Source organism: Microbulbifer mixtoriginis (SeqCode) (assembly GCF_052467705.1).
The window spans coordinates 2,993,360-3,108,702 of record NZ_CP174322.1 but is presented as its reverse complement, the minus strand read 5'-3'; the positions used below and the strand labels follow the sequence as shown (position 1 = coordinate 3,108,702).

At 48.7% G+C, this 115,343-nt stretch carries 96 protein-coding genes, 2 tRNA genes and 1 pseudogene (2 of these 99 running past the window's edge); 66 read left to right on the top strand and 33 right to left on the bottom strand.

The features are described from left to right. On the top strand, positions 1–732 hold the 3' portion of the coding sequence (locus tag ACJJIB_RS13535) for a glycerophosphodiester phosphodiesterase family protein (protein ID WP_444886445.1). It extends 99 nt beyond the left edge of the window; only the last 732 of its 831 coding nucleotides appear in the window; the start codon falls outside the window, past its left edge; its stop codon occupies positions 730–732. A gap of 346 nt (positions 733–1,078) precedes the next feature. Then, positions 1,079–1,474, top strand: a complete 396-nt coding sequence (locus ACJJIB_RS13530; RefSeq protein WP_444884573.1) for a universal stress protein — start codon at positions 1,079–1,081, stop codon at positions 1,472–1,474. A 182-nt stretch (positions 1,475–1,656) separates the two neighbouring features. Here the strand turns inward: ACJJIB_RS13530 and nhaA are convergent, their stop codons facing one another. After that, a complete protein-coding gene (gene nhaA, locus ACJJIB_RS13525; RefSeq protein WP_444886444.1) occupies positions 1,657–3,108 on the bottom strand; it encodes a Na+/H+ antiporter NhaA in 1,452 nt (483 codons plus the stop codon). 989 nt (positions 3,109–4,097) lie between these two features. On the opposite strand from nhaA, the gene cysC reads away from it, so the two are divergent. The 10 genes and pseudogenes from cysC to ACJJIB_RS13475 form a co-directional block, all read left to right on the top strand. Further along, positions 4,098–4,727, top strand: a complete 630-nt coding sequence (gene cysC, locus ACJJIB_RS13520; RefSeq protein WP_444886443.1) for an adenylyl-sulfate kinase — start codon at positions 4,098–4,100, stop codon at positions 4,725–4,727. A gap of 203 nt (positions 4,728–4,930) precedes the next feature. Next, entirely contained in the window at positions 4,931–7,297 is a 2,367-nt protein-coding gene (locus ACJJIB_RS13515; protein WP_444886442.1) for a DUF6351 family protein, read from the top strand. Positions 7,298–7,392: 95 nt separating this feature from the next. Further along, positions 7,393–7,468: transfer RNA gene (locus ACJJIB_RS13510), tRNA-Val, on the top strand. Positions 7,469–7,495: 27 nt separating this feature from the next. After that, a tRNA-Asp gene (locus ACJJIB_RS13505) sits at positions 7,496–7,572 on the top strand. Positions 7,573–8,018: 446 nt separating this feature from the next. Continuing rightward, positions 8,019–8,987: a 1-aminocyclopropane-1-carboxylate deaminase/D-cysteine desulfhydrase gene (locus tag ACJJIB_RS13500; RefSeq protein ID WP_444886441.1), complete on the top strand. Its 969-nt coding sequence runs from the start codon at positions 8,019–8,021 to the stop codon at positions 8,985–8,987. Positions 8,988–9,180: 193 nt separating this feature from the next. Continuing rightward, on the top strand, positions 9,181–10,050 hold the full coding sequence (locus tag ACJJIB_RS13495) for an NAD(+) kinase (protein WP_252081993.1): 870 nt from the start codon (positions 9,181–9,183) through the stop codon (positions 10,048–10,050). 39 nt (positions 10,051–10,089) lie between these two features. Then, a complete protein-coding gene (locus ACJJIB_RS13490) occupies positions 10,090–10,482 on the top strand; it encodes an FAD synthase family protein (RefSeq protein WP_444886440.1) in 393 nt (130 codons plus the stop codon). A gap of 32 nt (positions 10,483–10,514) precedes the next feature. Next, a complete protein-coding gene (locus ACJJIB_RS13485) occupies positions 10,515–11,621 on the top strand; it encodes a CDP-glycerol glycerophosphotransferase family protein (RefSeq protein WP_444886439.1) in 1,107 nt (368 codons plus the stop codon). A 69-nt stretch (positions 11,622–11,690) separates the two neighbouring features. Then, complete coding sequence (locus ACJJIB_RS13480; RefSeq protein WP_444886438.1) at positions 11,691–14,273, top strand: CDP-glycerol glycerophosphotransferase family protein; 2,583 nt, start codon at positions 11,691–11,693, stop codon at positions 14,271–14,273. A 278-nt stretch (positions 14,274–14,551) separates the two neighbouring features. Then, a pseudogene (locus ACJJIB_RS13475) lies at positions 14,552–14,999 on the top strand (transposase family protein); the annotation flags it as partial. A 121-nt stretch (positions 15,000–15,120) separates the two neighbouring features. Here ACJJIB_RS13475 and ACJJIB_RS13470 read toward each other — a convergent pair. The 5 genes from ACJJIB_RS13470 to ACJJIB_RS13450 form a co-directional block, all read right to left on the bottom strand. Then, positions 15,121–17,301, bottom strand: a complete 2,181-nt coding sequence (locus tag ACJJIB_RS13470; protein WP_444886437.1) for a glycosyltransferase — start codon at positions 17,299–17,301, stop codon at positions 15,121–15,123. A 115-nt stretch (positions 17,302–17,416) separates the two neighbouring features. Continuing rightward, positions 17,417–18,595 (bottom strand): capsular polysaccharide export protein, LipB/KpsS family, encoded by a 1,179-nt coding sequence (locus ACJJIB_RS13465; protein WP_444886436.1) that lies wholly within the window; start codon positions 18,593–18,595, stop codon positions 17,417–17,419. Next, positions 18,595–19,299 carry an ABC transporter ATP-binding protein gene (locus tag ACJJIB_RS13460; RefSeq protein WP_252081985.1) on the bottom strand — a complete coding sequence of 235 codons (705 nt, stop codon included), beginning with the start codon at positions 19,297–19,299 and terminating at the stop codon, positions 18,595–18,597. The genes ACJJIB_RS13465 and ACJJIB_RS13460 overlap by 1 nt, the downstream gene beginning before the upstream one ends. Further along, a complete protein-coding gene (locus ACJJIB_RS13455; RefSeq protein ID WP_444886435.1) occupies positions 19,296–19,949 on the bottom strand; it encodes an ABC transporter permease in 654 nt (217 codons plus the stop codon). The genes ACJJIB_RS13460 and ACJJIB_RS13455 overlap by 4 nt, the downstream gene beginning before the upstream one ends. A gap of 127 nt (positions 19,950–20,076) precedes the next feature. After that, positions 20,077–21,321, bottom strand: a complete 1,245-nt coding sequence (locus ACJJIB_RS13450) for a glycosyltransferase (RefSeq protein ID WP_444886434.1) — start codon at positions 21,319–21,321, stop codon at positions 20,077–20,079. 99 nt (positions 21,322–21,420) lie between these two features. On the opposite strand from ACJJIB_RS13450, the gene ACJJIB_RS13445 reads away from it, so the two are divergent. Both ACJJIB_RS13445 and ACJJIB_RS13440 read left to right on the top strand, forming a co-directional pair. Next, positions 21,421–22,539: a glycosyltransferase gene (locus ACJJIB_RS13445; RefSeq protein ID WP_444886433.1), complete on the top strand. Its 1,119-nt coding sequence runs from the start codon at positions 21,421–21,423 to the stop codon at positions 22,537–22,539. Next, on the top strand, positions 22,539–23,633 hold the full coding sequence (locus tag ACJJIB_RS13440; RefSeq protein ID WP_444886432.1) for a glycosyltransferase family 4 protein: 1,095 nt from the start codon (positions 22,539–22,541) through the stop codon (positions 23,631–23,633). Before ACJJIB_RS13445 ends, ACJJIB_RS13440 begins: the two co-directional genes overlap by 1 nt. A gap of 93 nt (positions 23,634–23,726) precedes the next feature. Here the strand turns inward: ACJJIB_RS13440 and ACJJIB_RS13435 are convergent, their stop codons facing one another. From ACJJIB_RS13435 to ACJJIB_RS13410, 6 genes are all read right to left on the bottom strand, one after another. Continuing rightward, positions 23,727–25,430 (bottom strand): BatD family protein, encoded by a 1,704-nt coding sequence (locus ACJJIB_RS13435; RefSeq protein ID WP_444886431.1) that lies wholly within the window; start codon positions 25,428–25,430, stop codon positions 23,727–23,729. A gap of 64 nt (positions 25,431–25,494) precedes the next feature. Next, complete coding sequence (locus ACJJIB_RS13430; RefSeq protein ID WP_444886430.1) at positions 25,495–27,372, bottom strand: VWA domain-containing protein; 1,878 nt, start codon at positions 27,370–27,372, stop codon at positions 25,495–25,497. Further along, positions 27,372–28,409 (bottom strand): vWA domain-containing protein, encoded by a 1,038-nt coding sequence (locus ACJJIB_RS13425; RefSeq protein WP_444886429.1) that lies wholly within the window; start codon positions 28,407–28,409, stop codon positions 27,372–27,374. Before ACJJIB_RS13425 ends, ACJJIB_RS13430 begins: the two co-directional genes overlap by 1 nt. Next, positions 28,402–28,953: a DUF4381 domain-containing protein gene (locus tag ACJJIB_RS13420; protein WP_444886428.1), complete on the bottom strand. Its 552-nt coding sequence runs from the start codon at positions 28,951–28,953 to the stop codon at positions 28,402–28,404. Before ACJJIB_RS13420 ends, ACJJIB_RS13425 begins: the two co-directional genes overlap by 8 nt. A 100-nt stretch (positions 28,954–29,053) precedes the next feature. Beyond that, positions 29,054–30,025 carry a DUF58 domain-containing protein gene (locus ACJJIB_RS13415; protein WP_252081977.1) on the bottom strand — a complete coding sequence of 324 codons (972 nt, stop codon included), beginning with the start codon at positions 30,023–30,025 and terminating at the stop codon, positions 29,054–29,056. Continuing rightward, positions 30,025–30,996 carry an AAA family ATPase gene (locus tag ACJJIB_RS13410; protein WP_444884591.1) on the bottom strand — a complete coding sequence of 324 codons (972 nt, stop codon included), beginning with the start codon at positions 30,994–30,996 and terminating at the stop codon, positions 30,025–30,027. Before ACJJIB_RS13410 ends, ACJJIB_RS13415 begins: the two co-directional genes overlap by 1 nt. Before the next feature lie 315 nt (positions 30,997–31,311). On the opposite strand from ACJJIB_RS13410, the gene ACJJIB_RS13405 reads away from it, so the two are divergent. Both ACJJIB_RS13405 and ACJJIB_RS13400 read left to right on the top strand, forming a co-directional pair. Further along, complete coding sequence (locus tag ACJJIB_RS13405; protein WP_444888931.1) at positions 31,312–36,228, top strand: NAD-glutamate dehydrogenase; 4,917 nt, start codon at positions 31,312–31,314, stop codon at positions 36,226–36,228. A gap of 130 nt (positions 36,229–36,358) precedes the next feature. Next, positions 36,359–37,396, top strand: coding sequence for a quinone-dependent dihydroorotate dehydrogenase (locus ACJJIB_RS13400; RefSeq protein WP_444886427.1), 1,038 nt, complete (start codon positions 36,359–36,361; stop codon positions 37,394–37,396). Between the two features lie 139 nt (positions 37,397–37,535). Here the strand turns inward: ACJJIB_RS13400 and rmf are convergent, their stop codons facing one another. Then, positions 37,536–37,787 (bottom strand): ribosome modulation factor, encoded by a 252-nt coding sequence (gene rmf / locus ACJJIB_RS13395; protein WP_444884593.1) that lies wholly within the window; start codon positions 37,785–37,787, stop codon positions 37,536–37,538. Positions 37,788–38,210: 423 nt separating this feature from the next. Between rmf and rlmKL the strand changes: the two genes are divergently transcribed. Further along, the gene (gene rlmKL, locus ACJJIB_RS13390) at positions 38,211–40,409 is read left to right on the top strand and encodes a bifunctional 23S rRNA (guanine(2069)-N(7))-methyltransferase RlmK/23S rRNA (guanine(2445)-N(2))-methyltransferase RlmL (RefSeq protein WP_444886426.1); all 2,199 of its coding nucleotides are present in this window, start codon (positions 38,211–38,213) and stop codon (positions 40,407–40,409) included. Between the two features lie 201 nt (positions 40,410–40,610). On the opposite strand, the gene ACJJIB_RS13385 is transcribed toward rlmKL, so the two are convergent. Then, positions 40,611–42,983, bottom strand: a complete 2,373-nt coding sequence (locus tag ACJJIB_RS13385; RefSeq protein WP_444886425.1) for a bifunctional serine/threonine-protein kinase/formylglycine-generating enzyme family protein — start codon at positions 42,981–42,983, stop codon at positions 40,611–40,613. Between the two features lie 17 nt (positions 42,984–43,000). Beyond that, a complete protein-coding gene (locus ACJJIB_RS13380; protein WP_444886424.1) occupies positions 43,001–43,933 on the bottom strand; it encodes a PP2C family protein-serine/threonine phosphatase in 933 nt (310 codons plus the stop codon). Between the two features lie 329 nt (positions 43,934–44,262). Here ACJJIB_RS13380 and ACJJIB_RS13375 point away from each other — a divergent pair, with 329 nt between their 5' ends. Further along, positions 44,263–45,144 carry an FHA domain-containing protein gene (locus ACJJIB_RS13375; RefSeq protein WP_444886423.1) on the top strand — a complete coding sequence of 294 codons (882 nt, stop codon included), beginning with the start codon at positions 44,263–44,265 and terminating at the stop codon, positions 45,142–45,144. Further along, entirely contained in the window at positions 45,141–45,398 is a 258-nt protein-coding gene (locus ACJJIB_RS13370) for a glutaredoxin family protein (RefSeq protein WP_444886422.1), read from the top strand. Before ACJJIB_RS13375 ends, ACJJIB_RS13370 begins: the two co-directional genes overlap by 4 nt. A gap of 130 nt (positions 45,399–45,528) precedes the next feature. Here ACJJIB_RS13370 and ACJJIB_RS13365 read toward each other — a convergent pair whose 3' ends face one another. Beyond that, positions 45,529–47,532 (bottom strand): transglycosylase SLT domain-containing protein, encoded by a 2,004-nt coding sequence (locus ACJJIB_RS13365; protein ID WP_444886421.1) that lies wholly within the window; start codon positions 47,530–47,532, stop codon positions 45,529–45,531. Between the two features lie 163 nt (positions 47,533–47,695). On the opposite strand from ACJJIB_RS13365, the gene ACJJIB_RS13360 reads away from it, so the two are divergent. After that, the gene (locus tag ACJJIB_RS13360; protein WP_444886420.1) at positions 47,696–49,561 is read left to right on the top strand and encodes an ATP-binding cassette domain-containing protein; all 1,866 of its coding nucleotides are present in this window, start codon (positions 47,696–47,698) and stop codon (positions 49,559–49,561) included. 59 nt (positions 49,562–49,620) lie between these two features. Here the strand turns inward: ACJJIB_RS13360 and ACJJIB_RS13355 are convergent, their stop codons facing one another. Continuing rightward, on the bottom strand, positions 49,621–50,064 hold the full coding sequence (locus tag ACJJIB_RS13355; protein WP_444884600.1) for a universal stress protein: 444 nt from the start codon (positions 50,062–50,064) through the stop codon (positions 49,621–49,623). A gap of 146 nt (positions 50,065–50,210) precedes the next feature. Between ACJJIB_RS13355 and ACJJIB_RS13350 the strand changes: the two genes are divergently transcribed. From ACJJIB_RS13350 to ACJJIB_RS13335, 4 genes are all read left to right on the top strand, one after another. Continuing rightward, positions 50,211–50,735 (top strand): hypothetical protein, encoded by a 525-nt coding sequence (locus ACJJIB_RS13350; RefSeq protein WP_444886419.1) that lies wholly within the window; start codon positions 50,211–50,213, stop codon positions 50,733–50,735. Between the two features lie 214 nt (positions 50,736–50,949). Then, positions 50,950–53,619 carry a type I DNA topoisomerase gene (topA, locus tag ACJJIB_RS13345; RefSeq protein WP_444886418.1) on the top strand — a complete coding sequence of 890 codons (2,670 nt, stop codon included), beginning with the start codon at positions 50,950–50,952 and terminating at the stop codon, positions 53,617–53,619. Next, complete coding sequence (locus ACJJIB_RS13340) at positions 53,620–54,108, top strand: DUF6586 family protein (RefSeq protein ID WP_444886417.1); 489 nt, start codon at positions 53,620–53,622, stop codon at positions 54,106–54,108. It begins immediately after the preceding gene. Between the two features lie 103 nt (positions 54,109–54,211). Further along, positions 54,212–54,466 carry a hypothetical protein gene (locus ACJJIB_RS13335; protein WP_152453256.1) on the top strand — a complete coding sequence of 85 codons (255 nt, stop codon included), beginning with the start codon at positions 54,212–54,214 and terminating at the stop codon, positions 54,464–54,466. 86 nt (positions 54,467–54,552) lie between these two features. On the opposite strand, the gene lexA is transcribed toward ACJJIB_RS13335, so the two are convergent. Continuing rightward, a complete protein-coding gene (gene lexA, locus ACJJIB_RS13330) occupies positions 54,553–55,158 on the bottom strand; it encodes a transcriptional repressor LexA (RefSeq protein ID WP_252081962.1) in 606 nt (201 codons plus the stop codon). Positions 55,159–55,322: 164 nt separating this feature from the next. Here lexA and ACJJIB_RS13325 point away from each other — a divergent pair, with 164 nt between their 5' ends. The 5 genes from ACJJIB_RS13325 to ACJJIB_RS13305 all read left to right on the top strand — a co-directional run bounded on the left by ACJJIB_RS13325 (position 55,323) and on the right by ACJJIB_RS13305 (position 59,741). Continuing rightward, the gene (locus ACJJIB_RS13325) at positions 55,323–55,961 is read left to right on the top strand and encodes an LOG family protein (RefSeq protein ID WP_252081961.1); all 639 of its coding nucleotides are present in this window, start codon (positions 55,323–55,325) and stop codon (positions 55,959–55,961) included. A gap of 394 nt (positions 55,962–56,355) precedes the next feature. Then, positions 56,356–56,988 (top strand): TetR/AcrR family transcriptional regulator, encoded by a 633-nt coding sequence (locus ACJJIB_RS13320; RefSeq protein ID WP_444884603.1) that lies wholly within the window; start codon positions 56,356–56,358, stop codon positions 56,986–56,988. 34 nt (positions 56,989–57,022) lie between these two features. Next, entirely contained in the window at positions 57,023–58,039 is a 1,017-nt protein-coding gene (nagZ, locus tag ACJJIB_RS13315) for a beta-N-acetylhexosaminidase (RefSeq protein WP_444886416.1), read from the top strand. Between the two features lie 80 nt (positions 58,040–58,119). Then, complete coding sequence (locus tag ACJJIB_RS13310; protein ID WP_444886415.1) at positions 58,120–59,226, top strand: mechanosensitive ion channel family protein; 1,107 nt, start codon at positions 58,120–58,122, stop codon at positions 59,224–59,226. Between the two features lie 299 nt (positions 59,227–59,525). Continuing rightward, positions 59,526–59,741, top strand: coding sequence for a cold-shock protein (locus ACJJIB_RS13305; protein ID WP_020413094.1), 216 nt, complete (start codon positions 59,526–59,528; stop codon positions 59,739–59,741). Positions 59,742–60,403: 662 nt separating this feature from the next. Here ACJJIB_RS13305 and ACJJIB_RS13300 read toward each other — a convergent pair. Further along, entirely contained in the window at positions 60,404–61,363 is a 960-nt protein-coding gene (locus tag ACJJIB_RS13300; RefSeq protein WP_444886414.1) for a CsiV family protein, read from the bottom strand. A gap of 137 nt (positions 61,364–61,500) precedes the next feature. Next, a complete protein-coding gene (gene mfd / locus ACJJIB_RS13295; RefSeq protein ID WP_444886413.1) occupies positions 61,501–64,980 on the bottom strand; it encodes a transcription-repair coupling factor in 3,480 nt (1,159 codons plus the stop codon). 306 nt (positions 64,981–65,286) lie between these two features. Between mfd and ACJJIB_RS13290 the strand changes: the two genes are divergently transcribed. The 12 genes from ACJJIB_RS13290 (at position 65,287) to ACJJIB_RS13235 (ending at position 76,820) form a co-directional block, all read left to right on the top strand. Beyond that, positions 65,287–66,747, top strand: coding sequence for a glyceraldehyde-3-phosphate dehydrogenase (locus tag ACJJIB_RS13290; protein WP_444885908.1), 1,461 nt, complete (start codon positions 65,287–65,289; stop codon positions 66,745–66,747). Between the two features lie 393 nt (positions 66,748–67,140). After that, positions 67,141–68,481, top strand: coding sequence for a Na(+)-translocating NADH-quinone reductase subunit A (locus ACJJIB_RS13285; protein ID WP_444886412.1), 1,341 nt, complete (start codon positions 67,141–67,143; stop codon positions 68,479–68,481). 2 nt (positions 68,482–68,483) lie between these two features. After that, positions 68,484–69,695, top strand: coding sequence for an NADH:ubiquinone reductase (Na(+)-transporting) subunit B (locus tag ACJJIB_RS13280; RefSeq protein ID WP_252081954.1), 1,212 nt, complete (start codon positions 68,484–68,486; stop codon positions 69,693–69,695). Next, positions 69,688–70,470, top strand: a complete 783-nt coding sequence (locus tag ACJJIB_RS13275; protein WP_252081953.1) for a Na(+)-translocating NADH-quinone reductase subunit C — start codon at positions 69,688–69,690, stop codon at positions 70,468–70,470. Before ACJJIB_RS13280 ends, ACJJIB_RS13275 begins: the two co-directional genes overlap by 8 nt. A gap of 2 nt (positions 70,471–70,472) precedes the next feature. Beyond that, positions 70,473–71,129 carry an NADH:ubiquinone reductase (Na(+)-transporting) subunit D gene (locus ACJJIB_RS13270; protein WP_252081952.1) on the top strand — a complete coding sequence of 219 codons (657 nt, stop codon included), beginning with the start codon at positions 70,473–70,475 and terminating at the stop codon, positions 71,127–71,129. A 3-nt stretch (positions 71,130–71,132) separates the two neighbouring features. Beyond that, a complete protein-coding gene (gene nqrE, locus ACJJIB_RS13265; RefSeq protein WP_020413086.1) occupies positions 71,133–71,741 on the top strand; it encodes an NADH:ubiquinone reductase (Na(+)-transporting) subunit E in 609 nt (202 codons plus the stop codon). A gap of 16 nt (positions 71,742–71,757) precedes the next feature. Next, a complete protein-coding gene (nqrF, locus tag ACJJIB_RS13260; protein ID WP_252081951.1) occupies positions 71,758–72,981 on the top strand; it encodes an NADH:ubiquinone reductase (Na(+)-transporting) subunit F in 1,224 nt (407 codons plus the stop codon). A 14-nt stretch (positions 72,982–72,995) separates the two neighbouring features. Continuing rightward, complete coding sequence (locus tag ACJJIB_RS13255; protein ID WP_444886411.1) at positions 72,996–74,054, top strand: FAD:protein FMN transferase; 1,059 nt, start codon at positions 72,996–72,998, stop codon at positions 74,052–74,054. Next, the gene (nqrM, locus tag ACJJIB_RS13250) at positions 74,054–74,296 is read left to right on the top strand and encodes a (Na+)-NQR maturation NqrM (RefSeq protein ID WP_252081949.1); all 243 of its coding nucleotides are present in this window, start codon (positions 74,054–74,056) and stop codon (positions 74,294–74,296) included. The genes ACJJIB_RS13255 and nqrM overlap by 1 nt, the downstream gene beginning before the upstream one ends. Before the next feature lie 136 nt (positions 74,297–74,432). Further along, positions 74,433–75,830 (top strand): Si-specific NAD(P)(+) transhydrogenase, encoded by a 1,398-nt coding sequence (gene sthA / locus ACJJIB_RS13245; RefSeq protein WP_444886410.1) that lies wholly within the window; start codon positions 74,433–74,435, stop codon positions 75,828–75,830. Further along, positions 75,827–76,291 (top strand): thioesterase family protein, encoded by a 465-nt coding sequence (locus tag ACJJIB_RS13240; protein ID WP_252081947.1) that lies wholly within the window; start codon positions 75,827–75,829, stop codon positions 76,289–76,291. Before sthA ends, ACJJIB_RS13240 begins: the two co-directional genes overlap by 4 nt. 82 nt (positions 76,292–76,373) lie before the next feature. Continuing rightward, the gene (locus ACJJIB_RS13235) at positions 76,374–76,820 is read left to right on the top strand and encodes a GNAT family N-acetyltransferase (protein WP_444886409.1); all 447 of its coding nucleotides are present in this window, start codon (positions 76,374–76,376) and stop codon (positions 76,818–76,820) included. An 80-nt stretch (positions 76,821–76,900) separates the two neighbouring features. On the opposite strand, the gene ACJJIB_RS13230 is transcribed toward ACJJIB_RS13235, so the two are convergent. Further along, the gene (locus ACJJIB_RS13230) at positions 76,901–77,737 is read right to left on the bottom strand and encodes an integron integrase (protein ID WP_444886408.1); all 837 of its coding nucleotides are present in this window, start codon (positions 77,735–77,737) and stop codon (positions 76,901–76,903) included. Between the two features lie 488 nt (positions 77,738–78,225). Between ACJJIB_RS13230 and ACJJIB_RS13225 the strand changes: the two genes are divergently transcribed. The 13 genes from ACJJIB_RS13225 (at position 78,226) to ACJJIB_RS13165 (ending at position 86,889) form a co-directional block, all read left to right on the top strand. After that, positions 78,226–78,750: a 2-thiouracil desulfurase family protein gene (locus ACJJIB_RS13225; RefSeq protein WP_444886407.1), complete on the top strand. Its 525-nt coding sequence runs from the start codon at positions 78,226–78,228 to the stop codon at positions 78,748–78,750. A gap of 26 nt (positions 78,751–78,776) precedes the next feature. Further along, positions 78,777–79,193: a hypothetical protein gene (locus tag ACJJIB_RS13220; protein ID WP_444886406.1), complete on the top strand. Its 417-nt coding sequence runs from the start codon at positions 78,777–78,779 to the stop codon at positions 79,191–79,193. Between the two features lie 170 nt (positions 79,194–79,363). Then, positions 79,364–79,585 (top strand): hypothetical protein, encoded by a 222-nt coding sequence (locus tag ACJJIB_RS13215; RefSeq protein ID WP_444886405.1) that lies wholly within the window; start codon positions 79,364–79,366, stop codon positions 79,583–79,585. A gap of 107 nt (positions 79,586–79,692) precedes the next feature. Then, complete coding sequence (locus ACJJIB_RS13210) at positions 79,693–79,965, top strand: CPCC family cysteine-rich protein (protein ID WP_444886404.1); 273 nt, start codon at positions 79,693–79,695, stop codon at positions 79,963–79,965. A 69-nt stretch (positions 79,966–80,034) separates the two neighbouring features. Next, complete coding sequence (locus tag ACJJIB_RS13205) at positions 80,035–80,538, top strand: hypothetical protein (RefSeq protein WP_444886403.1); 504 nt, start codon at positions 80,035–80,037, stop codon at positions 80,536–80,538. 87 nt (positions 80,539–80,625) lie between these two features. Beyond that, positions 80,626–81,111: a hypothetical protein gene (locus ACJJIB_RS13200; RefSeq protein WP_444886402.1), complete on the top strand. Its 486-nt coding sequence runs from the start codon at positions 80,626–80,628 to the stop codon at positions 81,109–81,111. 1,095 nt (positions 81,112–82,206) lie between these two features. Beyond that, a complete protein-coding gene (locus ACJJIB_RS13195) occupies positions 82,207–82,770 on the top strand; it encodes a hypothetical protein (protein WP_444886401.1) in 564 nt (187 codons plus the stop codon). Positions 82,771–82,873: 103 nt separating this feature from the next. Further along, positions 82,874–83,209: a hypothetical protein gene (locus tag ACJJIB_RS13190; RefSeq protein ID WP_444886400.1), complete on the top strand. Its 336-nt coding sequence runs from the start codon at positions 82,874–82,876 to the stop codon at positions 83,207–83,209. A gap of 18 nt (positions 83,210–83,227) precedes the next feature. Next, positions 83,228–83,494 carry a hypothetical protein gene (locus ACJJIB_RS13185; RefSeq protein ID WP_444886399.1) on the top strand — a complete coding sequence of 89 codons (267 nt, stop codon included), beginning with the start codon at positions 83,228–83,230 and terminating at the stop codon, positions 83,492–83,494. 119 nt (positions 83,495–83,613) lie between these two features. Further along, complete coding sequence (locus ACJJIB_RS13180; protein ID WP_444886398.1) at positions 83,614–83,991, top strand: hypothetical protein; 378 nt, start codon at positions 83,614–83,616, stop codon at positions 83,989–83,991. 1,272 nt (positions 83,992–85,263) lie between these two features. Then, positions 85,264–85,821 (top strand): hypothetical protein, encoded by a 558-nt coding sequence (locus tag ACJJIB_RS13175; protein WP_444886397.1) that lies wholly within the window; start codon positions 85,264–85,266, stop codon positions 85,819–85,821. A 108-nt stretch (positions 85,822–85,929) separates the two neighbouring features. Beyond that, on the top strand, positions 85,930–86,148 hold the full coding sequence (locus ACJJIB_RS13170) for a hypothetical protein (RefSeq protein ID WP_444886396.1): 219 nt from the start codon (positions 85,930–85,932) through the stop codon (positions 86,146–86,148). Positions 86,149–86,589: 441 nt separating this feature from the next. Further along, positions 86,590–86,889: a hypothetical protein gene (locus ACJJIB_RS13165; RefSeq protein WP_444886395.1), complete on the top strand. Its 300-nt coding sequence runs from the start codon at positions 86,590–86,592 to the stop codon at positions 86,887–86,889. Between the two features lie 35 nt (positions 86,890–86,924). Here ACJJIB_RS13165 and ACJJIB_RS13160 read toward each other — a convergent pair whose 3' ends face one another. After that, on the bottom strand, positions 86,925–87,866 hold the full coding sequence (locus ACJJIB_RS13160) for an IS110 family RNA-guided transposase (RefSeq protein WP_444886394.1): 942 nt from the start codon (positions 87,864–87,866) through the stop codon (positions 86,925–86,927). Between the two features lie 296 nt (positions 87,867–88,162). On the opposite strand from ACJJIB_RS13160, the gene ACJJIB_RS13155 reads away from it, so the two are divergent. From ACJJIB_RS13155 to ACJJIB_RS13140, 4 genes are all read left to right on the top strand, one after another. Next, positions 88,163–88,780: a LysE family translocator gene (locus ACJJIB_RS13155; protein WP_444886393.1), complete on the top strand. Its 618-nt coding sequence runs from the start codon at positions 88,163–88,165 to the stop codon at positions 88,778–88,780. Positions 88,781–89,675: 895 nt separating this feature from the next. After that, positions 89,676–91,175: a vanadium-dependent haloperoxidase gene (locus ACJJIB_RS13150; protein WP_444886392.1), complete on the top strand. Its 1,500-nt coding sequence runs from the start codon at positions 89,676–89,678 to the stop codon at positions 91,173–91,175. A gap of 211 nt (positions 91,176–91,386) precedes the next feature. After that, the gene (locus ACJJIB_RS13145; protein ID WP_444886391.1) at positions 91,387–92,103 is read left to right on the top strand and encodes a helix-turn-helix transcriptional regulator; all 717 of its coding nucleotides are present in this window, start codon (positions 91,387–91,389) and stop codon (positions 92,101–92,103) included. A gap of 34 nt (positions 92,104–92,137) precedes the next feature. Further along, entirely contained in the window at positions 92,138–92,458 is a 321-nt protein-coding gene (locus ACJJIB_RS13140; protein ID WP_444886390.1) for a hypothetical protein, read from the top strand. Between the two features lie 334 nt (positions 92,459–92,792). Here the strand turns inward: ACJJIB_RS13140 and trmA are convergent, their stop codons facing one another. Continuing rightward, positions 92,793–93,881, bottom strand: a complete 1,089-nt coding sequence (trmA, locus tag ACJJIB_RS13135; protein WP_444886389.1) for a tRNA (uridine(54)-C5)-methyltransferase TrmA — start codon at positions 93,879–93,881, stop codon at positions 92,793–92,795. 55 nt (positions 93,882–93,936) lie between these two features. On the opposite strand from trmA, the gene ACJJIB_RS13130 reads away from it, so the two are divergent. After that, positions 93,937–94,341: a secondary thiamine-phosphate synthase enzyme YjbQ gene (locus ACJJIB_RS13130; protein WP_444886388.1), complete on the top strand. Its 405-nt coding sequence runs from the start codon at positions 93,937–93,939 to the stop codon at positions 94,339–94,341. 9 nt (positions 94,342–94,350) lie between these two features. Here ACJJIB_RS13130 and ACJJIB_RS13125 read toward each other — a convergent pair whose 3' ends face one another. The 9 genes from ACJJIB_RS13125 to ACJJIB_RS13085 all read right to left on the bottom strand — a co-directional run bounded on the left by ACJJIB_RS13125 (position 94,351) and on the right by ACJJIB_RS13085 (position 103,350). After that, positions 94,351–94,686 (bottom strand): TusE/DsrC/DsvC family sulfur relay protein, encoded by a 336-nt coding sequence (locus ACJJIB_RS13125; RefSeq protein WP_444886387.1) that lies wholly within the window; start codon positions 94,684–94,686, stop codon positions 94,351–94,353. A gap of 8 nt (positions 94,687–94,694) precedes the next feature. Beyond that, positions 94,695–94,985 (bottom strand): sulfurtransferase complex subunit TusB, encoded by a 291-nt coding sequence (gene tusB, locus ACJJIB_RS13120; RefSeq protein ID WP_444886386.1) that lies wholly within the window; start codon positions 94,983–94,985, stop codon positions 94,695–94,697. A 1-nt stretch (position 94,986) separates the two neighbouring features. Beyond that, complete coding sequence (gene tusC, locus ACJJIB_RS13115; protein ID WP_444886385.1) at positions 94,987–95,349, bottom strand: sulfurtransferase complex subunit TusC; 363 nt, start codon at positions 95,347–95,349, stop codon at positions 94,987–94,989. A 2-nt stretch (positions 95,350–95,351) separates the two neighbouring features. Continuing rightward, positions 95,352–95,744 (bottom strand): sulfurtransferase complex subunit TusD, encoded by a 393-nt coding sequence (tusD, locus tag ACJJIB_RS13110; RefSeq protein ID WP_444886384.1) that lies wholly within the window; start codon positions 95,742–95,744, stop codon positions 95,352–95,354. Between the two features lie 65 nt (positions 95,745–95,809). Continuing rightward, positions 95,810–96,493 carry a Bax inhibitor-1/YccA family protein gene (locus ACJJIB_RS13105; protein WP_152453311.1) on the bottom strand — a complete coding sequence of 228 codons (684 nt, stop codon included), beginning with the start codon at positions 96,491–96,493 and terminating at the stop codon, positions 95,810–95,812. Positions 96,494–96,671: 178 nt separating this feature from the next. Next, positions 96,672–99,119 carry an endonuclease/exonuclease/phosphatase family protein gene (locus ACJJIB_RS13100; protein ID WP_444886383.1) on the bottom strand — a complete coding sequence of 816 codons (2,448 nt, stop codon included), beginning with the start codon at positions 99,117–99,119 and terminating at the stop codon, positions 96,672–96,674. A gap of 9 nt (positions 99,120–99,128) precedes the next feature. Further along, positions 99,129–100,403: a glycosyltransferase gene (locus tag ACJJIB_RS13095; RefSeq protein WP_444886382.1), complete on the bottom strand. Its 1,275-nt coding sequence runs from the start codon at positions 100,401–100,403 to the stop codon at positions 99,129–99,131. Then, on the bottom strand, positions 100,400–102,643 hold the full coding sequence (locus ACJJIB_RS13090) for a hypothetical protein (protein ID WP_444886381.1): 2,244 nt from the start codon (positions 102,641–102,643) through the stop codon (positions 100,400–100,402). The genes ACJJIB_RS13095 and ACJJIB_RS13090 overlap by 4 nt, the downstream gene beginning before the upstream one ends. Next, the gene (locus ACJJIB_RS13085; RefSeq protein ID WP_444886380.1) at positions 102,643–103,350 is read right to left on the bottom strand and encodes a TVP38/TMEM64 family protein; all 708 of its coding nucleotides are present in this window, start codon (positions 103,348–103,350) and stop codon (positions 102,643–102,645) included. The genes ACJJIB_RS13090 and ACJJIB_RS13085 overlap by 1 nt, the downstream gene beginning before the upstream one ends. Positions 103,351–103,654: 304 nt before the next feature. Here ACJJIB_RS13085 and ACJJIB_RS13080 point away from each other — a divergent pair, with 304 nt between their 5' ends. The 5 genes from ACJJIB_RS13080 (at position 103,655) to ACJJIB_RS13060 (ending at position 112,166) form a co-directional block, all read left to right on the top strand. Further along, entirely contained in the window at positions 103,655–104,977 is a 1,323-nt protein-coding gene (locus ACJJIB_RS13080) for a TolC family protein (protein WP_444886379.1), read from the top strand. A gap of 2 nt (positions 104,978–104,979) precedes the next feature. Next, positions 104,980–106,086, top strand: a complete 1,107-nt coding sequence (locus ACJJIB_RS13075; RefSeq protein WP_444886378.1) for an efflux RND transporter periplasmic adaptor subunit — start codon at positions 104,980–104,982, stop codon at positions 106,084–106,086. An 18-nt stretch (positions 106,087–106,104) separates the two neighbouring features. Then, positions 106,105–109,794 carry an efflux RND transporter permease subunit gene (locus ACJJIB_RS13070; RefSeq protein ID WP_444886377.1) on the top strand — a complete coding sequence of 1,230 codons (3,690 nt, stop codon included), beginning with the start codon at positions 106,105–106,107 and terminating at the stop codon, positions 109,792–109,794. Positions 109,795–109,923: 129 nt separating this feature from the next. Further along, positions 109,924–110,190 carry a hypothetical protein gene (locus ACJJIB_RS13065; RefSeq protein ID WP_444886376.1) on the top strand — a complete coding sequence of 89 codons (267 nt, stop codon included), beginning with the start codon at positions 109,924–109,926 and terminating at the stop codon, positions 110,188–110,190. Between the two features lie 1,037 nt (positions 110,191–111,227). After that, positions 111,228–112,166: a UDP-glucose 4-epimerase family protein gene (locus tag ACJJIB_RS13060; protein WP_444886375.1), complete on the top strand. Its 939-nt coding sequence runs from the start codon at positions 111,228–111,230 to the stop codon at positions 112,164–112,166. Positions 112,167–112,381: 215 nt separating this feature from the next. Here ACJJIB_RS13060 and ACJJIB_RS13055 read toward each other — a convergent pair whose 3' ends face one another. Then, positions 112,382–112,933, bottom strand: a complete 552-nt coding sequence (locus ACJJIB_RS13055) for a hypothetical protein (protein ID WP_444886374.1) — start codon at positions 112,931–112,933, stop codon at positions 112,382–112,384. A 542-nt stretch (positions 112,934–113,475) separates the two neighbouring features. Here ACJJIB_RS13055 and ACJJIB_RS13050 point away from each other — a divergent pair. Continuing rightward, positions 113,476–114,642 (top strand): patatin-like phospholipase family protein, encoded by a 1,167-nt coding sequence (locus tag ACJJIB_RS13050; RefSeq protein ID WP_444886373.1) that lies wholly within the window; start codon positions 113,476–113,478, stop codon positions 114,640–114,642. A 78-nt stretch (positions 114,643–114,720) separates the two neighbouring features. Then, positions 114,721–115,343 carry the 5' portion of an SOS response-associated peptidase family protein gene (locus ACJJIB_RS13045; protein ID WP_444886372.1) on the top strand. 112 nt of this gene lie beyond the right edge of the window, so 623 of the gene's 735 nt are visible here — the first part of the coding sequence; the start codon lies at positions 114,721–114,723; its stop codon lies beyond the right edge, outside the window.

Sequence of the window (115,343 nt, the reverse complement as noted above, 5' to 3'; positions counted from 1 at the left end):
GGTGAATATCCTCAAAGTACAAGGCTAGCGTTTGATAGAGCATTGGAGCAAGGTGCCGATATACTAGAGTTAGATGTTCATCTGTCGAAAGACTACTTTGTCATCATTAATCATGATTCAGACCTTAAGGATAATGTTGGGATATCTGAAAAAATTGCGGATTTGACGTTGGGTGAAATTAAAACCCTTGATGCTGGTCACGAATTCACATTAGATAATGGCAATAGCTACCCTTTTAGGGGGCAAGGACTCACCCTGTTAACTCTCAATGAATTGTTTGAGCGTTACCCGGATGGCTATTTTAATATAGAGATTAAGCCGAATGATAAGACTCTTTCTGAGACTCTTTGGCAAGTCATTGCAGATTACCGTATGGAGCAGCAAGTTACTGTTGCTAGCCAGCATAGTAAAGCCATGAAGCACTTCCGTGAACTTAGCGGGGGTCAGGTTAGAACCAGTGCAACTATAGGTGAGCTTATCGAAGCAAGTCTTGCTTGGAGTACAGGTTTTGGCTGGGCTTTTCAGCCCAAGTTTGATGTTGCACAATTGCCATATAGTATTACGACCAAGCCCTATGTGCGCTTTTTTCAGAAAAAAGGAGTGGCTGTGGACCTTTGGACAGTGAACAATGAAGACCATATTGAGCGCAGTATATCATTGGGTGTAGATGGGATTATTGGTGATTATCCAGGCCGAATTTATCGAGCGCTTGTTGATGCTGGTGAGCGTTAACTGATCACTCTATTTTTAAAGGCTATGGAAGGTTGAAATGTAATAAATTTTAAAGTGAATTGGGACCTTATTGTGTTTTGGGTGCTCTAGTGATACAAAGTTGTTCTCAAGGTGACTTCTTTGAGCCCCGATTCCAAGTGAATTAAGTTCCTTCCTGTTTGAATAGTTTGGATCCATTTGCAAATACAGAGATGCCGCATGGGTAGGCTGGAAACTGATGTATTTTGATTTTTGATGGGTGCTTAGGAGGCGATTTCTGTGTGACAATGAATCTAGCAGTGGGCGTTTTGTGTTGATCGGCTGTTTTTAGTAGTGTTTAGTTATCATAATAAGGGGAGGGGGTTAGATGTATAAAACAATTCTTTGCGCTATAGAGGCTTCCAAAGAAGGGCGCTTTGTGCTTTCTAGGGCCGTAGAACTTTCAAGGCAGCATGAAAGTAAGTTAATCGTATTAAATGTGCTTCCCTACAGTTTTTTGCCTAAGGATTATCAGCGAGAGCTTAAAGAGGATGCTATTCCGAAGTTTGAGGAGATAGTTTCAGATTTCGGTATCTCTAAGAAAAATAGACTCCTGAAAGTAGGCAAGCCCTATGAGGTGATTTGCAAGGAAGCTGAAAAAAGAAGTGTAGATTTAATCGTGCTCGGGACTCACTCTAAGAAAGGTATAAGCTCTCTAATAGGCTCTACGGCAAATAGTATCGTAAATTATGCTCATTGTGATGTGACTTTGGTGCGGATTTAATTGATGCTGAACTTATTTTTTATTGTTAGTTGAGTTATTCGATACCAAGCCTAGCCGGTGCTGTTATCTAAGTAATCGTTATGTGAGTAAATCTTAGCCGAGTAACTATTTTGATTATAGTTACTCGGCTCCGGCTGTACAATTTAAAGCGGAAATTTTAGGCCTACCACAAATCTACTCTGCTACGAGACGGAATGAGGCGGCAGTCCAGAATTTGAGCTCTCAGCTTCCTCTGCTTCCTTGAATTCATCCTCTTGCTCTGCAGAGATAGGTGCATTGCGTAGAACTAGGAAGCCGGCAACTCCGGCGATTACAGAAGCTAGTAGGATACCGGCTTTCGCCTGCACCAGAAGTTCGTACTGGGAGCTAAATGCCAGCTCGGCTATAAAGATAGACATAGTAAAGCCAATGCCGGCGAGTAATGCCACACCTACGATATGCTGAAAGTTCGCAGCCTTGGGTAGCTTGCCCCAGCCAAGTTTCCAGCCAATCCAAGTTGCGCCTACAATGCCAATTAGCTTGCCAACAACCAAGCCGCTAATGACACCAAGTGTTACTGGGTTGAGTACCGCTGCTGAACTACTAAAGCTATCGAAAGGGATGCCCGCATTAGCCAGTGCGAAAATTGGAATTACTATAAAGCCCACCGGGATATGTAAGCGGGTTTCCATACGCTGTAGGGGGGACTGAGCTAGATTTACACCGTTACCCAAGGCCATTACACGTGCATGGAGGGCATCGTTTGCAATGATCTTATCACCGGGGCGAAAGTATCGATCGAAGCTGCGGATAATATCTTTAACAAAGGTGCTGAACGCTACGGGATCATACTTTGGCTTGGCAGGTAGTGCCATTGCCGTAATTACGCCTGCTAGAGTGGCATGAACGCCTGCCTTGTAAAGTCCGTACCAGAGCAAAATACCGGTAAAGACGTAGGCAGAGGAGCGGCGAACCCCGGCGGCATTGAGTAAGCCCATGATTGCAACTAGAAATCCGGAGGCCATTAAAGCGGTAGTGTTCACTTGCTCTGTATACCAAATAGCAATTACAAGAATTGCTCCTAGGTCATCTACAATGGCTAGGGCTACCAGAAAAGTTACTACAGCCCTTGGTACTCTGTTTCCTAGTAATGCTATACAGCCCACGGCAAAAGCGATATCAGTAGCCATAGGGATACCCCAACCGCGTTCTGCGATGTCGCCACTGTTTAGGGAGCTATAAATCAAGGCTGGAACTACCATGCCGCCAACCGCTGCCATTACGGGCAGGACTGCTTGGCGTAGATCTGAAAGTTCTCCAACTAAAAATTCACGTTTAAGTTCTAACCCTACCAGGAAAAAGAAGATGGCCATTAGGCCATCATTAATCCAATGATGTAGTGATAAAGAAAGCACCCAGTCACCAGTGCCAATGCTGACTGGCATGTGCAGCAGGTGCTTGTAAGCATCCTGTAGGGGGGAGTTGGCAACAATCAGTGCAACCATTGCAGAGAGCATCAGTAAGATACCACTGCTGCTTTGGCGATGGATAAATTCTTCGAAAGGTGTAACCAGGCGGCCAAAGGCCTCCTCTAGCGGTGCCTCAAAGACTTTTCCTTTACGAATTTTGAACCTATCCAGAACACTTTTTGCCATCGGCTAATTGCCTCCTTTTATTAAGCTAAGCCACACCAAATGCAGGGCTATTTTATGCCTGTTCAGACCAGAGGTTATCATGGTCGTAGTGTCATTTTCTATATTTGACGTTTTTTATTGAGTTGGGTGTTTCTGGGTTTAGTTTTGGAAATAGGTAGAGAGATAGGCATATCTTGCTTACGAATAGGCACTAAGTAAGCACAATTTTATATGTATGATATTGCTTGCATATGCAATTGGAGAGTGAAGTATGGCATTCACTAAAAGATAATTTCCCTTTTGAATATTAGCTAATTATTAAAGGGTTTATCTCACCTTATAACTTTTTAGGGTTATTTTTTGCTAACCCTCTTTTAGGTTGTGTCATAGTCCTTGCGTGGCACTTCTATGTGCGGGATGCGGAATGTTTAAAGGTATAATTGTATATGCTTGAATAATGTCATTAGAAGAAATAAGGCTAGATTCATAACGTAATATTTAATTGTTCATATGTGTTGTAACTGCAATATAGAATGCAATGAGATAATGCTGCGTGATATGCTTTAATTGCTATTTGGTTAATACTGATTGTTGTTTAATGAAACTTATTTGAAAGTGCACAGTATTGAGGCATTGAATTTATGATGCTCTCAATAGAATTATAATCATTATCAAATTTAGGTTAAATCTATTTGCTGGCCCACAACAGTCAATGGAAAAATAGTCTCTACTTCTCGGCCAGGGAAAAGGCGCTTTTCCTAAGGGCTTAATACCTCAAATTTTCTCTTTTTGATGCCACTGTTCTTTCTTGAGGTCGAAATTTAGAATTAAGTGGCCAGAGGTACTTATGCACATCCACCACTATATGTGGTTGAATATGCTATAAGCAAAGTCTTTACGCTAATGCTTCAAATGCCTGATAATTGGCCGTCTAGCCTCTGGGGGGTGGTTTCCTGCGAACCTCTCACTGAAGAGGGAATAGGAATTGAATCAAAATCTTGGAGTGATCGGTGACGACAACAGTTGAACGCAAGGCGACCAATGTACATTGGCATGATGGCGATGTAACTCGTGACAACAGGGCCAGTATTCTTGGTCACAAAGGCGTGACCCTTTGGTTCACCGGCCTGTCGGGTTCCGGCAAGAGCACGGTAGCAGTAGCAGTTGAGAAGGCTTTGGCTGCGCGTGGTGTCCTGAGCTATCGCCTGGATGGTGACAATATACGTCTGGGTATCAACTCCAATCTAGGCTTTTCTGCTGAAGATCGCCAAGAAAATATCCGTCGTGTAGGTGAGATTTCTAAACTGTTTGCGGACACTGGGATTGTGGTTCTCAGTAGCTTTATTAGTCCATATCGAGAAGATCGCGATATGGTTAGAAAGATGCATGAGGATGGCAATCTGCCTTATTTGGAGGTGTTTGTAGACTGTCCACTGGAGGAGGCAGAATCTCGTGACCCTAAAGGCCTTTATAAAAAGGCTCGTGCGGGTGAAATTAAGGGTTTTACTGGAATTGATGACCCATATGAAGCGCCTATTTCCCCTGAGTTGCGTCTCAATACGGCAGAAATGACCTTGGAACAAGAGGTGGAAGTGATTATTTCTACCCTGCAAGAGAAAGGTCTTATTGCCAAGGATTAAGCTGAATTTTTTGAGGCATATTAGAAGGGAAGCCTGACGGGCTTCCTTTTTGTCTTTGCCTGATTTGTTGGGCTACTTGGTTCGATATTTCTGATACATCCTTCCTATAAGTCCTCCCCGGCGCCAACTGTCGGTTGACCTCTTTATCCCTTCATATACTCAAGCTGTATCACTTGGTGAAGTTGACAGCTGTGGAGGCGTTTATGTCGACAAGGGGAGCTTGGTTTCTCTCTGTATTTTTCTTGGCGCTGCTCGGAGTGCTGGGGGTAGTCGCTTGGATCGCGTATGCGAAATTGCCAAAAGTACATGGTAAAGCAGATGCTCCAGTAATAGGGGTGCCGGCTGGAGCTCTTGATTATGCTTCTACACCGGCTTATGCGGGGCCTCACCCTAGAATGATGTCACGCCCGCCTGAGTATTTCCCATTCCCTATCTCAATTGGTGAGGTTGGACCAGTAGAAACGTTATTTACTGGCCCCTCAAAGTACCCCTTCTTTTGTGGTCGTAATGCGATCACCGATAAGCAGCCATTGGTTGATAACCAAGCTAAGGAGGGAGTCCCAGTTTTTGCTTTAGGTTCAGACGGGAAGAAAACCAAAGAGGTGATTGGTTATAGCCGAGACTGTAGCCATGCAACGGAGGTAACGTACTTCTATAGGAGCACAACGGATGGAAGCTTTTATTACCTACATGAAGCACGTAACGATATTGATAAGGTAACAGTAAATGGCCGCCAAGTAGATTTTATTGTCCGTGTCGAAACAGGCACGATTAACCGGCATCATTATGCTATTGCAGCTCTGCGAGGAGACGGCGAAACTGCCGAAAAACCAAATGCCAGCAATTGGAACCGGCGTTTGATCTATCAGTTTCGTGGGGGAGTAGGTATAGGTTGGCGCCAAGGTAATTTGAGCAAAGGAGATGTGACAACTCGGCGAATGGACCAGTTGGCTCGAGGATATGCCATCGTTTACTCGACGGCGAATCAAACCAGAAATCACTATAACTTATGGTTGGCAGAGGATACGGCACGGCGCCTAAAAAAACAGTTCCAAGCACTCTATGGTGAGCCCATGTATACGGTTGGTATCGGTGGCTCGGGAGGTGCTATTCAGCAGTACATCTTGGCGCAAAATGCACCGGGGCTACTGGATGCGGCGATACCACTTTACTCCTATCCAGATATGGTAACCCAGACTATCTATGCCTTTGACTGTGAGCCTTTAGAGTATTTCTTCGATGTCCTGGATGCTAACAACCCCCGCTGGCAGGATGTTGAGGAACGTCAACGGATACAGGGGTTGGCTGCGAACCCTGAAGCGGATAGCCGCTTTAAGCTGATTACTTTAGCCGCTGGTTTGTTTGATGGCCGTTATAGGGGACGACCTAGCGGTGCAACTGAATGTGTAGAAGGTTGGCGTGGTTTGGTGCCACTGGTAAATAACCCAAACTTTGTACACTTTTTTAAAAGTTTTTCCGGTGATTTGCCGGATAGAGTGCATTGGACACATTGGGAAAATCTTCGCCAGTTCTATGGTGCTGCTGAAAATGGCTATGCGAATACAACCTGGGATAATGAAGGGGTTCAGTATGGGTTGAAAGCGTTGGTTGATGGAGAGATAAGCATCGATAATTTCTTAAAAATCAATGCTGCAATAGGTGGGTGGAAAGCCCCGCAGAATCAGTCGCAAGAAAAGCTCTGGTTTCTCAATGGTGGGCTTTTTCCTGTGCGCCTTTCAGTATGGAGTGAGCAAAATTTAAACATGGGGACTCTGGCGAGCCCAGCTAAGCGTAGCCGCGCGGATATGGAGGCAATCAAGGGGATTTATAGGTCTGGTCATGTTTTCCTTGGGGATGTAGAAATTCCGATAATTGATATGCGCCACTATCTGGACGAAGAACCAGATATGCATCACAGCTCGGCTTCTTTTTCGACTCGAGAGCGTATCCGGAGGGCCCGTGGCCACGCTGACAATCAACTGATCTGGATGAGTCACAAAGACTACAACCCATTGGATGATGCACTTGATCTGGTCGACCGGTGGATGCAAAACATCATTAATGACCCTGCTAAAGGTGTAGTTGGTAATCGACCTGAGGATGCCAGTGACCAATGCTTTGATAGCGAAGGTAATGTACTAGCATCAGGATCTGATGTTTGGAATGGAGACTGGAACCGCCAGTCGAAAGGGAAATGTATGCGGGAATACCCTGCCCACAGCACCTCAAGGCAGGTAGCCGGAGCACCAGTGACTGATGACATCTTTAAGTGCGCGCTTCAGCCGGTGGAGAGGGCTCTTGCAAAAGGCGTCTATGGCTCTCATACGGAAGAGATATCAGGTCGTCTCGATGACTTACGCCGTATCTTTCCAACAGGGGTATGCAACTACAATGAACAGGATTTGGCCCGCCCAAGAGAGCAGTTGATTCCTAAAGAGGTCCCAGTGCGAATCGCGGGTCATTTAATTGACCCAGACTATCGACAGGGCAAGCTATTGCAGGAGGCAAGTGTTGGGGAGGAGGAGATGCAACCGGTGTCTGTACCACCGGAAAGCATGCCCGATGAATAATAGTGGGACTTGGCGCGAAAATTATTGACAGGAAATTTTATTCCAGTAATATGCGCCTCGCTCAGGGGGCAAGGCCCTGAAAGAAGATGAGCAGCGGGTGGTTAGCTCAGTTGGGAGAGCGACGGCCTTACAAGCCGTAGGTCACAGGTTCGACCCCTGTACCACCCACCAACTTCCTAAATGGAAGTTTACTACCGAGGACCGGTAGTTCAGTTGGTTAGAATGCCGGCCTGTCACGCCGGAGGTCGCGGGTTCGAGTCCCGTCCGGTCCGCCAGATACGATAAAAGGCCCGTACATATGTACGGGCCTTTTTTATTTGTGTGTGTGGCGAAGTGGCAATTAGTTCTGAGAATCTTTGGAGCTGCGCCTTGCTTGGCCCCTTAAGGTTATTTGAGGTGAGTGGCACAACTCTTTTTCCTTGTGCTCAAGCTTGCGGTAGTTGGCGGGAAGGAAGGAGTTTGCAGCAGGTATGTTACCCTCAGCATTCTGCGCTAGGGGGGGCTCTTCATCTCGTCCATATGATCTCTGGCTAAGTGCCGAGCACTAACCTAATACGGAGGGCGTTAGACTCTATCGTATTGCTGGCTCTGGATGGGTTGGGATGCACACTTTGCTCGTGAACTTTTTTTGTGGGGGGGGGATTGTGTCTTTATCGGTAAAGGGCTGCTTTTATGGAGTAAACCCTGTCAAACTGCCTCTTTTTAAAGGGGTTGGAGATACGTGACAGTTTCCTACCTGACAACTCTTGATCTGGATGCTTTCACTGAGGCTGCGCGCGCGATTCCTTACCAAAAGGTCCGAAGTAATCTTTTTCCGGGAGTTGAGGTTTGGATTCGTCGTGATGACCTGCTGGACCCACTTATTTCAGGTAATAAAGCGTATAAGCTCATTTTTAACTTGATTAAAGCGAGGGAGCTGGGTGTCGAGACGCTAATCACTTGTGGTGGAGCATGGTCAAATCACTTGCATGCCACTGCTGCTGCTGGAGCGCGGTTTGGCTTTCGCACAATTGGTATTGTTCGAGGTGAGCGCCCACCGGTGCTTAGTGCCATGCTTCAAGATGCCGAGCGCCTCGGTATGAAATTTATATTCGTGTCCCGTGAATTATACAGGCAGCGCAGCCAGTCAGACTTTCTCAATCGCGTTGGTGTTGGCTCTGCTATTGGGGCCTATTTCCCGGAAGGTGGGGCAAATCTTGCCGGGGTAAGAGGAGTCCATTTACTGGGGGAAGTTATTGAGGGAACTGTCCCCATCAACTTTGACCAGCTTTGGGTGGCCTGTGGAACTGGACTAACACTGGGCGGCTTAAACTCTTCCATAAGTAGCTTTCCTGTACATGGTGTTGAGGTGCTAAAAGCGGGAGGCTCTGTTCGTCGAGCTGCCTGGCATTGGTTCGCGGCGTTATCACAATACAATACATCAGGCCTCAAAAAGAAAAACGCAGGTGAGGTTGATCTGACTGATGAGTTCCATTGTGGAGGATATGGTAAGTACCCCATTCGACTACAGGAGTTTCACCGGGCATTTGAGATGCAAGCTGGGATCCCTCTAGACCCTATTTATACTGCCAAGCTGCTGTATGCGATTTCGCAGAAAGCTAACGAGGGTCATTTCAGCTGTGGCACCAGGATCTTGGCGCTCCACTCCGGCGGACTACAGGGTCGACGTGGATTTCAACTAGGCCGCTAGACTAAAAATTCCCTTCTTCGTATGGTAATTTCCCCTACCCCGGGTGTGTTTGTTCGACTCTAAACGCAAGCTAAGGCATAATCTCCTGTCACTTTTTGAGAAGCTTTTCCCGCCGTCGTGTAGTACCAGCTTCGATGTCTGAAAGGTAAAGTATCAATCGCAAGGCCCAGGCTCGGGCACCTGAGAGGGAGCGGTGTCGGAATTTCAAAATATCGGTCTGATCGGCCGCACAGGAAGTGATAGTGCTGTGCTTTCACTCAAACGCCTTATGGCTTTTCTTGAGCAGGAGGGCTACGCCGTCGTGTTGGAGAAGGATACTGCAACAGCAGTATCTGCCAACAAGGCACGTGTCTCTTCAAAAGAGAAGTTAGGCGAACTTTGCGACTTGGTCATTGTAGTAGGTGGCGATGGCAGCCTACTCGCAGCTGCTCGTGCTTTGGCAAAATTCAGTGTGCCCTTACTCGGTATTAACCGCGGCCGTTTAGGCTTTCTCACTGATATCACCCCGGATGAGGTTGAACGAAAAGTCGGGGAGGTTTTGGCTGGCAAATATATGGCCGAAAGCCGCTTCTTGCTGGATATGTCTGTGGCGAGAGGCGGTAAGCCGGTTGACAGGGGCACTGCATTAAATGATGTCGTCCTACACCCAGGTGAATTTATCCGTATGATTGAATTTGACCTTTACATTGATGGTCAATTTGTCTATACGCAGCGCTCTGATGGGCTCATCATTTCTACGCCGACAGGTTCGACAGCGTATGCACTGTCGGGTGGAGGCCCGATCATGCATCCAAAACTCGATGCAATTGTCTTGGTCCCGCTAAACCCACATACCCTGAGTAGCCGCCCGATCGTTGTAGAGGGCAGCAGTGAATTTAAAATCATTGTGGGAGGGCAGAATATCACTAAGCCTTATGTAACTTGTGATGGACATGATCAGATAATTACTGAGCCAGGGGATGTGATCCGTATTCATAAAAAACCGCACCGATTAACGCTGGTGCACCCCTTGGAGCATAATTTTTACGAAACTTGCAGGTCGAAACTTGGTTGGGCCGAGTAAATTAAAAAATTACAAGTTATAAACAAATGAGAGGTATCAGTGAGAGTTATTACATTTGGGACTTTTGATGTATTTCACATCGGCCATGTAAATATCCTTGAAAGAGCGAAGGAATTAGGGGCTTACTTAATCGTAGGCGTCTCCTCTGATGCTTTGAATATCAGCAAGAAGGGGCGCCCACCAATATATAGCCAGGATGACAGGATGAAAATTGTTGAGTCACTTCATTGTGTAGATGAAGTTTTCTTAGAGGAGTCGCTTGAGCTTAAAGGCGATTATATTAGGCAATTTAATGCCGATATACTAGTTATGGGAAATGATTGGGAAGGTAGGTTTGATCACTATTCAAGCTTATGCAAAGTTCGCTATTTTCCCCGGACAGAAGGAATATCAACAACTCAGGTGATAGATTTAGTTAAGGAGCGAGCATAGGCAAAGAGTGCCGTTTATAAGAGAAGTTTAGAGTGAGAGCTTTTAAAGATAGTAAATTGCGAGTATGGGTCCGGCGAAAAGTTACTCTTAAGTCTTGGCTCTTAAAAGTTGTGGGGAGGATTGCGCGAACTGATGAAGTAGTCTTTATAGATGTGCCGGGCCTAAATGATCTATATAAATCATTTTATCCAGTTTTCAAATCAAAGTACTTTCTTTACAATAGGAAATTAAATTTTCGAGAAGAATTCAGAATTGCTCGTGCGAAAGTTATAGTTTCTTCATGTGGAGCAGTAAAAAGAGAGGTTAACTGGGGGGGGAGAAGAATAGAATTATGGCATGCAAGTGGTGCAATTAAAAAAATTAGGAACTATTCATATGCGAAAATAAGAGAGGACTATTTGGTAGCAGCTCCCTCTCAATATCTTTGCCAACTATATAGCTCTTCATTTGGGGCAGTTGCCGATAATGTTTTGGCAATCGGGCACCCAAAAACTGATAAGTACTATTTAAGTTCAGTAGTGGAGCAGAGGTCTGGTTTTATTTTTAAAAAGTACCCTCAGCTCCGCGATAAAAAATTATATCTTTTTGCGCCTACGTTCAGGAAGAGCTTAAACGGAATCGCTTACTATTCCACTTCGATTGACTTCCATCAGCTGGCAGATCGATTAAAAAGTAATGAAGTCGTAATTGTTAAGCTTCATCCGCTTGTCCTTAAAAGCATGGGGCAGCATAACATTCCTGAAGTAAATAATAAAATTGTACATTTGCCAGAGGAGCATATTGATGACCTGCTAATGGTAGCAAATGTGATTGTGTCAGATTACTCATCAATAATTTTTGATAGTGTTCTTTTAAAAAAGCCGATTGTATCCTTGGCGGAAGATATTGATGATTATCAGATGTCATCTGGCCTTGCCCTAGATTACAGGGTTGAAATACCATTTACTATTCTTGAAAAAGCCTCTGACGAGTTTCTTATTCAATGTCTAAGGGCGGCAAAAGTGAATGAAAGGCGCTATGAAGATTTTTCTCTTAAATATCTAGATGCTTGCGATGGAAAATCTGTAAAAAGAGTGCTGAAGTGCGTCTCGCAGCTTCTTGGTAAGGATGTGATGTTATCAAAAAGTGTAAAGTGCTAACTTCAAAGGCATTTGAGTGTTGAAAAAGTAAAATGAATTGTGAGTTTAAAGAGGTTTTAAAATTTTTGTATGAGGCATAAGTTACTACCACTGATCGCTTTAGGTTTGCAGAATTACAAGCCGATTGATAGTCGCTTAAGAAAGTTTAAAATATATAAATTATTCTCAGAAAAGGCTCATGCTATATACTGGGATTTTATGAAAAACATGCATAGTATCTCGCAATACTATACAGATATCTATCATGAAACAAATGTTGATCCAAAATTAGTTGTATTTGAAAGCTCTTGGGGACATAAGGTTTCTTGTAATCCATACGCTGTATTTAAGGAAATGCTTAATCGAGAAGAGTATCGAGCGTTTGAGTTCGTATGGTCAGTAATCGATGGGGCTGTTGTGCCTGCGGAGATTAAAGAATCTCGCAGGGTAAGAATTGTAAAGAAAGAAAGCAGAGAATATGCCAAGGTATTACTTGAAGCAGGTATTCTGTTTAGCAATGGTACCCTTCCAGATTATTTTATCCGCAAGCCTGATCAAATTTATATTAATCTATGGCATGGTACGCCTATAAAGCATATGGGACTAAAGGCTGACCCAAATTTAAAATCGGCGTCTAATGTCCAGAGAAATTTCCTTCAAGCAAGTTCAATACCCCTGGCATCGCCGTATGCTGTAGAAAAAACACTTTCTCCCTCTGGTGCAGAAAGGTTGATACTTCCTCGAGCTGAGGTATTGGGCTCACCAAGGATTGATTTAACTTTGTCTGCCGACTCTGTTACCGTAAAGAAAGAGCTTGGCTTTTCGGGGGAGGATACGGTTATTCTATATGCTCCGACTTGGAGGGGGAAAATTGGAGGGATCTCCGATTCTGTAAATGAGATTGAACGAGTGGTAGCTGCTTTAGAAAGAGGCCTTCCAAGTGGTTATAAAATAATTGTATCAATTCATAATTTCCTCAAGAGTAAGTTGAAATCACTCCCCGTGGGTGTAAAGCTCGTGCCAGATAATCTCGATATGAATTATATGCTGGCAGGTATTGACTGCTTAATTTCCGATTATTCAAGTATTTTTGTTGATTATTTTGTTCTTGATAGGCCTGTCATACTCTATACACCTGATCGTGGGAAGTATGAAGAAGAGCGAGGCCTTTATTTGTCACTTGAGGCGCTACCTGTAAATTTGACTGGCTGCACATCAGACCTACCAAAGCTCGTGATTGAGGGTCGTAAACCGTCAGAGTTTGATTCGTATGAAGAAATGGTTAGCAAGTTAATACCAATAGAGGATGGTTATGCTTCATCGCGTGTATTGGACTTAGTTTCAAGTTTAAGGAGTGAAAGTAAAGAAGTTAGAGGTGTTACAGCTCCAGATAGAAAAACACGTTTGTTATTTTATACTGGTGGGCTCCATGCAAATGGGATAACAACTTCATTGATTAATCTGCTGTCAGGCCTGGACTATGATCGCTTTGAAGTCGTTGTGCTAGTAGATTCTGCTACTGCCCAAAACGATAAAGTAAAAAGGCAGATGTTTGATTTTATTGATCAAAGGTGTCAGATTATTCTTAGGACACCTGGGATGAAGGTAACTAGAGAAGAAGCTAAAGTACTATACAGGTTTGAGCATTTTGATGGCCCCCTTAAAGAGTCTGATGAGAATCTATTAAGGCGGAGTTTTGAGAGAGAATTTCGACGAATTTTTAGTGAAACCAAATTTGACATTGCTGTAGAGTTTGGAGGGTACTCTCATTTTTGGGGGTTAATAATTGCTAGTTCCCAAGCCAAAAGAACTGTTATATATCAGCATAGCGATCTTTACGCTGAGTTTAAAAGTCCAAATAAGTCTCACTCTCAGTTAAAAAATTTATTTAAGACTTATAAATACTTCGATACATTTGTTGCGGTCTCTGAGAGCCTTCAGTATGTCAATGAAAAAACTTTAGCTAATTTTTACCCTGATAACGCAAGCATTACTTATGCAAGAAATGCTATAGATTTTAATAAAATTAGAAGCAAAGCAATAGCACCGTTAGCTGTAATATCACAAACGGCAGCACTGCTAGCGCAAGATAATACCCTTAAAAAATTTATCTGTGTTGGACGTCTGTCACCAGAAAAGAATCATAGTCGATTGCTAAGGGCTTTTAAGCATGTCCTGTCAGATGAGCCAAACTCGGTTTTATTTGTTGTGGGTGAAGGCTCGCTAAAGAGCCAGTTGATTTCTGAGGCTATACATCTTGGCATTGATGATCACGTTGTATTTACTGGTAGATTGCCTAACCCGTACCCCTTGCTTGCCATTAGCGATTGTTTAGTTTTGCCATCCGATTATGAAGGGCAAGGAATGGTACTGCTTGAAGCATTGACTCTTGGCGTGCCATGTGTTGGTACCGATATAACAGGTATACGCTGTGTTCTAAAAAATGGAATTGGGAGCTTAACTGACCTGACGGCCTCCTCTTTAGCAGAAGGGATGCTAAAAACGATCAGGCAAGAACCTAATAGCCCTCAGGGCTTTTCTATTGAGGAGTATTCTGAAGAAGCGCTTAATGAGTTTTATGAGAATGTTTGTGGCTTGAGTGCTTTTAATCTTGGTAGTTCTTTAAGGGGTAATGTTCAAGTTCCTACAAAAATTAATGATCTTTGCTGTTAAGTCTACAGCCCAATCTTTATGCTCTAAAAGAGTTAAATATAAACTAGCAGAAGTAGATAGGGTCTTATTGTATTGAGTACATGTGTAAAAAATGGGTTTGTTTGTTACTGTAGGTTAATAGGGTAATTTACTCCGTTTTCAATCTCCGAAGGGGGGGGATCCCCCCCTAGAATAATCTATAATAGTTCAGGCTTAATCTGACAGTTACCGGTTTTTTCCGAAGGTGCTCTGTCAGGTCAAATTCAGTTTACGAATTTCTCCTTCCAGATCTTTTTACCCACTGCAAGCAGTATACTATCAAAAATACCAGCCACCGCAGCAGACTTTCTTAATGACTACGTATTACCCTTTTACGCCATGCATGATCTACCGGTGCTGCGTATTCTAACTGACCGTGGTACTGAATATTGTGGCAAGCTGGAGCAGTATGATTATCAGTGATACTTGGGCGTCAACGAGTTAGGACATACCAAGGCAAAAGCCAGACGCCTACAAACGGACGGTATCTGTGAAGGCTTTAATAAAGTCATTTTGCTAGAGTTCTACCAGTTCTCATTACGCCGAGAGATCTATGGGTCAATAGAAGAACCACAAATGAATCTGAACGAATGGCTCGCATATTACAGTGGTGATCGCACTCATCGGGGTAAAAAATGTTGTGGCCGCACACCGATGATAACCCTTAAGGAGGGTAAAAGTATCAGGAAGGAGAAATTCGTAAACTGAATTTGACCTGACAGAGCACCTTCGGAAAAAACCGGTAACTGTCAGATCAAGTCTGAACCACTGCATCTAAATCGGTAACCCTTTTTAAAAGAGTGGCATACTGGGTTGGTTCGGGTAATAATTAAATATCCTTAGAAGCTATTTTTTTTATACCTAGCAGGCGATAAATTCCAGAAATAAGTTCCACACCATTATTTGAGCCTATGCTCTTCCAAATTAGAAGCTTCATTGCCCTCTTGACTTGAAGCATAAAGTGTGACGGTGCGTGGAGTGTTGTTTTATTTGTATTATGGGGGATGTTAACTTGTGAGAATTTTACTCCAAGCAGGTAGGATTTTTTGGAAAATAGAGGGAGCGCCCTAGAATTAAACTTTCCTTGAATCCCTTGCTCGGGTATGCGAATTTTTTCGAATTTAACCTTGGTGGTGATAGTAATTTCATCCCCATTTCTGTTCACTGATTTTGTTGAAAACTGGCCAAATGAATAAAATTCATTGATAAGATAATTGAGGAACTTATAAACACGATTTCTATCTGGTTCCCACTCCCTCGAAATAAGTGCCGCAGCTTCTTCTGGGGTTTCAGCCTTACTGCATATTCCTTTATGATAATAGAACGCATCACCAACAGAAACAACGTTCTTAAATCTTAGAATAGATAACAATCCAACTCCTGAGTTTAGAAGGAATACTGAGTCAGCAGCATCGATTAAATCATATATATTTTCTAGGTCGCAGTTAATAACATTGTGATTGACTTCAAATGGGTATGTAGGGTTTTTTTCAAGCGGGTGTGTTTTAATAAGAAATACCCACTCCTTAAGTGACTTGGATACAGTGTCCACCCATGTATAGAAGTCAGAATATCTTCTTAGCGGCCCCTTGAAAAATTCGCAAACAGTATCACCCGGTCTTTGAAGGGGTACAAGGCATATCTTTTTCCCATTTATTCGGTACTTATTTTTAATATACTCCGGCCCCATTTTTTTTGGCTGCTTTTCAAGGTAGCCTCCCTGTTGTATTTCGTTTTTACAATACTCAGTAACTGATAAAATTTCGACATCAGATAGTTCTCTGTCCCAGTTTTTTTCGTGATATGAAGTGCTGTCAGCATTGAATCCATTCATATCAAAGAAAACGGCTCCAGGGAGTGCTCCTCTCTCGTATACAATGTATGGTATTTCTTCATTCCTACAATATCTATAGATGTTTAATCTTTGTTTGTTTGCGTATGGATTGTGAAAAAATACTTGATCTATTTTTTTCTTTGATATGTGCTCTTTAAGCTCTGTTTCTGTTTCAAAAAATGATTCACGTTGGTAATCAACATGCCCAAGAGAGGGTATGACTTCTCTTATACTCTCAGTAAACTCACTGCCTTCAACTCCAAGAAATAGGGTTCTTTTTTCATTGTAGGGTATCGGTGGCAGCCAGCAACTACATTGATTGTCATGTTCTAACATACACTGCTTTAACAGGTTCTTGTTTTCCTTTGACTTCCTTATATAGTCACTAGACTCTTTTTCCCGCTCATGCCATAGATGAGCAATAAATATGCCATCTAATGCAGTTTCATCTCCATACTTTCTATACCAGGATCTGAATCCAGAGTAGCTTTGCGTATTCCAGTGTCCGTCGTTACTGTATATATTTGATGGTCTTGGAAATCTTGGGTTATTACTATACGCTCGGTAGAATAGTTCGAAATCTTCACAGCCATGCCCTTGGAATCTTGGATCATGTCCCCCGAGGGCACAGTAATAGTACCGATTAAAAACAGCAACTGATGAACTGGCAGCGTAAAACTCTATTCTTTCATCTCCAGTTTTCATGCTGTCTTGGAGATAGATTTTTCTGTTTTCAGGCGTGTTGCTTATATACTCTTTAGATGCGCTGTCGGATAAATATATACATGGGATATTGATAACTTCATCTATCCCATCGCTGAATCTCTCATTAATAAGTATTTCGAGGTCTTTATAAAAATTTGCATACGGGAGTAGATCTATATCCTGGAAAAGGATATATTTTGCTGTTGATATCTTTGCACCGTGATTGCGTGCTTTTCCGATTGAAAAGGTTTCATTTGCGGTATTTATGTAAGAGTATAAGGCGCCATACTTAATGCAAATATCTTTTGCTTTACTTGAGGCTTCCGCATCACTACCAGAATCGACAAGGATAAAACGAGCATCTTGGTAGGTGAATTCACTTAGAACTGTTTCCAAATTAATTAGACAATTGTCTCGCAGTGGGCTATATCTGAACGGAATTATTACATCGAGGAAAATCGTTTGATTCATGGTAGCTCCGAGTGTTGATTACTGGGACATTACCATTGAATTGTTTCTGTTGGGTTTCGATTTTATTTAAAAAATTATAATGTTTTGTTTCAGAAAAATCAGGTTTGTGTTATTTTTAATTTAACTTGTTTTTTATCCATATCTTAAAAGCAGAAAAAATAATACCGGATAGAGGGTAACATGAGTATCTCTGATCTTTGATGGCCGATATTAGCTTGTTAAAAAATGAGCTTCTTGATACTGTAAGATTTTTTTGCTTTTGTAAAAGCAAGTGAAGGAGCTCTTCCTGGCCTTCAATTGAGAAAGTATGATGGGTAAGTATAGTTTTATCCAGCTCTGTTTTAATGATGGCGTTAGCTCCAGAAAAAACCCCATCCCCTACTGCGTAAACAGGTTTGTCGTATATCAATGATTCAAGTAAAACAGTACTGTTTATCCCCAAAACACAACTAGATTTTGATATCAATTGATGTAGTGGGGTTTCGTTATCGAGCTTTATTCGGCTATTTGGGGGGAGGAGGTTAAATGGTGGGGTGCGGTCAAGAGGGTGCTGGCGTGCAATAATATCTATATTGGGGGCTACATGTGATTCGGCCCACTCAAGAAAGTTTTTCATAGTGGAAAATGGAGAAAACTTTGTAATGTTTGTGTCTGTTTCTAACTGGAGGGGAATAAACAGATATCCATTATCAGAGATATCATTATCCCCAAATTTTTCCCTATATGACACTTTCCACTGTCTTACGTTTTGCCGCTCTTCCGAACTGATAGTTTTTGGTTTTGTAATAGAGATTGAGCTTTGCGCATTTACTCCAAGGGGGTCTTCATAGTAAGTGCCCGACTGTGGAAACCAGCCGGCTTCTAAGAAGGAAAATTTCTGATTTGGGTTTATATCGCGAGCAAGATTTATAAAGTCCTGTTGGTAATGGGGTAGCCCATTCCAAATTATTATCTTTTCCGGTTTATAGCTTTCTATTACTTTATGGAAGCAGTTCGCTCGATAGCTTTTTATTTCTCTTAGGGTTTTATTTGGGTTCGCTTCGAATTGCTTCGCTAGAGTTTTGCTTCTAGGTAGGGAGATAAAGTTTAATCCGCTTGTTGCAATCTTTGCTTTTACTATGTTTGTGCAGTTTACACTGTGTGGTTGATTGATGTGGTTTCTACTAAAAAGTTGTACTTCCTCTTCAACCAATAGCAAAATATTATTTCCAAGTTCGGTTTCTTTACGCGCAATTGCTAAGATTACATCTGCACGTTGAATATCTGGCATTGGCTCGTATATAAGAACACGCATTACTTTTGTGACTCTTCATAGCATGCTACTACATCTTTGCTATCACCGTATTGGGCGACAACACCACCTTCAATCCATATGGCTTTGTTACAAAGCCGCTTAACAGTTTCTGCAGAATGAGAAACCAAAACCACAGTGTCTCCTGAGGTAATTTTTTCCCTCATTACTGCCTCTGACTTTCTTCTAAACCTAGAATCACCGACTGCTAAAATCTCATCAATCAGTAAGATATCAGATTTCAAATGAATAGCGACAGCCATTCCAAGTCGTTGTTTCATACCTGTAGAGTAGTTTTTAACAGGTTGGTCAAAAAACTCTTTAAGCTCGGCGAATTCATTAATTTCATCTAGTTTACTGACGATGAAATGCTTTTTCAGGCCCATCATCATGCCGCTGATAACTGCGTTTTGGCGGCCGGAAAGGTTTTGGTCGTAGCCAACAGTCAGTGAGAGCAGCGCAGTTCTGTGACCATGGTTGATCACTTTACCACCATCTGGTTTTATAATGCCGTTTAACAGGCGAAGTAAGGTGCTTTTCCCTGCGCCATTACGGCCGAGAACCCCAAGTGAGTCGCCCTCATATAGTTCGAAGCTAATATCTTTCAATGGGCTGTAAACATTGGTTGTACGGGTAAATGGAATTCCTGAGCGATAGGTCACCCGTACATTGTTTAAGCTAATGGCTGGCTTCTTGCTTCCACTCATCGTTGCATCAGTGCTCTTGCGAATACGGGATTTAGCTTTCTCATTATCAACCTAGCTAGGGCATAAAGTGATATAGCTGCGCAGGTGTAGATTGCCAAACTAGATACGTTAGGTATTTGGTTGTACATCAATATGTCGCGGTAGCTCTCAATTACCCAGATCATTGGGTTGTAAGCAAGAATATCTTGAATGTTTTCTGGTAATGAGCTGATGGTATAGAGGATTCCTGAGCCATACATACCGAGTCGCAGCAAATGGGGAATCAGATTAGAGAGATCTGGTACAAATGGAATGAGCGCGCTGGCGATCAGGCCACAGGCATAGTTGAGCAGGAACTGTATCGTAAGGATTAATGGAAGGTAGATGTAACTCCATGTGGGTGGATACCCCATTACCCATAACCCAATGAGCAGTAGCATAAACACAATACTGAACTTGAAGGTGTCCATAACGATATTAATCGATGGGAGTACTACTTTGGGGAAGTTGACTTGGCTGATCAGTGCATGATTTTGAGTGATTGCGGCTGAGCAGTGGCTGACACATTGGGCAAACCATTGCCAAACTACCAATCCCACAAGAAGGAAGGGGACAAAATCATCTGTTCCCCTTTGAAATACAACAGCAAATATAAAGTAATAGATCGCCATCGAAAAAATTGGCTCTATTATCCACCAGAGGAAACTCAGGTAGGTTTTTGAGGCTTCAGATCGTAAATTACAGAGCGCCTTGTAAAAGACGATGTCTCTATGATGTTTTTGTAGAAAGATCACGGGGTTAAAACACTGTTTGGTATTCGGATAAAACTTTCTCAGAAACTGCTTTCGAGGACAATCCCAAAGTAGGGGAACCTATTTTCGATATGTCTTTTCTAGCCATATCTAGCAGTTCTTTCAATTGGTTCGCATCATTAACAGAGAAAATGGCGGCCGGAGAAAGTAGTTCTGCACAACCAGGGATATTAGAAGCAAGTACGGGCTTCTTTCTGGCGGCTGCCTCAAGTAACACTTGAGGTTGATTTTCCGGTGAGTTGCTAGGTATTACTAACAAGTCCAGAGAGTCTAGGAAATCTTTGCTCTGTGATTCGCAAAGCTCACCGACATACTCGGTAATTTTATAGGAGTTTAGGCACTGTTCGGCATAGCGTTGGTCGGAAATTCTTCCTGCGACCTTGAGTTTTATTTTTGAATCGCTAAGAGTATTTAGCGCATGGGTAAGAGTATGCAGGCCTTTGTGAGGGGCAACAGCTCCAAGAAACCCAACTACGAAGGGGGGAGGGGTCGTTTGCCGGTCAGGAACTGTTTCGAACCAAGTATCCGAAAGGCCTGCTGGAATATAGTGGCAATTACTGAGTGAGTAGTACTCTTTTATCAGTTTCAGGCTTGTTTTAGATAGGCAAATTACCTTTTTCGCTTTATTTAGGATTGAGGCCAATATTTGTTTGCGATTTTTGTTTTCTAATGTTGTTGGAAATGAAGTATTCTTTAAATGCAGAATTTTAGCGACAGTATTTCTTACAAGTGTGAACTGAGAAGCAGTTTTTAGCAGCTTGTTAGGGTGTGTTTCTGCAATACATTGAAAACAAGTTTTTTGATCGATAAAGCCTGAGCAGAAATCACCGGATTTGAGAGTCAATGTATGTTTGGGGCATAGCCACCAGAAGTCAGTAATCGAAATAAAGTATGGAATACCTAATTTCTGAGCTGCATTGAGTAAATTAATACCAATATGTGCCGGATTCACCATATGCACGAGATCGGGCTTCAATTCAGAAAGTAAAGAAAGATAATTGTCTACTGAGTCACCTTCAGTTGTCCCCCATCCAAAAGTTGGAAGTTTGATTTGGCGAAATCCTCCTTCATCAATGAATGTGCGATTACCTAATATCCCTTCAGGGTCGCCGCCCGCGACTATTACGTCACAACCGCGCTTACTTAAATCTAGCGCAAGATTGCGTATGTATTTTTCGGTTCCTTGATTATATCCGGGCCCGAATTGCATGGTAGAGAATAGAATTTTCACGTTGACACCGGGCTATTGGGGGGCGTTAATATACCTTAATGTGTTATAAAACAACAGGTTACCAGTAGATTACTAACCCATCAATTAAGCGAGTCTCAATTGTTCCCCGAACTTCAAATTCTCCACTGTTACCGTACGTTTTACCCAGAATCTCAAGGGGGGCTCGAGCAGGTAATCTTAGAGGTTGCACAAAAAACAGACAAGTGTGGTGTGCTAACTCTTGCCGATACTCCCGCAAATTTAAATTTGAATGGTCGGCTTCCTGTTGTTGCAAAAAAGCGTTGGTTCTCAATTGCTTCTTGCTGTATTGGGCCGGGTTTTTTTGGGGCTCTATATCGCTCAAAAGCCAAGTTGTTACATTTTCATTTCCCCTGGCCGTTCGGTGATCTAGCTTATTTTGTGGCTGGAAAGTCACGTCCGCTGGTGGTGACTTATCATTCCGATATTGTCAGGCAACGACTACTTGGTGCTATATATCGGCCTTTGATGCGTTGGTTTTTGGCTCGAGCAGATCGTATCGTAGCGACATCATACAATTATTTAGAAAGCAGCCCTGTTCTTGCCGCTTATAAGGATAAAGTGAAGGTGATTCCCCTTGCGGTATCCGAGGATGGGTACCCTGAATCTTCGGATAAGACAATGAAAGGCCTTGAGCTGCAATTTGGCCGGGATTTTATGCTATTTGTTGGTGTTCTCCGGTATTACAAAGGGTTGGAATTTTTAATTAGAGCCGCCGCGAATCAGCCCTATCGTGTAGTTATCGCTGGTAAAGGACCTGAGGCCAGTCGCTTGAAATCTCTGGTGGATAAGCTTGGAGCAAGTAACATATGTTTTGCCGGTTTTGTCAGTGATGAGGAGAAAGTCGCGCTAATGAAATTATGCCGAGCCGTCGTGTTCCCCTCGCATTTGCGCTCAGAGGCTTTCGGGGTAACCTTGATTGAAGGGTTGATGAACAGCAAGCCACTTATCTCTTGTGAAATCGGTACTGGAACCAGTTTTGTTAATCAAGATGGAGTAACGGGCCATGTTGTGAGGCCGGCTGATCATCTTGCATTACGCGAAGCGATGGATGATTTGTGGTCTGACGCTGTTAAAGCTGAGGAGATGGGGCGCGCTGGTCGTAGTCGTTATGAGAGGTTGTTTACTGCTGACAAAATGGCAGAAGCCTATCACCAACTCTATCGGGAAGTTCTCTTGGAAAGGGGAGTGGTGGATTAATGGCCAAAATAGCAGTGGATGCTCGGCCACTTTCAATTCCCACTACAGGCATTGGGCGTTATACCCGTGCACTTTTGGAGCGAATGTTAAGAAGTGAGCATCATTGGTACTTATATAGCCATCAACCTCTTCTGGTTGATTTTCAATCCCTACCAAATGTAACTATCCGGTCAGGAAATGTTCAAAGGGGGAGCCTCAGTACTTTCTTTGCTCAGACAGTTTTTCCATTTTGGGCTTGGAGGGATGAAGTAGATCTGTTTTGGTCCCCCCGTCACCACCTACCGCTTTGCCTAGGGGGGTCGGTATCTAAGGTGCTCACAATCCACGATTTGGTGTGGCAGCGCTTTCCTAAGACTATGTCGCGCTTGGGTCTGCAGCTTGAGAGATTACTGATGCCTCCCGCTGTCAAGTCGGCTGGCTCAGTTATTGCCGTTTCTGAATCTACAGCAAGTGAGTTGAAGCAGTCATTTTCCACTTGTGCTGAGAAGGTTGTGACTATTTATGAGGCTCCTTTTCTCGAGGTTTCTGAAGCCCCGGGTCCTCTTGGTGGGTATTTTCTATTTGTGGGTACGATTGAACCCCGCAAAAACCTTAGGAGGTTACTAGAAGCTTATGCCTCATATCGTACGATAGTGGCAGAGCCGCTGCCGTTGAAAATTTGTGGTGGTAGGGGATGGGGAATGCCTGAGCTGCAAGAGAGAGTGCGGGCGTTGGACCTAGAGGGAAGCGTTGAGATTCTCGGTTATATGGCCGACGATCAACTGCCAAAGCTCTACCGGGAGGCTAGAGCACTACTAATTCCATCGTTATATGAAGGATTTGGCTTGCCAATAGTCGAGGCTTATAGTCAGGGAACCCCTGTTTTGACGGCTAACCGAGGTGCTATGGCTGAAGTTGCTGGGAATGCAGCATTAACAGTCAATCCAGATTCCTCCGCAGAAATTACACAGGCACTCGCAGTAATGACTGAAGATCATCTGAAAGTAATTGAGTTGCAATCCTGTGCACTGAAAAGGGCGAGTGAGTTTTCTTGGGATAAGGCAGCCGCTGAGACTCTCTCAGTGATGGAATCTACTTTGAATCGGGCCCAGTAATAGCGCTGATCAAAGATATGCCTGGGTTGGGGCTTGGCCGGCTAAATCGATAACAGGATTAGGTAGCTGTCAGGTCAAGCCCACTACTAAAGTTCAGGTGAAGAGTTTCGGTAACTCTTCAACCTCCGATGCCTTGTCCATACCACCCTCTCGACTCATCAACCTATCAACCAGAACTTTTATCTTCACTATATTTAGTGGTTTAACAGGTTCTTGATAGATGGCTGCGCTGAGCAGCGATTGGATCTCATGAAGCTCCTCAAAGCCTAACTGGTGCGAAACCTCACTTAAATTATTACCCTCAACTTGTGGCCAGCGTTGCTGAAGCCAGTCGAGTAGGGCCTGTTGAATGTGTCTAGGGTCTTCACTTTCAAGAGCCTTCTTTAGCTTGGCTTCGTGGTGCATTTTTCTTGCTGGCTTGGCGCTCGTTGTGGACTGTTCCAGGCGTTGGGGGCGATATCGATAGAGATAAAAAATCCACAGTAGGTGGGAGGCAAGTGCGGCTATGGCCAGGTTGCGCCAGAAATGATCTTGCTCCTCCAAAGTGGTGGTTCCAGGTACCAATGTGGGGAGATTTCCCGGCTCTTGAGTTTGGGGTGTGGCTGCAGCAGTACCGCTGACTTCAAAGCGGAAGGCGGGGAGCTGGGTGGCGCGCTGTTTTTGGCTCTTGGTATCCCACCAAGTGAGTGTGACGGCGGGTAGCTGATAATTACCGGGCTGGGTGGCGACGATTGCGGTAGTTTCTATGCGGCTACCTGTTACCCCATTTGGGCCTATCTGATCTTCTTGTTGTGGTTGATCTGGGTAGGTTTTAAGGCCTTCAATTTCCAACTTGGGGAGAGGTGGTAGTTGGGCTGCACGCAGACCCTCTGCCCGTATGGTGAGAATACGGGTTATGGGCTCGCCGACAGTGAAGGTATCTGGGTTTTGGCTCCAACTTTGTACGATTCCGAGACTTGCAGCGGGCAGCCAGTGGGCACCGCTGTAGCTGTCAGGCTTGGGAAGGACCTCAATAGTTTTTGCCTGGGAGCGCAATCGTAATCTCTGGCTGTTGCGATTGAACAGTGAGAAAGGATCTCGGCGACCGGCAACCGCAACATAAGTCATTGCCGGGATAGAGAGCTGGCCAGAGCTATCGGGAAAAACGGCATAAGTGAGTTCATATACCGCATGGCTGACACCTCCGAGCTTGCGCTCATAGCGCTGTTCGTCGACTTTTTCTACATGGGCGCCGGCTACTTGTAAAGGTTCGGTGGCGATATCGTGCAGACCGATTGTTGTGTATAGGCGCACCTTAACAAGTAGCTGTTCTTGTACGTAGACTTTATCTTTATCTAATTCGATCTCCAGAAAGGCTTTGCGATCGGCACCGTCGGGTGCACTACCGGCTTCGCTGACTTTTATGGGGATTGCATCAGAAACTTGTCCTTTATAGTGCAGAGAGGGAATAAACAGCTCTCCTTCCCGCTTTGGTGCCAGTGTGAGCGTCCATTCGACGAAGCTTTCCGCACGACCATTAATTACCCGATATTGGTTGGATTGCTGACGGGATAGAATATCGAAATCCGGCTCAAGTAATTCGAAATCGGGTTGGCCGCCATTTTCATCACCTGAGTAGCGCACGCGCAGATTCAGGGTCTCATCAATACCAATTTTATTGCGGTCCACGCTGGCATTGAGGTCGCTGCCCCAACTGCTTGTGGGCAGGCAAAAGAGAGCAAGAAAAAATAGCAGGCAATGAAGTCCTGTAAGGTTTAGTGGCCGAGTAAGTTTATGTTTTCTAAAAAAGCTATCCATAAGCCTTCCTGGGGTTTGGTCACATCTAAAGCCGAAAATAATGTTGTGCATTGTGGGCATCTTTCTACCACCTCTGGGTAGCGCCGTTTTCAGGAGGCTCCCACTCGCCACTGCGATAGGCACGGCGTCTTTGCAGACTTTCGTATTTAAATTTTTCTCGCATTAAGCCGGCGGGGTCATCGGGAATTTGGCGCAGCCATTGGTCAAGAGCCTGCTGGGTTTCTGGGTCTAATTGGCGCTCTTCGGCGCCGGCGGGTTGGGGCTTTCCTTGCTGTTCTTTTTGCTCTTCTTCGCCCTGTTGGCCTTGCTGAGACTGCTGCTCCTGTTCATTTTTCTGTTGCTCAGCATTTTCAGGTTGCTGTTGGTCTGATTGCTCCTGCTCTTGACCGGATTGCTGCTCGGAGGGCTGAGGTTCGCCAGAGGAGGGCTGCTGTTGGCTCTCCTGTTGTTGATTCTGTTGATTTTGCTGTTGGTTGCCGGCCTGCTGCTCCTGTTGTTGGTCCTGCTTATCTTGTTGTTCTTGTTGATCACCGGATTGCTGTTGGTTTTGTTGTTGTTGACGCTCTTGAAGCTCCTTGAGTTTCTCGGCAATTTCCCGATTGTGTTGCGCATCGGAGAATTGCGGGGCTTGGGCCAGAGCCTGGTCATAGGCTTCAATGGCGCGCTCATAGTCGCCCTGTTGCACTAGGCTATTGCCCAGGTTGTATAGGCCTTGCGCATCATTTAATTGGGCAAAGTCTTGCTGAGCAGCGGCATAATCACCGGCGCGATAATTTGCCGTGCCCCGCCATTCCGGGTTGCGGAAAGTTTCGGCGGCTTCGGCAGACTCCCCTTTGTTGAGTAATTCCTGTCCCTGCTGATCTTTGCGTTGCCAGAGGTCTTTCCATTCAAAAGCCTGACCTTCACTCGGTAGGCCCAAGTAAAGGGCGAGGGGCAGGGTGCAGGCGAGAGTGCCACGGCGAAACAGTAGGGCAGCAAAGGGCAGGAGGAGTAAAATCAACAAGGGGCCTTCATCGCGCCATTGGTCGAATTCTCGCTCGGTCAATTCGGCCTGCTCGGGGGTTTCGCTTTGCGGCAACAGGTGTTCTATGTCGGCGTCGTTGACGGTGATCTTGGCGTAACGGCCGCCGCTGCCTCTAGCGAGTTTGCGCAGCTCCCGTGGGTCAAAATTGGCAATCACAATTGCGCCATTACCATCTGTGACGAAGCCGCCGCTATTGCCGCGGGGGATTGGGCTGCCCTCGCCACTGCCGACAGCGAGGATATTGAGTTCAACTCCAGCTTCGGCCAGGGATTTTGCGACGATATCCGCTGCCGCAGGCTCAATGCCGTCTGTAACTGCGAGCAGTTGCCCGCGTCCCGCAGAGCCATCCCTGAGTAGGCGAATGCCGGTCGATACGGCCATCTCAATATTGCTTCCCGGTACTGGCATAATGGCCGGCGATAATGCGGGGACCAGGTTGGCGATGGTGGCGGTATCTTCTGTCAGTGGTGTGACCACATGGGCTTCGCCGGCATAGGCTACCAGGGCGGTCAGGCCATCTTTGCGCTCACGAAGAATGTCCAGAATTTTCAATCTTGCACGGGTGAGGCGGTTGGGGGCGAGATCTGTCGCCATCATAGAGGGAGACAGATCCAATAAAATCACCAGGGCATCTTGATTACTGTAAACCGGTGTCGGCAATTTTCTCCAGGTGGGCCCCGACATAGCGATAATCATGGCGGCGAGTAATGCAAAGATTAGCCCGAATAACCAGGGGCGCTTGGCACCGCCGCGCATTAAAAGGTGCGGTAAAAGATCTGCATCAATCACCTTTTGTAGCTGGGCATTGTTTAGAACGATTTTGCCCAAGCCCCAGCAAATGAGTGCTGCGGGGATTAATAGCCATAGCCAGTACGGGCGGAGAAAATGAAACGATTGGAGTAGCTCAGGGGTGCTCACTATGCCTGGCCTCCGTTGTTAGTGGTTTGTTTATTGTCGTTGCCGGAATATCTGAAATTAGTGGTGAGAGGAGCCACTGCCCAAATAGAAGACAGGAGTAGGGCTACTCCAAGCGGCCATACAAATAGGGACTTCAGTGGGCGGTAGCTTTCTGCTTCCTGCTCCACAGGTTCCAGTTCATCCAATTCCGAATAGATTTCTGCCAGTTCCTGGGGGTTATGAGCGCGGAAATAGCGCCCCCCCGTTGTATCGGCAATCGCCTGCAGGGTTTTGCTGTCGAGATCCCTGGAGGGGTTAATTCTGCGGCTGCCATAGCGGCTGCCCAATAAGCCCGGTTGAACCATTTCTTCGGCACCCACACCGATGGTGTAAACCGTAATGCCCGCTTGCTGTGCAAGTTCGGCGGCTTTCAGTGGGGAGACTTCACCGGCAGTGTTGGCGCCGTCGGTGAGTAGGATTAGCACGCGCTGTTCGGCTGGGCGCTGGGTTAGGCGCTTAACAGAGAGGCCTATAGCATCCCCTATAGCGGTACCCTGGCCGGCGAATCCGATTTGCGCCTCGCGCAATAGGGTCCCTACAGTTTCCCGATCGTAGGTTAGTGGTGCTTGAAGGTAGGCGCGGGTGCCGAATAGCACTAGGCCCAGTCGGTCGCCTTGGCGTCGCTCGACAAAGTCTCCCACTACCTGTTTGACCGCATTAATACGCATTGCTGGGCGCCCGCCAAGGAGCATATCGGGAGTCTCCATACTGCCGGATATGTCTACGGCAACCAATAGATCCCTTGCGCTGCTGGCTTGGGAAATCGGCTCCCCATACCAGCGAGGCCGCGCGGCAGCGCTGATCAGCAGTAACCAAATCAGTGTGAGTAATAATAAATTGAGATAGTTGCTTTGCTCCCCACCACTGCGTTGGGAAAGTTCAGAGTAAAAGGGTACTTTTAAGGCACTGCTCAATGGCTTTGAGCGGGGCATTAGCCACCGCGCGAGTAGTGGCAGTGGGGTGAGCAGGAAAACCCAGGGCCAGGCAAACTCAAACACCGGCATGTTCCTCACTAACTTGTTTTTCAGGTTCCTGCATCGACAGTTGATGCTGCAGGACCCACTGAATAGCGTATTGTTGAAAAGCCTGGCTGCTTTCTGGCTTGGAAGTGCCGCGATAAAGTTGCTCGAGCAATGCTGTCCGTGCCTCATCAGGACACTTCAGAGAAGCGCTCTGTTCTAAAAAACTTAACCATGCACTACCGGTGAGGTTGCCACAGCGGGTTCTGCCATAAGTGGTCACAGCAACACGCTTAAGAATTTCGTTGATCTCCCCGGTGGCCTCAGGTCGGCTTATATCTACCGTATTCAATAAATTAACCGCTTTAACCTTGTAGCGGTTGCGCTCAGTTTGTTTGCGCCGATATCTGATCCATAGGGCAATTCCCAACAGAGATAACATGATTAATAGGGCTAGGAGCCACCAGCCGGGAGCAGGTGGCCACCAGCTTACTGGTGCTGGTTCCTGGATATCGTATAGTTGTGCCAGTAATTCCTGGGCCTCAGGCGAGGGGGGCTGTAGTTGTTGCTGCTTTCTCAGCATAGTTGCCCCTCCGTTGGAATGACTTTGTTGGTAGCGCTAATCGCTCCAATTACATAAAGCCTGCTTGGCGAAAATATAGAGTGCTGTCTATCGCTCACGGCTACTGCCTTTTATTTTTATGCCAACCGTTTTGCTGGCGTGAACCGTAAAAAGACATTAATTCCCCAACAATGGGTTTTGTATTGTCAAAATCCAAAAGCGGAAGTCGGTGCCTCCGGCATAATTGTTCAACATCGGCGCGGGCCTGGGCCTGCTTCTCTGCAAAATGCTCACGCAGGGGGCGGTTGCCTGCGTACAAAAATGTGCGCTGGCGGCCATCAGAAATTGTCAGGGACTGATCGGGTAAATGCTGTTCCAGCGGATCGGTGATTCGCAGTACCTGTAAATCCGCATGTCTCGACAGCAAATATAATGATTGTGAGCAATCCTGATTGAGGTCATGGCAATCACTTATAAGAAAAAGTGCACTGCCGGGGCGAGCGATACGGCGGGCTTCCTCCAGCAGAGTCTGCATGGATTGGCTGCCATTCTCGGCGATAGGGCTCTGTAATTTAGATGCTCTGTCCACCGCGCTGTGAATCATCGCTAATACGGCATGGTGGCTGCGTTTCGGGCGCACTGTATCGATGTCGTTATCCGAGAAGAGCAGGGCACCAATGCGATCGCTATGTTGCAGCCCAGCCCAGCCCAGCGCTGCGGCAATACCGCTCGCTGCTACAGATTTGAAGGCGCGATGGCTGCCAAAAAACATCGGTGAGCGCAAATCGAGCAGGATAACAATGGGTCTCTCCCGCTCCTCTTGATACAACTTGGTGTGGGTAGTGCCGGTGCGGGCGGTAACACGCCAATCAATTGAGCGCACATCATCGCCGGCCTGGTAATCTCGTACCTCTTCGAAATTCATACCTCGCCCACGGTAGCGGGTAAGAAGGCCACCAGCCTGGTCGCTACGTACCAGGCGCGGTTTAAAGAGTTGTAGCTGGCGTGCGACATAGCGCATTTGTACGAGTGAGTTGACTTCCGGATAGGCGCCGCGCAGGTCCAAATCTGATGGAGGTGTTGCTGTGTGCATCAGATAGCCGGCACCTGTTGCAGCAGGCGCTGAATAACCTGGTCGGTAGTGATACCTGCGGCTTCGGCTTCAAAGCTGAGTAGCAAGCGATGGCGTAAAATATCCGGGGCTACATCCATTACATCATCGGGCGTTACAAAATCGCGGCCATCTAACCATGCGCGTGCACGGGCGCAGCGGTCGAGTGCAATTGTTGCCCTTGGGCTTGCACCAAAATCTAGCCATGATGCCAGCTCGCTGTCATACTTCGCCGGCTCGCGCGTAGCAATGACAAGTTGGACAGTATAGGTTTCCACGGCTTCGACCATCTGCATTTCCAGAATCTGGTTGCGAGCCTGAAAAATGGTCTCCTGACTAATGATTTCGGTAGGGCGATTTTCGCCAAGGGTGGCCTCGGATCTGGCCAGGCGCAGGATTTTTGCTTCCGCCTCGGCATCGGGATAGGCAAGATTCACTTGCATGAGGAACCTATCCAGTTGAGCCTCGGGCAGAGGATAAGTCCCCTCTTGCTCAATGGGGTTTTGAGTGGCCATCACTAAAAATAATTGCGGCAGCGGATAGGTTTTTCGACCCACACTAATTTGTCGCTCAGCCATAGCCTCAAGCAGTGCCGACTGTACTTTGGCCGGCGCGCGGTTTATCTCATCCGCCAGGATCAAGTTGTGAAATACTGGTCCCGGTTGAAAATGGAACTCTCCGGTTTCCGGCCGGTAAATGTCGGTACCGGTAATATCGGCCGGCAGTAAGTCTGGCGTGAATTGAACTCGATGGAAGTCACCCTCAATAGCTTCGCCCAGTGTTTTAATCGCCTTGGTTTTGGCCAGGCCTGGCGCCCCCTCGACAAGCAGGTGTCCATCGGCAAGCAGAGCAATAAGAATGCGATTAACCAGCGTTTCCTGGCCTATGATCTGCTCTTTAAGCCAGTCGCCCAGTGCGATGATGTGATCTCTGTTATTCCGGTTTGCTTCCATAGCGTCTCTTCTTCTACAAATGTACCCGCCCTATTCATTCGGGTGGCTATCTACCATCTTTTATATATAGTCGCCGCCAAAGCGGTGGGGCCTGTTGATTTTAACGGCACCAGAGGAAGAGGCAACCACCGCGCCCGAGCCCACTTTTTAGGCGACATTTTTTCGGTGGCACCAGTGCCACTTACAAGGTTACGTGAAAGTTTAATTTTTAGGACTCGTCCCTGCAGCACTTCAGGGATGAGATGACGATCTTTTCGGATCTACAGTCATTGGATTCGATGTGACAAAAATGAGATTGGGAGGTTCCCCGTGAATATGGCGACGGTGATTACCGAAAGCCGTGAAGAATTGGTAGCACAGATTTGTGAGCTGATTCGCGACAAGTTGGCATCTGATGCAGAACCAGTAGTGGCTTTTGCGCAGCAGTTCCTGCACCAGTACCCGCTGGAAGACCTGCAGGGCCGACGCCTGGTAGATATCTACGGTTGTATCTACACCTGGTGGAACTTTATCCAACAACGCTCTGACGGCCTGCCCAAGGTGCGCATCTTCAATCCACGCCTGGAAGACGATGGCTGGGAATGCTCGCACACTGTTATTGGGCTATTGGTGCGAGATATGCCTTTCCTGGTGGACTCGGTGCGTATGGAGGTCAACCAGAGAAACACGGTTATTCATTCCATTAAGAGTACGGTGTTAAAACTAGAGCGCAGTGCCAGTGGTAAATTAAAACATCTACTGCCTCCGCGGGATGAAATTCCAAACCTATCTTTCGACCATGTTACGGCCAAGGATCATAAGCCCGCCAAGGGATCGAAGCTGGTCAGTGAGGCCCTCATTTATATTGAGGTCAACCATGACACTTCCGCCAAGTTTGCCTCGGAACTCAGTGCGGCGCTAAAAGATGTTCTAGGTGATGTAGAGCTGGTAGTGGATGATTATGCGCCGATGCTCGAGACCTGTGGGGGTATGGAAGGGCAGCTGAAAGCCGGGGTTTCGGAGGACGACACCAATCTTCTCGAGGCCTGTGCGTTTCTGCAGTGGATGCGCGATGGCAACTTTACCTTCCTTGGCTACCGGGAATACGAGTTCAGTCAGGTTGATGACAAGAAAATTCTCAGTGAGGTGGAAGATCGCCGCCTGGGTATTTTCAAAAAACTGGAAGAGTCTGCTGCACCAATGCTTGAAGCCGCCTTTAGCGAGGGTAAGCAGCGCTTTTACCAGGGCCCGAACTATCTGACTTTTGCCAAATCCTCAGTGAAATCCCGTGTGCATCGCAGCGCCTACTCAGATTATGTGATGATCAAACGTTACAACGCCGAGGGTGAGGTAATTGGAGAGTCGGCATTTATGGGGCTATACACTTCCCCTGTGTATACGGAAAGCCCAGCCAAAATTCCGATTATCCGACGTAAGATGGCCTCCATTATTGAGTCCAGTGGCCTTTCCGGTTATGGCCACGATGGCAAGGCGTTGCGCCGTATTTTGGATACCTTCCCCCGCGATGAATTGTTCCAAAGTAGTAGTCAGGACCTGTTTAAAGTGGTGATGGGAGTGCTCAGTTTGAATGAGCGCGCTCATGTTCGCCTGTTTATGCGCAGAGACCTTTTTGGAAAATTTGTTACGGCCACCGTGTATGTGCCGAGAGATCAATTCAACAGTAACGTACGTGAGTTGATCTGCTCCCATATTTCCAAGGCAATTAAAGCCAAAGAATCGGACTTTACGACTTATTTTTCTGAATCCATTCTCGCGCGTGTGCATTTTGTATTCCGCATCTCGCCCGATGAACCTGTCGATATAGATGTAGCGCTGTTGGAGGCGCAGATTGTGGATATTACCCGTTCCTGGGAAGACGTTTTTCAAAGATCCTTAGTTGAAAGCAGTGGAGAGGAAGAGGGTAATCGACTTTTCCGTATCTTTGGTCGTGCCTTTCCCGCTGGTTACCGTGAGGATTTTGAGCCGCGTATCGCTGTACAGGATGTGGCAGCAATCCAGAATCTCAACGAAAACAACCGGGTGGCCATGAGTTTCTACCAGCCGGTAGGTGCGGCCCAGGGCAGTTTGCGCTTTAAGGTATTTAACTGGGGTAGCGGCTTAACCCTCTCCGATGTGATCCCAGTATTGGAAAATCTCGGTCTTAGGGTTATGGGGGAGTTCCCATATACCATTCGCCCTTGTGGCAGTAGTGATGTATGGATGCATGAGTTCCACCTGGAGTTTGGCCTTCCAACAAAAGTTGATGCCCAAGCATCGCGCGGGCTGTTCCAGGATGCATTCGCTGCTATTTGGAATCACACTGCGGAAAGTGATGCCTTTAACCGCCTGGTGCTGGCGGCTCGCCTGAATTGGCGAGAGGTTTCTATGTTGCGTGCCTACGCCCGCTATTTGAAACAAACAAAATCTAGCGCTAGCCAGAGCTTTATTGCTGCGACTTTGGCCAATCAAGTTGAAATTACCCGCAACCTAGTGGCTTTGTTCCGCGCATTGTTTGACCCGCGTCTTAGCAGTGGCAAGCAGGAGCAAACACGAGTTGAGCGATTAATCGCTAAGATTCATGACGGTTTGGATGCTGTTGAAAACCTCAACGAAGACTTGGTGCTGCGTCGTTATCTCGAATTGATCTTGGCTACTTTGCGGACCAACTTCTTCCAAGCGGGTGCTGACGGACAGCCTAAAGACTACATCTCTATTAAATTCAGCCCGCGGGATATTCCCGGTATTCCCGAACCTCGCCCGGAATTTGAAATCTTCGTTTACTCTCCCAGAGTGGAAGGTGTTCACCTGCGCGGTAGTAAGGTGGCCCGCGGTGGCTTGCGTTGGTCCGATCGTTTAGAAGATTTCCGCACCGAGGTGTTGGGGCTGGTAAAGGCCCAGGCTGTAAAAAATGCCGTGATTGTTCCCAGTGGGGCCAAGGGCGGTTTTGTTGTGCGGCGTCCTCCGGTGGATGGCAGTCGTGAAGCCATGCTGGAAGAGGGCATTTCCTGTTATAAAACCTTTATTCGCGGTTTACTAGATATCACCGACAACCTGAAAAATGGTGAGATAGTAGCGCCTAAGCAAGTGGTGCGCAGGGATGAGGATGACCCCTACCTGGTAGTGGCTGCAGATAAAGGAACTGCGACATTTTCCGATATCGCCAATGGTATTGCTGAGGACTATGGTTTTTGGCTGGGGGATGCCTTTGCCTCAGGTGGTAGTCAGGGTTACGACCACAAGAAGATGGGAATCACCGCACGCGGTGCCTGGGTATCTGTACAGAGGCACTTCCGCGAGATGGGGGTGGATGTTCAGAAAGAGGACTTCTCTGTCATCGGTATTGGCGACATGGGTGGGGATGTCTTTGGCAACGGTATGTTGCTATCTGAGCATATTCAGTTGAAGGCTGCCTTCAACCACATGCATATTTTTATTGACCCAAGCCCTGATGCAGCGGCTAGCTTTGAAGAACGCAAGCGCCTGTTTGAGCTGCCTCGCTCCAGCTGGAGGGATTACGATCGCACTCTCATTTCCAAGGGGGGTGGTGTTTTTGAGCGCCGGGTGAAGGCCATTAGCATCACACCTGAGATGAAAGAAGCCTTCGATATCAAAGAAGACCGACTCACGCCAAACGAATTAATCAGTGCACTACTGCGTGCGCCGGTTGATTTAATCTGGAATGGTGGCATCGGTACTTATGTGAAAGCCGGGACTGAATCCGACAGTGAGGTGGGTGACAAATCCAACGACCACCTGCGGGTTAATGGTGCTGAGTTGCGTGCCAAAGTTTTTGGTGAGGGTGGCAACCTTGGAATGACCCAACAGGGACGTATCGAATTTGCCCTCAATGGCGGCCGCTGTAACACCGACTTTATCGATAACGCGGCAGGAGTGGACTGTTCCGACCATGAGGTGAATATTAAGATTCTCCTCGATAAAGTGGTTGCTAACGGTGACTTGACCGAGAAACAGCGCAATGAGCTGCTGCATGGTATGACAGACTCCGTGAGTGATCTGGTGCTGCACAATAACTATGATCAAACTCGTGCATTGAGTGTGGCGGAATACCAGGTTTCCAAACGCCTTGACGAATACCGCCGCACTATTAATACCCTGGAAGATGACGGTCGACTGAATCGGGCTCTGGAGTTTATCCCCGATAACGAGCAGATTTCCGATCGGGTACATAAGGGGCAGACCCTGACCCGGCCGGAACTTTCCGTTTTGATTTCTTATGTGAAGGTGAAGTTAAAAGAGGAGCTTCAAGAGGCGGAAATCACGGATAACCCCCGGGTGCGTGAAGCCGCGGAATCCGCTTTTCCTTCGGCATTGGTTGAGCGCTACAAGGGCCAGGTTTACGAGCACCCCCTTCTGCGCCAGATCGTTTCCACCCAGGTGGCCAACGAAATGGTGAACAGCATGGGAATCACCTTCTACAACCGCATCAGCACGGCAACAGGCGCGGACGTCAATGATGTCGCGGCGGCTTATATCAGTGCCCGCGATGTTTATAAGATGGTGGAATTCCAGCAGCAACTGGCTGAATTGGACTACAAAGTACCGGCCGAGCTGCAGACCGAGTTGCTCAACTCCATGATCGGTCGGGTCCGCCGTGCCACCCGCTGGTTCCTGCGCAATCGTCGCAGTGATCTGGAGCCTGGGCAAAACTGCGCACTGTTCCAGTCTCAGGTGCAGAGGGTGATCAAGGCCCTGCCGAAAGTCCTGAGTGGTGGTCCGCTGGGTGAGTGGGAACAGCGCTACCAAAAATTATTAGAGGCGGGGCTGCCAGAGGAGATTGCCCTGCTATCAGCATCCCCGACCTACCTTTATTCGGCACTGGGCATTTCCGAATCTGCTTATGCCAGTGACCGCCCTGTAGAAGAGGTGGCCAAAGTCTATTTCAGCCTCTCTGACGAGTTGAATCTACACTGGTTTGGCAATTTGATTGTCGATCTACCGGTGGACAGCTTCTGGCAAGCCCAGGCACGCGAAACGAGTATGGATGACTTAGACAGCCAGCTCGCCACCCTGGCAGTGAATATCCTGCGCCTTGCCACCGTGGAGAAATTGGACGTAGATAGTGCAATGTTGCGCTGGGGCGCTATTATGGCGCCGGCTATTCAGCGTTGGCACAACATGATTGCCGAGCTGAAGGCAGCTGCCGTCGGTGATTTTGCGATGTTTACAGTAGCGCTGCGCGAGTTGATGTACCTTGCCCACGCAACTGCAGACCGCGAAACCCTGGCTGAGTAGGCCGAAGTGAGTTCGGGAAATAGCGCTAGGGAGTTAGTTCTCCTTGGCGCTATTTCACGGGTGGCAATGAAATTCTATCTCCGTTCGTTGACTCCTGGCGGACGGGTTCAGTCCCCACGTAAGGAAAGGTATGTATTCAACTCTGCGTAAAGCTCTGTTTGCGCTCGATCCCGAGCGGGCCCACCACCTCTCTCTGGATGCAATTGGTGCCGTTGAGCGCCTTGGCCTGATGTCTTTTTTCAAACAGGCAGTCGCTCACGACCCGGTAGAGCTGATGGGGTTGACTCTACCTAACCCTGTTGGTCTGGCTGCAGGACTGGATAAGAATGCCCAGGCTTTTAACGGTTTGGGTGCTTTGGGTTTCGGTTTTGTTGAAGTTGGCACCGTGACCCCACGCCCACAGCCGGGCAACCCGTTGCCACGACTGTTCCGTGTGGAAGAGGCGGGTGCCATTATCAACCGTATGGGGTTTAACAACCTGGGAGTTGATTACTTAATCGACAGAGTGAAGCACCGCCGTTACAGGGGTGTTTTGGGAATCAATGTTGGTAAAAACTTCGACACTCCGGTAGAAAAGGCGGCGGATGATTACCGGCTCTGTATGGAAAAGGTGTATCCCTATGCGGATTACATCACCGCCAATGTTTCTTCGCCGAACACCAAGGGGCTGCGGGACCTGCAGTTTGGTGAGAGCCTCAACAGGCTGCTGGGAAGTATCAAGGAGAAGCAGGCGGAACTGGCCCAAAAGAGCGACCGCTACGTGCCCGTTGCGGTAAAAATCGCGCCAGACATCGAAGGGGATGCCATAGAGCAGATCGCTGAGGCTCTTTGCGAATACGGTATTGATGGCGTCATAGCCACTAATACCACCATTGATAAGTCATCTGTGGCTAATCTGCCCCATGGTAACGAGCAGGGTGGGCTGAGTGGTAAGCCTCTACAGCACCGCTCCACTGAGGTTATTGCGCAGCTGTCGAAGGCTCTGGACAAGCAGGTCCCTATTATTGGTGTTGGTGGAATCTTCGACGGTGACAGTGCAGCAGAAAAAATTCGCGCAGGGGCAACTGCCGTACAGGTTTATACCGGGTTTATATACCGGGGACCGCAGCTTGTTCGCGAAGCGGTGGAGTCTATAGCTATGGAGCGTCGTCGCTCAGCTGGTGAATAGCGCCAGTATTGCCTGGTCCTATAAAACTAGATTGAGATGTTGAATTCATCTTTATCGTCGAACGGGTTCAGAGGGGTGCAGGTGCAGCCTGGTGGTGGTCGTGTAAAAGGTGCAGGTGAACCTGCACCTTTCCCGCAGGCTAAATAGTACTCCAGCCGTCTGGATATTGAATATCGGTGGAAATGGCGCCATAGATTTCCAGTTTTTGCGCCTTGGTAGTCCTGTCAAAGCCATTCCAGTAATCTTCCCGCCCTTCACGCCAGCCGTTTACCCACTCCTGGTGTGGGTCATTTTCGACAAAGGGACAGCTATCTATAGACTTATTGTTCAGGGCTGCCAAATACCCTTTGTAGAAAGCCCTGTCGGCGTGATTGCGTTTTTGGCGTTTCATCTATACGGCACCTCTGCTTGTAGATTTACGAACTGCGGCGCAGTCCGTTGGATGCTTATTACGGTTTTGTTGCATCGACAATTAAAGCTTAGCGAAACTTTTGCGCGGGCAGTTGTGTGACTCCTATCGCTTCCCACATAGCAAGAATATGGTGGAGAGAGCAAAATCGGAAAATGGCTGGGCATCGCTCTCAAGATATCTACAGAGAAGCATTTAAAAGTCGGGGTGACTGTGTAGACACTAGCAAGATATCCCGACTACGTAGGCTCCGCCGCTACAAAGTGGGATAATCGCGCCAGAAAATCTGGCCTGTAGAGGGGAATACTGACCCCTTGGTATGTCTACCAGGCTCTTGAAAATCTAATTTGCGCCAAGAGGCGCCATGTTTATCCCCCTTATGCTAGGGGTTATCGAGTAAAAGTTTTGATCGACTCACGTATAGAAGAATTTAAGTTTACTGCGACATGTCCGAAAGGGTTGGAAAGCTTACTTGCTGTAGAGCTTGGGTCTCTGGGGGCTAAGGTCCTTCGGGAGCAGCCTGCAGCCATACATTTTGCAGGCTCCTTGAAGCTTGCTTATCGTTGCTGTCTGTGGAGTCGCCTGGCAAATCGGATTTTGCTGCAACTCGATCAGGTTCGCATCGGTGATGCTGAAGACCTCTACCGGGCGGTGGCTGCACAGCCTTGGGAAGAGCATATTGGCCCTTCGGGCAAACTGTGGTTGCAGTTTTCGGGGACCAATCGGGAAATCCGTAATAGTCAGTTCGGAGCCCAAAAAACAAAAGATGCCATCGTTGATCGCTTGCGTGATAAAACCGGGGCGAGACCGAGTATTGATAAGCACAATCCCGACCTGACTGTGGCTTTGCGACTGCAGCGGGACAGGCTGGATATTGCCATAGATCTCAGTGGGGATAGCTTGCATAAAAGAGGCTACCGAACGCATATCGGTGCTGCCCCCATCAAAGAAAACCTGGCTGCAGCCCTGTTATTGCGCGCTCGTTGGCCGCAGATTGCGGCTGAGGGCGGGGCTCTGCTGGATCCAATGTGTGGTTCGGGCACTATTTTGATTGAAGCGGCCATGATGGCTGCTGATATTGCTCCGGGTCTCTTCCGTGAGAGTTTTGGTTTTGAGCGCTGGCTCAACCACCAGAGCGATATTTGGAATGAGCTTCGTGAAGAGGCTCTACAGTGTCGCGTTGCCGGTTTGGAGAAGCCTTTGCCGGAAATTCGCGGTTATGATGCCGATGCTAGGGTGCTATTTGCTGCCGAAGCCAATATTGATAGGGCGGGATTGGAGCGCCAGGTGCGGGTAAGTTGCCGGCCGGTCGCCGCATTCAAGGTTCCGAGTCATCGAGAGATCAATACTGGTTTGGTATTGACCAACCCCCCCTATGGTGAACGCCTTGGGGAGCAGGAGGCTCTGCGAGAAACCTACGCGGAGTTGGGTAAGCAGTTAAAGGCGGAGTTTCCCGGTTGGCAGGTGGGAATTTTTACCGGCAACCCTGAGTTGGGGTATTCCACCGGGCTACGCTCTCACAAGCACTACCAGTTATATAACGGCTCAATCCCCAGTCAGCTGTTGTTGTTTCAGGTGCGCGAACAGGGGGGGCAGGCCGAGAGCGCACCCAAGGAACGCAAGCTCTCCCCAGAAGCTGAAATGGTGGCCAATCGATTGCGCAAAAATTTGCGCACAACAGGCAAGTGGGCATCCAGAAACGGCATTGACTGTTATAGGCTCTACGATGCTGACTTACCGGAGTACGCCGCTGCAGTAGATTTATATCGCACCTTAGAAGGGGAGCTCTACGCTCACCTCCAGGAGTACCGCCCGCCGGCCAGTATTGATGAGGGTAAGGCGCGCAATCGGTTAAGGGATCTGTTGAGAGCCGTGCAATCCGTATTGGAGCTGCCTAGAGGGAAAATTAGTATCAAGGAGCGTCGCCGCCACAGCCATAAAGGTGGCCAAAAGGGCGCTGGCCAGTATCAAAAACAGGTTGACGAAAGGGCTAGCTTGCAGGTGCAGGAGTACGGCGCTGAGCTGGAAGTGGATTTATGGCGCTACTTGGATACAGGGCTGTTCCTAGATCATCGCCCGGTGAGAAAGCACCTGCGCGAGATATCCTCTGGGAAGAAATTTCTCAACCTGTTTTGCTATACCGCAACAGCCACTGTACAAGCTGCTTTGGGTGGCAGCGTACAAAGTACCAGTGTGGATATGTCCAAAACCTATCAATCCTGGGCTGCGCGAAACTTCCGTGCAAATGGTATGGATCCTTATAAGCACCAGCTGGTGGAAGCTGATTGCCTGCAGTGGTTGGCTTCGGCCCAACAAAATCGCAAAGGCCATTACGACCTGATCTTCCTCGATCCCCCGAGCTTTTCCAATTCGGCCAAAATGCGCGGAGTGCTGGATATTCAGCGCGACCACGCCAAGCTGATCAGCCAATGCATGGCATTATTGGCCCCGGGGGGCACTCTGATTTTTTCCAATAATTTGCGCAGTTTTAAAATGGATGTGGCGATGACAGATGCCTTTGCTGTGCAGCCTTTACAGTTATTGGATAAGGATTTTCAACGCAACCCTAAAATCCACAACGTTTGGGAAGTTCGGGCTAAGTAGTGGGAGTTGGCTGCTAGCCTAGGGTCTGAATGATGCAGTGAGTTAATGCGGCACAGGGAAGTGTTGCCGCTGCTGGCAGCCATAAGGTTAGATTATAAAGAATTTCTGTATCACTATTTGGTTGGTGTAAATCAAAAGCCATTGGCAGAGGCTCAATGAAAATTAGGGTTATTTTTTGCTTCGAAAGTAGCCTGGGGTTGGTCAATAAAGTTCCATAACAATCCGTATTCCTACATCCTTTGCACGACTATTTTCATTGAGGCCCTTGCGATAATCTGCCCCAATTCTGCTAGATGGGTCCCGCATTGAGCCACCGCGAACGCTGCGTAACTGACAGTTTTTGATTTTCAGTGGTGCAGATGTGTTGTGGTTTTTATCATAACCGGGTTGGTAACAGTCTTGCACCCACTCTGCCGCATTGCCGGCCGTATCGTATAGTCCAAAAGGGTTGGCTTGGTAATTCGCTACCGGTCCGGTTTTCGTGATAAAGAGACTGTTAAATTCACTGTCACATCCGCGCCTGCAATTGGCTTTTCCCCTTGCATCGCTGCTTTTCCACCAGAAAGGTTGGTCAGTGCCCGCGCGGGCTGCATATTCCCACTCGGCCTCGCTGGGCAAACGATATTTTTGTCCCGTTTGCTCTGAAAGCCACTCAACATATTTTTGTGCGTCCCGCCAGGTAATATTGGTGACCGGTCGCCTCCCTCGGCCCCAGCCTGAGTCACTGGGCTGATTGGTCCCTGTGGCGAGAGCAAAGCGGTCGTAATCCTCAAAAGTGATTTCTTGAGTTGAAATGGCAAAGGGTTTGGGAATTTTTACTTGATGCTCGGGGCGGCTATTACTGCGCTTATTGCTGCCCATCATAAATTCTCCCGAGCCTACTACGATCATCTGAGGGCCCTGACCGCCGGAGGAGAGTTTGGAGCGTATTTTCTTTCCGGCAAAATAGGCTTTTTGTAGCTTTACCGAAAGCTGGTGGTTCTGATCCTCAATAATGATCCAATTACGATAGCGGTCATAGCCGGGTTTGCTGACCTCTACATCGTATCGCCCGGGCTCTAGTTGAATACCCGGTGCATAGCGCGGACTTATATTCATAATACGTACGCGGGCATCTTCAGGCTCAGTTTTGACCGTAAATGCAAACTTTGGTACTGAGCTTGGCTGCTCCTGTGAAAGCACAGCCGAGTTTTGGGTGGGTAGATTGCCCGATAGTGAATTATCCGGGGATTGATTGTTAACTGAATCACCTTGAGAGATCTCCTGCCCTTGTGTCTGTACCAGATCTTCAACTGGAGGCTTCTCTACATCTCTGACTTGTACTTCTTCAGAGCGATCGGCGCTGGGCGTGCTGGGCGTAGTATCGGAGGTATGGCGTCTTGCGCTGTCGGATAAAGTGATCTGGCTAAGCCAAGTTTCCTTACCACTGAAAGTGCTATGAACGCTCCAGCCAAAGAGTAGCGTGATGGCGGTGATGGCGGTGATGGCGGTGATGGTGGTGATGGCGGTTAGTGTCCATGGGCGCCTGTGCTTTGTTGGTTCACTGACCAGCTGTCGTAAACGCACCAGGGTATCCTGATCTTTACGTACGGAGTCCACTTGCTGGGGGTTCTCCAGTCTCACCTGCCAGCCTTTAATAAAGCGATCCCGGAGGCTGCTCAACAGAGTGAGAAAAAGTGCACGGGCTAGACTGGAAACACCGACAGAGGCGTTGTTTAACTGGCTGATTTGCTGGCTGGGCTTGCCGGCTAGGGTTGCAACTAACTGATCGGTTGCATCTGCGACATCCAAGCCCCGTTGAAATCGTTTGGCCGGCTCTTTGGCCAGGGCGCGATCAATGATCGGCTGGTATAGCGCGTGCCGAGCAGGTAACTTTGGGATGGGGTCGGTCAGGTGCTTGATGGCAATAGCCACCGCTTCCTCTGCTTGGTAGGGGACAGCACCAGTGAGCATTTCATAAAAGACAACACCTAGGCTGTAGAGATCGGCCCGGCCGTCAATAGCATTACCTCTGGCCTGCTCGGGGCTCATATAGTGTGGTGTGCCTACCACCATGCCGCTATTGGTCATTCTTGTGGTATGTGCAACAGCGCGCGCCACGCCAAAATCACTCAAAACGGCAGAGCCATCCTCCCGAAACAGTATATTTTCTGGTTTTAGGTCCCTGTGCACATACCCCTTGCTGTGGGAGTGGTCCAAGGCCATGGCGATTTGGCGTACAACATTGAGGGCTTCCAGTGGCTCCAATGGCCCTTTGGCGAGTCTTTCAGAAACAGAGCCCCCAGCCATATAGTCCATGGCGATATAGTTAAGGCTGCGGTAGCGTCCAATATCATGGATACCAACGATATTTGGATGGGAGAGCTGTCCGACAATGTTGGCTTCCCGTTGAAATCGCTCACTGAAAATCGGGTCGGCATTGAGAACCGGCGACATAACCTTGAGGGCCACTTGGCGGCCGACACTGCGCTGAATGGCTAGGTATACCGTGGACATGCCACCCTGGTTAATTTTGCGGAGGATGCGATAGCCGGGGATTTGTAGCGAAGAATTGCCACTCTTTACGAGCTCCATGGTGTGCTATGGCCTCGTTAAAATAGCTGGAATATTCCGCCTGCCAGTGCGGCAATTGCTCCGCAAGCAGCAAGTAAGGCCAGAAGTGGTCGCCAGCTTCTATTACTTTGGCTGTCACCATTAGTTTTGTTTTGTGCAGTGCTGCTGTGAGATTCTTGCGAAAAGCTTGGGGGAGGGGCGATAGCTGGTGCTTCGATAACCTGAACGGTGATATTGTCCTTGCCACCGGCATCAAGGGCTGCGTTTATGAGAAACTCAACTATTTGGTGGTTATTGGGGTTTTCAGCGATGATCCGGTTTATTTTTTCATTGGGTACTTCGGAACTGAGTCCATCGCTGCAAAGTAGAAGTTTTTGTCCTGAGCTCCAGCGATGAGATACCCGGTCAACTTCGAGCTTGGGGTTGGTACTACCGCCGATACATCGGGTAATAACGTGGCGATTTGGGTGGGTTGCGGCTTCCTCTGAGTTGATGGCACCAGAATCCATCAGCATCTGAACATAGGAGTGATCACTTGTCAGTTGGCTGAGTTCGCCGTTTTTGTCGCCCGGTGTCCAGAGGTAAGCTCGGCTATCTCCAACCCAATAGATGTGATAGTAATCGCCTTCCTCGGCGAGCACTACTGCGGTTGAGCCCATATTGGCAGTGCTGTGCTCATCACCTAGCAGTAGGGCGTGGGCCCTTTGTAGGGCACGCTCATAGTGGCGATCAGTTGCCGTACATTGTTGGATTTCTTCTACTACGGTCTGGCTGGCAATCTCGCCGGCGTGGTGTCCGCCCAAACCATCGGCGACAACCCAAATGCCTTTTTCCTCATCAGCCCAATAGGCATCTTCATTCTGCTCTCGCCGGTAGCCGGGATGAGTGGCGCCAGCGCTACGTGTAGCACTTGGGGTGTGTTGAACTGCTTCGCTGTGCCGCGATACCTCGCGAACTTTGGCTTCACTCACTGGCGTGCAACTACCTGTTATGGTTTCTCATCGTAACTGACGGTGATAGCCGATTTGGCAAAGATCCGTCTTTTCCTTGTGGTGCTGCAAGTGTACTTTACCCAACGACACCAATGGCAGCTGAATTGGTCACCCCTGCCTGAGCCGGATATTAGACCTTTGCGCCATTGTAAGCTGCAAACCCAATCACACGCTAATGATATTGCCCGTGTTAAACTCGGTTTTATCTTCAATCTGCAAATTTTTTTCAGGTTTTACTGTTAATTGGGACAGCCCCTTTATTTAGGCTGCCCTATATTCAGTCTCCTTAGGGCTGAGGAGCGTGATCAATGCTAAAACTTTGTGATGTAAACGATTCTGGCCAGAGTGTTTGGCTGGTAGCCCCCGGTGTAACGGTGGGGCGAGATCAGGGTTGTGATCTGTGTATACCGGATGACTCGATTGCGAAGTTACATCTAAAGATCGCGATTAAGGGGGGGCAGCTTACCCTGGGGAATGTTTCTGGAGACTCCCATGTACTGGTTAATGGGAAGCCGATGGCATCAGCCTGTCGAATCAAGCTGAACGATCAGATAACAATCGGTACTCGAACACTACAAATTATTGACCCCAAAGTAACAAAGCTTAATTCGAGCAAGTCGAAAAATACCGCCTGGGCGCTACGGGCAAATCACAAGGCGATAGCGGGGAAAGTGTTTCCTGTGAAGGGTGGCGCGGTGGTGGGGCGCTCTGAGGAGTGCGATATCACGTTTTCCTTGTCACACCTTTCACGTCGTCATGCAAGGTTGGAGGTGCGTGAAGGGTTGCTGTTCGCAATTGATCTCGGCTCGGCCAACGGGACATTCGTCAATGGTCGACGGATCACGGAAAGCCGTGTGCGAAGAGGCGATGAGCTGCGGTTTGATTCGTTGAGTTTTTCTGTTGTGGGCCCTGTGGATGATCTTGATCGCACTGCAGTGCGCCCTGCAATCTCTTCACATCTTATGAAGTCTCCAAAAATTGGCTCAGGTGAAGTGGCAGCTGAAGATGTCACTCAGAGATCCTTCTCGGCTTCTATCGCCGGGCTGCGGGAAGAGAGCCCAAGTATGGCTGAGCCCCAGGAGGAAAAACTTCAGCCACGTATCCCTATAAAAGCCTTGGGCTTGACTCTGTTATTGGTTGCCGGTGCTGCCGGATATTTTTGGGTTAATAACCAGGGAGTGTTCTCATGAGTTCGCCCCATGAATTGCTGCTCTATACCACCCTTGGATGCAGCCTGTGCGAAAAGGCCAAGCTGGAAATATGGCCCCTGCTCGAGCAGTTTGGGTTGCGTTTAAGGGAGGTAGATATTGCCGATGATGACAATTTATTCGAGCGCTTTAGTCTTTTGATACCCGTGGTGGGGCTCGGTGATCCTGAAGACACTTATGCATGGCCCTTTCAGCAATCGCAGCTGCAAGCCTGGTTAGCCAAACGAATTGGTTAGGCGCCCTTCATTTATTGGGAGATAACTCCCACCTTAAGCCCTAATGACTCGGATTCCCAAGGGGGGGCTCTATTTCTATCAAACGGTATCAAAGTTAGGGCAGAGGTTTGTAAGGTTATTCTGAGGCACCTTAAAGTTTATTCCCTGCCTCATGCGCCTTGAGAAGTTGCAGCTTGGTGCCGCTCCGATAGGCATAAATTACCGTATAAGCGAGTACATTCTGTACATAATTCCTTGTTTCACTATAGGGAATCGTCTCGATCCAGACATCGTGTGGCAGACGCTGACGAGTCTCCTTTAACCACTTGGCAACCCGCGTTGGCCCCGCGTTGTAAGCGGCAGCGGCGAGGAAGCGATTGTTATCGAATCGATTTAACAGGGTGCTCAGGTAAAAGCTGCCAAGGGCAATATTAGTTTTGGGGCTTAGTAGATCCCAGCTGCGTCGATAGCGTACACCGGCGCGCTTTGCCGTTGCGCGTGCGGTAGAGGGTAGCAATTGCATTAGGCCCAATGCGCCAGACCGTGATTTGGCGTCGTGGCTGAAGTGGCTTTCCTGGCGGGCAACTGCGTAAATCATATAGGGCTCTAGAGGCGTGCTCTGCCGTCCAACCTGCTCACTTACACTTTCTACAATATCGGCAAAGGCCAGGGGGAAGCGGAGTTCCAGATCATCCAGGTAGTCTGCCGCAAGAACAGATTGAATGGATTTGTGATACCAACCCCATGCGCTTGCCACTTTGCCCGCGGCTAATAGCTCCTCGTGATCCATTTCCCGAGTAGCGTAGCTCCACTCACGCCGAGCATGGAATAGTTCACCAATAGCCTGCAATTCACGTGCCCTTTGTAAGCCGGTGTGCTGGGCCATCTGCTGCACTTGAATTGGCGTGATTGGCGCGGGGCGATCTACAAAGCTGTAATTTTGTCCGAGGGTATCGGCAGCAAGGAAACCGTAGTAACTGCGTTCCCGTGCAGCTTTTCGATAGAGCAGGGAGGCTGCGCCAGACTGCGCTTTACCATAAAGTTCTTCCAGTGAGCGGGCTTTCCAGTAGAGCCAGCGATCGCGCTGTTGCCGTTCGAGTGGCAGGCGATCAATCCAAAAGGCAACCTGCTCCCAGTCGAGCTCTCGCAGGGATTGCCGCGCCAGCCATTCAATGGAATATCCATCATCCATTGTGTGATTCTTGGTCAGTTGTAGCAGTCCCTGGGTATCGTCTTGACGAGCAAATTGTCGAGCCAGATGGCGGAGCATATTGGCTTGCTCCTTATCGTTAAACAGGAGGCTGGCACTATAGCGCTGCCATGCCTGTTCAGCGACGGCTGCATCTTCCCTAGCTAATCGATGCAATCCATGCAGAATAATTTCCCTGTGATGCTCCGGTGACTGTAAGAAGCGGGGGTAATTGAGAAGAAGCTTAGGTGATTTGTGCACCTCCCTTAGCAGGCCTGCTCTTTGTTGGAAGGGTTTGTCCATTTTCCTGGCGATATAGGAAGCGAGTTCAAGGTTATCCTCTTCTAGGGTGAGTAAATGGCGGGACCAAATCTTTTCCTGGGTTAGGCCGCCATTGCGCTTCCAGCGGGCAAAAACTGGGTCACACTCCTCTACTTGTGAGTGCCCAACCAGCCAGAGCTCGGTGGTTACTTGATCGGCATTGTCTTTGCTGCCATGGCGAAACAGTGCGTCGGCATAATAGCAACGCAGTGCCGCGCGCTTGTGTTTCTCAGGTTGAAAGTATTTTAGGTAGGTCTGAAATTGTCTCTGTTGCCCTAGCTCTCTAAGCAACCTAATACGCATCCAGTCACCCACCGCTGTTCCCTGATTCTCAGCGAGAAAGCGATCAATATCTTTTAGAGGCAATTGGCGCAATTTTCTTCCGATCGCCCAGTAGTCGAGATAGGGCACTAGAGGGTAATTCGCCAACTTGGCTTTCAATTGCTTTAACTGTTTTTTATTGCCGTATTTGATCGCTATCCTGGCTTGTTGTAATAGCTGGCGCTGGTTAGATATACCTGTGGCTGGCTTGTCTTGCTGAGACAACTCCTTCGATGATGCTTGTGGCTCTGCCTGGGCGCTGAGGCAGATCCAGACCATTAATGGGGCAATAAACTGGAAGAGTCGACTTGTGCTAACTGACATGACAGTAACCCCAAAGTTGAGTCTGGTCGCGCAAGTTTATGAGACGGCTTGGCAAAAAAGCGTAAAATAGCGAATTTTTCACAGGACCCGAAGTATCAATTTTCGTTTCATTCAACTAACTAGCGAGAATGTTAACCGGGTCTGTTAATTGTAGTGCCTAATTATGTTGCTTCTATTGGATGGGGTCAGTCTGCGTTACGGGACCCAGGTGCTTGCTGAAAACGTCAGTGCAAAAATTGAGCGGGGCGATCGTATTTGCCTTGTTGGCCGCAATGGAGAGGGTAAGTCCAGCCTGTTGCGTTTAATTGCGGGGCAGGTGGACCCAGATGCTGGGGAGATTGTGCGCGCGAGTGGGATGGTTATGGCGACCCTTGAGCAGGAGTTACCCGCAGGCTGTCTCGACTCTGTCTACCGATATGTTGCCGAGGGTCTGGGCCCTATAGGGCGTGTATTGGCTGGTTATCGAGAGGATCCATCGGCCGAGCTACAGGCCAAAATTGAAGCGGAGCACGGCTGGGATCTCCTGCCTAGAGTAGATAGCGTGCTCGACCGCCTCGGCTTGAGTCCTGATGAATCCGTGGCTGATCTCTCTGGAGGTTGGCAGCGCCGTGCAGCTCTCGCGCGCGCGCTGGTTACAGAGCCCGATCTGCTCATTCTCGATGAGCCCACCAACCATTTGGATATTGCCGCTGTGGAGTGGTTGGAAGGATTCCTCGATACTTTTAGGGGCGCGTTATTGTTCGTCAGCCACGATCGTGCTTTGGCGCAGCGGTTGGCTAGTACAGTCTGGGATTTGGATCGTGGATACCTACGGGTTTTTCGCTGCAAGTTTGGGCGTTACCAGGAAGAAAAAGAGAAACTTTTAGAAGAAGAGGCCAGAAACGAGGCGCTATTCGACAAAAAGCTAGCCCAGGAGGAAGCCTGGATTCGCCAGGGTATCAAGGCGCGACGCACCCGTAATGAAGGGCGGGTTCGGGCCTTGCAAGGACTCAGGCGCCAGAGAGAGGCGCGCCGAACTCAACAAGGCATTGCCAGAATGTCTCTCGATAGTGGAGAAACATCCGGTAAGTTGGTGGCTGAGCTTAGTAACGTTACCTTTGCCTACCCCAATGAGTCCCCCCTGATTCGCGACCTTTCATTTACCTTAATGCGCGGTGATAAGGTGGGATTGATTGGTCCTAATGGGGTTGGTAAAAGCACCTTAATTCGAGTGTTGCTCGGGGACCTTCAGCCTCAGTCCGGTCAGGTGCGTTTGGGTACAAAGCAGCAGGTAGCCTATTTTGACCAGCGCAGGGACCAATTAAATCCAGAACTTACCGTGTTGGATAATGTTGGTGGAGGGCGCGACTCTGTCACTATTGGCGGCAAAAGTCGCCACATCATGTCCTATTTGTCCGATTTCCTCTTTAGCGGTTTGAAAGCGCGGACCAAGGTAAGTGCGTTGAGTGGTGGTGAGCGCAATAGGGCTCTTCTGGCGAAATTATTCAGTCAGCCAGCCAATATTCTGGTGCTCGATGAGCCGACCAACGACCTGGATGTAGAAACCCTGGAGCTGCTTGAAAAGTTACTTCTGGAATTCACAGGCACAGTGTTATTAGTCAGTCACGACCGTGCATTTCTCGATAATGTTGTGGATTCCTGTCTGGCCTTTGAGGGAGATGGTCGTATCCGAGAGTATGTGGGTGGTTATGCGGACTTCATTCGCCAGGGGGGTAGCTTTGAACAGGAGTCAAAAGAGGAAAAAGTCCCCGAAGGCAAGGTGAAAGCGAAGCCGGTCGAAGCGGACAAGCCTCAGGTTAAGAAAAAGAAGCTCAGCTATAAGTTGCAACGTGAACTGGATGGCTTACCAGCCTTGATTGAACAGCTTGAAGTTGAAATTGGCGCTATAGAGGCTGAAGTAGCAGACCCTTCTTTTTATCAACAGGAGCAAGCCCAGGTGCAAAACCGGCTCAATTTACTGGCGGAGAAGCAAACTCAATTAGAGACCGCTTTTGATCGATGGTCGGAGTTGGAGGGGGGCGAAGAGTAAGGTTTGAGTATTGGAGAGAAGGGGTGCATGGCACCACTTCTCTCGCCGAAAGAGGGGGCTTATTCTTCGTCCACATATACCCTGACAGCTAAAACATCGCACTTGGCGCCGTGAAGAACCCCATTAGAGGTTGAGCCCAGCAGAAGAGCTAGGCCATGGCGTCCATGGCTACCGATAACAATAAGATCGACTTCTAGATCTTTGGCTAGGCGATGTATCTCGGTGGATGGTTGGCCCAAAATTACATGCTGTCGTTCAGTGGGGATATTCAGCGGTAGAGCGGCTTTGTGAAGCTGTTCCTTGGCCTGTCTCTGCAGCTGATCCTGTACCTCTGATAAATCCATGGGGATATCCCCACCATAGGCAAATGTCAGTGGCTCAATGGCATGCATCAAGCTGATTTCGGCATTGAAAGCTTCAGCGAGGGAGGCCGCTTTTTCCAGTACTTGTGAGGATTCTTCCGAGAGGTCCAGGCCCACCAATATTCGTTCATATTTCGCCATTTTCCATTAGCTCCTGTCTTTTCTATTTGCCCAGTGGGGCCTCTTACGACAGCTATTTTCAGTCTATCGCAAAAAAAACTGTTTGACATGGATCATATATGGCGCCGCAGAATAGGCCGTTTTTAAAACCATCATAAGGAACTTTTATGTCCGAATGGCTACCGGTAATCATAATTGGCTTTGCTATTGCCCTGGTGCTGGGGCCAGTGATGTGGCTGAAGCCCAATCAGCGCGACAGCCGTCTGGCTGATTTGCGTGGCCGTGCCGCCAGGGCAGGTATTACCGTGCAAATTCAAGCCTTACCTGAAGCTTTGGGGGAGGGGACCGCAGCGGTTTATTACTATCGGTGGAAGGATAGAAAGCGTCTACAGATTGGTTGGAAGCTACAGCGCCAGCGGATTACGCACGAAATGAATTTTGCCGGTAGTTGGGATTGGGGCAACAGTGTGAGAGCCCCCCAGGCAGCATGGCAGCAATTGCACCAGTTGTTGGATAGCTTGCCGGCGGATTGCTGTGCGATTATCGCAACCGATGTCGGATTGGGCGTGCAATGGCAGGAAAACGGTGGGGTCAAAGCTTTTTCGCAGCTGTCTGAGAGTTTGGCGGAGTACACCCCTCTTATAGAAGAATCTGTACGCAAGATCAGTCCCATTAAACTCCCAGAAAACTAGGGCGACAGGCATTTTAGCGGGCTGCTCAAATAGGGAAAATTGTCACAATTTTACCCTTTTCTGGGGGTGAAATTTGGCGAATAAGCACTAAAAGTTATCAGCTTTGCTTGACCGCGCCTTGACTGAGGCTTATATATTCGCGCAGCGCAGGCCCGATTGAAGGGCCTGAAATGCTTCGGATAGCAGTAAATTTTTCATTTGAAATCAAAGGCTTATGGGTAAATCACTGGTCATCGTCGAATCACCGGCCAAAGCGAAAACCATCAATAAATATCTCGGCAAGGACTTTGTTGTTAAGTCCAGCGTCGGTCATATTCGCGATTTGCCAACCGGTGGCGGCAACAAACAGCCCGTTGACGCAAAAGAACGGGCAAGGCGTGCGGCAGAGACTCGTAAGCTTTCCCCTGAGGCGAAAGAGGCTTACAAACGCAAGAAAAATCGTGCGCAGCTGATCAAGCGCATGGGGATCGACCCGGATAATAGCTGGCAGGCTCACTACGAAATTTTGCCAGGCAAGGAAAAAGTAGTCAGCGAATTGCAAAAGCTGGCTGAGAATGCCGATCACATTTATCTGGCAACGGATTTGGACCGCGAGGGAGAGGCGATCGCCTGGCACTTGCGGGAAGCAATTGGCGGTAATGACGAACGCTATCGCCGAGTGGTTTTTAATGAAATCACTAAGTCCGCGATCCAGGAGGCGTTCAAAGATCCCGGCCGCCTGAATATCAATCGGGTTCATGCCCAGCAAGCTCGCCGATTCCTCGATCGTATTGTTGGCTATATGGTCTCCCCACTATTGTGGGAGAAAGTTGCCCGAGGACTTTCTGCTGGCCGGGTGCAGTCAGTGGCAGTTCGTCTCGTGGTAGAGCGCGAACGTGAGATCCGCGCTTTCATTCCTGAGGAGTACTGGACGCTTTTCGCTGATACCGCTACCAGCAAAGCGAACAAGCTGCGGCTAGAGGTTAAAAAACAAGCTGGTGAAACTTTCCGCCCCACCAATGAAGCCGATGCGAATAGCGCGGTGAAATTGCTTCAGGGTAGTGAGTTTGTTGTTAGCGGTCGTGACGATAAGCCTACCAGTTCCAAGCCTAGTGCTCCCTTTATTACTTCGACACTGCAACAGGCGGCTAGTAATCGCCTCGGTTTCAGTGTCAAGAAAACCATGACCCTTGCACAGCGTCTCTACGAAGCCGGTCATATTACATACATGCGTACCGATTCGACCAATCTAAGTAAAGAGGCGGTTGAATCGGCCCGGCAGTATATCGGTGAGAATTTTGGCGATAAGTATCTGCCAGAAAAGCCCGTTAGTTATAGCAGCAAGGAGGGAGCGCAAGAAGCTCACGAGGCAATTCGTCCCTCCGATGTGCGTGTTGCCCCGAATATGCTCTCAGGTGCAGAGCGGGATGCGGAGCGGCTCTACAATCTGATTTGGCAGCAGTTCGTCGCCTGTCAGATGACCCCGGCAAAATACACTTCCACCTCAATTGTGGTGAGTGCCGGTGACTTTGAGTTGCGTGCTCGCGGCCGAGTGATTCGTTTTGATGGCTTTCTCAAAGTTGCCCCTCCTGCGGGCAAGAAAGATGAAGATCTGCTGCTGCCTGATGTTCAGGTTGGCGATAAGCTGTCTCTGCAGCAGCTGGACCCGAAACAACATTTCACCAAGCCTCCGGCTCGTTTTAGCGAAGCCGCTCTGGTGAAAGAGCTGGAAAAGCGCGGTATTGGCCGGCCCTCAACCTATGCCTCTATTATTTCCACAATTCAGGATCGGGGCTATGTGCGGCTTGAGAACCGCCGTTTCTACGCGGAAAAAATGGGTGATATTGTCACCGACCGCCTCAGCGAAAGTTTTAAAAATCTGATGGACTACGGTTTTACCGCAAGCCTGGAGGAGTCTCTGGATGCGGTTGCCGATGGTGATAAAGGCTGGAAGCAGTTACTCGACGAGTTTTATCAGGATTTCTCCTCGCGGTTGGAAAAAGCTCAGTCCAGTGATGCGGGTATGCGGCGCAACACGCCGACAGATACCGATATCGAGTGCAGTAAGTGCGGTCGCCATATGCAGATCCGCACAGGTTCTACCGGTGTATTCCTTGGTTGCTCCGGTTACGCGCTTCCTCCTAAGGAGCGCTGCACCAACACGATGAATCTGGTCTCAGGCGATGAGGCCGTGGACGCGGATAAGGACGAAGATGCCGAAACCCGCCAGCTGCGGGAGAAACGCCGCTGTCCCAAGTGCGGCACGGCGATGGATAGTTATCTGCTTGATGAGCAGAGAAAGCTACATATCTGCGGAAATAACCCAGACTGTAATGGTTACGAGGTAGAGCAGGGCACGTTCAAAATTAAGGGCTACGACGGTCCGATTATTGAGTGTGACAAGTGCGGTAGCGACATGCAGCTGAAGTCAGGCCGTTTTGGTAAATACTTTGGCTGTACTAACGAAGCCTGTAAGAACACCCGCAAGCTGTTGAAAAATGGCCAGCCGGCGCCACCCAAAATGGATCCGGTTCCTATGCCGGAGTTGGCTTGCCTGAAGGTTGAGGATCATTACATTCTCCGCGATGGTGCCTCCGGATTATTCCTGGCCGCCAGCCAGTTTCCGAAAAACCGTGAGACCCGTGCCCCGCTGATAAAAGAGCTACTGCCTCACCAAAGTGAGATTGACCCTAAGTACAGCTTCTTGTTCTCGGCCCCCTCACAGGATGATCAGGGGCGCGATACCGTAGTTCGCTTCAGTCGTAAGACCCAAGAGCAGTATGTTCAGTCCGAGGAGGACGGAAAGGCCACGGGTTGGAAGGCTTTTTATCGGGATGGCGCCTGGAAAGTCGAAGCGGCGGCCAAGAAAAAGCCGGCAGCTAAGAAAGCGGCGGCAAAAAAGTAAATGAGTAATCCCTATACCGGCCTAGTCACTTCGGCATTGCGTAAGAGCCAGCTGCTGGCCACAAGTAGTTATGACTCTACTATTCAGCGAATGGCCCTGGAAGAAGGTGCTTTGTTGCAGCTGTGGAAAGCCTATCAGGCTTTCCTGGCTGAACTGTCACACCAGCTGCAATTGGGTTTTGAGCCGGAGTCTGTAAAGGTTATTTTAGATAGCCTGCACAGCCAGGGGAGAGCGAGCCTTGAAGTAAGTGAACTGCAGTTATTACTCTCAGAGCCAGGGAGTTGGCTTAGCGAATTATTACGCGCGTGGAACCAGCTCTTAAGGCTGCCTACGTTAGCGGAGGAAAAGGGGCAAGCTGGCAACCTTATTCCGACCCACAATATCGCCGGACCAGTACCAATTGAGATTTCTTTCGAAGCGCTGCTTAAATGGTACAAAGCTCTCAGTGAGCTGATACTTAGACAGCGTGCCAATCTCGAGGAGTGCTAAGAGGGCTCCGCTACCTTTCTATTCATCTTTTTGCGCCCACTGAAACTTCTAAATTGCCTGTGGTACACTGGGCGCAAACTGATGTGCAGTGAAGGGAAAGCAAATGTCCTCCGAAACTTTTGAGATTATCGAGTTGGCCAATGGCGATGTGGCTCTGCGCCGTGCCGGCCATGAGGAGGACCCTCTGGTGAGTATTCGTTTCTCAGCCGAGAGTCTCCAATTTTTGCGAAAGCACAAGGTAGCAGTAGCCCGGGCCATGTTAGAGGCAGGTATAGAAGCCGTGCAAAATCTCGATGACCTGGAGCCAGGTTACTTTGAAGAGGAAGAGTCGATGCCGGTTAACCATACGATTCACTAATCTATGGTAAAGCCGAAAAATTAAGTGAAACAACAGCGGCTAGAAGCCGCTGTTATTGTATTTGATTGGCGGTAAATCTTTTAGTCTCACGGAGTTTGGCGAATAACGCCCACCGCTAATCCTTCGATTACAAAGTTCTTATCCCGCATATCTACTTGGATGGTATCAAAGTCTTCGTTTTCAGGCAGGAGTTGTACCGTTGCCTGATTACCTTTACGGCGGAAGCGCTTAACGGTTACTTCATCATCAATCCGCGCAACCACAATCTGCCCGTTTCTGATTTGTTCGGTCTTCTGTACTGCCAGAAGGTCCCCGTCGAGAATGCCGGCATTTCGCATACTCATGCCGTGTACCCGCAATAAATAATCTGCCGGTGGGTGGAAGAAACTGGCGGGCAGGTCGCAATAATCCTCAATATGCTCGGCTGCCAGAATAGGGTTGCCTGCGGCGACACGCCCCACGATGGGAAGTCCCGATTGGTGGTCGGGAATTCGAATACCTCGGGAGGCACCGGCAACCATCTCAATGGCTCCTTTTCGTGCCAGTGCTTTGAGGTGTTCCTCTGCAGCGTTGGGCGAGCGAAAGCCCAGCTCTTGGGCGATTTCTGCGCGGGTGGGAGGGTAACCTGTGTCGTCCAGGTAGGCTTTTATCAGCTCTAATACTTGAGTCTGGCGTGCTGTGAGATTGGTCATAGATTTACCTAGCGTTTCTGTATTTTTATACAGTTGCTGGGATTATATACAGATTTAAGGATCTCGCAAACTGAGCACCTGCCTGCAGTCCAGCTGCTACATTGTTTAAGAAAACAAGGAATGAAAAGAAAAGTTGAAAGAACTGACAGCAAGGGAGAACAATAATGCTTGATGCGAAAATGGCTGAAGCCTGGAGAGTTCTGCGCATTCAATCTGAGTTGGTTGATGGAATTGAGCGTTTGGTTGCGCTTAACGGGGCGGTAACAGTTTTTGGCGGTGCGCGTTTCACTGAAGATAGCCAGGAATATCAGCAAGGGGTGAAGCTTGGGGAGCTTTTAGCAGCAGAGGGGATACCTGTGATGACCGGTGGCGGGCCGGGTCTGATGGAGGCGTGTAATCGTGGGGCTTTTGAGCAGCCTGGTACTTCAATCGGATTAAATATCGAGCTGCCTTTTGAGCAGGCAGCCAATCCTTACCAAGATATCAGTTTGAATTTTCGCTATTTCTTTGTGCGTAAATTTATGTTTGTGAAGCATGCCGTGGGCTTTGTGGGTTTACCCGGGGGCTACGGCACGCTGGACGAATTATTTGAGGCGCTGACATTAGTACAAACTCAAAAAGTACGGCGATTCCCAATAGTTTTGGTGGGCAAGCGTTATTGGGGAGGGCTGTACGATTGGCTGGTAGATACGGTATTGGAACGGAATTGTATCGACTCTGCTGATCTAGACCTGTTTCATGTGGTGGATGCAGTAGAAGAGGCTGCAGATTTGATTATGAAATATATGCGAGCCAGGGATTAAAAAGTTTTTGAGATGTCTAGGTTACTTTCTTTATTAATTAACAATCGGATAGGGTGAGGAGTAGGGGAGGCAGAAAAAACAGGAATACAGGAAGTAGAGGCCAAAATACAGAGCCTACGGCTGTGCCTCGTCCCTAAATAGTAGTTAGCGCCCCTATCTTTCTTCCCACGCAGTGGAATGCACTAAGGCCTATGGGAAGAGGTAGTGGTCAGTCGCTTCGGTAATTACATCTTATCCTGCCAATTTACCAAACCAATTTTGCCTATGGGGATTCGCCAGGTTGGACTTCCCCCTACAACCGTTCTTTCTGTATGTGCAATAAGCCGCCAGCGAGCTGGGAGTGTGCTACTCTGGCCGAAATTAAACAGCTGTTTTAAATGGTGGTTTGATATCTATGAGTCAGATGGATACCGTTAACCGCATCTTGGATGCTGCCGAAGCGCTCTTTGCCGAGCGCGGCTTTACCGAGACATCCCTTAGGACTATTACGAGTACTGCCGGAGTCAATCTGGCGGCGGTCAACTACCACTTTGGTTCTAAGAAAGAGTTGATCCAGGCGGTCTTTGAGCGTTTCCTAACACCATTTACCGATGCGCTGGAAGCAGAGTTGGATCGACGCATAGCTTCAGGCCAACCACTCAAGGTTGAAGGGTTGTTGGAGAGCCTATACCGAGTTGGGTTGGGCAGTCTGAGCCAACTTGGGCTGGATGCTCAGCGCTTTATGCGCCTGCTGGGACTGGCTTATACGCAGTTTCAGGGGCACTTACGCCGCTTTATAGTGTCTCGTTACGGTGATAGTTACCGACGCTTCGCAGGCCTACTGGCCGAGGCCTTACCGGGAGTTGATCCCGTGACCTTCTACTGGCGCCTGTATTTTATGTTAGGGGCCACTATTTTCACCTTGTCGAGCTACGATGCCATAGAGGCTATCCTGAGAGAGGATTTTGGTGCTCAGAGCAGCCTGCCGGAAACTTTGGAGCGCCTTGTGCCGGCCGCTTCGGCAATGCTAAAGGTGGAGTCCGGTTAAACTGCGCAGCTGGTGAATCTTAGAGGAACTGAATATGCCTGCATCACTCGGACCGGTGATGATCGATATCGAAGGGCAGAAGCTCACTGATGAGGATTGCGAGCTTTTGCGCCACCCACTTGTGGGTGGTTTGATTTTCTTTGCGCGCAATTATCGCGATCGCGATCAGATTCAAGCTCTGATTGCCGATATTCGATCTGTGCGCCCAGAGATACTGCTGGCTGTTGATCAGGAGGGTGGGCGAGTACAGCGTTTTCGAGAGGGGTTCACGCGTTTGCCTTCCATGCAAAAGCTGTCCGCCGAGGCTTCAGCAGTACAGTTGCAGGATGTGGGTTGGTTGCTCGCCTCTGAGTTATTGGCTGTAGGGATGGATTTCAGTTTCGCCCCGGTATTGGATGCCGATGACAGCCACAGCCGAGTTATTGGAGATCGCAGTTTTTGTCCCGACCCCCATCACCTGACGGCTATTGCAAGGCCATTTATTCAAGGGATGCGTGAGGCCGGTATGGCTACAACCGGCAAGCACTTTCCAGGACACGGGCACGTGCTTGAAGACAGCCATGTGGAGCTTCCTCAAGATGAGCGCTCCCTGGAGCAGGTGCTGGCCAGCGATGCCTTGCCCTTTATTGACTGCATAGGGGCCGATGAACTGGATGCGGTGATGCCCGCTCACATTCGCTTCGTCAATATAGACAGTCAGCCGGTGGGTTTCTCCCGTTACTGGCTACAGGATATTTTGCGAGGACGGCTGGGTTTTAATGGGGTTATCTTCAGTGATGATCTGTCCATGGAGGGGGCGGGAGCTGCCGGTGGTTATGGGGAGAGAATCCGCGCTGCTCTGGAAGCGGGTTGTGATATGGGCGTGGTCTGCAATAACCGTGCAGGGGCTTTGGAGTCTCTCGCTGGGCTGGAGAACTTTATTCCCGCAGCGGAATCGAGTGAGCGTCTGAAAGCCATGCGGGGTAGACCCTCAATCACCTCCTGGGCGGAACTCGAAAAAAGTGAGCGCTGGCATAGAACTCGCAGCTGGTTAGCTTCAATAATGCAGTAGTTGAGAAATACCGGTTTTCACAGCTTGCTCCAAGAACCTATGGGCGGCTGGAGCCGGTTTTTATAAGCGGAGGGGGAATTGTGGAGTCCGTAGAGAGTGTGCTGTTGTCCTGGCTGGGTGATAACCGGGTTTGGATAATCTCTGTTTTTCTTATTGTATTGGCTTCTGCACTGGCGGCCTGGATTTTCGGTCGCTTTGTGCAAAAACTGGCTGCCAGGGCTGAGAAGACCGTTAATCCCTGGGATGATGCGTTGGTAGGGGCTCTCTCCCCTCCTGGGCAAGTATTAATCTGGCTGTTGGGGCTCACGGTGGCCGCCCACCGTGCGGGTCAGGCGACGGGTGCAGAGATTTTCTCCCTGGCAGAGCCTGCCCGCGAGATAGGCCTTATTCTGGTCCTCTCCTGGTTCGCTTGGCGCTTCTCGCACAGCGCGGAGCGTAACCTTTGCAATCCCCGCTATATTGGCAAGCCGATGGATGCCACCACGGTTAGAGCCATCGGCAAGCTGGTGCGGGCTTCGATCGCTATTACTGCGGGTATAGTGATTATGCAGTTCCTAGGCTATAGCGTCAGCGGCGTTTTGGCCTTTGGTGGCATTGGGGGGTTGGCGGTAGGCTTTGCCGCTAAAGACTTGCTGGCGAATTTCTTTGGTGGGCTGATGATTTACTTAGATCGCCCCTTTGCGGTTGGCGATTGGATACGCTCCCCGGACAAGGAGATTGAAGGGACTGTAGAAGATATTGGCTGGCGCCTGACTCGCATACGCACCTTTGATATGCGCCCGGTTTATGTGCCCAATAGTGTCTTCACGCAGATTTCTGTCGAGAACCCTTCGCGAATGCTCAATCGCAGGATCTTTGAAACTATTGGGGTTCGTTATGAAGATGGCCATTTAATGGCGCAGATAGTGGCAGATGTTAAGAAAATGTTACAGCATCACCCGGAAATAGATGCCAACCGAACTCTTATTGTTAATTTTAATAGTTTTGCAGCCTCATCCCTTGATTTCTTTATATACACCTTTACCAGAACGACAGAGTGGGTGAGATACCATGAAATCAAACAGGATGTTTTGTTGAATGTACTCAATATAATTGAGCGCCATGGTGCTTCTTGTGCATTTCCGACCTCGACGGTACATATTGCCGATATTCCTTCATTAGCACGAGAAGCCGCGTTAGACAGTTGAGTATTGGGAGTGCGATAAGGTACAAATGTTTAGTTTAAATATCGCGCCTAATTGGGGTTTTGACGGTTAATTACGCCTATTGGTAAAAACGTAGTATTTATTTCACATAGAAACCTAGACACTGGCGCTGTTTTATCTAAGAATCAGGTTACGCCCTTTGGGTTACTCTCAATAGGGTGAAGCAAGATAGCATTCTGCATGGAGCAGTTTGTTAACAATGGGGTGGCGTTTGCCCCTCTTGCCGAATTGAGCAGTGAGGTAATAGAGGTAGGCGCAATAACAATAATGAGGTTTTCTCAATGAGTGATCGCGTTACAGGTACAGTGAAGTGGTTTAATAACGCACGGGGTTATGGCTTCATCACCTGTGGAGAAGGAACTGAAGATATTTTTGTTCACTATCGCAGCATTCGCGGAGAGGGTTATAAAACCCTTAACGAGGGGCAGGCGGTTGAGTTCGAAATGCAACAAGGTGACAAAGGACTGCTGGCGGAAGATGTTGTTCCCTGTGAGTGATTTTAGGATCACTCGTTGAAAGAACTGTTGTCGCGTAGAGTTTGCGGTGCCAGCCGCTAGCTCTGCCAGCGCCTCCAAAGCGGGCTTTTCAGCTCGCTTTTCTATTTCTCCATTCGCTTGGTTCAATATGTGTCTTATGGTGGTTTGCATACATATATGACCAGTCCCACGAGTTTCGTTATATTTTGAAATGTATCAATTGCCTGCGCCTTTAATTTCTGAAAGCGCTCCAGGCTATTTGTGAAGCTTTAATAATCTTGAAACCAATTTAATGTTAGGAGTCAGGGTTTCAGTTCTGTCTGACGGAATAAATTTAAAAATTTTTATTGCTGCTTCTTTATTGAGCTTTTTTATTTTATTTGGCTATTTTGCTTTTCTAGTGATTTTCACTTGGGTGAGGGTGTTGTAATAATGGGGTGAGTTTTTCTCTTCGCCTTCCGTGTCTTTGTACTAGTTTCTTGCTGGATATCGTTAAGTTGCTGCCTTTGTAAAATTTTATTTTATAAATTGCAGTCAAATTGGTTTGGTTGTGTTATCTGTTATGCCAGATTCGATTCGGCTTTTATAGATTTAGGAAAGTGTAATTTGTTTGGTTAAATATACTGTTGCATATGGAATACCCCCTTTGAAGGGGGGTATTTAAAAGAGTATTAATTGGCTGTTTATAAGGTAACTGGGGTGGTTTCTTCTGTGACTTCTTCGTTGCTTTCAGCCACAGTGCGAATTTCAATCAAAATACCAAAAGCCGGGTGGTCAATATAGTGTAGTTGGCCGCTTCGCATACGGCGCTCATGTTGTAAATGAGCGGCCCGCATCACATATACCGGTTGCTCAGTCGGGGCATCTAGGGTTATGGGCTCCTGGTCTCCTGCTGCGTTTGAGAGGTTATACCTATCCGGATTGGAAGCAATAAACCCTTCATTCGTGGCAGAGAAAGAAATTGTCTCCTCGGAGGGTGCTGGGGCAGTCTTGGGTCGATGAGGCAGGCGGATACCCTCCGCAGATGCGGGAGCAGAGAAATCATTGAGCCAAAGGTTTGTGCTCAGGTGCAAATAGCGTGAGACGCTCAGGGTAACAGACCCTTCCAGTTGGCTGTGTCCTGAAAAGGTTTCGCCACCATCAATCAGGATTGCTGGTGACTTGTGTTTTTGCTCCAAAACTTGGTGCCAAGCTTTGTGGAATAAAATGCGATCCCCGCCTCTCACTAGAGCTGCCGCCTTACTATCCAGCTTGGTGTCTACGGGGGAGAGGAGTAAGCGGAGGGGGGGAGCTTGGTCAGTATTGTGATCGCCGAACTCGCTGACTGCAAAGCTGACAGGCTCCTCGTCCAATGCTGTATCTTCTTGGGGGAGCTCTGTGGATTCAGGGAATGCGGTTGCGACAGGGGATTCTGCTTTTTCCTCCCGGGGTGCAGGGGTGTCAAAGTCCACCCAGCGAGCAGGGTAGGTGAGGCTCGGCTCCGCAGGCCAGGTTTCATTGGTTTGTGCCATACCTTGGGGGCGTTCGAACACGATCATCTCGATTTCGAAAGTATTGCCGGCGTAGTTCGCCGCCTGTGAGGCCGTGGCGGAGAGTGCCAGGGCAAGTGTAGAGCAGAGGTGCACTATCTTTTTTATGGTCATTGGGTTACCACTTTCTTCCATCTGTCCTGTCTATCGTCAGAGCAGGGTGAGTATTTCGCGGCCAGCTATATAGGCCGGGATTGTGGCAGGGGGTGGCCCCCCTGTCGATCGATCAGGTCACTAGCTGCCGGATACTATCACTGGGCTAAGCGCTCCAGCACTTCGCTTATTTCCTGTAGCTTGCGGTCGGCGCCCTCTTCATCAAGGCTGAAGTTCAGCTGGTTGGCGCCGGCCAGCTGGTAGCGTCCCGGCTGTGTTTGCACTAATTTCACCAGGGTGAGGGGGTCTACTTGGGTATTTTCGGCAAACTCGATGCGGCCTCGAGCGGCGGAGGCTTCCAATTTGCGAATGCCCATTTTATCGGCCTTCAGTTTTATTTCGGTGGTGCGGAACAGGTGTTTGACCGGTTCTGGCAGTAGACCAAAGCGGTCGATCATCTCCACCTGTAACTCCTTCAGTTGTTGGCGATCAATGGCATTGGCGATACGTTTGTACATCATTAGACGGCCATGGACATCCGGCAAGTAGTCCTCTGGAATCAGCGCCGGTACCCGCAGATTGACATCTACAGCCGGGGACTCCAGGGGGTCGTCGATATTGGGAGTGCGCCCCTCGCGAATGGCTTTTACCGCGCGGTCGAGCATCTCCATATACAGGTTGAAGCCGACACTCTGGATTTGACCGCTCTGCTCCTCACCAAGTAGCTCGCCGGCGCCACGGATTTCCAGATCGTGGGTCGCTAGAGTGAATCCAGCCCCAAGATCCTGGGCTTCACTGATGGCTTCCAGTCGCTTGACCGCGTCGCCAGTCATTGAGCGTTTGTTGGGGGTCAGCAAGTAGGCATAGGCTTGGTGGTGGGATCGCCCCACACGACCACGCAGCTGGTGCAGCTGGGCCAGGCCAAATTTGTCTGCGCGTTCGATCAGTATTGTGTTGGCAGTTGGGACGTCGATACCGGTTTCGATAATGGTGGTACACACCAAAACGTTAAAGCGCTTGTGGTAAAAGTCACTCATGACCTGTTCCAGTTCGCGCTCGCGCATCTGACCGTGGCCTATGCCGATGCGGGCCTCGGGAATCAGCTCCTGTAATTCTCGGGCGATACGCTCAATGCTTTTCACTTCATTGTGAAGGAAATACACCTGGCCGCCACGGAGGATCTCCCGCAGTATGGCCTCCTTCACCAGTGCATCGTCGCGCTCGCGCACGAAAGTTTTTACAGAGAGGCGTCGCGCCGGCGGCGTGGCGATGACTGATAGATCGCGAATGCCGGCCATTGCCATATTTAAAGTGCGCGGGATCGGTGTGGCGGTTAGGTTGAGGATATCCACCTCGGCACGCAGGCTCTTGAGGCGTTCTTTCTGGCGTACCCCAAAGCGGTGTTCTTCGTCGATAATCAGCAGTCCGAGATTCTGAAAGTTCAGGTCGCTCTGTAGAAGCTTATGGGTACCGACAAGGATATCCACTTTGCCACTGGCTATCTTCTCTTTCACGCTGTCCACTTCTTTGCCTGAACGGAAGCGGGAGATCACTTCAATATTGATGGGCCAGTCGGCGAAGCGATCTTGGAAAGACTGAAAATGTTGTTGCGCTAATAGGGTGGTGGGTACCAGCATGGCCACTTGCTTGCCGGCATGGGCGGCGACAAAGGCCGCACGCATAGCGACTTCGGTTTTACCAAAGCCCACATCGCCACACACCAGTCGGTCCATGGGCTTTTTCGACTGCATGTCGCCAATCACGGCTTCAATAGCCTGCTGCTGGTCTGGTGTTTCCTCGAAGGGGAAGCCGGCTGAAAATTCTCTATAAGCCAGCTTGGGGTCGGCAAAAGCGTGACCTACACGGGCTTCGCGGCGCGCATAGATATCCAGGAGTTCGGCAGCGGCATCACGAACTTTTTCGGCGGCTTTGCGCTTGGCTTTTTGCCACTGTTCGCTGCCCATTTTATGCAGTGGAGCCAGGGCCTCATCGGCACCGGAGTAACGGCTGATCAGGTGCAGGCTGGCTACGGGAACATAGAGCTTAGCTTCATTGGCGTATTCCAGAGTCAAGAACTCGGCAGGCTGCCCATCGATTTCCAGGTGTTGCAGGCCGCGGTAGCGTCCCACTCCTTGATCGATATGCACTACCGGGGCGCCGATACGCAATTCGGCCAGGTTTTTGACTGCATTGTCTGCATCATCTTTGGCTTTTTTGCGGCGGCGCTGTTGTAGCACCCGCTCGCCAAATAACTGCGGCTCCGCGATCAGGTTGACGGCAGGATCGGTCAGTAACAGGCCCTGATCCAGGGGCGCTACGGTGATCCCGATGGATTCATTGCTTTGGAGGAATTCTTCCCAGCTGGCATAGGTTGGGGGATTCAGGCGAATACCTTTTAAAAGCTCCAGTAATGCCTCACGGCGCCCGCTGCTTTCGGCACAGAAGAGCACTTGCCCGGAGTACTCCATCAGGTAACTTTCCAGGGCGGCCATTGGCTGCTCGGCCTTGCCGTCTACCGGCAGGGTTGGAGGCATTTGGGTGGCAAAGTTGTAATTGCCCTGGGCATCGGGCAGCGTCTCTGCAGAGAAGATGGCCCTTGGCATCGATTTGAGCGCGCCATTGAATTCATCGACATCCATCAGAATCTGGCGTGGTTGAAGAATTGGGCGGGTCAGATCGCCACGGCGGCTCTCATAGCGGTTGCTGACCTCGCGCCAAAAGCTATCAACAGGTGCTTGCACATTTCCCTGAATAAAAGCCTGGCTGTTCTCGGGAAGGTAGTCGAATAGGCTCGCGCAATTGTTATCGAAAAATAGTGGCAGGTAGTATTCGATACCCGCTGGGGCAATGCCTGCACTGATATCCTGGTAGATGGGCACAAGACTGGGGTCCACCTGGAATTGTTCATGCCAGTTCTGCAGAAAGCCGGAAAGACCGGCCTTGTGCATTGGGAACTCTCTCGCGGGCAGCAGGTGAATAGTTTCCACCTTATCCACTGTGCGTTGGGTTTCTGGGTCAAAGGTGCGCAGGGATTCAATTTCATCGTCGAATAGATCGATGCGATAGGGCAGTGGACTGCCCATAGGGAAAATATCCATGAGTGAGCCGCGCACGGCAAACTCACCGTGTTCATAGACGGTATCTACACAGTGATAGCCTGCCTGCTCTAACAGGCGACGCTGGATATCAATATCAAATTGTTGCCCCTCATTGAGGATCAGCGCATTGCCGGCTACGTAATCACTTGGCGGCAGGCGATGCATTAAGGTGCTCACGGGCACTATGACAATACCGCTCCCCATTTGCGGCAGGCGGTAGAGGGTTGCCAGGCGGTCCGAGATAATATCCTGGTGTGGGGAGAAGGTATCGTAGGGGAGAATTTCCCAGTCTGGAAAATGAAAGATCTCAAAGTCGCCCTCTGAGGCTGCATCTCTCCGCGCTTTGTTAAAAAATTTCAGCTGTACCTCTAAGCGGTGCGCCTCGAGGCTGTCACGAGTGATCAGCAGTGTGGGGGATTGACTGTTGCGAGCAGCATTCAGAATGGCGAGTGCGGCCGCTGCGCCGTGAAGTTGTCCCCAGAATTGCCGGTCGGTGGTGCTGTGAAATTTGGGGGGAGTCAGGGGCTGTATATCGGTCATCGTTCCTTAAATATCCGCGCTTTCATTTGCTGTAGTGCCAGGGGCGGCTATTGTAGCCGCGATCGGATCGGGCTGCAGTCTATGATATCTGTGCCTGTGGTTTCGATCTCAAACGGCTGCAATTTTTGGGGGATTGCGTATCGCGAGGGCTTGTGACAACAAAAAGGTAGTTTTACTACATTTTTTTGGTTTTTTTTTGCGCAGTTGCGTAGCAGCGGGTGAATACTGATAATGCGCAGCCATACGGCCCCGAGTGGTTTGTGGGCCGTGATTTCCTGCCTATTAAACACATTGCAGAGGTGTCCGATAGTGACTCAGAAGCGACCGAAGCCCGCGGACTTTTTCAAGGACTGGAAACAGCGTGAAGCACTGGCTGAATCCATGATCCCGATGATTGGAAAGCTCAACCGTGAGAGCAACGTCGGTATTTATATGTACGGCCGCAACCTGGTTAATCGCTCAGTGCTGAGCATTATGAAAGCGCACCGTTTCGTGCGTCAGGTTGAGGAAAATGAACTCTCCGAGTTTGAAACCTTCCCTGTATTGGAAGCCATCTGCAAGATGGAGCTGGGTCCCGTACATATCGACCTGGGAACCATGACCAACAAGTACATGCGCGACGATCGCGGCTTGTCTGTGGATGAGTTTGTACGTGAAGAGCTGTCCGACGCAGCGGGTGCCGGCAAGCCTCTGCCCGAATCCAAAGATGTTGTGATCTACGGTTTTGGCCGTATCGGCCGTCTGGTTGCCCGCCTGCTGATCGACAAGGCCGGCAGTGGTGACGTTCTGCGTCTGCGCGCTATCGTACTGCGCAAGGGCAAGGCGCCCAACGATCTGGTGAAGCGCGCTTCTCTGCTGCGTCGCGACTCCGTACACGGTGCTTTCCAGGGCACTATCCGTGTAGACGAGGAGACCAACTCCCTGATCTGTAACGGTAACGAAATCAAGATTATCTACGCCAACTCCCCGCAGGAAGTGGATTACACCCAGCACGGTATCAACGATGCGATTATCGTTGACAGTACCGGTGTATGGCGCGATGAAGAAGGCCTGAGCCAGCACCTGCAGAGCCCCGGCGCCTCCAAAGTGCTTCTGACTGCACCGGGCAAGGGCGATATCAAGAATATCGTTTACGGTATCAACAGTAGCGACATCAAGCCGGAAGATAAGGTGCTGTCTGCCGCTTCCTGTACCACTAACGCCATCGTGCCTGTGCTGAAGGCGATGATGGACGGTTACGGCGTTGAGCACGGCCACGTAGAAACTGTACACGCCTACACCAATGACCAGAACCTGATCGACAACTATCACAAAGGTGAGCGTCGCGGTCGCGCAGCAGCGCTGAATATGGTTCTGACTGAAACCGGTGCTGCCAAGGCGGTTGCCAAAGCGCTGCCCGAGCTGAAAGGTAAGCTCACCGGTAACGCAATTCGCGTTCCGACCCCTAATGTTTCCATGGCGATCCTGAACCTGAACCTGGGTAAAGAAACCACCAAGGAAGAGCTGAACGAATATATGCGCGATGTGGCACTGCACTCGCCACTGCGTCAGCAGATCGATTTCACCAACTCCCCGGAAGTGGTATCCAGCGATTTTGTTGGCTCCCGCGTTGCCTGCGTATTCGATTCCACTGCGACTATCGTGGATGGTAAGAACGCAGTGCTCTACTGCTGGTACGACAACGAGTTCGGTTATAGCTGTCAAGTGGTTCGCTGCTTGGAAGATATGGCTGGCGTTCGTTATGAGTTGTTCCCTAAGAAAGACTAAGGCGTCAGCTTAAAGTCTGCAGGTCGGCTCTTTGGGCTGACCATGAGGGTGGGGCGGCAGTCACAGCCGTCCGCCCACATCTTTCCAAATCCCTGTTTTTTCAGTAGAAATTTCCCTTCTTAGTGCCACTTTGGACGCTTCCAGACTGGTAAAGCTTTTGCCCCATCTTTATAATGCGCGCGATTTTGCGGGGCGGCCGTGCGCCGAGAAGTTAGCGCGCACAACCTTTAGTTAGCTTCCTTCCGCCCGGTCTACGGGTGAAACGGCATAAGCCCTCGCAGCACAGAATTCCACAGTATGGCTCGCCAGTCCGGGATTGACTGTTTTTCAGTTTGAACCTGGGCGGGTGGGCTTTATTGCAATTTTATAAACTAGAAACTTAGGCATAGGCGTATGAGAAAGATCCGTCGGGGATTGGACTTACCCATATCCGGCGCGCCCGAGCAGGTCATCCACAAAGGACCTGCGATCAAGACCGTTGCTGTTCTCGGCCCCGATTATCACGGGATGAAGCCGACAATGGCAGTGGCTGTAGGGGATCGCGTCAATCTTGGTCAGCTACTGTTCAGTGACAAAAAAACCGAAGGCGTGCGCTACACCGCGCCGGCCGCCGGTCGTGTTGTTGCTATCAATCGCGGTGCCCGCCGTGTTCTGCAATCCGTTGTGATTGGCATAGACGGCGATGCAGCAGAACAGTTCCAGAGCTATAGCGCAGATAAGCTATCTGGTCTGACGCGCGAACAGGTCGTTGAGAACCTGGTTGAATCCGGTATGTGGACCGCACTGCGTACCCGCCCGTTCAGCCGCGTGCCCGCTTTGGATGCTAAACCGGAAGCGGTGTTTATCAATGCGATGGACACCAATCCTCTGGCTGCCAACCCAGAAGTGGTCATTGCCGAGAACCCCAAAGCCTTCTCTCAGGGCGTTGAGATTCTTTCCAAGCTGGCGGAAACCACTTACGTCTGTACCGCTCCTGATGCAGATATCCCCGTACCGAGCGCTGCGAATATTCGCCGCGAAGCTTTTGCCGGCCCCCACCCGGCTGGCCTGTCCGGTACCCATATCCACTACCTGAACCCAGTTTCCGGTTCTCGCAGTGTATTTACCATTAATTACCAGGATGTGATCGCCGTAGGCAAACTGTTTACCACCGGTAAACTGTTCACCGATCGCGTTGTTTCCCTGGCCGGCCCTCAAGTTAAGCAGCCCCGACTAGTGCGCACTCGTCTCGGCGCCAGTCTGGAAACTTTGACTTCCGGTGAGTTGAAAGGTGATAACGACCGCGTTATTTCCGGCTCCGTATTTGGCGGCAGCACTGCTGAAGGTCCTTTGGGTTACCTGGGTCGTTACCATAATCAGGTAACTGTGCTGGAAGAGGGTGGTGAGCGTCCTTTCCTGCACTATCTGCGTGCCGGTAATAAGCGCTTCTCCGTTTTCCCGATTTATCTTTCGCGCCTGTTCAAGAACAGACTGTTCAACTTCACCACCAGTACTAACGGTTCCGAGCGTGCCATGGTACCGGTCGGCACTTATGAGAAGGTTATGCCGCTGGACGTACTGCCGACCCAGCTACTGCGCTCCCTGATCGTGGGTGATACCGCTATGGCCCAGAAACTGGGTGCTCTGGAGTTGGATGAGGAAGATCTGGCACTGTGCACTTTTGTGTGTCCGGGCAAGTACGAATACGGCCCCATTTTGCGGGACAACCTGACCCGTATTGAGAAGGAGGGGTAAGTATGTTGCGTAAATTCCTCGATTCCATCGAACCGAAATTCCACAAAGGCGGCAAGTTCGAAAAGTTCTATGCCCTCTTTGAGGCCATTGATACTGGCTTGTTCCAGCCGGCTGATAAAACCAAGACCACCTCTCATGTGCGCGATGGTATTGACCTGAAGCGTATTATGATCACCGTATGGGCTTGTGCGATGATCCCTGCCTTCTACGGTATGTGGAATATCGGTTTCCAGGCCAACACTATTCTGGAAGGTATGACCAATCCGGATCTGTCCGGCTGGCGTCACGCCATTATTGGTGCTCTGACCTCCTATAACCCTGCGAGCCTGTGGGACAACTTTGTCTACGGAGCCATGTACTTCCTGCCGATTTATGCGGTCACCTTTATTGTGGGTGGTATCTGGGAAGTGCTGTTCGCCGCTGTGCGCGGTCACGAAGTGAACGAAGGTTTCTTCGTAACCTCCATTCTGTTTGCCTTAACCTGTCCGCCGGATCTGCCTCTGTGGATGGTGGCTATGGGCATCAGCTTCGGTGTGGTGATCGGTAAGGAAGTGTTCGGTGGTACCGGCAAAAACTTCCTCAACCCGGCACTTACCGGACGTGCGTTCGTATTCTTCGCCTATCCGGCAGCGATGTCTGGCGATGCAGTTTGGACTGCGGTTGACGGTTACACCGGGGCTACCGCGCTGTCTGTCATGGCCAGCGAAGGTATCCAGAACGGTATCGTGAATGCTGCGGTTGGCCAGGTAACCTGGTTCGACGCTTTCTTCGGCAAGATACATGGTTCCATCGGTGAAACTTCTACCCTGGCTATCCTGATTGCCGGTGTAATTCTGATGGGCATGAAGATCGCCAGCTGGCGCATCGTAGCCGGCACTCTGCTGGGTATGATGGCCACCGCATTTATGTTCAACATGATCGGTTCCGAAACCAACCCGATGTTCCAGGTACCCTGGTACTGGCACCTGGTAGTGGGCGGTTTTGCTTTCGGCCTGATCTTTATGACCACTGACCCGGTTTCCGCTGCTATGACCAACACTGGTCGCTGGTGGTACGGCATTTTGATCGGGGTGATGGTTGTCCTGATTCGTGTAGTGAACCCGGCCTTCCCGGAAGGCATGATGCTGGCGATCTTGTTCGCTAACCTGTTCGCTCCGCTGTTTGACCACTTTGTGGTGCAGTCCAATATCAAACGGAGGTTGGCACGTGGCTAATAAAGATTCCGTAACCGGTACTCTGATTGTCGCGCTGGTAATGTGCCTGGTGTGCTCTGTGGTGGTTTCCACTGCGGCGGTAATGCTGAAGCCTGCCCAGCAGGCGAATGCCGAGCTGGACATGAAGCGCAACGTACTGATGGCTGGTGGCCTGCTGAAGGACTCTCGCGCTAACAAAGCGGAAGTAGAGAAAGCCTTCGCCGATGTGAAGATCAAATACGTTGATCTGAACACCGGTAAGTTCACCGATGAAGCGCCGGCTGGCGGCAGCGGTCGCGCTGCTTCCAAGATTCCCTCTGCCAGTGAGAGACTGCCGGCAGACGAGGACACCGCCAAGATTATCCGTCGGGAAAACATTAAAGAGGTTTACCTGGTAGAGAAAGACGGCCAACTGGACAAGATCATTCTGCCTGTCCGTGGCTACGGACTTTGGGGTACCTTGTACGGCTTCCTCGCGCTGGAGAGCAACCTAGACACCGTAGCGGGCCTCGGCTTCTACGAGCACAAAGAAACTCCCGGACTGGGTGGCGAAGTGGACAACCCTAACTGGAAAGCCCAGTGGGTTGGTAAGCAAGTCTTCAACAAGCAAGGCGACGTAGATATCGCTGTGATCAAAGGCCAGGTTAACCCCAACAGCCCGAATGCGATTCACGAAGTAGACGGCCTGTCCGGTGCAACTCTGACCAGTAAGGGCGTTAGCAACCTGGTGAACTTCTGGCTGGGTAACCAAGGTTATGGTCCCTTCCTGAAAAACCTGAAAGCAGGGGAGGCATAAGCATGAAAATCAAAGAGACTCTGCTAGAGCCGATTTTTAACAACAACCCGATCGCACTGCAGATCTTGGGCATCTGTTCCGCACTGGCTGTAACCAGCTCGTTGCAGGTAACCCTGGTAATGTGTATCGCTCTGACCTCGGTTGTGGCCTGTTCCAACGTTGCGGTATCTCTGATCCGCAACCAGATCCCGAACAGTATCCGCATCATCGTTCAGATGACCGTGATTGCCTCATTGGTAATCCTGGTGGACCAGTTGATCAAGGCATTGGCATACGACATCTCCAAGCAGTTGTCCGTATTCGTTGGCCTGATCATTACCAACTGTATCGTAATGGGTCGTGCGGAAGCCTTCGCTATGAAGAACCCGCCGCTGCCCAGCTTCTTCGATGGTCTCGGTAACGGTCTGGGCTACAGCGTTATCCTGATTGGTCTCGCGGTAATCCGTGAACTGTTCGGCGCTGGCAAACTGTTCGGTGTAGATATCCTGACCACCGTGAGCAACGGCGGTTGGTATATCCCCAACGGCCTGCTGTTATTGCCGCCCAGTGCATTCTTCCTGATCGGCCTGTTCATCTGGGCAATCCGCGCCTGGAAGCCTGCCCAGGTTGAGCAAGACGAGTTCAAGATTGCGCCAAATTCCCAAGCGCAGGAGGCCTAATCCATGGAACATTATATTTCTTTGATTATCCGCGCCGTTTTCGTTGAAAACATGGCGTTGGCCTTCTTCCTCGGTATGTGTACCTTCCTGGCCGTATCGAAGAAGATCGAAGCTGCGATTGGCCTGGGTGTTGCGGTTATCGTGGTACTGACTCTGACAGTACCGGTGAACAACCTGATTTACACCTACCTGCTGAAAGACGGCGCACTGGCCTGGGCCGGTTACCCCGACGTGGACCTGAGCTTCCTCGGCCTGCTGTCCTACATCGGTGTAATTGCGGCACTGGTACAGATCCTGGAGATGTTCCTGGATAAATATGTACCAGCGCTCTACAACGCCCTGGGTGTATTCCTGCCGCTGATCACCGTGAACTGCGCCATCATGGGTGCCTCCCTGTTCATGGTTGAGCGCGAATACGCGTTCGGTGAGAGTGTTGCCTACGGTTTCGGTGCCGGCCTTGGCTGGGCACTGGCGATTACTGCTCTGGCCGGTATTCGTGAAAAGCTGAAGTACAGTGACGTTCCGGATGGCCTGAAAGGTCTGGGCATCACCTTCGTAACCGTTGGTCTGATGTCCCTGGGCTTCATGTCCTTCGGCGGCATCGATATCTAAGCGGGGAAAACAATAAATGAGTATTGAAATTATCCTCGGCGTAGCGATGTTTACCGTCATCGTACTGGCGCTGGTGGCGGTGATCCTTGCGGCCCGCTCGCGCCTGGTAAACACCGGCAACGTCAACATTTTGGTTAACGGTGAGAAGACTCTCACCGTGCCAGCCGGCGGCAAGCTGCTGCAAACCCTGGCTGCCAATAACCTGTTCCTGGCCTCCGCCTGTGGTGGCGGCGGCAGTTGTGCGCAGTGTGTGTGTAAAGTGACTGCGGGCGGTGGCGATATGTTGCCGACTGAAGCGGCTCACTTTACCCCGCGCGATGCGAAAGAAGGCAAGCGTCTTTCCTGTCAGGTTGCGGTTAAGCAAGATATGGAAATCGAAGTGCCGGAAGAGGTGTTCGGAGTGAAGCAGTGGGAGTGCACTGTGGAATCCAACCCCAACGTTGCCACCTTCATTAAGGAGCTGACCTTGCGTCTGCCCGAAGGCGAAAACGTTGACTTCCGTGCTGGCGGTTACGTACAGCTGGAAGCCCCAGCTCACCACGTTAAATTTGCCGACTTCGAAGTAGAAGACCAGTACCGCGGTGACTGGGAGCACTTTGGCTTCTTCAAGCTGGAGTCCAAGGTGACCGAGCCTGTGGTTCGCGCCTACTCTATGGCTAACTACCCGGAAGAAAAAGGTGTTGTTAAGTTCAACATCCGTATTGCGACTCCGCCACCCCGTACTGAGGGTATCCCGCCGGGTCAGATGTCTTCCTACGTGTTCAGCCTGAAGCCGGGTGACAAGATCAAGGTGTATGGACCCTTCGGTGAGTTCTTCGCCAAGGAAACCGACAACGAGATGGTGTTTATCGGTGGTGGTGCCGGTATGGCGCCGATGCGTTCACACATCTTCGACCAACTCAAGCGTCTGAATTCCAAGCGCAAGATCAGCTTCTGGTACGGCGCGCGTTCTCTGCGCGAGATGTTCTACGAAGATGACTACAACGGTCTGGCTGCTGAGTTTGATAACTTCAAGTGGCATGTGGCCTTGTCTGATCCGCAGCCGGAGGACAACTGGACGGGTTACACAGGTTTCATTCACAACGTGGTGTATGAAAACTACCTGAAGGACCACCCGGCTCCGGAAGACTGTGAGTACTACATGTGTGGGCCACCCATGATGAACGCCGCAGTAATCAGCATGCTCAAAGACTTGGGCGTAGAGGATGAAAATATCCTCCTTGATGACTTCGGTGGTTAAACGGAGAGCTTAGTTTGCTAAACGCAATCAAAGCCCCGATAAAAGCAAAAACAGGGCCCGTTCTTCCGGCCCTGTTTTTGCTTTGGGCGACTGTAATTATCACTGCCTGTACTCCGGCAGCGGAAAACTGGCAGCTTAGTGGCCGCACCATGGGGACCACTTATCACATCACGGTTGTCGATGTACCGCAAAGCGTAAAGCGTAGCGAGCTGCAATCGTTAATTGACGATGAGCTGCAGCAGGTCAACCAGGAGATGTCCACCTATATCGAGGACTCGGAGTTGATGCGTTTCAACCGCGGTCCTGTAGGTGAGGCCATCCCGGTCAGTGAGCCGCTGGTAGATATTGTGACGCTGTCCCTGGATATTTATCGACGCAGTCAGGGTGCCTTCGAGGTTACCGTTGGCCCATTGGTTAACTTGTGGGGATTTGGTCCCCAACCAGAGCCTGAGAAAATTCCCTCCGATGCGGAGATAGCCGGCCTGCAAAAGGTAGTCGGCTCCGATGCACTTAAAGTGACCCGTAAACCGGATACGATCACTCGTCAGAGACCGGTAGAAATTGACCTTTCGGCTATCGCCAAGGGGCACGGCGTCGACCGGGTTGCACTGTTGCTGGAGCAGCAGGGAATTCGCAACTACTTGGTCGAAATCGGCGGTGAACTGCGTACCCTGGGTGTGAATCCAAAAGGTAAGACCTGGATAATTGGTATTGAAGCACCTGACTCATTTGGCCAGATGGTTCAACAGCCTATTGGTGTTAGTGGTAAGGCGGTGGCTACCAGTGGTGATTATCGGAATTACTATGAACGCGATGGAGTGCGCTATGCACACAGTATCGACCCCCGCACTGGTCGACCGTTACAGCACAAGCTGGCCTCGGTAACCGTGCTGGCAGATACCTGTGCTGAAGCAGATGGCCTTGCTACCGCTCTCAATGTACTTGGGGCTGAAGAAGGGTTGGCTTTGGCCGAACGTGAAAACCTGGCTGTTTTCATGCTGGTAAAAACTGATAAGGGTTTCGAGGAGCGCTATAGCCGCGCCTTTGCACCCTACTTAGAGAGGTCTGAGTAATGACAATATTTATCTTTGCTTTTATTGCCATGCTGTTAGTAGTTGCCGGAATGGCACTCGGCGCCATGGTGCAAAATAAGCCACTAAAAGGCTCTTGTGGCGGCCTGAATAATATCGGCATGAAGCAGGACTGCACCATTTGTGGTGGCAACGACGACGAATGCGAAAAAGAGCAAGAGCGTAAGCGTCAGCAAAAGGTTGCCGCTGAAGACCTCGCTTACGACGCGACTAAGCGCAAGTAGGCAATCTCTCCCAAGCCCGTAATTAACGGGCTTGTTGTTTTATATCATTGGCACCTTCTGTGCTGATTTTAGTATTGAGTGTGAGGCATTCTTAAATCTCATACTCCGTTTTGGAAAAATAGAATTAGAGCTATAGATGGCAGAGCAAAAGTTTGACTTGGTTGTAATTGGTTCTGGTCCGGCTGGTGAGGCCGCAGCAATGAGCGCCGCGAAAAAAGGTATGCGTGTCGCAGTGATTGAAAAACGCCAGGTAGTAGGCGGTAACTGTACCCATAAGGGCACCATTCCCTCCAAAGCTCTGCGCCACTCTGTCAAACAATTAATGCGTTATAACACTCAGAGTGTTTTTCGTGCTTTGGGTGAACCGCGCCGCCTAACCTTTCCCCAGGTGATGCAGACGGTCAATAAAGTGATTTCCTATCAAGTGGAAATGCACACCTCTTTTTATGCGCGCAATCGGGTTGAGCTAATCGTTGGGGCGGCAAATTTCCGCGATGCGAATAGTGTAGAAGTACAGCTGCCCGATGGTGCCACAGAAATTGTCACCGCGAAAAAATTAATTATTGCCACGGGTTCCCGTCCATATCGTCCCGCAGATGTGGACTTTGATCACGAGCGTGTCTACGACAGCGATATGATTCTGGATATGCAGCATACGCCGCATTCCATCATGATCTACGGCGCCGGCGTGATTGGCTGTGAATACGCTTCTATTTTCGCTGGTCTTGGTATCAAGGTAGATTTGATCAATACCCGCAGTAGCCTGTTGGAATTTCTGGATGATGAGATCTCTGATGCCTTGAGTTACCACTTGCGAGATATGGGCGTTACCGTTCGCCACCAGGAGGAGTATGCGCGTGTGCTCCCCAATGATCAGGGCGTGATTATGGAAATGCAATCAGGTAAGCGTATCCATGCAGACGCGCTGCTCTGGTGCAATGGTCGTACAGGTAATACCAGCTCCCTGGGCCTGGAAAATGTCGGCCTCGAAGCGAATCACCGCGGCCAGTTAAGTGTAGATGATCACTATTGCACCGAAGTGGATAATATCTTTGCGGTGGGCGATGTTATTGGTTGGCCTAGCCTTGCCAGTGCCTCCTATGACCAGGGTAGGGCGGTAGCAGCAGCTATTGCCGGCCGCGGGCACCGTGTAATCGAGGATGCGCCCACTGGTATTTATACCCTGCCGGAAATTTCCTCAGTAGGAAAAACAGAATCCGAACTGACAGCCGCCAAGGTACCCTATGAGGTGGGGCGTGCGCTCTTTAAACACACTGCACGCGCACAGATCTCTGGTGAGCGCGTGGGTATGCTCAAGATCCTGTTCCATATTGAAACCCGTGAAATTCTCGGCATTCACTGTTTTGGTGCCGAAGCGGCAGAGATTGTGCATATTGGTCAGGCTATCATGAAGCAGCCCTCGCCAAATAACACCATCGATTATTTCGTTAACACCACATTTAACTACCCCACCATGGCAGAGGCCTACCGTAGTGCCGCACTGGATGGTCTCAACCGGGTTGCAAGATTATGACAGAGCCCTCTCCCCATGAATTTCAGGAGTTGGTAAAGGGGTTTTTTGAAAAGATCCCTTTTAATCAGCAGATTGGCCTTGAAATGCGCTCCCTAGACCTAGAGGCACTTACTCTCTCCGCCGGCTTTCAACAACGTCCGGAGTTGATAGGTAACGTCTGGACAAATATCTTGCATGGTGGTGTAATTGCCACTGCCCTGGATACTGTCGGTGGCCTTACCGCAATGGTTGCTGCATATCAGCGCATGGGGGATCTGCACTGGAAAGAAAAAGCCGATCGCCTTTCTAAGCTGGGTACGGTAGATATGCGCGTGGATTATTTAAAGCCCGGAAGGGGGGAGCACTTTCTCTGTGAAGGCTCGATTTTACGCACGGGCAATAAACTCGTGGTTGCGCGTATGGAGTTGAGTAATGACCGGGAAGAATTAATTGCTACTGGGACTGCCACATTTCTCTACTGATGCCCCCTTGGATTAGCTGCAAGAACTGGCTTGCAGCTCATTTGGTAAGCTGAAATGCTTTTGTAAATTGCAAGGGGCCATTGTGAAAATATTACGATGTGAAAGCCATCATGTACCTGAGGTGGCTCAATTATTTGATGAATACAGGGTATTTTGTGGCTATAAATCGGACTTAATTGGAACTGAGTCTTTTCTGGGCAACTTGATCGACAGTCAGGCTTCCACACTTTTTATAGCAATAGATTCCGAGTGTTCTGGGGTAATGGGTTTTGTGAATCTTTATCCCAGCTTTTCTTCCCTTGCTCTTACACGCCTGTGGATTTTAAATGACTTAGGTGTTTCAAGCCGCTATAGGGGGAGGGGCGTTTCTAAAAAGCTGATCCAGGCTGCGATAGATTTTGCAAAAGAAACTCAGGCCATTCGTATTGAACTTAAAACAGAGAAAAGAAACAATCGCGCACGTCAGTTATATCAGTCTTTAGGTTTTGAGATTGACTGTGAAAATATTTACTACAGAGTACCCTGTTAAAAAGCAACGGGTCTTTTAGCAAAGAGTGAGAGAAGGACTTAAAGCTCAGCCGTTTTTAGAGGTCATGCCTGGGGCTCAATCTAATCTAATGGACTACTAATCCCACGTTCATGTACACCAATCACGTGGGTGTAGATCATCGTAGTACTTATATCATTGTGACCAAGAAGCTCTTGGATATTGCGAATGTCTGCACCTGATCGTAATAGGTTGGTAGCGAATGAATGCCTGAAGGTGTGACAGCTTGCTTTTTTTCGTATACCCAAGGTCGAAATAGCCCTGGCAACTGCACGCCTTATCTGTTGTTCTCCAATATGATGCCTTCGTATGATATCGCTACGAGGATCGAGCGAGCGCTCTCTAGCAGGAAATATATATTGCCAAACGGGGTTGATGGCAGCCTTTGGAAACTTTCTGGCTAGCGCAAATGGGAGATAGACCTCGCCATATCCTTCAACGAGATCCTGCTGATGGAGCGAGAGGGCATAGCGAATTTGGGCCCTTAATGGTTCAATAAGAGATTTAGGTAGTAGGGTCCTTCTCCACTTTTCACCCTTGGCTTCACGTACGAATATACACTGCTCTGTAAAATCAACGTCTTTCACCCGAAGCCGCACGGCTTCCATGACCCTAAGACCGGAACCGTACATCAAAGATGCAGCAAGCTTTGCCGGGCCAGTAAGCTGCCCCAAAATATCTGTGGCCTCCACATGGCTGAAAACCACAGGCAACCGCCTGGGACGGTGGCTGCTGTGAAATTTAAGCTCACCTAGTTCAAGGCCCATAAACTGCTTGTATAAAAATACGACTGCATTCAAAGCCGTTTTCTGGGTATTGATTGATACGGATCGGTTCGTTGCCAAATGACTGAGCCAGTTATTCACTTCAGCCTTGCTTAACACTTCTGGGTGACGCATCTGATTAAAGCGAATAAAGTCTTTAATCCAATAGCAATAGGTTTACTCGGTTTTGTATGCCAAATACTTTGATCGCATGAAAGTTCGCAATCGATCCATAAATCGAGAGGAGCTTTTGGGGATCGGTATAGGAATGTCATCCATTTAAACACACCCAACTCTGGTTATATATACAGTCTTGCAAAAAATATGACCAGATGCGAGCTGAAATTTCGGTCATCGTGACCGTTATTTTGATAGGTTTAGCAAATATGCTCAAAAAATCATTAAATACAATGAGTTACGTAAAGTGGTATATTTAAGAATAGTGGTCGTAGTGACCATTTTTCCATATTACACCTTCGTATCATTTTTGTATAACTATATGATTTTAAAGTGATTCAAAGGGGGCTGTCGTGGGATTGCTTCTGAAATAGTAATCAGGATAATAGTGGTCATGATGATCACTATATAAATGTTAGCTTCCAGAAATCCATCGAGAGTTTTATATGAAAAAAGTACTCATCAGCGCTTGTTTACTAGGTGAGAAGGTACGTTACGATGGTAATTCACTTCTAGAATCTAGTGATATTATTCAACGCTGGGTTGAAGAGGGACGAGTCGTGTCAGTTTGTCCTGAAGTAAGCGCGGGAATGTCTATTCCAAGAGCGCCAGCTGAAATATCTGGTGGAGTCGGCAGTGATGTGCTGTCTGGAAAGGTTTCTGTACTTGAAGATAATGGAAGGGATGTTACTCATTTGTTCTTGTCGGGTGCTAGAAATGCATTGGCCCTATGCCTGGAAAATGAAATTGAAGTTGCTGTTTTGACTGATTTTAGCCCGTCATGTGGAAGTTCCTCTATTTATAATGGTGATTTTTCGGGCACAAGAACAAAAGGCGCAGGTGTGACCACAGCACTATTAATGTCCAATGGTATTAAGGTATTCAGTCAATATCAGCTAAAAGAAGCTAACAAGGCGCTGCAGTGCGTTCCGGCCTGCGGCCTCCACCGGACGCGCGTTGCGCGCCGCTGAGCTTGGCGTTATGAGCTAAACGAGCTATGTTTAAGCACATTTTAAAATCTTCATTTTTAGTATTTTGTGGTGGATCTATGGCCGGTGGTCTACCTGAAAATACTGAAGTAACACGGGAAAATGCTGAGTCACTGTCTGTTAAGTTGGCAAAAATAGATTCTGGAAGCGCTGATACTTCTCTATATCAGCTTGAGTTTGCAAACAAGCTCGGAAATTGCTTAGCGGGTCGAGTTCAAACCTATCTATTGCTCGGTAAAAATGAAATTTCAGGCTCTTCTATGGATTATAAAGTTGGTAGTGAGCAACCCAGCGTTTTGCTTCATATGCCAGCATCGGGTTATGACATGGCGGTAACTGTTCAGTACTGCTGTTCAGAGGGTATCTCCCCTGGCTGTAAGCAATCAATCTCAATCAGTTCGGTCAATGGAATTGCGTCGCAATGAGAGGTGCTCATAACAATGCCAGGCAGTATGCTACGGGCCTTCGGCCCTTCGGCCCTCTGCGGGACAGCTTACCTTGTGCACGTTTTGCTCGGGTCGCTTTGCTCCCATTTTCGCGCAAAACGTGCACAAGGTAAGCTGCCCCTGCTGGCGGCGTTATGTGTAATTAGAAGATGGATATACCTTTAAATACCATTGGCAAAATTGAGGCTGGCGACAACAAAGGCTGGCAAGTAAAAGTAGAGCCATGTGCAACTGATTCAGAGAATTGTCTTGTTTTAATTTCTCGTGACTTCAGCAACCCAGAAGCAGAAGGCTACGACGACTGGGTAGAGGACTACGAATCATTAAAGCAATATTTTAAAGAGTCAAAGTGGTTAATATCATGGGCATAAATAAAATCACACATAACCAGTTGCAGCACGTTAGCCCACTGCGTGAGCTCGGACTTTCGCTGCTATGCAGCTCAAGCCCGTGTGCAAGGCGTTATATTTACTGAGCTATGAATGAAGTGAATACCACAATTGAGTGCCCCTGTTGCGGCTATCTATCCCTATATGGCGGTGACCATGGAGAGATATGTATTATTTGTTATTGGGAGTCGGATTCAGAGGTTGGTTTTAGGGGGACAGTGCCATCTGTCAACAATCATGGTCTCACACTTGTCGAAGCGCGAAATAACTTTGACAAGTATGGAGCTTGCTGCGAAAAAATGATTCGACATGTTTTACCAGCTGAAGCTCGTGAAGAATATAAACACTCCAGTGAATTTTAGCAAAAAATATAACAAATTTAGGCACCCGACGCCTACGGCGCAGGTGCTAAACACGTTAAAGGTACGTCAATGATTAGAGCAGTTCTCATAATAGCCTCCCTTAGCATAATGTCGGGTTGTGTTGGTTTGGCTGTTGGCACTTATGGGAAAAAAGAATGGGCTAGAACAGAGTTCAGTCTAGGGAATGAGAGAAATCAATTCTCATTCGAAAAGAGAGATTCGCCTTACTCAGAGATTGAAATTATCGAACGTTGGGGGAATCCTGATTCTGTAGATCAATTTGAGTATTGCAAAGTACTTATTTATAAAGACGGAACGTCGTGGGCTGGTGCTGGAGCATTTGTTGGCGTAGTACCAGTTCCGCTCGCCGTACCAACTGGAACGTATAAGAATCGCTTCTATCTTCGTAACAATACAGCTGTTGGCTTAATTCAAGAGTACGGAGAAATAGATCGTGCTGTTGGATATACGTGTGGTAGCAATGAGTGCGCGGCTAGCTCTGGTGAAAAGGTTAATGAGCCTGAGGTTGATCCCAAGGTGGCGGTAACAAAATGGTGTGGTAAGTCCCTTTAACAAACGCAGGCAGTTTGCTACGGTCCCTGGCGGGGCCTTCGCGGGACGCCCAATGCTGCGGGCGTTACGTTAAAAAATGGAGTAACAATGAATAAATTTGTATTAGTTTTTTTACCTTTTGTTTTAGCCGGTTGTGCTACAACCTATCAAGGACCTCAATCTGGTGAGATCGCAAAGATTAATTTTAAACTAGAAGAGGGTCTTAAAGATGGTCCTACTGTTTCAATGTTTGAGGGGCTAGAGTGTAATCCAAGCGAGTACGGAGAATATATCGGTGATCTTTGGGACGGAAACTGGACCGAACCATCAACGCTTGAATTTACTGTGAATGTGCCAGCAAACAAACTCCTGTCTTTTGAATTCTTTGATCGTACTGTATTTACTGGTGAAATGGTTATGGAGGGGCAGTTCTGTCGGCATACATTTGCCTTTATTCCTGAGTCTGGTGCTCACTACACATTTACTTATGGGAATTGTGAATACAAGGGTGTGGTTACAGAAACCAAAGAAGAAATCACAACACAAAAGCCTACTGGGAAATGTCACAGTGGTAGGTATTTCGGTGCCTACTAAATCACGTAACAAAGCAAGGTGTGTGATGCTTCGCACCCGTACTCGCGGCGATACGTAGAATATGATCACAAACGTACTGTTGACAATTTTAAGCAGCGCATTTCTGGTGTGTCTTATCTCCAGCTTTGTGATTCTGTTTCGCTTACTGAATGAAGAATGTAGTAATAGTTGGTTTATACGAGCAGCTGGATTGTTTCTGTTTTCAGGTAAGTGTTTAAAAGAGAAAGGAAAACCATTCCTTCGCTACTATTGGTTTTCCTTGCTTGGTGCGTTGATTTCGGTATTCCTAATAGTTGTAGTTGTCTACTTTGGAATTCCGGAGTTTAGAGAAGAGGTTGATACGATTTTTAGTCTGAGTACCAGGCCCAACGTATAACAATGCCGGGCAAGATGCTCCGGGCCTTCGGCCCTCCGCGGGACAGCTTACCTTGTGCACGTGGTGCGCGGGTCGCTATGCTCCCATTTCGCGCAACACGCGCACAAGGCAAGTTGCCCCTGCCGGCGGCGTTATGTGTCTATAGGAAATTAGAATTGTACGAACGTCTACCAGACAAGGAGCCAACATCATTCGAGTTAAAGATCTTCAAGTGGGTATTTCTTCCTGTAATTGCCATTGGTTTATTTCTTATATTCTCTGACGTAAGCAAAGGTCGGAATAGGTGTGAGAATATCTGCCTCGAAAAAGAGTTCCCTGATTTTCGTTATACCCCTAGCGGGCGTTATGGCATTGGTGGCAATACGTGCCACTGCTTAACAGAAGAAGAAAGTAACATTAAAAATCGCATACCCGAGGGTACTCGTGTATTTTGAGCATCAACACATAACCAGGCTAGTCAAGCTCGCCCAACCCCTTCGGGGTCGGGCTGGACAGCCTACGCTTCGCTTCGGCTGCCCTTGCTAGCAACGTTAAGCATCCATGAGAGTCACATGGAATATTTTAAGAATTTTGACAGACAGCTACTAAAGAACTGTTCAAATCTGATTTTCAATAGATATGGACGCCACATGCCCGTCCCGGGCTCTGATGCTATATATGCCAGAAGAGATTACGTCAACTATCGACTAGGGGCATCATTTCAGCAGCTAGGAATTCTAATGCAAGTGGTCAAATCTCAAGCTGACAAATATGAGAACATCAAGGGTGATGCCGGTGAGGAAATCATATTTACCATGAGCGCGATTAAGCAAGTTAGCTACTGCCTAGATAATTTGATATTTAATTTAGCCTCCATGTCTGACTATGTTGGAAACTACCTGGGGTTATTTATCTACGGTTCAAAATTTCAAACTATCAAGTGGAACGGATTAGTAAATAAAACCAACCAAATATATAAAGAGCATGACTTCGGTTCAATAGTTTCTTCAGAGCACAAAGACTGGTTCACGCGACTTCATAGTTTTAGAGGGGATATCATTCACAGAAAGGCGATTATGGTGGAAGTTAAGGGCTTCACAAATACTAGAATGATGCCAGAACCTGTGGATTCTTTAGAGTTCATCATCAACGATTCACTAAAAAAATATTTCCATATGATAAGAAGCGAGAAGGATATATCGGTAGTTGAGTGTGCCCACAGATTTACTGAAAGAACCATAGCAGGGCTGTCAAATTTATTAAAATCTGCAGAGTCTATAGATATACGAGAGCCAAATGCTTAACAAAGCCAAGCACTTTAGCCTTGCTTTGCAAGGCTCGGACCTCCGTTTCGCTGCGCTGCACTGCGGCCCGTGTTGGCAGCGTTAAGTGATACAAGGATAGTCAATGAAATCATTCATCATTAATCTCGTCGGCTTAGTTGGGTCTTGGTATCTGATTGATCTTACTTCCGAAAACACGCTTAATTCAGTATTTGCTCCGTTATTATTTACAGTCTTTCTAATTTCCAGTGTACTGTGGTTTATTGTGAAGTTCGGGATAACTCAGGGCTCTAGCACTGGTGGTTACTTTGGCAGTGATGATTATGGCAGTTTTGGTGGTGGAGATGGGGGGGTAGTGATGGTGGGTGTTAAATCACTTAACAAGCACATGTTGTTCGCCGCTATCGCGGCCGGACGGCTTACGCTATGCTACAGCCGCCGCAAATGCGAACGTTTATAAGGCACACAAGATTCAACCATGGGATTAATAGAAGCAATACTGTTAGGAATACAGTTTAAGAGGCTACAAAAGCCTCTAGTGTTCTTTTCTATGCTCATCAGTCTCGTTGCATTCAGTATTTTCGGTGTTGGTATAATCGGAGCACTAATTACCGAGCTTGCATCTACTGACAAAGAGTTCACTCTTCAGCTAGTTGGTGCAAGCTTTGGTCTGCTTGCCATATTAGGTGTCTTTTTTGGTCTGGCGTGGGTATGTGGTTACTTGATAAAAAGGTGCTTCGAGTAATGCCATATAACAAGTTGCTCAAGTGCACTCCGGCCGCAAAAAGCGCGGCCTCCGCGGGACAGCCTACACTGCGTTTCGGCTGCCCCTTAGCAAGGCGTTAACCGAAAAGGAAGCTCACAGTGTTGAAAGTAATATGTAGTTTGTATGGAGTGTTTGGTTTTGTAATTCTTGGAGCGCTATTTATCCCTGCCATGATGGAAACTCTATTGAGCCTCGGTACAGGTGCCGCAGCATTAAAAATAGGCACTACAGTCATTCGCGGTTTCAGCTTGATTGCCTGCGGTTTTTTTGCTTGGTTTAAGCCCAGCTTTACTAATTATGCTGCATGGCTCGTTCTTGTTGCGTGCGTTATTGGAGGGGCGGGTGATATGGTGTACAGCAAGGGTATTGTGGAGGGCTTTCAAAGTTTGATGCCAATGTACTATTACATGGTGGCTGCTCACCTGATCATAGCTCTCTTTATACAGTACTCCGTAAAAAAATATCGAGTGGCCTAAATCGGTTAACAAGTTGGTTAAGTTTACTCCGGTGGCTATCGCCACCTGCGCGGGACATCCAAAGCTTCGCTTTGAATGCCCCTTACCAAGGCGTTATTGTGGCGGTCATTTTTTAGGTGGTTTGAAGTTGCTGCAAGCACCAATCTCTTCCTGAGCACATTTCTCCAGAGAGTTTTCCTGCAAGTTGGTACCGCAGTTCCGTTCAAGTGCCTTCGTTTAAAGCCAACAAGTTCTGCAAGCTAGCTGCAGTATTGTGGAGTGCCAGTCAGTTAGTTAACCGGTGGGGAAAGTATGGTATTTTTCCCAGTAAATTTATCAGGCAGTGGCCAGCCAAAGGTGGCTGGCAGAGAGCAGGTAGGTCGTTCAGTGCGCGCCAGCTATAACCAGACCAGGCAAGATCGCCCAGCCGGTGGCTGGGCTGGACAGCCTACGCTTTGCTTCGGCTGCCCTTGCTGGCAACGTTAAGAGTCATAATCGTAAGATCAAGTTATGGGTGAGTTTATTAAAATAATGAATGTATTTCATGCTAAGAAATTTGCATGGTTTCCATTTACATTTCTCTGCCCGAGGCAAGGGAGTAGACTTGGAGTTGCGCGCTTTATTGGTACGATCATTCTGAATACTTCGTTCTTTGCTGCAATTTTGGTATTTTTGTTGTATTCCAAATTTGGTGGTAATGTTATGGATCACGTGGGGTTTACAATTATGTGGATGTACACCCTATTTGGTGGCTATTACTTATTTGTGTGCTTTTGTTGGGATCAGGAACATGGTGTCAATAACTCTTAACAATCACAGACACGCTGCTATGGCCCTTCGGGCCTCCGAGGGACAGCCACGCTGCGCTTCGGCCGTCCGTGCTGTGGGCGTTAGGAGGCCCACTAATGCAGAGAAAGCACAGAATATTCACCTACTTAACTGTGGGGATTGCTTCACTCTATATAGCTGGGTTCTTCTGCTTATACCCTCTGATAGCCAGATATACAGTTGGTGTAGAACCAGGTTATACAATCGCACGTACTGCCACTTTTCTACATAGTGCTTTTTATCAGCCATTACTTTCTTATGCAGGCCCTAAGAGCCGCATCAGCAAATTGTGGTACAAGAATTCTCTTTACTGGTGTAATAGAGTTCACGAGAGAGAGTTTTGCGAATCAAGCTCCTAACAAGTGGTTGTAGTCGCCATGCTTCTCACGGCTGGGACGGCTTTTCCGCAGCTTCGCTGCTACAAATCCGCCCCTAAGCCGGGTGTTATGTGTAGTGAGAAATTCTATGTACGAATCTCTACCAAATAGGAATTTATCAGAAGCCGGTGAGCTGTCTCAGGCTTTTAGTAAGCTTGGATTGTCGAGTTTTCATGAGGCGTGCGAGTATGTATGGAAATTACCTTACGGTAGAACGAGCGATAGAGCTAATTGGAGGCTTATTTTAACCGAAGGCCAGGGTGCATGCAGTACAAAGCACGCTTTATTAAAGGAGCTAGCCGATGAGTTGGAAATCAGCGTTGATTTAGTTGTTGGTATTTACCCCATGACTGAAGCCAACACTCCTGGTGTTGGTAATGTCTTGACTGAATATGGCTTTGAGTTTATTCCAGAGGCTCATTGCTATCTGAGTTATCAAGGCGTTAGGGTGGATCTGACACGATACGGAATTGAAGCCGATGAATTGATAAACGACTTCTTCTCTGAGAAAGTCATCGAACCAAATGGAATTGGTGAGGAAAAACAGGAATTGCACAAAGAGTACATTCGGAATGAATATGGTGAATCTGAATTTGAAGAGATTTGGAAGGCCAGGGAAGAGTGTATTACGGCAATCAGCACATAACCAGCAAAGGCAGCGGACGCCGCAAGCGTCGCTGCGCTGTTTTGGGTGTAATATTTCAAAGAAATCATGATAGATAGCAAGGAAAACCCAGTTGAATGGAGTCAATTAATGAGTGAGCTAGAAGATGCACATGAGCATCTAGGTGATCTCCTTAAAGAAATGGGATCTAAGGGGAGCATTAACATCGATGGTTATTCTATAGATATGGCTCATATTAATGCACACTTAAATCGAGCGTGGAACTCCCGTGAATTCAAAGGCGAAATGAGTAATTCTCAGTGGGAAAAGTATGGATCCTTTCCCTCTGATTTAGAGCCCATCGCGTAATAAAATATAACCAGCGGCGGCACAATCGACCTTCGGTCTGGACTCAGCACTGCGTGCTTCGCCTGTGCGCCGGACGTTATTGTGGCGGTCAGTTTTATTGATTTTCGTGGTAACTGAAGTTTTAGTGCCAACAAATAGTGGTCAGTACAGAGCAATATTTACTGGTTACAATTCAAGTAGTTTTGTTCCTAGAGTGTTTGCTCAGGTCTGGTAGAAACGGGCAGTCCGCTGCAATTTCGTGGAGTGCCTGTAAGATAGGAATTGGTAGGAGAAAGTGCGGTATTCTTTCCTCGTTAATATTGGGCGGTGACCAGCCAAGCCGTGGCTGGCAAAGTGCTCATAGGTGGTTCCGTGCGCGACAGCCATAACCAGGCCAGGCAAGATCGCCCAGCCTACGCTTTGTTTCGGTTGCCCTTGCTGGCAACGTTATGCATAAAAACTATGTCTAATCTCAAAGATCGCCGATGGCGCCGAAAAGGCCTCGATAGGAAAATCGAGAATCCTTCATGGGGGGAGCTTGCTTTTGGGAAAAAGCTTTTCAATTTGCGGCGTATGTTTCTGGCCGTATTTACTAGTGGCTTCGTATCTTTTGCAATGCTATACCAGCTTACAACCTATGGGTATTGGGAGGTCAAAGGAGTAAAAGTAGATGGTGCTCTGGGCTATGGCATGACCTTTTTTCTTCTAGTAATTTTCATAGCCCTACTTATTGCAACTATCAAAGACTGGCCCCGAGGCTAATGCATAACAAGTGACTATGGTCCTTTGTCAAGTATTTAAGCCATTTTTTCATCCCAGTAAGTGTTGTTTTTTACCATCGTATTTAGAATGGTAAGTTGCTTCCTCATACATGCGATAAGGGCTACTTTCTTTGGTTTACCAGCAGCGACCAGGCGCTCATACATTGGCTTTAATTTAGGGTGGCATTGTATTGCCGACATCATAGAAACAAACAAAACCGTGCGTACACGATGTCGCCCACCTCGAATATAGCGCTTACCCTGGAAGCTGCCGCTATCACGATTCATCGGGGCGATACCCACAAGTGCCGCAATCTCTTTGCGGTTCAACTTGCCCAGCTCAGGAAGTTCGCTCATTAGCGTGTAAGCCAGTACATTGCCGACTCCTTTAGCGCTTAATAAGAGATCGCGTTTTTGTCGCCACTCGGCAACACTATTAACAAGTTTATCAAGTTGCTTATCGACTCCTTCTAGCTCTTTCTTGATGGCTTTTAAGATAGCCTGAATGGGCCTGTGAACAGACTTGGGCATTCTCTTGAGGCGATTCTTTTGCATTGTGCTCATCTCTAAGCACTGGTTCCTGACCGTCAGCAAATCACTAATATTTCTTAGTTTTTCTGGTTTGATTGATGACAATCTTGGCTTCATAGCTTCACCAAAATGTGCGATATCAATTGCATCCAGCTTATCTGTTTTGGCAAGCCGTCCCGCTGACTTTGCAAAGTTTCTTACTTGCGCAGGATTGCAAACAACTATCGGCAGTCCCGCTTTATGAGCAGCACAAACGAATTCTAATTCTAGTCTTCCTGTGGACTCAATTAATACTCTTTGCGGTTTAAGCGGTTGTAGTTGTTTAATGGCGTCTTTAATACCCTCTTTGTTATTGCTAACACTAAAGAACTGGCCAGTAGGTCTCACATAAATATCGAGTTGTTTACTGCTGGTATCGACACCGACATTGATCTCTTGAGGTTCCATAAGATAAGCTATCTCCGCCTTGCTATTCGGGCTCGAGGCCCACATGACTATTCGAGTTATGCCTAGTGAGTGTCTGTCACGTTCATACTTGTTAACGGTCTTTATGAACCGGCGCAGCAACGAACTGTGACAAACAAGGCCTTCGGTGGCCGCCGAAGGTGGGTCTCAATTTACCCGTTAGCGAAAAGGATTTTCAACATCAGAATCGGACAAGAACAACCATACAAGAAGCAGCACGATTGCCCGCAAAATATGCGAGCTGGACGTTATACCCTTGCAGGAGAAGGATACACCGGATGATATCTTTAGAGTTTTTACTTACTTCGTTAGTTGTAGTTTTAATTCCCGGGACCGGAGTGTTGTATACTGTGGCTACCGGATTGTTTATTGGTAGAAAAGCAAGTTTATTTGCTGCCCTAGGATGCACTTTAGGCATCATTCCAGCACTCTTAGCAAGTGCTTTTGGTTTGGCTGCAATTTTTCACACTAGTGTAATAGCGTTTCAAATCGTTAAATACATCGGAGCTGTCTACTTGCTTTATTTGGCATATCAAATGTGGCGTTCCTCATCTCCTTTATCAGTTTCTAACCAGCAGTCAGACAGCAAATACTCAGGCATCATAGTAAAAGGCTTTTTGCTAAATATACTAAACCCCAAATTATCTATTTTCTTTCTAGCGTTTCTTCCTCAGTTTATTTCAGCTACAACAGAAGGTGCATTGGATAGCATGCTTACACTTGGCGTTGTGTTCATGATAATGACGTTTGGCGTTTTTATTGTGTATGGTTTTCTATCAGGTAGTTTTAGCACATTCATTATTAAATTAGAGAAAGCAAGCATTGCAATTCAGAAGCTCTTTGCAACTAGCTTTGCAGTACTCGGCATCAGGCTGGCGTTTAGTGAGCGGGTATAACAAGTCAATTAACTTCGCGCCTGAAACCTTCTCCCATTGAGTAGACGCCTACCTTTTGAATAGGGTAGGAGAAAATGCCGAAAATATTGAGCGAAGAACGTGTTGTTCAATACTCAACAGAGTTCAAAGTTAGAGTGGTAGCTCGCCCTAATCAACTGAAAGTAGATACGACTACTATCGCCAATATTATTGAAACCTCCTCCAGTTAAGTGGGTAGTAATTTTTCACTCTAAGTGTCTGAAGGCGCTAATTAATCGATGTTGCATCCTTGCTTGTGGTGAGGTTCTGGAATTCTCAAAATTTATCTATATTTTTCTATCACCTCCCTAGGTTTTATTCTGACGCGCTAGGCAATCTGATCGTCTCATCTTTAATTGAAATTCATGTCGACTAAAACAACAAAGTTAAGCTGAAGAATATGCTTTCCTTCGAGTTATTTATTTATATGAAGATGGCGCTAGGGTAGGTTTTAAATTCGCTGTTTGGAACACTTTTCTTACTCCATTCTTGTGTCTTTTTTTTGGTGTAAGTTCTTGTATTCTGGGGTATTTGGCTGTGTCCCTTCCATCGGTTAGGCTGCTTGGTAAATAGTAGGTGCGATCTAATAAGAATTTTATATGTATCGTTTGCTTAATAGCCAGCAGCATCTAAGTACTTAATACGAGAAGAACTGTAATGGTGATTAGTCTCTTCTTGGCTTGACGCTACATATTTAGAATGCTTGCGTTGGGTGACAATATTGCAGTAATGCGGACGTTATGATCACTATAAAAGGTAATGGGGGGTAGTAGTGTCAAAATTTTTAAATAGTCTACGAGGCTTTTGCTGACGGCGGAAATGTCTTATGGGACGAAAGTTCTGTTATTAATGTTAATCAAATGAAAAGGGAAGTTTAATGCGAAGCAATAAATTTTATAAGCAGGCTCTAAAAGGAGTTTTGGGTTTTCTAGTTGTTTCAGCTAGCTGGCAGGCTCAAGCCTTCACTTGCCCACAATTGGCCGATGTTACATTGCCACCAAAGTGTAGCTCTGTAGACTTGGAGAGTTGCAATGCTGCAGTACAGAATATAATTCCTGCTGCGGCCTGCGCAATTTTTGAGGTTTCGCCCGCTGCTAATGATGCAACTTTAGTGCTACGTTTTACGACACTAATTACCAACTCCTGGTTTGATGCAACAGCACCTTATCACCCTACTGCAAAAGGTGTTTATTCTGACATTGCAAGGATGCCTCAGCCATCGGATAACAGTGAATTAAATATTGCACTTTCTTACGCATCTCATAAAGTACTAAGTGGGTTGTTTCCACATTTGGTACCCGAATGGGATAACATGCTGGTTGAATTAGGTTTGGATCCCTACAACCTTTCTGAAGATACTACTACGCCGATTGGTATTGGTAACTATGCCGGCCGGAAGGTATTGGAAGGGCGCGCCAATGACGGTATGAATCAGTTGGGTAATGAGGGAGATCAGCTATATCATCGTTTACCCTATGCCGACTATACCGATTTCAAGCCAGCTAATACGGCATACAAATTACGCTTCCCTTCTAAATGGCAACCAGCTGTTTTAATGGAGCGCCCTGGCGTATTCCGGGTTCAGCAATTCGTAACCCCTCAAATTGCACTGACAACACCCTATAGCTATGAGTCTCCGGATGAATTCACCTCTCCAATACCTCTAAAGTCGAAAATCTGGAACTATCCAAGTTATGTTGCGCAAGTTAATGATGTACTGAATACGTCAGCGAGCTTGACGGATGAACAGAAGATGAAAGCCGAGCTGTTTGATATGAAGATATTCAGCTTGGGCTTTGCTGCTGTATTTGCATCTGAATCTCAAGGTCTTTCGTTGATGGACTTCATTCATTATGACTTCCTCACCAATATGGCCGCTTTTGATACCGCTATTGCAATTTGGAAAGAAAAGCGTCGCCATAATTCAGTACGGCCTTTTTCTGCCGTTCGTTATATTTATAAGGACGAGCTAGTTACTGCTTGGGGTGGCGTAGGCAAAGGAACAGTGAACGACTTGCCAGCTAGTCAATGGACAAGCTATTTGCCAGTAGCAGATCATCCTGAATATCCCTCTGCATCTGCCAGTTTTTGTGCAGCTCACGCAGAAACAAGCCGCCTATTTTTACCTCAAGGAGATACGTTAGGGTATAGTGTACCTGCTCCTGCGGGGAGCTCACAGATTGAACCTGGTATAACACCACAAGCTGATATGTATTTGCATTTCCCGACTTGGACATCGTTTGAGGAAGACTGCGGAAACAGCCGTGTTTGGGCTGGTGTGCACTTTGAACCTTCAGTACCAGCGGGCCAAAAGATAGGCCGTGAAATTGCGAGCCGTGCCTATCAATTTTATCTTTCAAAAGTAGCAGGCGAATAATAAGGATTTATCGGGGCGGAGAGTGTATTTGCTGATTCAATGGTATGATTAATGATTACACTTTGCGTCTTGCTCCTTATGCGCAATCTTTCCGCTTTGTCATAGCGGCGTAGCGGAACTTGGGTGAGGTGACTAGATTTTCCTGAGCTGTTAAAGTGTTTGTTATTTTGATTAATTTTTCCTTAGTTATGGATAGAGAGAAGTAACCAAAATGAGGAAATCAGATAGACTTTTTCAGCTTACGAACATTTTAAGAACTCACCAGCCTATAACAGCAAAAGAACTTGCAAAAAAATTATCTGTTTCTGAACGGACAATCTATAGGTATATGGATGATCTCTCTGTATCGGGGATTCCTGTTTATGGTGAAGCAGGTGTAGGGTATCGCCTTTCAAGTGGTTTTGAACTTCCCCCATTGCAATTAACACAAGAAGAATTTGAAGCGCTTATTATTGGTTTAAATTTACTGTCTTCATGGACTGGGGCTGAGTTAAAGCAATCTTCACTTTCACTGTTAAGTAAAATTGAAGCTGGTTTACCTGATCTTGGGAAGTATGACCTCCATAAAACAGTTAGGGTACCAGGTAAGCATTTAAGATCAGTGGACTTCAATTTGTGGGACCAGCTTCATAAATCGATTAGTTCAAAGCAGTGGATTTATCTTTCGTATACTTCCCTGGTAGGCAGTAGGTCAAAGAGAATCGTTTATCCCTTGGGTCTCTTCTATTGGGGTGGCAAGTGGACCCTTGGTGGATGGTGTGGTTTAAAGCAAGAATATCGTGACTTTAGAATTGATCGTATTGAAAGCCTTGACCTGGAAGTGTCCCAGCGTGAACTTCCCACTAATGTAAGCTTGTCAGATTATATTGAAGTGCAGAAAAGCTCATCTTTGCAAAACACTACTGACACAATGCTGTCAGGAGTCTAACTCGATAATGTGACCTCCACAGAAGGAGTGAATCATGTTATATCACAATCGAACGGCTGATTTTATAGGTTTTGAATTTGCTACATTTCGTCTCCGGGAAGGTGTTTCGGAGAAAGACTTGATAGCACTCTCAAAAGAGGTGGATGATGCGTTTTTATCCAAGCAAGAAGCTTTGTTATCTCATTTCCTTCTGCGAGGTAAAAATGGCATCTACGCTGATGTCGCTTTAGCCTCAACCCAGGAAAGGGCTGAACAGATTTGTCAGTTGTGGCTGGATAATGAAGTTACAAAAAAGTATTTGCAGCTTCTTGACTCGGAATCTGTTGATATGACATTTTGGTCGAGAATTGCTTGATAGATAGCTAGACACAGAACGAAAGTAATAAGGAGTGTCACTTTTTGTGCTGCTCTTTATTTATATCAGTTTTGATCTGAATTGAGAGGGTGACTTCGATAAGTGTTCATTTTGTTCAAATGTAAGTACTACAATTTTTCCTTCGGGTGTTGATTACGCTTTGCTGCAATAACTGGTAGGAAGTAATGCCCCTCTCCTCAAAAGTTCCCCTTCAAGGTTTCCTCTTGCTATGGGACTGTGAGGTCTTCAATTGATTTACAGTGATGATTAGAGCGATGTAAGGCTGTTTCGGGGGCAGTAAGAAGTTGCCCCCGAGTAATACCTTCATTGGTCGTTATTTCCGTACCAGTAACAAGCCGGTTTCGGTGTGGTCTGTGTAGGGGAATTGATCGAATAAGGCAAAGCGCTCGATGCGGTGGGTCCTGCTCAAGAGTTTGAGGTTTTCCAGCTGGGTCCCCGGATTACAGGAGATATACAGAATGCGAGGGAAGCGCGCAACCATTGCACAGGTATCTTCATCCAGACCGGCGCGGGGGGGATCTACCAGCACAGTATCAAAACTGTAACTATCAAGATCTATATGAGCGAGGCGACGAAATGGGCGAACCTTATCGATAGCCTGGGTAAACTCCTCACTGGATAAGCGCACGATATCCAGATTATTGATGCCGTTTACCTGAATATTCTCCTGGGCAGAGTTGACCGAAACCTTGGAGATTTCAGTGGCAAGTACTTTCTCAAAATTTTCACTGAGTGGAATGGTAAAGTTGCCATTGCCGCAATAGAGCTCAAGCAGGTCGCTGGAGTTCTGGCCGCAGGCATTCTTGGCCCAGTGGATCATGGAACGGCAAATGTGCCCATTGGGTTGGGTAAAGCTGCCTTCTACTTGTTTGTACTGATAGCTCTTGCCATCGATATCCAGTTTTTCGGTGACGAAATCTCGCTCTAACACCATTTTCTGCTTGCGCGAGCGTCCAAGGATAGGGAAGCCCAGTTTTTCTTGTAAGGCCCTTGCTTCCTGTTCCCAGCTCTCTTCCAGCTTTTTGTGATAGATGAGTGTGATGAGCGCATCACCACTCAAAGTGGTAAGGAATTCGGCGGAGAACAGGCGCTTGCGCAGTATCTCGCTGCTGTTAACGGCCTCCAAGACCTTGGGCATTAGCTGATTCATTAGTTCCGAGCCCACGGTAAATGTATCGATGATAAAAGGCTTTTTATACTCACCCTGGCGATACATGGCGTAATGAGCTACGCCGCCTTCATGCCAAACCTTGAACTCGGCGCGAAGCCGGTAGTGAATGGGCGGAGATGGAAATAGCTCAGGCTCCAGATTAGTAAATTCACGATAGGCCTCGGCCAGGCGCTTGGCCTTTGCATGGAGCTGGTCTTGATAGTCGTCGGTGTTAACGCGGTGCAGTGCCATATTAAAATACGGTAGTCTCAATGGTAGAGCGGGCGCGAATTATATAGGAATCCGTATGGCAATAGGTGAGATTGCAATAAGAGTGTCTGGGCAGGGGCTTCAGGAGTTTACCAGCCAAGTGGCCGATTGGGTGTCGAGGCTCAATGTGGGGGAGGGGCTTTGTACGCTATTTATACAACATACTTCGGCGAGCCTGCTGATCCAGGAGAATGCTGACCCCAGCGCGCGCAGGGATCTTGAGCAGTGGCTCAACCGGCTGGTGCCAGAGGATGATCGCCTCTATACCCATACTCTTGAGGGGCCAGATGATATGCCAGCCCATATCAAAGCGGCCCTGACTGCCACTAGCCTCTCGATCCCTGTGCAAAATGGGCGGCTAATGTTAGGTACATGGCAGGGTATCTATTTGTGGGAGCACCGACACCACCAGGGTGAGCGCAGAGTTATTCTCCATATCTAAATGTTCGGCCTAGAGGCAGTTGGTGGGCTTGGGGAGACCGGCAATTTTGCTGGCAATCTTGGCTGGGCTTGGGGGGAACAGCTGCATGAGGTAGATGCTGCGACCTTTTTCCGAGCCCAGGTGCTGGCCGATAAACTTTACTAGCGGGCGCATAGCGGGAGATAGTTCAAATTGGCGATAAAATTCCTGCAGCAGCTCAATGACCTCCCAGTGGGCGTTGGTCAGCTCGATTTTCTCGGCGTGAGCTAGCTCTTCGGCCACATCGCGGTTCCAATCATTGAGGTCTCGCAGGTAACCCTCTTTATCCAGAGGGATTTCCCGGCCATTTACAGTTAGGTTGCTCATTGTATTGATCACCGGAACCAACTGACTATGGGGTTATGCTCGGTACATAGTTGCACCCAGCGAGCATCGTTGATCATCTCTACTGAGGCGAGTGTCGAGCTGGCCTGTATGCCGCGGGCTTCGCTATCGGCTATCAGGCAGTAGACCTTTGCTTCTTGTAGGTCGTGCAAGGCTTGGTGCTTCAGGGCGTAGACCCCGTCTTCAAGCAAGAGTAGGGCATCGCCTTCGGTGAGACTCTGCAGGCAATCGTGTAGGGCCTGGCTGCTAAAAGGCGATTTACTGACAATATGTAAGGTCATCTTAAAAACTCAACACGCACTGGTAAGCAGCGATTAGCTTCCCTGGCTTAGTAACCAGGGAGATTTCCGCTCCGGGAATCTGTATTTGGTCAGGGTGAATACCTCTTTGCTCCAGGCTGTGCTGGCACACATAGAGCTGTTCGACCCCAAACATAGGGAGTGCCATAAGGTTCCGGTACAGGTTTTTTTGTTCTATGGCCTCTGGAGCTTGGTTGTCCAGTAGTTGGAATACGCCATCGCCAAGGAATAACAAATCAACGTCCTGTTCCATAGCCGCTGAGGCGAGCACAGCTTCAATCCCCTCTCGGGCCAGGGCGCTCCCATAGGGTGCAGCCCTGCATAGGGCCAGGGTCTGGTTTCCCATTGTTAACCTCCAAAAGTGATCAGGCGCTCAGAGTTGGCAACGGCATCGGTGAGCTGGCCGAGGCCGGCCAGTTCGAAGCCTTCTGCAAGATTGGCTGCTGGCTTTTCCAGGCGGTTTGCTTCCCGCTGGCTTAAGACACCGCGTCTCTGCGCTGCGGCGATACAGACGACCAAATCCAGGTTGTGTTTCTGTTGCAGTGATTGCCACCCATTGATCAGGTCGGCTTCGTCCTGGGGGGGCGCGGCAATATTGTTACCGTTTTGTATGCCATCACAGTAGAAAAAAATCCGGTAGATTTCATGACCCTCGGCCAGTAGCGCTTTGGCAAAGCGCAATGCGCTGGCTGCCGATTGCGAGGCGTGCGGAGCGGAGTAAATTGCCAGGGAAAACTTCATAGGGGGCCAAATAGTAAAATGCCCCGCAGAGCGGGGCATTGGGTCTAGCTCAGCAGCACTTATGCTTAGTCGTCAGAGGAAGCGAACCCAAGAATGTGCAGCAGGCTGGTGAACAGGTTGAAGATATTCAGGTATAGGGAAGCCGTTGCCATCAGGTAGTTAGTCTCACCGCCGTTGATGATACGGCTAGTGTCATACAGGATGAAACCTGACATCAGCAGGGCAACAACACCACTCAGGGCAACGCTGACCAGAGGCATGTGAATGCCGAAGAAGCCTGCGATGATGACTGCCAGGAAGCAGACCAGTACAGCGATCAGGCCAACAGCCAGGAAACCACCCATAAAGCTGAAGTCTTTGCGGGTAGTCAGTACGTAAGCAGACAGGGCAAAGAAAATCAGGGCTGTGGTACCTAAAGCTTGCATTACGATCTGGCCGCCGCCAGCGAGGCCCAGGTAATGGTTAAGCAATGGGCCGATAGATGCGCCCAATAGGCCGGTGAATGCGAAAACAACACCTACGCCGGCGCTGGAATTGGCAGTGCGTGGCAGAACGAACCAAATCAGGGCCAGGGCTCCCAGAGAGCAGATCAGGCTCATGCCGCGGCCCATGCCGACGGCCATAGAGATACCGGCTGTGACAGCACTAAAAAGTACAGTCATGGCCAAGAGGGCATAGGTATTGCGCAACACCTTCGCCGATTCCGAGCGGTCCAGTGCACGGGTATTTGTATAAGCTTGCGGTTGCATTTAGCGACTCCTGCTATTTAATCGATACCGGAATCATATAGCTCGCGGTGGGGACCATCAAGTCGGGAAATCCCTTTTAGGCGCTGGCTATAAATTGAGTTGAGTTCGAAAAACCGCAGTTTTTTCAGGGTTTTAGTCGAATCTTCTCCTGCTATTAATAGGGACCGCTGGAGATTTTTCAAGGGGTTTTGCTTGCTTCGGGCCTAAAAGGCACCTCGATATCGACAATCAAAGGCAGGTGATCCGAAGCTTGTCGGGTCAGCACGGTACGTGGCACTCGCACTTTTTTTATCACAATGCCGGCGCTCAAGAAAATATGATCGATTCGCACCTTGAGAAAAGTGCCTTTAGGGCTATGCCTGGGTGCTTGCTCCTGGGCATCGCGCAGGTAGCCGCAGAGGCGTTTACACTCGGCGGAAGTGGGCAGTGCATTGAAGTCACCGAGTAAAATCCGTTCGCCTTTACAGCGAGGGTTGCTCAGCCATTCTGGTCCCAGCAGGGCATCCACCTGCAGTAACCGCTCTGCGCGCGAGAGTCCGAGATGCGTATTGATCACCTGAATTTTGCTGCCATTATGCTCAACCTCTACCCAAATGGCGCCGCGAGGTTCATCTGCAGCGGGATTGAACAAGCGCCCCTTACCCTTGGGTGGCCCCGGTAAAATTCCTTTTTTGATCAGCTTTGCCGGTAGGTGAGTGAGAATGGCGTCGCCGTAACGCTCTTCATTGAGGTTAATAGCTGGCTGAAAATGCACATCCATTGAGAGCAACCGTGCCAGTCGCTCAGCCTGATCAAGCCCCCCGGTGCGTTTGCGTTTCACATCCAGTTCCTGCAAGGCGACAATATCGGGGCGGTAGCGGGCGATTACCCTGGCAATACGCTGCGGTGACAGAGTACCGTCGGTTCCTTTACAGCTATGCACATTGTAAGTCATGACTCGCAGAGTTTTTTGTGGCAGCTGGTGCTCATCCAGTTTCATAGGGTGGGCGCCGCGCAGGTAGGCCCTCGCAGCAGAGCGTAGATCCTGGGGGCGCCAGTAGCCCAGCCGCGGATCTGGTGGCTGTATATCTTTAGGCATTAGGGCAAAGGCGTGGGTTTCCCTGGGGCCGGCGGCACCGTGGCTGCCGTTTTCCATGGCGAAAGTCAGAGGCTGTTCCTCGCTGGAGCACCAGCCGTACATCATAAAGTCGCCGGAGTCGGGGTGACTGCACAAGCTGATCATGTCGGCAATGGATTGCTCGGGGTAGGGGTGCTCGTCCCCCATCAACTTGCGGCCGTCTTCGGGTAGCCTCACCGGGCCATGTTTCCACCATCCGTGCACCGGGGACTTTGCCGAAGTGGGGTCCACCCGATAGAGCACCAGAGGCACATGGGCCTGTTCAACTATTTTGCGAGCGACCTCTTCGCGGCTGATATTACCCAATTCCAGGTTGTAGAGCATGGCCAGAGGGCCAAGGGCGGTGAGTGCCAGAGGGGTTTTACTGGTGCTGCAATCAACAGACCTCTCCTGTTTTTCTATGTCTTTTTTATCTATCCATTCGCTGCCAAACAAGCGCGCCCGCTCCAGCTGCACGCCGTGCCTGCTTTGGCCTGGCTCAATTTCTGGCGGTTTTGCGAGATCGGATAATGTCTCTGACAGAGCATCGCCAAGACTGCGGCCAAAGACCTCCTCGTAGGGCTTGGTTTGTTCCTGGCCATGATCGGAAAAAATCCACACATCGTAGTGGCGCCGATCGGAGGCATGGGCGGCACGCCAAATGCGGGCTATGGCATCGTCGATACCCTTCAATACCCAGTGGGCGAACGCCGAGCGCGGGCCGCGTCGGTGGGACTGCTCGTCATAACCGAGCAAATTTACATAAATAATGGGTAGGCCGCGGCTGATGTCCACCTTGACCCCCATGGTGCAAAATTCTCTTGAGAGAATGGTGATACCGACCCGGGTGGGGACAAACATCAACTCCTTGAGCAGGTTTTGCCCCTGCATCACGCCGCGTATGCAGTCTACAAGGGATAGCAGCAACTCCACCACAATCAGTGCAGCTGTGCGTATCAGACTCCATAAGTTGGTCAGGATGAGAACGGCAATGGTCCAGGGGCTGGCACTGCGCAGGGCTGGACCCCAGCCCTGATCGGCTGGGCAAAAGTGTGCCTCGCCGGTTTTGGTACCGGCGCGAAACAGGCTCAGGTAGCAACTGCCATCGCGCAGAAGGGGGTCACGCTGTTTGAACATATCCCTGCTTTCCACCAGCGCGGCCACTTCCGGGTCGTACATACGGCCGAGTTTTTGGGTTTCATGAATAAGAAAGCCAAAGGCCGGTACCGCCTGGCGCACACCGTAGAACAGCTCTGCCTGTACGGCGGGGGTGGTGGAGGGAATCCCGGAAAACATGTGTTCCAGGCGGTAGTGTTCTTTGCGGATCAGGCCCTTTAAGAAAGGCATCCGGCCCCCGGAAAGAGCCTTTAAGAGTTCCGGATGTGCCAAACCATCAATCTGGATCAGGATCAAACCCGGTGCGTGGGGTTGGCGGCCGCTGGTGGAGAGTCCTAACAGTTTGGCGATCCACTCGCTGCGGCTGAAGCGGCGGCGCCAGCGCCTAATGGAAAGTCCGACTCTGCTTAACATAATGGGCGGCTATGGCTCCGGTGCCTGGCCAAATGCCGCACCGGCGGCTCCGGTCAACCCTTCGATAATCTCCCACTGGGCACCAATAAGATTGCGCATGCGCATCCACTGGGCGAAGAGGGAGTCATCCAGGGCCCATCCGTATTTGAGCAGAGGTTGATAGAGATCCAGCGCTCTCTGTGCACAGCTGTGCATAGAGAAATCCCGTGCGGTGTTTAAGGCTTCTCGGTTGAGAGCCTGGCGTTGTTCCGGGGGTAGCTGGTAAAGCCAGCGGATTGCCTCAATAAAGCTTTCCAGGTTTATTTCCGTCACCAGTCGCCCATTTTTACCATTGCGTACCATTTCCCGGGAGCCGTTGGCATCCAGGGCAATAACCGGTACCCCTCCAGCCATGGCCTCAGAGAGCACTAGCCCCTGAGTTTCACTAGTAGAGGCGAAAACAAAAGCGTCCATGGCGTTGTACATGTCCCGGCGCGCCTCGCCGAGCACTGCACCGGGCATATGCAGACGCTGGGAAAGCCCCCGGCTGGCAAAAATTGCCTGCAGCTCATCCTCAAGAGGTCCGCTGCCGGCAAACAGGAAGTGAGCGTTGCCTTCATCCCGCATAAATCTCGTCACTGCATTGCAGAGGAAACGCAGATTTTTTTCCTGACCAAAGCGGCCCAGGTGGCCCACCACAAATGCGGACTTGGGAATACCCAGGCGCCGACGCACCTTGCTGCCGTCGCCGTTGTTGTAGTCCTCCAGTTGAACGCCCGTGGGCACCTCGGCGATGGGGGTTTGAACGCCGCGCTCGCGCAATAATTTAACAATGCTGTGGCTGGGTGCCAGTACCAGGCTGGACAGGTTGGCATAGCGTGTGGCCAGCTCAATCACGAAGCGTTTCAGCACTTGAGAGTCAGCGGGTACATAGTGGGTATAGTGCTCATAGAGCGTGTGGTGGGTGAAAACCAGCGGTAGCTCCCGCTGCCGGGCTACCCGAAGGGCAGTCATGCCCAGAAGAAAAGGGTGGTGGGCGTGAACGATATCGGGCTTGAATTGATCTAGCCGATCACTCAAATCCGGTGAAAAAGGCAGTGCTACTGAGAAGTCGCTGCCATTGAAATTTTGGATGGCGTGGATGCGTACAACGTGCTTTTCCCCGGCGATTTTCTCTGGAAATTCCGGGGCCACGATCAAAACCCTGTGCCCTCGCTTGCGATATTCCTCGCTGAAAGCAGCGACCGAGTGCGCCACGCCACCGACATGGGGTAAGTAGGTGTTGGTCAGCATGACGATATTCACTGGGATTTTAACTCCACAGATTGCAGCCCCTCGCCAACCAGTGTGGGTGGAAAGCCAATGGGGTTAACAGCAATGGCCGGTGGCTTTCCGTACCAGTCTGCGGTCCAGGAGACCTTTGGGCGGACTCCGGGAGTGATCTCCAGGGAAATCACTCCAAAGCGCGTCGGCGCTGGGCCGAAGCGAATGGGGACCTTGGCAGACGTATCCTTGAGCCATTCCGGCGGTAATCCTGAGACCAGTATCAAGGCGTCCTGTTCCTCTCGCACAAAGCAATTGCGCTGCATGGCGACCCACTCTGCAGCGGCCCAGGCATGCTGCCCGTCGCCCATGCAACCGCCCAGGGAATGGGGGTGGATGGCTTCAGGCCACTGGCCGGTGGGGGAGGCCAGTTTGGCGACACTGCGCATCAACTCCAGGCATCGCCGATCCCCGGCGCGCAGTAAGACCTGGGCAATATGTAGTGTGAGGTAGGCATTGATACCCGAGTGGATCATATCTTGAAAGAAACCGCCGCTGACAAAGCATTTGTCGATCAAAAAGTCAGCCAGGTCGATCAAGCGGGGATCATCTGGGGGGTAGAGCTGTAGTGGATAGCCTGCCACCACGGACCCGATAGCTCCGGCATCCAGGCGCCGGTTGGGAGAGGCCGGCATGGCGGATCTTCCTAGCCGTTCTTGAGCACTGCTGAGGCTTTCGTCAATGGTGCGCTGAAAATCATTGGCGGCAGTGCTGAATCGGTGTGCATTGTCGTCGATGCCTTCTCTGGTGCAGATGGCGGCAGCGGCGTGTAATCCGGCTACTCCCCAAAAGTCATCCCAGTAGTAACAGTCGTTGGGGCCCAGGTGCTCTGCACTGAAGCCCGCTGGTAACAGGCCCGCACAGAGGCTGCCATCCTGGGGCAGGCGCTTGTTGATAATCCATCTGGCTCCCTTGAGGATGGGCTCGCACCAGAATTGCTTAAGCGGCTTATTTGCCAGTTGGCAAAATAAGTTGAATATCCAAAGAGCTTCACCGTTGGAATCCCACTCACCATCCTGGGAGTGAAAAAAACCATCGCGTTTTTGTCGATGGGGAAACTGATCCAAAGCCCGTTCTGCGCGATCTATCAAGCCTGCGTAAAGCAGTGACTGGATCATAAAGGCGGCATCCCGGAACCAGAATCGCTTGTAGGTGTAGGGGCCTGGGTACACATCTTTGGGGGAGTGCAGAATTAGGGTGCGAATGGCTGAGTCGTAGAGGAATTGGAAGTCCCGATCTGGAATCTTGAGCGCGCAGTGGCCTGCCAAACTTTCCGCCCAGTCTTTCGTCTCTGTGTCTTTAGGGGTTTCGCTGTCGAGGGGAATTGAAACTTCCAGCTTCAGAGGTTTGTGACGCTCTAATCGAAACATGGCTGCAGCGGAGGCCATGCCCACATCACATTCACCCTGCATACGCCCAGTTTCGTCTTTCAAGTGCAGGTAAATATCCCCACCGCGATAATCTGAGGCCAGGTGCTTGTCGATGGGTTGACTGAATAAAACCGCTTGCTTGTCTTCAATGAGCCACCCCCGGCCTTGGTCATTGAGGCGCACCTTGTGTACAAAACTGACCCCCTCTGGATTACATGGGCGCAGGACCACCAATAGCCAGCCGCTGTCCCGGCAACTGGCGGTAAGTTTGATGTTGCAGTGGGGGGCTCCATCAATGGCTTCTACGGATACAGTGTTGCGCAGTTTGAGTCCGTGGCGAGCGGATTCCGTAACCACAGAGAGGTGATCATCCAGTTCCTGGTGTTGCTCACAGTAGGTGAGGGAGGCGGGAGTTAATTCCTCGCCACCGTCGCCGATTACCCAGGCATCAATGGACCACCCATCGTAATAAGGTGTGACCAGGCCACGGGGATCGACCACCGGCAAAGCCTCACAGTCCGGCAACCCCACAGCGGTCCAATTGCGGTGGCTGAGGTTACAGTGGGTAATAGAAAAAGCCCGGGGGATAAACGAATTATCTCGTGGGTCAAACTGGCGTTGTATCCAATAGGGCCAGACCCAGTCCAGATTGTGCTGGATTACCTTGCTGTTGATCAGTGCACGGGCGTGAAATACCGCACCCGCACGCAGTAGCTCAATGGGCTCGCTGACTTCTGAGGGTTCGGCGAAGCGCTGTAAGCGAGCCATCAATGTCAGCGGATCAAGAAAACCGTGGGCGGTGGCAAATCGGCGTACGAAGAAGCGCCACGGTAGCCATTTCATCCAGGGCATCAGAGATCCTCTTCTTTCACGATCTTCTTCAGGGCGCGTCGCGCCATGCGTGTGAGGCCGATCAAGGCTAGTACAGCAAGTACAAACCCCATGATGTAAAGCGCCCATTGCACCGTAGTGCGCTCCTCCACCTCACCCAGGGAGGTTAGATCCGCGGCGATGGAGCCTACATACACATTGTTCAGGGTAAGGGGAATTACCCCCAGAGCATTGCCCAGTATGAAATCCCGCAAGCGAACCGGTGTTAGCCCAAAGAAATAGTTGGAGAGCTTGAAAGGGAACAGTGGTACCAGGCGGGTTAACATGATCATCTGCCAGCCCTCACGACGAATCACTTCGCCCACCGTGGCGGGCTTTATGTGGGACATAATCCAGCGTGATGGCCTCTCTCCGAGCAAGTAGCGGGCAATCAGAAAGGCCAGGGTTGCGCCTAGGACGGTTCCCACCAGTACCAACAAAGTGCCTTTGATTACTCCAAATACAAATCCTGCGCCCATGGTGAAAATAACACCAGGCAACAACAATACGATCGCCAGGGCAACGATTAACACGAATAGCAGGCTGGTTTGCCAGCCCTGCTCATTGAGCCACTGGAACAGTTCGATCAGTCGCTCATCCAGGTTGAAATACATCATCAGGCTGAGCGCACCGGCCACGGCGATCAGGCAAATCAGAATCACAATTACCGGTAGGAATTTCACCGCCATAGAACTGCTCGGGAGCCAACAACAAGCGGTTTTGATCGCCGCCAGTTATTAGCCTAGCCAATGGAAAAGGGCAGGTGAAACTTCATTTTGACGCACCCGGATTTTATCGGGCGCTAGCACCTAGAAAGGATTTATTGGCGGGGAAATGGCTCAGGCAGATATAAAAAAAAGAAATATGTAGGGGGAGTACACTGGTTGGCGTGGGGATAGGCGTGCTGACTAAGCGGTGAGCATGAAGCACATATACTTACTGGAATAATTGCATATTGTGCGGGTGTGTGCTGCTGCCAGGAAGGGGTGATCGTTGTTCAAGGGCGGGTTCGCAATATGGATCTTTATCGGCGCTGCCTGGAGCTCTGCCCCTGAGCCTGTGCTTCCGCTCAATGATGCAGTACAAACGGCCATTCGTACCAACCTGCGGGTGCAGGGCGCGGCTCTAGAAGTCGATGAGGCGGGTGATATGGTTGAAGCGCTAAAGACACGCCGTTACCCACGATTGGAACTAAATGCCGCTATCAATCACAACCTCACCACCCAGAGCTATACCTTCCCTGAGGGTAGCCTTGTTCCCGATTCTGAAATAGGACCAATCCCACCAAACAATGTGGAGATCACCACCGAGCAGGGAACTACTGAGATCGTCTCCTTCAGTGCGCGCCAGCCTCTTACCCGTCTCTACACTATTGCCTTGGAAATCTGCGAGGGCTATGTCACCACTGCGATGGCGGTGCAAAAAGTGCGTTGGACGCAGCAGGATGTTGCTTTTTTGGTAAAGCTGCAGTATTTCGAGGTGGGCAGGATTATCGGTGACCTCCAGGCAATTGATGAATCTATTTTGTTCTTGAGTTCCCTGAGTGACCTGGTGCGCAATTATGTCGACCAACAGGTGGCTCTGGAATACGAGTTGCTGGATGTACGTGCCCGCTTAGCCCAGCGCCAGCTGGAACGTCAGCGCAGGATTGATGAGATGATTACGGCCAAGGAGCGACTCAATGCTCTATTAGGGCGCGATGTAGAAACGCCATTTAGCGTCGAGCACCTCCCTGTACCTCATCAAGTCGTGTATGACACCGATGCATCCCTGATGTTGGCCTTTGATCAACGCCCTGATTTTATTGAATCACTGTTGGCTATTGAGAAGGCTGAATACAGCTACGATGTTAAGAAATCTGAATATATTCCCGATATTGACTTTCACTTCAGTTATCTCAAGCTCTTTAACGTAAGCCTTGTTCCTGATGCTGAGGTAATCGTTGCTTTAGATTTACGCTGGGAGATTTTTGACTGGGGACGCAAGCGGGATGAACTGGCCAGCCGCGCGAGTAAGATTGCTGGGGCCGAAGTTAGAGTGGGGGAATTGCGCGGTCAAATTGAAGTAGAAGTGCGTGACAGCTTGCGCAAGTTACGGACTGCGCAGGAATCGGTTGCTGTAGCCCGAGAATTACAAGCGGCATATCGGGAAAAGTTACGGGTAATGATCAACCGCTATCGTGAGCAAACGACGCTATTAACCAACGTACTGGAAACGGAAACCCAGCTCGATCGCGCCAACAGCGATTACAACAAAGCGGTACTTTCTGTCTGGAGGGCGTTAGCCGAATACGAAAGAGCGGTGGGGGAGGTGTAACGATGTTGCGTTTACCCCTTTTACTGATGTTTCTGCTCTTACTATCGGCCTGCCAAAGTGAGCCGCCGGGGAAAAGTCCGGTGCCTGTGCAAGCTACAGTGGCTCGTACAGAAAGTGGAATTGAAGGTTATCCATACTCTGCAGTGGTCCATCCCTATACCCAAGTAGATGTAGCATTTCGAACAGAGGGATATATCGATGAAATTCCAATTCGCCGGGCTCTTGGAAAAATAAGAATATTGCAGGGCGGGGACCGAGTGATTCAGGGAGAGCCCTTGGCTATCGTCAACGACGAGCAATACAGAGACAAGGTGGTTGAGGCGGCAGCGAATGTCAGTAAAGCAGAGGCTGCCCGGAGGAAAGCAGATCTGGACTACAAAAGAGCTTCGGCCCTTTTTGATACCGCAAGTATCACGGCGCCGGATTACGACGCCGCCCGGGAGGAGTATGAGATCTCACAGGCCTCGGTTGTAGGCTCTAAGGCACGCCTGGATAATGCTAAAGAGAATCTCAATGACACGGTGTTACGTTCACCCCTTACGGGAATTATTCTTCAACGCAATATAGAGGTCGGCACTCTGGTGCAAAGGGATGCCATTGGTTTTGTGGTTGCTGATATCTCTCGTGTCAAAGTGGTTTTTAATGTGCCCGATGTGGTGTTGAGCTTTGCCAAACTGGGTAGTGTTATCTCTATGATGACAGAGTCCCAACCAGGCAAGACTTTTACTGGCCAGGTCACAGAAGTTTCCCCGAAAGCAGAGGAACGCACCAGAGTTTTTGCCATTACCGTAACCGTGCCTAACCCCAATGCAATATTAAAACCGGGCATGATTATGAGTCTTTTACTGGACAAAATGCGACCTCAGCCAAACCGGGTTGTGGTGCCCCTTTCATGTTTGGTCCCGCAATCAAATGAGTCGGAAGGCTTTGCCGTTTTTGTATTGGAAATTGACAACAATGTTTTACAGGCAAAGCTGCGCAGAGTGGTTCCAGGGCCGGTAGTGGGTAACAACATTGTTATTTTACACGGCCTCAAGGAGGGGGAGCGGGTTGTGTCTAATGGCGCGTCACAGTTACAGGATGGTCAGACGGTAAGGATAGTGCCCTAGTGCCTCAAGGGAATATCAATGGTGGTTAAAGACGAAAAAACCAGAGAAGAAATTCTGGAAGCTGAAAGTGAGCACCGCTTTAATACCGCTCGCTTTTTTGTCGATAACTCCTCCATTTCATTGGCGCTATTGGTTGGGGTTATGTTTTGGGGGCTTATCTCTTATATCGCGATGCCCAAAAGTAAGGATCCAGATATTCCCGTCCGTATAGCTACAGCAACAACCAAATGGCCAGGGCAAAGTGCCATCAAAGTTGAGGAGCTGGTAACACGACGAATAGAAGATGCCATCGCCCAGAGTGAATATCTCTACCAGCCAGATGCGCGCTCCTTTGCAATAAAATCCCTGACCCTTAACGGTGTGTCCGTAGTGCAAACTCAGCTTGCCCCCCACACCGATGTCACCAAGGCATTTAATGATATAAACCTGAAACTTATTGACGCGCAGAGTCAACTGCCTTCAGGGACACAGGCTACTCAATTCAATGATGAATTTGGGGATACGGCTGCAGTGCTTTTGGCCGTAGCCAGCCCAAGGGCCGGAGCTACTGAAATTAGCCTCCGGGCAGAAAACATTCGAGAAGCATTATCGGAGGTTCGCGCCAAGTATAAAAACCAGGGAGTAGAACAGAGGGTTAGTATTATGGTGGCCCTGCCGCTTTCAGTGCACGGGGTGAATAGCTTGGCTGCCTTCAAGGTCTTTTCCCGCTGGATGGAGAAACAGGGTTATGGCACTGCATTTAAAATTCTGTCGGGCCCCGGTTATATCGGCGTAGATTTTACCTCTGATAAAAGCGATGAAGAGTTGATGCGCGCGGGATATCGTTTTTTAAATGAGCGACTCAGTGCACAGAAATTTTTTCCCGACTCCTGGCAGCCTTTTCTTGTGCGAGATATTGCTAAAACTCGTGAGCGTCTTGCCGAAGTGGCCGGGGCAAAATACAGCTATCGGCAGCTGGATGATTTCTCCGATCTCATCGCTGCGAATATTCGCACTCTCCCGCAGGTAAAGCGGGTACTGCGTTCCGGGGTGCTGCAACAGCAAGTCGATTTGGTTTATTCCCAGGAGCGGCTTGCTTCTTACGGCCTGCGCCCGGATATGATTGGCCCAATACTCAATGCCCGCAATACAACCATTCCTGGCGGCAATCTGACTGTTGAGGATATGGATGTCGCAATATTTCCCAGTGGGGACTTTAGCAATTATGAAGAAATTGGGGATGTACCTATCGCTTTGAGTGATGATGGTACTCCGGTGTACCTACGGGGTGTACTGGATGTTTCAATGGGGTATGAGTCGCCACCAGAGCTATTGAATTACTATGTCAGCAAATCTAAACACGATGGAACATGGCAACGGCATCGCAGCGTCAACTTATCGGTACAGATGCGTGATGGTGAGCAAATCGGCGAGCTAGGCAAGGTACTCACAAAGTTACTGGAACAGGTTAGAGCCGACTTGCCGCCAGATTTAATTATTGAAAAAGTGTCTGATCAGCCCAGACAAGTAAAGGAAAGTGTGGGGCTTTTTATTGAGGCGCTGGTTGAAGCCATTATCCTTGTGGTTATTGTCGCTTTTATCGGGTTTTCTGATTGGCGTTCCGCCGTCCTACTGATGATCTCAATCCCGATTACCTTGGCAATGACCTTCGGCTTTATCCAGTTTATGGGGGTGGATATTCAGCAAGTCTCTATTGCAGCATTGATTATTGCCCTTGGGCTTTTAGTGGATGATCCTGTTGTTGCCGGGGATGCCATCAAGCGACAGATGGCCGCGGGTAAACCATCGTTTATTGCTGCCTGGCTTGGTCCAACCCTACTCGCGAAAGCCATTTTCTTTGCGACGCTCACCAATGTGGTTGCGTATTTACCTTTCTTACTACTAACCGGAAATCAAGGTGATTTTTTGCACAGTTTGCCAATTGTTATGGCCTGCGCATTGATCGCCTCCCGGATAGTATCTATGACTTTTCTGCCTTTCATAGGAAATCTTCTCTTGCGTCCACCGAAGCGTACAGAGCCAACACTGGAGGAGCGGCGGAAACATGGGCTTACTGGTGTGTACTATCGAACCGCTAGCTGGGCTATAGATCACAGGAAACTTGTACTATTGGGATTTCTACTTTTTCTGATTGCGGGAGTGGTATTGAAAACGCAGTTGAAAAATGCCTTTTTTCCAGACGATATTCAATATTTGTCCTATGTGGATGTCTGGTTGCAGAATGATGCAAGCATTGATGCAACAGATAATGTTGCCAAACAAGCGGAGCAGGTGATTAGACAAACAATAGAAAAGTATCAAAAAGAAAATGGTGGGAATTCTGATGAACCAATTCTACAGGCACTGAGTACTACCGTTGGTGGAGGGGCGCCGCGTTTTTGGTATACAGTGAACCCTCGGCCACAGCAAGCTAATTATGGTCAAATTATTATCCGTATCAATGATAAAAATCTGACTCCAAAGTTGGTGCCGTTTATTCAGGAAGCACTCAGTAAGAATATCCCCGGAGCCGATCTGGATGTGCGCCAACTGCAAACTACCCCGGTAGATTACCCCTTTGAAATAAGGGTGTCAGGGCGTGTGACTACCGGTTCTGAGGAAGAGCGTAAGGATATTATTATCTTGCGAGATGTTGCCGAGAGAGTGAAAAATATTGTGCAGAAATCGGCATATGCTCGCACGGTTCGCCAGAACTGGGGAGAGAGGAGTCTTGCGGTTTATATGAATGTTCTTGAAGACCGGGCAGCGATGTCTAGAGTCACTAATGCGGATATTGCCCAGGCTTCATCAACGGCAATTAATGGTAGTGAGGTATCCACATTACGGGAGGGGGACAAAGAAATACCAATCGTTATTCGCCTCCGACTGGATCAGCGTGGGCAATTGCAGGATATTAACAACCTTTATGTGTTTTCATCAGATACGGAAGTAAGAGTTCCCCTAGAGCAGGTGGCTACAACAAGAATTGACTTTAGAACTGAGCGAATTCGTCGTTTGGAAAAATTTCGCACGATTTCTGTTTTTGCATACCCTTATGCAGGATTTATTGCCTCCGATATTATGGGAGATGTAAAAGATGAATTAGATGCCTTACAAAAGACGCTGCCCAGTGGTTATCAAATACAAGCTTCTGGAGATGCGGCTAACTCAACACATGGGTTTGCACAGCTACTCATGATACTTGGTGTTTCCTCGGGGGCCATTTTTTTGGCTCTGGTTTTCCAGTTTAGTAACTTATTGAAGCCCTTGGTGGTATTTGCCACCGTACCACTGGGTATGGTGGGTGCCCTTGCCGCGCTTTATGTTACTGGCCAGCCATTCGGGTTTATGGCTTTTCTGGGGATAGTAAGCTTGGTAGGGGTAATTGTCAGCCATATTATTGTCTTGTTTGATTTTATAGAAGTGCGTCATGCCGCAGGCGATCCTTTCAGAGAGGCATTGTTGGACGCGGGGATCCTACGACTAAGACCAATCCTGATCACAATAGCGGCTACTACCTGCGCCCTGGTACCTCTCGCTTTCCATGGTGGTCCTCTTTGGCAGCCTTTATGTTTTGCCCAGATAGGAGGCTTGATATTGGCAACCTGCGGTACTTTGCTACTGGTGCCGGTGCTTTATACCGTGATGGTGGTGGATCTAAAGTGGATTCACTGGCACGAGAGGGGTTCAGGCGCGGAAGACGGCAGTAGAAACATGGTAGAAGCATAAGAACTCTACTTAACCAACAGTGTCCTTCAGCGGGATTAGTCACCTCATATCGCTTAATTGGTTTGGTATTGACTATGGTTGGAGCCTAAACCTTAATTCCCCAACAGAGGAAGCCCGATGCGCCTGTTAATGAAAATCCTGATCCCCGTTAAAAGTGGCAATAATGCTATCGCAGACAAGTCCATGCCGAGAGCCTTCAATGATTTTATCGCTTCGGCTGAGCCTGAATCCTCCTATTTCTTTTTAGAGGATGGTAAGCGCGCGGCTATTTTTATTCTTGAGGAGAAGCGGCAGGATCATCTGATGGCTTATAACGAAAAGTTTTTTTCAGCTCTGGGTGCGGAAATTTGGATTACCCCAGTGCTAAATCAAAAAGAACTACAAAAACACCTTTAAGTCTTGACGTAGGCAAGTTTGATTTCTCCGAAAGAGCGTAGTTGGGGCTTAAGCTTAGCGACACTAGACTAGTGTTTTAGTTTGTTTACAGTTTAAGTCTCTCGCTTCGGACTGTCCGGGCATCTAAATTTATTAGGATCTGCTTATGCCTACAAATGGTAATAAACGGATTGGAGAGTCACTAATTGGTTTAAGCGGTCTATTGATAGTTGTCATTTCCACATTCTCAGCCGGCACTATGGGGTTTGATACCGCCCCTTTAAATGGTTTTAGTGCCTCTAAATGGTCAACGTCTCATAGGTTAACGACATGGCCAACGCCTAATAGGTTAACGACTAGTTACTATCTAAAGAAGCTTCCTTTGGGTGGCACTAGCCCGGTTCCAGTAATATGTTTGTCTAAGAGGAAACTGTTAGCCGTTTCACCCATTGGTTTTTTCTCAGATCAGCCCGCGTTAACCACGTTACGCTGGGCTATCCCTTCTAGGGCTAATGCTAGGGGGGGCGCGACATCGCAAAGGATTATAGCTTCGCCTATTCGCCACTTTGATGCGGTAATAGATAAAGACTTTAAAGCAAATTTGGCCCGCAAAAGATACCATCGCATCTGTGACCGTAAGGTTCCCAGAGATCTTAACCCCTGTGCTGAGGCTCGCTGGCATTATCGGCAAGCCAAGGCTTGCTTGGCAGCCCGAGAAAAGTGGGAGATTAAATGGGGAACCGCAGAAACTACAGAACCCCATGCGCGGGCTCTAGAGAATGTCAGAGCCAGAGTGAAAAATGCTAGCAAAGCTCAGCTTCGGTTTTGCAGCCTTAGAGATCAAAACTAAAGGTCGAATAGTCGAATAATAGATAAGAGAGTATTAAATCCCCTCTTGCTGAACACTTTTGAGTCGTCTAATCATTTCTTAGCTAAGATACTTTTATTTTCAGGCTGCCCGCTAAGAGCTCTTTATCGTCAACCCTTCCACCAGTGACTCAATGCTTCCCCATCTGTAAACTACTTCCTGATGAAATTAATTGATATGGGCGGGGCTTGTGGAAGAGCGAATATTGTTGACCGGTGCCAGTGGATTTATTGGAAGTGCTCTTTTATCAGCCCTGCGATCTAAAAGGGTTAAGGTACTGCCCGTGTATCGCCATGAGGTAGAAGGGGGGCTTTATGTACCTCGCATAGATGCGGAAACTGACTGGGGTGCCACACTGAACAACATTGATGTGGTGATCCATACTGCCGCGAGAGTTCATGTGATGCAAGAAAGTGCTGTCGACCCCTTGGCAGAGTTTCGCAAAGTGAACTTGGAAGGTACCTTACAACTGGCCCGCCAAGCGGCATCTTCAGGAGTAAAAAGGTTTATTTTCTTAAGCTCTATTAAGGTGAATGGGGAATCCACTACTGGCAGAGGCTCATTTACCGCAGAGGAGCCCTCAAATCCTGTAGACCCCTATGGGATTTCAAAAAAAGAAGCTGAGGATGCCTTGCTCGCTCTGGCAGAGGAAACTGGCCTGGAAGTGGTTATTATTCGTCCACCATTAGTCTATGGACCTGGAGTAAAAGCTAACTTTCAATCCATGATGCGTTGGCTGCAGAAAGGTATTCCACTGCCGTTAGGTTCAATTAACAATCGGCGCAGCCTGGTTTCTGTCTATAACTTGATCGACTTGATCACAGTTTGTATTGAACACCCGAACGCAAGAAATCAAGTCTTCCTTGTATCTGATGGTCTTGATATGTCTATCACGGATTTATTGCGGCGGCTTTCAAGGAGCCTAAGATGCCGGGCTCTATTGATACCTGTGCCTGCATCTGTTCTGATCTTTACTCTCTCCCTACTGGGGAAAAGGGCTGTTGCCGATCGTCTATGTGGTTCTTTGCAAGTGGATATTGGAAAAACCATGAACCTGCTTGATTGGCAGCCACCGGTATCGGTAGAAGAGGGGCTTGCTAAGACTGCTGAAAGCCTGCAGAAATCTTAGTTTATAGATTATAGAAGCCTGGGAGTATCTGAATGATCCCGCCAGGCTTTCGGCTCTATTTTTTGGGAGTGTTCAGACTATTCACAAACCTGTTATGAAGACTTTGCCTCGTTAAGCAAGCCAGGCGCTGAAGTCTGTATAGGTATTCCGGAGCTACTCAGAGATCCCACAATTTAAAGGTCACACAATAAGTAATTGTGATGGCCTTCCAGTTTTTAGCCCCGTCTATTGACAATACTGGAGTAAAAACCCATCAGATAAGAGCTGGGCACTTCGATAACCGAGCGATGACCTGACTTTGCATAAAGCTTCACTCTAAGGCTTTCTCGCTTCTTGAGAGCATTGGTGATCTGATTTTCACTCAATGTGACTTCCAGAGTTTCTTCAAGCATGCATTTAAATGCTGATGCACAGTTGAGGACTTTTCGATCGAGTTGGGATAGCTCAACCTCGTTTCCACCACTAAATGTGGCTGTGTCATAGTTACGCCAGTTTTCCCGGTATGTGATATCAATACGCAGTTGGTATTGGGGGCTTCCGCCATTCTTGGGGGCAAGAGCACGTAGCATATAGTAATACAGGTTGTGATCCGAGCCATCGGTGGTTGCCTGCATTGGAGGGCCGCTATATTCAGTTGCGTTATTTTCGGAACTATTATGTATCGTTACCGCCTGACGAACTTCACTAGCACTTTTTTGTGTGATGCTTGTGGTGGCGCTACATCCAGCTAGTAAGACAGCTGACAGGTAGGTGGTGAACTTAGTCATAGGTCTTTTCCCAGTTTATTAGGGTTCTTTTATGGGGGGAGTATCTCACATTTGACTCTAATTGTAGGGATTGATGCATTTTTTTTGACAAATGCCAGCGATAAAGTTTTGCAAAAGATTTGAAAGACCAGGCCGCTAATGAATCAGTTAAGTCTGTTAGAGCATATAGTGTGAGCAAGCTTCGAGAGGCTAGGCGTAACGTTCGTTAAGGATAATTGTAAGGCTATGAATAGGATAATGGCAGTAGGGCATGAGTAGTCAATATCTGTATTTGCCTAAAGGGAAGGAAAGCCACTAGTAATTCGTTCTCATATTTTTCGAAAAAAAAGGATTATCTAGCTCTTTTTATGTCTATTCGGATAAGTGTCTTGGGGGGTGAAATTTTATATAGGTTTAATACTTTACTTGGGGGAATTTGTTTGTGGTATGTTATTTTTGATAAGACACAAGTCTCTCTAAATAGAATTTGCAGCTAGCTTATGATGGTAGAGTCAAACTTAAGGTTTGTGCTTATACTTTGTATGTAGGGTAGAGGTGCTGAAATGAAAATCAAGCATTCTGTAGTCATTTTCTTTTTGTTGGTAGTGGCTTTAGGTTTGCTGGTTTTTTCTTACAATTATGTTTTTGTTCGCGGTATCAAGTTTGATTCCCAGCCGATTACAGAGGAGTTAATAAAAAGCAATGAGGCGTTAGAGAAAAAGGAAACAATTAATATTCTGATTATTGAAGGGGGTGGTGTCAGGGGGCTTATTCCTCTCTATGTGATACAGCATATTGAGAAACAATTGGGGCAGCCTGTAGAGGAAGTGTTCGACGTCTTTAGTGGAGTTTCAACAGGTGCGATTATTGCCACCAGCTTGAATATTCCCCTTTCTCAATTGGGTCGGCTTGATTTTGATCATGACAACATTTCCTCAAGAAGTGAAAGGTTAATAAAGGTATATGAAAAAGAAAGTGAGTTTTTGTTTTCAGTGCCCTGGTATCATAATGCCTTGACATTAAATGGATACCTCTCGCCGCAATTTATGGGTACCCATCTTTCAGAAGTCTTGGAGAGAAATTATTCTCCGGCGATGAATTTCACCAGCTTAAATAACTATGTGATTATCCCGTCGCTGGATGTGCATAATGGAAGGTTGCATCTATTTAAGAATAGAGGGATAAAAGCTTTAGATTTGCCTACTAATACGCTTTATCAGCTTGTTGCTGCTGCATCTAGTGCAGAGGCTTTTTTTACCCCTGTTGATTTTGTGGGGCCAGACAAGAAGATTACCCATCGTTACTTTGCAGATGCTGCAATCACGGCTAATGATCCGGCTAATGTCATCTTGCATGATGTAATAAAAAATTTTCCAGGCAAAAACTACTACTTGCTGATTCTTGGTTCCGGAATACACCCAGTTCATACTATGGGTTTTGATTATAGAAGTCTAAAGAGTTGGGGGAAATTACGCTGGTTTCATGATGCAATATTTAGCATGACACGATCAATGGATTATCAGCAGATATTTTCTCTGGAAATTGCCGAGTCTTTGGCACCCTCGCGGGTGAAATATGATTATCTTAATGTTGAGCTTATTGACCCCTTTGTGGGCCCTTTTGATTACAAATCAATTGACAAGCTTAAGATTCTTTCAGATAGGCTTATTGACGAAAATGAAGAGGAGATTGATAAAATAGTGGATTATCTGAAGGGCGAGGACAGGTGATAAGTTCCTCTTAAATTCTCCTTCTTCTTTTAACCATCTTATTAGTGTAGTTCAAGCCACACTTTACGGTGAATTTCCATGTGCTACTCCTTTACGGTTCCTAGTGACAAGGCGCTGTCATCACTACCTGTAGGGTTTAGAGCGGATGTGAATGCCTGGAATCAATTCCGCTTCAACCAGAAGTGGGAGAGCTGCTCTACTAAAGCAGAGGTTCGCCATACTCTCGGTCTAAAGGGGCTACCTCGTGTCAGTCAATTCCGCCTTGCAGGACCAGGCGAAAGAGTATACCCCCGCTATTTTGTGCCGGGCATAATATGTAATGGAGGTAAGAATTGGTTGCGCCCGCTACGTTACTCGATACGCCTATCCAACTCGGCTTGGGATCTAGCGACAAAATACAGTCTATATAACGCTCGGCTAGATAGATTGCTTGAAGCAAAAACCTGGCGCTCCCTGATTGGCCACCAGCATGGGATATTACCATTCACGAGTTTCTTTGAGTGGGTCGAACATAAGGGTAAGAAAGCTCAGGTCCAGTTTACTCCAGAGGGTAAAGATTTGATGTGGGCACCAATCCTTTGGGACTACTGGGAATCATTGGGGGGAGAGGTTGGTTACTTCTCATGCACCTTGATTACCGATGATCCAGCTCCAGAAGTTGAGGCGGTTGGCCATGACCGTAGTCCAGTTTTTCTAGGGGC

Bases quoted from the DNA above. Each gene is read 5' to 3' on its own strand.
- ACJJIB_RS13530 (WP_444884573.1), top strand. From the start codon at position 1,079: ATGTATAAAACAATTCTTTGCGCTATAGAGGCTTCCAAAGAAGGGCGC.
- nhaA (WP_444886444.1), bottom strand. From the start codon at position 3,108: ATGGCAAAAAGTGTTCTGGATAGGTTCAAAATTCGTAAAGGAAAAGTC.
- ACJJIB_RS13515 (WP_444886442.1), top strand. From the start codon at position 4,931: ATGTCGACAAGGGGAGCTTGGTTTCTCTCTGTATTTTTCTTGGCGCTG.
- ACJJIB_RS13480 (WP_444886438.1), top strand. From the start codon at position 11,691: ATGAGGCATAAGTTACTACCACTGATCGCTTTAGGTTTGCAGAATTAC.
- ACJJIB_RS13470 (WP_444886437.1), bottom strand. From the start codon at position 17,301: ATGAATCAAACGATTTTCCTCGATGTAATAATTCCGTTCAGATATAGC.
- ACJJIB_RS13465 (WP_444886436.1), bottom strand. From the start codon at position 18,595: ATGCGTGTTCTTATATACGAGCCAATGCCAGATATTCAACGTGCAGAT.
- ACJJIB_RS13460 (WP_252081985.1), bottom strand. From the start codon at position 19,299: ATGAGTGGAAGCAAGAAGCCAGCCATTAGCTTAAACAATGTACGGGTG.
- ACJJIB_RS13455 (WP_444886435.1), bottom strand. From the start codon at position 19,949: ATGGCGATCTATTACTTTATATTTGCTGTTGTATTTCAAAGGGGAACA.
- ACJJIB_RS13440 (WP_444886432.1), top strand. From the start codon at position 22,539: ATGGCCAAAATAGCAGTGGATGCTCGGCCACTTTCAATTCCCACTACA.
- ACJJIB_RS13435 (WP_444886431.1), bottom strand. From the start codon at position 25,430: ATGGATAGCTTTTTTAGAAAACATAAACTTACTCGGCCACTAAACCTT.
- ACJJIB_RS13420 (WP_444886428.1), bottom strand. From the start codon at position 28,953: ATGCTGAGAAAGCAGCAACAACTACAGCCCCCCTCGCCTGAGGCCCAG.
- ACJJIB_RS13415 (WP_252081977.1), bottom strand. From the start codon at position 30,025: ATGCACACAGCAACACCTCCATCAGATTTGGACCTGCGCGGCGCCTAT.
- ACJJIB_RS13410 (WP_444884591.1), bottom strand. From the start codon at position 30,996: ATGGAAGCAAACCGGAATAACAGAGATCACATCATCGCACTGGGCGAC.
- ACJJIB_RS13405 (WP_444888931.1), top strand. From the start codon at position 31,312: ATGGCGACGGTGATTACCGAAAGCCGTGAAGAATTGGTAGCACAGATT.
- ACJJIB_RS13400 (WP_444886427.1), top strand. From the start codon at position 36,359: ATGTATTCAACTCTGCGTAAAGCTCTGTTTGCGCTCGATCCCGAGCGG.
- rmf (WP_444884593.1), bottom strand. From the start codon at position 37,787: ATGAAACGCCAAAAACGCAATCACGCCGACAGGGCTTTCTACAAAGGG.
- ACJJIB_RS13385 (WP_444886425.1), bottom strand. From the start codon at position 42,983: ATGGAGCTCGTAAAGAGTGGCAATTCTTCGCTACAAATCCCCGGCTAT.
- ACJJIB_RS13375 (WP_444886423.1), top strand. From the start codon at position 44,263: ATGCTAAAACTTTGTGATGTAAACGATTCTGGCCAGAGTGTTTGGCTG.
- ACJJIB_RS13370 (WP_444886422.1), top strand. From the start codon at position 45,141: ATGAGTTCGCCCCATGAATTGCTGCTCTATACCACCCTTGGATGCAGC.
- ACJJIB_RS13365 (WP_444886421.1), bottom strand. From the start codon at position 47,532: ATGTCAGTTAGCACAAGTCGACTCTTCCAGTTTATTGCCCCATTAATG.
- ACJJIB_RS13360 (WP_444886420.1), top strand. From the start codon at position 47,696: ATGTTGCTTCTATTGGATGGGGTCAGTCTGCGTTACGGGACCCAGGTG.
- ACJJIB_RS13355 (WP_444884600.1), bottom strand. From the start codon at position 50,064: ATGGCGAAATATGAACGAATATTGGTGGGCCTGGACCTCTCGGAAGAA.
- ACJJIB_RS13350 (WP_444886419.1), top strand. From the start codon at position 50,211: ATGTCCGAATGGCTACCGGTAATCATAATTGGCTTTGCTATTGCCCTG.
- topA (WP_444886418.1), top strand. From the start codon at position 50,950: ATGGGTAAATCACTGGTCATCGTCGAATCACCGGCCAAAGCGAAAACC.
- ACJJIB_RS13340 (WP_444886417.1), top strand. From the start codon at position 53,620: ATGAGTAATCCCTATACCGGCCTAGTCACTTCGGCATTGCGTAAGAGC.
- ACJJIB_RS13335 (WP_152453256.1), top strand. From the start codon at position 54,212: ATGTCCTCCGAAACTTTTGAGATTATCGAGTTGGCCAATGGCGATGTG.
- lexA (WP_252081962.1), bottom strand. From the start codon at position 55,158: ATGACCAATCTCACAGCACGCCAGACTCAAGTATTAGAGCTGATAAAA.
- ACJJIB_RS13325 (WP_252081961.1), top strand. From the start codon at position 55,323: ATGCTTGATGCGAAAATGGCTGAAGCCTGGAGAGTTCTGCGCATTCAA.
- ACJJIB_RS13320 (WP_444884603.1), top strand. From the start codon at position 56,356: ATGAGTCAGATGGATACCGTTAACCGCATCTTGGATGCTGCCGAAGCG.
- nagZ (WP_444886416.1), top strand. From the start codon at position 57,023: ATGCCTGCATCACTCGGACCGGTGATGATCGATATCGAAGGGCAGAAG.
- ACJJIB_RS13305 (WP_020413094.1), top strand. From the start codon at position 59,526: ATGAGTGATCGCGTTACAGGTACAGTGAAGTGGTTTAATAACGCACGG.
- ACJJIB_RS13300 (WP_444886414.1), bottom strand. From the start codon at position 61,363: ATGACCATAAAAAAGATAGTGCACCTCTGCTCTACACTTGCCCTGGCA.
- mfd (WP_444886413.1), bottom strand. From the start codon at position 64,980: ATGACCGATATACAGCCCCTGACTCCCCCCAAATTTCACAGCACCACC.
- ACJJIB_RS13285 (WP_444886412.1), top strand. From the start codon at position 67,141: ATGAGAAAGATCCGTCGGGGATTGGACTTACCCATATCCGGCGCGCCC.
- ACJJIB_RS13280 (WP_252081954.1), top strand. From the start codon at position 68,484: ATGTTGCGTAAATTCCTCGATTCCATCGAACCGAAATTCCACAAAGGC.
- ACJJIB_RS13270 (WP_252081952.1), top strand. From the start codon at position 70,473: ATGAAAATCAAAGAGACTCTGCTAGAGCCGATTTTTAACAACAACCCG.
- nqrE (WP_020413086.1), top strand. From the start codon at position 71,133: ATGGAACATTATATTTCTTTGATTATCCGCGCCGTTTTCGTTGAAAAC.
- nqrF (WP_252081951.1), top strand. From the start codon at position 71,758: ATGAGTATTGAAATTATCCTCGGCGTAGCGATGTTTACCGTCATCGTA.
- nqrM (WP_252081949.1), top strand. From the start codon at position 74,054: ATGACAATATTTATCTTTGCTTTTATTGCCATGCTGTTAGTAGTTGCC.
- sthA (WP_444886410.1), top strand. From the start codon at position 74,433: ATGGCAGAGCAAAAGTTTGACTTGGTTGTAATTGGTTCTGGTCCGGCT.
- ACJJIB_RS13240 (WP_252081947.1), top strand. From the start codon at position 75,827: ATGACAGAGCCCTCTCCCCATGAATTTCAGGAGTTGGTAAAGGGGTTT.
- ACJJIB_RS13230 (WP_444886408.1), bottom strand. From the start codon at position 77,737: ATGCGTCACCCAGAAGTGTTAAGCAAGGCTGAAGTGAATAACTGGCTC.
- ACJJIB_RS13225 (WP_444886407.1), top strand. From the start codon at position 78,226: ATGAAAAAAGTACTCATCAGCGCTTGTTTACTAGGTGAGAAGGTACGT.
- ACJJIB_RS13220 (WP_444886406.1), top strand. From the start codon at position 78,777: ATGTTTAAGCACATTTTAAAATCTTCATTTTTAGTATTTTGTGGTGGA.
- ACJJIB_RS13215 (WP_444886405.1), top strand. From the start codon at position 79,364: ATGGATATACCTTTAAATACCATTGGCAAAATTGAGGCTGGCGACAAC.
- ACJJIB_RS13210 (WP_444886404.1), top strand. From the start codon at position 79,693: ATGAATGAAGTGAATACCACAATTGAGTGCCCCTGTTGCGGCTATCTA.
- ACJJIB_RS13205 (WP_444886403.1), top strand. From the start codon at position 80,035: ATGATTAGAGCAGTTCTCATAATAGCCTCCCTTAGCATAATGTCGGGT.
- ACJJIB_RS13200 (WP_444886402.1), top strand. From the start codon at position 80,626: ATGAATAAATTTGTATTAGTTTTTTTACCTTTTGTTTTAGCCGGTTGT.
- ACJJIB_RS13195 (WP_444886401.1), top strand. From the start codon at position 82,207: ATGCAAGTGGTCAAATCTCAAGCTGACAAATATGAGAACATCAAGGGT.
- ACJJIB_RS13190 (WP_444886400.1), top strand. From the start codon at position 82,874: ATGAAATCATTCATCATTAATCTCGTCGGCTTAGTTGGGTCTTGGTAT.
- ACJJIB_RS13185 (WP_444886399.1), top strand. From the start codon at position 83,228: ATGGGATTAATAGAAGCAATACTGTTAGGAATACAGTTTAAGAGGCTA.
- ACJJIB_RS13175 (WP_444886397.1), top strand. From the start codon at position 85,264: ATGTACGAATCTCTACCAAATAGGAATTTATCAGAAGCCGGTGAGCTG.
- ACJJIB_RS13170 (WP_444886396.1), top strand. From the start codon at position 85,930: ATGAGTGAGCTAGAAGATGCACATGAGCATCTAGGTGATCTCCTTAAA.
- ACJJIB_RS13165 (WP_444886395.1), top strand. From the start codon at position 86,590: ATGTCTAATCTCAAAGATCGCCGATGGCGCCGAAAAGGCCTCGATAGG.
- ACJJIB_RS13160 (WP_444886394.1), bottom strand. From the start codon at position 87,866: ATGGAACCTCAAGAGATCAATGTCGGTGTCGATACCAGCAGTAAACAA.
- ACJJIB_RS13155 (WP_444886393.1), top strand. From the start codon at position 88,163: ATGATATCTTTAGAGTTTTTACTTACTTCGTTAGTTGTAGTTTTAATT.
- ACJJIB_RS13150 (WP_444886392.1), top strand. From the start codon at position 89,676: ATGCGAAGCAATAAATTTTATAAGCAGGCTCTAAAAGGAGTTTTGGGT.
- ACJJIB_RS13145 (WP_444886391.1), top strand. From the start codon at position 91,387: ATGAGGAAATCAGATAGACTTTTTCAGCTTACGAACATTTTAAGAACT.
- ACJJIB_RS13140 (WP_444886390.1), top strand. From the start codon at position 92,138: ATGTTATATCACAATCGAACGGCTGATTTTATAGGTTTTGAATTTGCT.
- trmA (WP_444886389.1), bottom strand. From the start codon at position 93,881: ATGGCACTGCACCGCGTTAACACCGACGACTATCAAGACCAGCTCCAT.
- ACJJIB_RS13130 (WP_444886388.1), top strand. From the start codon at position 93,937: ATGGCAATAGGTGAGATTGCAATAAGAGTGTCTGGGCAGGGGCTTCAG.
- ACJJIB_RS13125 (WP_444886387.1), bottom strand. From the start codon at position 94,686: ATGAGCAACCTAACTGTAAATGGCCGGGAAATCCCTCTGGATAAAGAG.
- tusB (WP_444886386.1), bottom strand. From the start codon at position 94,985: ATGACCTTACATATTGTCAGTAAATCGCCTTTTAGCAGCCAGGCCCTA.
- tusC (WP_444886385.1), bottom strand. From the start codon at position 95,349: ATGGGAAACCAGACCCTGGCCCTATGCAGGGCTGCACCCTATGGGAGC.
- tusD (WP_444886384.1), bottom strand. From the start codon at position 95,744: ATGAAGTTTTCCCTGGCAATTTACTCCGCTCCGCACGCCTCGCAATCG.
- ACJJIB_RS13105 (WP_152453311.1), bottom strand. From the start codon at position 96,493: ATGCAACCGCAAGCTTATACAAATACCCGTGCACTGGACCGCTCGGAA.
- ACJJIB_RS13100 (WP_444886383.1), bottom strand. From the start codon at position 99,119: ATGTTAAGCAGAGTCGGACTTTCCATTAGGCGCTGGCGCCGCCGCTTC.
- ACJJIB_RS13090 (WP_444886381.1), bottom strand. From the start codon at position 102,643: ATGCCCTGGATGAAATGGCTACCGTGGCGCTTCTTCGTACGCCGATTT.
- ACJJIB_RS13085 (WP_444886380.1), bottom strand. From the start codon at position 103,350: ATGGCGGTGAAATTCCTACCGGTAATTGTGATTCTGATTTGCCTGATC.
- ACJJIB_RS13075 (WP_444886378.1), top strand. From the start codon at position 104,980: ATGTTGCGTTTACCCCTTTTACTGATGTTTCTGCTCTTACTATCGGCC.
- ACJJIB_RS13070 (WP_444886377.1), top strand. From the start codon at position 106,105: ATGGTGGTTAAAGACGAAAAAACCAGAGAAGAAATTCTGGAAGCTGAA.
- ACJJIB_RS13065 (WP_444886376.1), top strand. From the start codon at position 109,924: ATGAAAATCCTGATCCCCGTTAAAAGTGGCAATAATGCTATCGCAGAC.
- ACJJIB_RS13055 (WP_444886374.1), bottom strand. From the start codon at position 112,933: ATGACTAAGTTCACCACCTACCTGTCAGCTGTCTTACTAGCTGGATGT.
- ACJJIB_RS13050 (WP_444886373.1), top strand. From the start codon at position 113,476: ATGAAAATCAAGCATTCTGTAGTCATTTTCTTTTTGTTGGTAGTGGCT.